This window comes from Oceanospirillum sediminis, from assembly GCF_014164585.1.
GTDB lineage: Bacteria > Pseudomonadota > Gammaproteobacteria > Pseudomonadales > Halomonadaceae > Oceanospirillum > Oceanospirillum sediminis.
The window spans coordinates 1-80,851 of record NZ_JACJFM010000024.1 but is presented as its reverse complement, the minus strand read 5'-3'; the positions used below and the strand labels follow the sequence as shown (position 1 = coordinate 80,851).

Genomic DNA, 80,851 nt, shown 5'->3' with positions numbered 1-80,851 from the left:
AGTTTAAGTGTCGCCAGGTCAGCTCTTTATAGTCATGAGCGGGGCATGCCTGTCCGCATTCAGGGCAGGGGAACAGGCTGCCACGATCGGCTTCTACAGTGAGATGCAACTGGTGAGGTGATGAGGATACATCCAGGTGCTGATCAACCAGTTTCCAGGGGGCCTCTAATCCCAGACCCAGTGCAAAAATCTGATTGCCATCCATGATTTATCCTCTCTGAAAAAGTGCTTATTTTGCTATAAATCTCAAAGCAGAATCCACACCTAACGTCGAGGAGCCAAAAATCAGGACAGTCATTATTAAAGAAAATATCTAATACAGCAATATCGACAGCATATGTCGCACCAGGCATCCCATAAGAGACTAACGAGTATAGCCATTATTTAAAACCGGGCAGACTCAATCCGGATAACCAGCGATTAAGATATTCCAAGAGAATAAAACGACACCGAAGCACTACTTCCATGCTTCAGAGGTAAGAAAAACTACCGATACCGATAAACGGGGACAGCCATAATTTATAATTTTTGAAAAAGCCAAAGCATCCGGCAGGCTCAACCAGAATAACCAACGATTAAGATATTCCGAGAAAATAAAATGACACCGAAGCACTACTTCCATGCTTCAGAGGTAAGAAAAACTACAGATTAGGGAATGAAAGACGCAGTTCACTTCTCTGAGTAACTTTATACAAACAAGGCTTTAAACTGACTCCCTGATGAAACCCAGGCCAGCCCTTTATCCCGTGCAAACTGTTTCAGTCGTTTGATATGCCCCATCGCTCGACTGGTTTGCAGGCCTTCTGGCTTCATTGCTTTAAGCCAGGCATTTTGGTCGATATTGAGTCGTTGCAGTATTGGCGGTAGATGCCTTGGAATATGTCCTCGTTTGTCTTCCCGACAGCACCGACCCGTCCAGTCGATCAGTTCCAGATAATCCGCATAATCAAAGGCAATTGAGTGGGCACTGTCTTTTTGTTTTGCTGAGAAGGGTTTTAAGCGAGGAGAATCGGCGCTATCTCGTTGTTCGGCATATTCCCTGATTCGTTGTTGGATAGAGGTAAAGTCTGAATTTTCCGGGCAATCGGCCATGGCGGCGCGTACTGGATTGAGATCAACATAGGCCATGCAGGTTAATAGCCCTTGTTCATCTAGTAGGGCCTGACTTTTAAAGCGCCCTTCCCAGAATCGACCAGTGCAGCGGTCTTCTTCATTGGCTTTTCTAGCGATATATTCATTCAGACAGCGCATAAACCAACTAATATCAGCCAGCCTTTCCCGCCACTTTTCAACAATCTCATATACCTTTTCCAGTTCAGCGGTAGAGCCACACTCTCCTTTTTGATAGCGCTGTACCAGCATGGGCGCTTTGAATAGCAGCAACCAACGCTCAATCACTTCATCAATTGACCAATCGGCGGCTTGCTCCTGATTGATATAAAGCACCAGATGGTAGTGATTGGACATGATGGCGTAGGCGCAGACATCAACGGCAAACATCTGATCCAGTGCGTTGAGTCGCTCTATGATCCATTGGCGACGATGTTCGAAGGATTGACCTGAGAATTGATCTTCTCCGCATAGAAATGCCCGACGCACACAACGGGCGATGCAGTGGTAGTAGGGTGTATCGGATGGACTGATTTGTTCCTGACGAGCACGGGTCATGATGCATTCTTCCTTGAGTTACTTTCTTTCCCTGATTGGCAGTAAGCATAGGCAGAAACCCCGAATCCTTCCAGCATTTGATGGGTGTCCGGTTTATCCGTTTATCCCCATCGTTTGTCTTCCCGACAACACCGACCTGTCCAGTCAATCAGTTCCAGGTAATCGGCATAATCGAACGTAATAGAGTCAGAACATCAAATGAGGACAGCCATAATATCAAAAAGCCAAAGTATCCGACTCGTCACAATTCCACGGTCCAGACAGAATAATTTTTTAGCACAATTTTATTCTTTAAGAATTTCTTAAGTTTCGCGTTTTATTTTGTTGATAACGACTCAAACAAAGGAAGCGCTCATGTGAAACACCATACTCAAATTTCTGCAGATGACTTCACTTTAGACATCGTTTATCCAAAGCACCCACTCTGGAGTCAGGTTATCGAGCATGTTTCTCAGCGTTATCAGGAAGCATTCTTTGCCGAGCTGAAACAGTTTATGCCGGCGTATTTAACTCTCATCGAAGGCGGTCAGATTATTTCAGTATGCGGCTTTCGCATCGCCGAGGATGAGCCATTATTCCTTGAACAGTATTTGACAGACGATGCCCACAAACTCGTTTCTAGCGTATTTAACTGCGACGTAAAACGTTCGAACTTAGTGGAATTCGGTCACCTGGCATCTTTTGCTAAGGGAATGTCGTCTCTGCACTTCTATCTCATCGCGGAAATGCTGGTCAATCTCGGTTTTGAATGGTGCATTTTCACCGCGACAGACCCACTTCACGCCATGATGGCGCGTCTGGGATTGGAGCCACATATCATCGCACAGGCCGATCAGAGCAAAGTTCCAGATGCCAGGTCCACCTGGGGTTCGTACTACGAACATCAACCGCGTGTGTTAGCGGGCAATTTGCAGAGAGGACTAGAAAGGCTTCGATTAGTCCGGGAAAGAAAACGCAAACAAGCCTAAGTGGAAAAGAACAGCAAACACAACGCTAGAATACAGGTGACGTATGAATATTCTCTTCGATGCTATTACAAAATGGGCAAAAACGACACCAGATAGAGTAGCACTTGTCGGCAGCAAAGCTGGTCAAACGGTTGAACTCACTTACTCTGAATTACTAAGCAAAATCGAGCTCGTTACCGCCGAACTTATTGCACTGAACATCAAAGCGCTCGCACTACGCTCAGAAAACAGCATCGATTGGGCCATCGTAGATTTGGCGGCTATGATGGCAAACATTGTCGTTGTGCCTATTCCAACGTTTTTCTCTGATACTCAAGTTGAGCACACGCTGGAACAATCAGGTGTCGATGCTTTAATCGGAGATTGGCAAGCATGGTTAGCTTCCCATCCTGAGCAAAGCTTAAAGCTGCAAGGTCACTCGCTTTCAATGGCAAGCCTGCCTTTGCTGCGTCGTAACCCGTCTGGAAACGAAGGTGCGAAGGTAGCTTATCTGCCAGAAACCGGAAAAATCACATTTACGTCTGGCTCAACGGGTCAGCCTAAAGGCGTGTGTTTAAGCAATGATCATTTGTGTCTGGTGGCAAAATCGCTCGCAGACGCAGTAAACGGCACGGCACACTCACATTTAGTACTGCTTCCTTTATCGACGCTTCTCGAAAATATAACAGGCATTTATGTGCCTCTCATGCTAGGCGTGACGTCATATATTTTACCTGGAGAGCAAACCGGCTTACTCGGTTCAAGCCAATTCGAACCGCGTCTGTTTGCGCAAGTATTAGCAACCATCAAACCAGAAAGCTTAGTGTTAACGCCGGCATTATTGCTTGCGCTCATTCACATCGCGAAACAGCAGCCCTCTCTTGTGAATTCTCTTAAATTTGTGGCCGTTGGCGGCGCAAGAGTGTCGTCGCAACTGATTAACGCAGCGCATGCGCTGAACATCCCTGCGTTTGAAGGTTATGGTCTGTCCGAATGTGGCTCCGTTGTTTGTTTGAATACACCCGCAGCATTTAAAGCGGGAACTTGTGGCAAACCGCTTCCTAACGCTCAGATTCGTATTGCGGAAGATGGTGAGCTACTCGTCCAAGGTAACGTTGCTCTCGGTTATTTGAATGAGCCGTTTACTCAGGAATGGTTAGCGACCGGTGATTTAGCTCACATTGACGCGCAAGGCTTTGTCACTCTTTCTGGACGTAAAAAGAACCTTATCGTCACTGCGTACGGTAGAAATGTCTCACCGGAGTGGATTGAATCAGAGGCGTTAGCACTTTTACCAATGACGCCACTCATCATCACTGGCGATAGCCAACAGACGTTGTGTGCCGTCACGGCCAATAGCGAAGATGTCGAAGCAAAGGTTCACGCATTAAACCAGACCCTGCCCGATTACGCTCAAATCCGAACCTTGCTGCTGCTGGACAACCCTCGAGCCATCTCTGGCTGGTACACGGATAACGGCAAGCTAAAACGAAATCAAATCGAACATGATGTGGCTCAGCTATTAGTGAGCACAAAATCTGAAATAACGCTGCAAGCGCAAAAGATCCAACGCATTGATTTGCCTGTTCAGCAACGCATTACGTCTTTCCAGACTGCATCTTAGTTAACGGCTTCTTAAGGAGAAGGTTATGACTTTATTTTTTGAACAACTTAAACAAAACACCGCCGCAGCTCAGCAAGCCATGTTAACTGCGCCAGTTATCGCAGATGTTCAACAAGGCAACATTTCCAAAGAGATGTATATCGCCTTTCTGACGCAAGCTTACCATCACGTAAAGCATACTGTTCCTTTGCTGATGGCATGTGGAGGACGACTATCTGGTGAATACGAATGGGTACGTGAAGCCATTGCCGAATACATTGAAGAAGAAAAAGGTCATCAGGAGTGGATTTTGAATGACATCAAAGCGTGTGGCGGTGATGCTGAAGCGGTGCGCAATAACAAAGATGCAGGCCAGGTCGGTACACCTGTTGAGCTGATGGTTTCATACCTTTACCACAACGTTGATCGCCACAACCCACTTGCGCTGTTCGGCATGGTGTGGGTATTAGAAGGCACCAGCGTTGGTATTGGTGGCCAAATGGCAGAAAAAATCCAGTCAACGCTAAGCCTGCCGCCTTCAGCAATGACTTATCTGATTTCACACAGCGTGCTGGACCAGGAGCATCTGCAATTTTTTGAATCATTGATGAACAAAATCACCAAAGAGGAAGATCAACAAATCATCATCGACTCGGCAAATATGGTGTTTGATCTTTACGGGCAAATGCTGCGTTCTTTGCCTTCTTTCTCAACCCAACAAGCGGCGTGAGGTGACTCATGATCATTAGCAATAGCACCATTCTCCTGACAGGCGCAACGGGCGGAATTGGGCAAGCCATCGCTCAAGAGTTAGCAAAACGCGATGCCTGCCTCATCCTTGTTGGGCGAAATGAAGAGAGTTTGCAAACACTGCAGCGTGAACTGCCTAACCCAGAGCGCCATGACATAGTCGTCGCAGACATCACCTCGTCAGAAGGATTAACCGCGATTAAAGATCGAGCGCGCCAACATCAAAAAGTGGACGCGCTGATTAACAATGCGGGCAGCAACGACTTCTCGTTGTTGAGTCACAAACAATCAACGCAGATTGCAGACGAAATCCAACTCAACCTGGTTACGCCGATACTGCTGTGCCAGTCGGCGTTGACCTGGTTAAAACAGCCTGGGGTGATTCTCAATATCGGTTCAACGTTCGGTTCAATTGGCTATCCGGGCTATACCTCCTATTGCGCGGCAAAAGCGGGGTTGCACCGTTTTACTGAATCGCTCGACCGAGAGCTGTTCGCAACCGGAATCCGTGCATTGTATTTGGCACCAAGAGCGACAGATACCTCGCTCAATAGCGATGCAGTCAATGAAATGAATCGACAACTGGGTAACAAGACGGACTCCCCACAAGTTGTTGCTGATCACGTTATCACCATGTTGGAAAAAGAAATTTCTGCGAAATGGATTGGTTGGCCAGAAAAGCTTTTTGCTCGCATCAATCAACTGCTTCCAGGTGTGGTTTCCTCTGCTATTCGTAAGCAGCAAGAAACCATTCACCAATACGTAAACCGAGTCAGTCACTGAAGAGGACATAGACGATGAATACCAGACAATTACTGTGCGCTTTGACGGTTTGTTCAACGTTAGCTTCGACAGCGGCGTTGGCAGGTAATGCTCCACTGCAACAGGTTCAAAAGAAGTGGGCGGAATGTCAGTACAGCACACCCGACGGTGACGAAAAGGAACAATGCTTCCAGCACGCGATTACCAGAATCGGTAGTTATCTCGACAAAGAACCGGGCAATCCCGAACTCACCGTTTGGCTGGCAATCAATAAAGCATCACTGGCTGGTGCTCAGGGTGGCTTAGGTGCACTGTCACTCGCCGAAGAAGCAAAATCGCTACTCGAAGGGGTAATCGAAACTTCACCGCAGACGCTTGATGGCTCTGCATATACCAGTTTAGGCTCTCTGTACTACAAAGTTCCGGGGTGGCCAATTAGCTTTGGTGATGACGATAAAGCCGAAGAAATGTTGAAAAAAGCGTTAGAAATCAATCCAGCGGGCATCGATCCGAACTATTTTTATGGAGACTTCCTTGCGGAAGAAGGTCGGGACAAAGAAGCAAAAGTGTATTTAACTCGCGCAATGCAGGCATCACCTCGCCCTGACCGACCTTTGGCGGATAAAGGCCGAAAACGGGACATTGAAGCGACTCTTGGGAAATTGAAATGAACCATGCGCTTATTACTCGTCGAAGATGACAAACTAGCCGGTCAATCCATGGTAACTTCATTAAGTTGCCATGGCTGTACCGTGAATAGGGTCGAAAAAGAATCTGGCGTGACCAGAACACTCAACAAGAAGCGTTCACCACTATGATTTTAAACATAAATAGAACGCAAACAGGGATAGATATTGTTTAAATAAGGTTTTAATTCACCTGACAACTGCAAATCCGATTACGTCCCTCTCTTTTTGCCTGATAGAGGTATTCGTCTGCCATTGAAATAAGATAGCTATAATTCAGTAAGTCTTTCGGATAACAGCTTGCGACACCTATGCTCAGTGTGATGAAAGGGCTGACAAGGGATTTTTCGTGGATAATTTTACAATCACTGACAAAAGCCTGTATCGAGTGGGCGACGGACAAAGCCTCTTCTAAAGACGTATCCGGCAAGATACAGGCAAACTCTTCACCACCATAGCGAGCAATAACATCGCCTGGCCTCTGTACACTGTTTTTCAGAATATCAGCAATCTGAATAAGGCAGGCATCACCTTGTAAATGGCCGTAACTATCGTTGTAATGCTTAAAAAAGTCGATATCGATGATAATGAAAGACAACTCACCGCCGGATTCCGCAAGACGAGTCCACTCCGCTTCGATGGATTCATTAAACATACGACGATTGAAAATCTTTGTCAGACCATCAATACTTGCCAGATTCTGCAATTTATCGATAGCAGCGTTAAGTTCTGTCGTTCTCTTCTGAACTTCTTCTTCGAGCTGCTTCTGATAATCCAGTAGTGCTTTCTCTTCCTTTTTACGATCAGTAATATCGTAGGCAAAGGCCAGCAAAAACTCTTCGCCTTTAAACTGATAATAATGGCCGCGTATCTCGACAGGAAAGATTCTGCCGGACTTTGTCCGATGTTGCGTTTCAATATGAAGCAGTTTGTCGCGTTTAGTCCTCTCCCATATTGACGGCCAGACCTCCCTGGACACCAAAGGGTCCCACTCCCAGACGTGCATACCTATCAGCTCATCATAGTCGTAACCCAAATGATCGCACGCAGACCGATTCACATAGACAATTTGTGAATCTGCCTTCATCAAGAAGACTTCATCTCCCGCCAGCTCCACCGCATATTTGAAAAAGGTCACTTCATCATTCGGATGAAAAGCAAGTGTAAGCTCTTTCAGCGGCATATCTTTCGGATACTCTTGTTCCATTACATCTATCTTATTATTTATCTAAGCGACTTTTCCGTAACTGAACATGAGCGGCCCCATCCTGAGTAAAGCAGTAGCGGCTATAAAGCGTATTGCATACTTCTTTTCGCTTCACTTAGAGTCTATACGAAACAACAGGACATCGGTAGTCGTATAATTGCTTCAATATTAGAGTAACTATTCTTTTACTGATCATAATCAGAAACAAAAATGCTCATAATGGACTCTGCTTCTTTACTCTCTTCTCCTGGCTATTTCCCATTGGATGCCAATCACATACTTCATGTAAACTTCATCCTTTATAAGGAAAACTACTGGACAGTTAGTGCTTTTCTAAAGTTCAGTACTTCATGGAGCAATTCGATGTTTCTGCTATTAGTCGAAGACGATTTAGGTCTTGGCAATGTGCTATTAAAAATACTAAGCCGCACCTATCGGGTTGACTGGGTGCGGACTCTTTCATTAGCAAAACAGCAATTTCAGGCTAATGATTATGATCTTATTCTGCTTGATCTTGGCCTGCCAGATGGCGACGGTATCGAATGGCTGATGCAATTGCGACAGAGCAACGCTGATCAACCCGTATTGATTTTATCGGCACGGGATGGGCTGGATGACCGTGTACAGGGGCTTGATACCGGCGCAGATGATTATCTGGTCAAGCCATTTGAACCTGAAGAGTTACAGGCCAGAATTCGGGTTCTGTTACGCCGTCATCAGGGGCGCCATCATGAAATCTGTGCCTTTGGCGGTCTGAGTTACGACAGCAGGCTAGACCAGTTTTCCTTACACAATGAGCCACTTTCCCTCCCTCAGAAAGAAGCTCAGTTACTACTGACACTACTGCAATCAGCAGGCAACAAAGTTCATAGAGAGCGGTTATTACAACGCATTTATGGTTCAGGCAATGACTCAGAATCCAATACCCTGGATGTGCATATCTATGCTTTGCGTAAACTGATTGGTAAAGATCGTATCGAAACGGTACGGGGCTTTGGCTATCGCCTGGTGCAACCCTGATGATGATCAAAAAAAACTTCAGCATTAAAGCGATTGCCTGGATTTTGGGCATTTTTATGATCACCTCAAGTCTACTTGGGGTTTTTATAACTTACCTGGCAGCCGATGAAGAGTTTAATGAAGTTCTTGAGGACGATTTAAAACAAAATGCGGCTCTGCTCAATGCGATGGTCGTTGCCACAAAAGCAACGCCCGCGGAGTTACGTATATTCCTGAAAGAGCATGTGCGTATGGACGATGAGGATACGATCTGGGTGACCGTATATCATACGCAACAGGGCTGGCAGGTCAGCAATTTCGATCACTATAATCCCCTCCAAAAACGTGGATCTTCTTTTATAGAAACAAGATTTCAAGGCTACGGCTGGTATGGTTATCAGCATGATGAAGATGAGCTTATTGTCCAGATGTACCGCCGTGATGATCTTTCCGATGACATCATTGGTGACATTGCAGAAGACATTACAGCCCCCACACTGATTGGATCGGCGTTAAGCTTATTGCTACTAAGCTGGCTGGTTCGATTAATCATAAAACCACTGACACTGCTATCAAGAGAACTGGATCAGCGCAGTGGTGATGACCTTTCTCCCTTGAAATGCGACAGTCAGACGCGGGAAATCAAGACACTGACCAATAAACTGAATCGCCTGATGTCAGAAGTTGACGAGGTGCTGAATCGTGAGCGCCAATTTGCCAACGATGTCGCCCATGAATTGCGTACACCTCTGACGACGATCAAGCTTGAACTTTCCTGCCCCGATCCCGACATCTCTGCCATTAAGCTCGAAACTGAACGGGTCAACCGCATTGTTGAGCAATTGCTGACGCTGGCCAGACTTGAACAGCATCATTGGAAGAAACGCTTTGAACCGATCGCCCTGGATACTCGGATACAAGCAATAACCGACAAATATCAAAGGCTCTTTAAGACGCGGGGTATTGCACTGCACCTGGAGCTGGAGCCTTGTCATATCGAAGGTGATGCAACCCTATTGCAGGTATTAATTGAAAATATATTCAGTAATATCTTACGCCATAGCCCCAGAACCACTGAGGTAAACATCGCATTAACCCGACAAACCCTCAGCATAAAAGACAATGGCGATGGTGTAACCGATACATTACTGGATGCCATTCGAAATCCTGCTGTCCGCCTTGACAGCAAAGGAGAAGGCCTGGGCCTGGGCCTGGCCATTTGTCAACGTATTGCGGCCATTCACCAGGCATCGTTCCACTGCTCCCATGCCTGTCCGGGTTTACATATAACACTCTGTTTCACAAAACAAAGCAGCACTTCAGGTTAACTTCATCTCTATCCATTAATCTCTTCATCATCCATTACATAAAAGGAGAAACACGATGAAGAGATTGATGTTTGGCACCTTACTATTCTTTGCGGGTTCACTCACAGCAACAGCACAGGTCCCAGCTTCTGGTTTGATATCTGTAGCTGAAGCGCTGAATGCCAGAGACAATTCTCTGGTAGCAATAAACGCTACCCTGGTTAAGCCTCTGGGTCGTGAGAAATATGAATTTCAGGATGCCAGCGGCTCAATAACCGTTGAAATTGACGAGGATATCAGCCGTCATATCGTGTTGAAAAATGGCCAGTCTGTCACCTTGTATGGCGAAATTGAACGGGAATACAAGGGTATCGAACTTGAAGCAGACCATATCGAAATTCACTGAAACCATGCTATTAAAAAGGAGTTAACGATGTCTGACCTATACCGCTTCAGTATTCATAACAATCAGATAAAAAGTGTTCAGGAATGGGATGATGGCCGTTGGGAATATGAAAAAATCGATGCTGATGAGCACTATTACATTGAAGGTGATGTTATTTTTAAACAAGAGACAGATGACGGCGTCATTGAACTGACATCCTTTACAGATGTTAATGGCGACGGTATTTATTCTGCCGGACAAACAACATTCACGCCTGCCAGCCCGCATATTGTTCAGGATTTCTACCGCTTTGACATTCAGAACGGTAATGTTATCTCTAAAACAGAATATGAAACAGATGGAGAGATAGAACAGGATTCAATTCAGCAGCATCAGTTTACTGTTCAGGGCAATCTGATCACTGAGTACGAACCTGAAGGCTGGGGATTTGAGAAAACCGTCTATAAGGACAGTAATGGAGATGGCCGTTACCACAAGATCTACGAAGAGTATATTACTGAAAATAATCACTTATCATATGATCAGGGCAAAGAGGTTGTTTTCCAATCCGGTCAACAGGATAAATTCACACTGAACCCCGGTGATAACGTCAATATTTCCAATTTTAATGCCGATGAAGGTGATCAGATTATTCTATCTGATACATTTGGAATTCACTCCTTTATACAGCTGGTCAAACAGATTGATGATATAGACTACGACGGCTCCAGGCTGGAGGTGAAATTTGAAAACAACACCTCAGTTGAGTTCACAGGTATTCCCACCCAGGACGTAACATGGAATCTCATTAGCTTTTCCACTGAACAGTTCTGAATATGACACCTACCCGATTTTACTGCTCGACATCTCCGCAGGTAAAATCGGAAACTTAGCCAGAAAAGACTAAGACAGCCACTATTTCGAGCAAAATTGATGGCTGTCTCTGAGGTCAAAACACAGTTTAAAGTGAATATCGTTTAAAGATCACAGCGGCATTCACACCACCAAAGCCAAAGCCGTTACAAAGTACATGATTCACCCTGGTTTCTCGGGCATTATGGGGAATGAGATCAAGATCGGCCATACCGGTATCAACATTGTCTAAGTTCAGTGTTGGCGGTAATACGCCTGAACGTAGTGCCTGAACGCTGAATATTGCTTCGACACCTCCGGCAGCACCCAGTAAATGTCCTGTGGCAGACTTGGTCGATGAAATGGGTATCTGGGTAATATAATCGGCAAAGATCTGTCGTAAGGCGTTAATTTCCCCTTTATCCCCTACCGGCGTCGAGGTGGCATGAGCATTAACATAACCTATATCAGCCGCTTTCAGGTTCGCCATTTTTAACGCTGACTTTATCGCCCTTGCGGCACCGTCACCATTTTCAGGCCCTGAGGTCAGATGGTAGGCATCGGCGCTTGTGCCATAGCCGATAATTTCAGCTAATGGCGTTGCGCCACGGCTTAACGCATGTTCCAGGCTTTCAATCACCAGTAGTCCTGCACCTTCTCCCATCACAAAGCCATCTCGCGCCTGATCAAAAGGACGAGAGGCTGTCGTTGGTTCAGTATTGTGGGTGGATAAGGCTTTCAGAGCACTAAATCCAGCTAAGGACAGAGGATCAATACAGGCTTCTGTACCACCTGCCAGTACGACATCGGCCTCTCCGCTACGAATCAGGCGCATACCATCACCTATAGCTTGAATACCGGCAGCACAGGCTGTCACCGGTGTGCCGACAGGCCCTTTAAATCCGTATTTGATTGAGACGTTGCCTGCGGCTAAATTGGCTAAAAATGCGGGTACTGTAAAGGGGGATAGCTTACGAGGCCCTGAGTGATCAAGCACTTCTTTGGCATGGGTAATGGTTGGAAAACCACCAATACCGGTAGCAATCACAGTAGCTGTCGCGGCTTGCTCTTCTTCACTTTCAGGCTTCCAGTCAGCCTGAGCTAACGCTTCATCTGCGGCGGCTAAAGCAAATAAGGTGAACAGGTCTACACGTCGACGCTCTTTAACGGATAAATAGTTTGCTTCGATCAGAGCATTATCCTGTTCGCCATTACGTGGAACCTGACCGGCAATTTTAGTGGTTAAGCCCTCTGGCAGATCTTCTTTTATCCAATCGATGCCTGATTCACCTGAGATTAAGCGTTGCCACACAGATGCCACACCACAACCCAGTGGCGATACGATACCCATTCCTGTGATAACAATTCGGTTTGCCTGAGACATATGATTTCCTTTCGCTGAGTACCCAGCGTTATTTCGACTAACAGGGTAATCATGCTAAGGTAAGTCTTAATATGATCAAGATAATATAAAAACACTGACAGGTTTCTTATTCTATCAGGAGGTAACTTTGCCTTACTCTGCAGAGCACAAAAAGCAAAGCCGTGAACGTATTCTTTTATCTGCCATTGATCTGTTTTGCCGCAGAGGCTTCGACCAGATATCGATTGCTCAGATTATGCAACACGCCGAGATGACCCACGGCGCTTTTTATGCTCACTTTAGCTCTAAGGTCAGTTTGTATGCCGAGGCGATACTTACGGCGGGCCGACACTCGTTACTGGTCAGGAAAGGCGGTGATCTCGATAAAGAGAAGATGCGCTATCTGGTTACCGAATATCTGAGCATGGAGCATGTCAGGCAAGAGGGCTACGCTTGCCCTTTAGCATTTTTATCGACCGATGTAGCTCATAGAGACAGCGAGGTCAGAGCAAGCTACGAAAAAGTGTTTAATGGCATGGTTGACCGATTAGCGCAGGCATTAGAAGCCACAGGCAGAAGTCTGCAAACCGCACGTGCCCAGGCCCAATACCTTGTGGTGACGATGGTAGGCACAGTGTCTATTGCCAGAAGTCTGTCAGATACGGAGAGTCAGAAGGCTTTGCTGGAAAATTCAAAATCAAGCCTCTTTGCCATGCTGGCAGATTAGAGGCATTGGCCATCAATATAGCCAGAACCAAAAAGCTCCGGGAAGAGCCAACAACCCGGAGCCAGAGAGTGCGAATAGAATCATGAAAATTGATTAACATTCAATCACGTTGACAGCAAGTCCTCCTCTGGAAGTTTCTTTATATTTGTCCAGCATATCCAGACCTGTGTCACGCATGGTTTTAATTACCTTATCCAGAGAGACAAAGTGCTGCCCATCGCCACGAATTGCCATAGCCGCAGCGTTAATCGCCTTCATGGATGCCATAGCGTTACGTTCGATACAGGGGACCTGTACCAGACCACCAATCGGGTCACATGTCAGACCCAGGTTATGTTCCATACCAATTTCAGCAGCATTTTCGACCTGTTCAGGGCTACCGCCGGTAGCTTCAGCCAGACCGGCCGCCGCCATCGCACAGGCTGAACCTACTTCGCCCTGGCAGCCCACTTCTGCCCCGGAGATAGAAGCATTCTGTTTAAACAGAATACCCACCGCAGCAGCAGCCAGCAGGAAGCGAATCACGCCTTCTTCATTGGAATTCGGGCACCAGTTAATGTAGTAGTGCAGTACAGCAGGAATAATACCGGCAGCACCATTTGTCGGTGCTGTTACCATACGGCCACCGGCAGCATTTTCTTCATTAACGGCCAGAGCGTACAGATTCACCCAGTCCAGAGCACCCAGAGATGGAGTGATCATATCCATACGGGTGCGGTTCTTCAGCTCGTTATGCAAAGACGCAGCCCGGCGCTTTACTTTAAGTCCACCTGGCAGAATACCTTCGTTACGGATGCCATTCTGCACGCATTCCTGCATGACCTGCCAGATTTCCTGAATACCCTGACGAATCTCTTCTTCGCTGCGCCACGCTTTTTCGTTTTCCAGCATGACATCAGAAATGGACAGTCCGGTCTCTTTGCAGATGTCCAGCAGCTCCTGACCTGTGCTGAACGGGTATCTGAGCGGAGTGCTGTCTTCTACAATACGGTCAGCACCTGCCGCTTCTTCATCAACCACAAAGCCACCACCCACGGAGTAATATACTCTGTGGCTGACCTGTTCGCCCTGAGCGTTAAACGCGGTAAAGCTCATGCCGTTGGCATGAAAGGGCAGGGATTCTGTTTTGTGATAGATCAGATCATCTGCTTCATCAAAAGCGATGCGATGAGTACCCAGCAGAGACATCTGACGGGTTTGTGCAATTTCATCGGCACGGGGTTCTACAATGGTCGGATCAATCAGTTCCGGCAGGTGACCTTCCAGCCCCAGCAAAACGGCAGGGCCTGAGCCGTGACCTTTACCGGTTGCCCCCAGAGATCCGAACAGTTGGGATTGAACCCGGCTTACCTCACTGAGTAAGTCCGTATCGCGCAGGCTTTCGGCAAACATCTGCGCGGCTTTCATTGGCCCTACCGTATGAGAACTGGAAGGACCAATGCCTATTTTCAGCATATCGAATAAGCTGATTGCCATATTGAATACCTCTTAAAACAGCCCGTTATCATTAGATAACAGGCTGATGACGATCAGTGAGGTTCACGGAGCCGGTCGAAGACCGGCTTATTATTATATTAGGAATATTGTCCGGTAAGACTTACTTGTATACCGGGTAATCCGAACACAGTGCTTTAACTTTTTCTTTCACTTCTGCAATCATGGCTTCTTCATCGCCACGCTGCATCGCATCCAGAATGTCAGCAATCCAGTGACTCAGTTCACGACACTGAGCTTCTTTCAGACCACGAGTAGTGATGACCGGAGAACCGATACGCAGACCAGAGGTGACAAACGGAGACTGAGGATCATTAGGCACAGCGTTTTTGTTAACGGTGATGGAGGCATTACCCAGCGCTGCATCAGCATCTTTCCCTGTCAGACCCTGCTTGATCAGACTCAGCAGGAACAGGTGGTTCTGAGTACCGCCAGATACTACGTCGTAGCCGCGTTCGATAAATACCTGCGCCATAGCATCCGCATTTTTCACGACCTGAGTCTGGTACTCTTTAAATTCAGGCAGCAGCGCTTCTTTAAATGCGACGGCTTTAGCCGCAATCACGTGCATCAGAGGACCACCCTGACCACCAGGGAATACTGCAGAGTTCAGTTTTTTCTCCAGCTCAGGCTTAGCGCCTTCACGGTCGAACTGAGCCAGAATCAGACCACCACGCGGGCCACGCAGTGTTTTGTGAGTGGTAGTAGTTACCACATCCGCATACGGCAATGGGTTAGGGTACAGACCTGCGGCAATCAGACCAGCAACGTGTGCCATATCAACAAACAGGTACGCGCCAACTGCGTCAGCAATTTCACGGAAGCGTGCCCAGTCAACGATTTGAGAGTAAGCAGAGAAACCGGCTACGATCATTTTTGGCTGGTGTTCTTTTGCCAGAGCTTCAACCTGGTCATAGTCGATCTCGCCAGATTCGGTCAGACCGTACTGCACAGCGTTGTACATTTTTCCGGAGAAGTTTACATGGGCACCGTGTGTCAGGTGGCCACCGTGAGCCAGACTCATCCCCAGAATTGTATCACCCGGCTCAACCAGCGCCATGTAAACCGCCGCATTGGCCTGAGAACCGGAGTGAGGCTGAACGTTGGCATAGTCGGCACCAAACAGTTCTTTGGCACGGTCAATGGCCAGCTGCTCAACCACATCAACGTGTTCACAACCACCGTAGTAACGTTTTTCAGGATAACCTTCTGCGTATTTATTCGTCAGCAGGGAACCCTGAGCCTGCATGACTCGCGGGCTGGTGTAGTTTTCAGATGCGATCAACTCGATGTGCTCTTCCTGGCGCACCGCTTCCTGTTGCATCGCCTGCCACAGGGTTTCATCAAAGTTCTGGATCTGATCGTCTTTGCTAAACATTCTTTTTATTCTCCTGCTAAGAATATGGATCAGGACAAGTCATAGATTACCGACCTGATCGGAATTTCGAGCCGTGATTCGGCCGGAGTGAAATCTCCTGACCTGACGGGTAACGCCATAGTAATCAGTGAAAACACTCTGATACTGCTTAACAGCGGCCTGATTATGTCGATTTGCGACACCCCCTGTGAAGAGCAATAAATGTAGTAATAGCCGTTAACATTAATGTTTATGTGGCTAAATGACGTGATCTTGTTATTTAATACATCCCATAACAGAAGAATATATCAGGCAGAGCATCGCTGGATGCCAGGAGTAACCTGCTGATTACATCAGAAATCAGACAGATCTGAACACAATAGACAGAGTGATAAGAGACAAGCAGCCTGGTAAAAAATAAAGTGGAGTAACGCCACTGATGTGCAAAAATGTCTATAGTTGTAAATGAGATGTAAACAAGACTTGTAAAGTGACAAGTCTTGACGCAGTCTTTTCAAGATTTTCAAGATAGAATAACAAAAGCTGATTAATGCCCCGGAAGACAATACCATGCATACAGACGCCAAAATACTGGTTGTCGATGATGAAATGATTACCCGAGAGTGCCTGAGCAGTTACTTTGAAGAAGAAGGTTATCGGGTGCTCTGCGCCGAGACAGCTGAAGAGGCGGAAGGAATTCTGAACAGTGAAGCCATTGACGTGGTATTACTGGATATTCGTTTACCTGGTAAAGATGGCCTGACATTGACACGGGAGCTCAGAGTTCACAGTGAAGTCGGCATTATCCTGGTCACGGGTCGCCAGGATGAAGTAGATCGTCTGATTGGTCTGGAGTGCGGGGCGGATGAATATGTCACCAAGCCGTTTAATCCCCGTGAAATTCTGGCTCGTAGTAAGAACCTGATTCGACGGGTACGAAACAGTGCCGATAAGCCCACCGATGCCTTTACCCATAGCTTTAAGAGCTTTGACCGCTGGAAACTGAATATGGACCGGCGACAATTACTGGATGAGCGTCGTCAGGAAACCCAGTTAACAGAAGGGGAGTTTAAACTACTGGCCTGTTTGATGAATCAGGCAGGAGAGGTGATGAGCCGGGAACAGATTCTGGATCAGATCCGTAACCGGGAATGGGTGCCCAGTGACAGAACGGTGGATGTACTGATAGGCCGTCTGAGACGCAAGCTGGGAGATGATCCGGCTAATCCTAAACTGATTCTGACCGTACATGGTGCAGGTTATCTGTTCACCCCCAAACCGGTTGATCTCTGACGGCCAGAGATCAGGATAATGAAATTCAGTATCAACGATCTCTGTATCGGTAAATACGGCAGAAAGAAAGTAAGCACCCACCGGCCTGGTACTCACTTGATTAGCGCCCACTTGATCAGTGCTCAGCTGGTTTTTATGCTGCTGGCGCTATTGTGGCTGGAAACAGCCCGTGCCGGGCAATCGCTTAAAGCCTGTGGTCATCCTTTCTATCCTCCTGTGTCCTGGCATCACAATAATCAGCTGACCGGTCTGGCTCCAGCCGTCACACGGCAATTGTTTGCTGAGCTGGGTTATCAGGTTCAGCTCAGCGCCGACAGTAACTGGAAACGCTGTCTGTTAGAGGTTCAGCAGGGTAAAGCCGATATTGTGGTAGCAGCCTACCGGATTCGTAGCCGGGAGGCTTATCTGAGCTTCTCTCAGCAACCGATTGTTGCTGATAAAGTCACTTTATTCGTGAACCGACAGCAGCCTATTGAATATCGCTCACCAGAAGACCTGAAAGGCAAAACCGTTGGCTTATTACTAGGGGATAGTTTTGGCGAACAGTTTGATCGTTTTGTTGAACAGCATGGCCTGATTGAATACGTCTCCCGTGGACATCAGAACTTTGCCAAACTGGCCCTTGGCCGTATCGATTATATGCCGCTTGGGCAACTCAGTGGCGAGTTGCAAAGCCTTCGTCTGGGGTTTCATGATGATGTGATGGCACTGAATACCGAAATCACCACGGAACACTATTATCTGGCGCTGGGACACCACAGTGGCTTACAGGGTTACCTGCCCTACCTGAATCAACGTCTGAAGCAGATGCATGAGGATGGCACAATTCAGCGTTTAATCCAAAAATACAGTTTTCAGTATCTGAACGCTCCCTGAAGCAGGTAGTTTTATGACTTTCTGGCTGAAAAAACGTCCGGGATACGCCAGACAACACCCCCTGGGTTACCGGATTATGGTGTATGTCAGCGTATGCAGTTTTATCTTTATTCTCTGTTCAACTGCCTTGCAGCTATCGCTGGATTATCGCCGGGAACTCAAAGCGATGGATCAGCAGACTGAACTGATTCGCAGCAGCTACCTGGCCAGCCTGGCGAAAAGTTTATGGGATGTGGATCAGGCACAGGTAGAACTCCAGTTACTGGGTATTCATACCCTGCCGGATGTGATTTACCTGACGCTGGAAGGCAACCATCTGAGCCCTGAATTGCAGCTCCCGGTACACACACCCCTGAATGCAGGCCACCAAGTTCAGCTAAAAAGCTTCGAATTGATTCACACTACGCGCAGCCAGCAGCAACGTCATCTGGGACAGCTCAATGTCAGCTTTGATATGGAAGCAGTTTACGCCCGAGTCTGGCAGACCGGGGCCAGTATTTTGTTTAATCAGACTTTGTTGGTACTACTGATTGTTCTGGTGATCCTGGTGATTGTGCAGCGGCAAATCACCCGTCACCTGGAAAGTATGGCAGATTACAGCCGCCGTATCGGAGCCGGTGATCTGGCAAGTCGTTTAACTCTGGAGCGAATACCACCGGAGCAACCGGATGAACTGGATCAGTTAGCCGCAGCCCTTAATGAAATGGGACAGGCGGTACAAAGAGACAGAGATCAGCTACAACAGATGGTTGAAAAGCGCACCGCCAGTCTGAGGCGGGCAAAAGAAGCGGCAGAAGATGCCAGTAACGCAAAGTCTCAGTTCTTATCCACCATGAGCCATGAAATACGTACACCGATGAACGGTATGCTGGGTATGATTCAGCTACTGGAAAACAGCCCATTAACCGATAATCAGCGGGAACATATCCGGGTGTTACATGACGCAACGGATGCTCTGATGGAAACCTTTGATCATGTATTGCAATACGGCCGTCTGGTGGAAGGGGCTTATGTCTCACAGCAAACGGAGTTCTCTCTGACGGAACTGCTGAAGAACCTGATCACTCTGATGACACCGGGAGCAGAGAGAAAGGGGCTGACCACACAGCTGTATACTGACCCGGCACTCAGTCACTACTATTGCGGTGCTGCAGGCAGTCTGCGCCAGATACTGACTAATTTACTGGCTAATGCGATAAAATTTACCGATTCCGGCTCGGTCAGACTGAGTTGTCGGTTATCGGCAGAGGAGGGCAGTCAGCACAGGATTCGTTTCGAGGTTATCGATAGCGGTATCGGTATCGAAACACAATTACAGCAGCATATTTTTGATCGCTTTACTCAGGCGGATGAAAGTATTACCCGTCGTTTTGGCGGGACCGGCCTGGGGCTGGCGATCTGCAAAGAGCTGGCTCAGACACTGGGTGGTGATATTGGTGTTCATAGTGAACCAGACAAAGGCAGTTGTTTCTGGCTGGAGCTGACATTATCGCCGGTTGAAAGTGAAAGTAAAGCTATAGAAAAACAGACTCCCATATCAGAAAACCTCCGTGGCGAGATCCTGCTAGTCGAAGATGTCGAAATTAACCAACAGGTTGTACTGGGTTTACTGGGAGATCGCTATCCGGTCACCCTGGCAGAAGATGGCCACAAAGCGCTGGCAATGTGTCAGCACCGCGCCTTTGACCTAATTCTGATGGATATGCACCTACCGGGGTTGAGTGGAATGGAGGTCAGCCGTCAGCTCAGATCTGATCCATCAGCAGTTAATTTTAATACTCCGATTGTGGCACTGACTGCCAGTGTCAGACCAGAAGACGTACATCGTTATCTGCAGGCAGGTATGCAATATGTTGTAGCCAAGCCGGTTAAAAGAGAGCAACTATTTTCGGCGCTACAGGCCTGCCTGGCCAGACAAAGCGATACGGAACTCGCATTATCACCGGATATTCTTCCTGATGTGGCGACACCAGATACTGCCGATCCTGAGCGGATTCCCTTACTGGATCAAGGGGTTCTGGATCTGCATCGGCGTATGCTGGGTGAACAGAAAGTCACCGATTTGATGCGCAACTTTATCGCTCTGTATCAGGAACTCTGGCCTCTGCTGGAAGCCAGTTTGCTGGAAAGCGACCTGTATGAAACCTCCCAGCTGTCCCATAAACTGGCAGGTGCCTGTGAAACTCTGGGACTGGCCCGCTTAGGGACTCTGTTGCGGATGCTGGAAACCGATGCAGACATGAATGATCTGGAAGCTTGCTTGCAAAACCTGCCCGATCTTCAGCGTGCCGGGGCAGATACTCTGGCACTAATCAGATAGAAAAAAACGTAGAGAAAACTGAGAACTCAGAGGAAACCTGAGTACTTATAAACGATTATTGACCAGACGATTGGTGGAGCGTTTCAGGAACAAATCGTCGCATACAGGCAAGCTCGTGTGGGTGACGTTTGATGATAATAGCCATCTGTATTATTCTCGCGCCGGTGAATTGCGGCCTGTCATCGGATGATCCGGCTAAATATCAGGTTCACAATCGGACCATATCTGCGGATTTGATCTGATTGATCGGTATCTGAGGCAATAATGTGACATTCAAAGTCTGGTGTTTTCCCGGTGAAGCTCTCAGGCTGTTTTTTCAGCGTTAAGGCAGGAACATGACCCGAATCATAGATGGTAAACAGCTCGCCGCTCAGGTAGTTGATGATGTGGCTACTGAAGCAAAACTCTTTCTGGATAAACACGGTGTTAAACCCGGCCTGGCTGTGGTGCTGGTAGGTGAAGATCCGGCCAGTCAGGTATATGTTCGCAATAAAATTAAGCGAGCAGAAGAATCCGGTCTGAATTCTATTGAACACAAACTGCCTGCAGATATCGATCAGAATACGTTGGATCAACTGATCGATCAGCTAAACCAGGACCCGGCGGTACACGGTATTCTGGTACAGCTACCATTACCGGATCATCTGGATGAAAACGCGGTGATTAACTCGATCCTGCCTGCTAAGGATGTTGATGGTTTTCACCCGGTTAATGTGGGCCTGCTCAGTTCAGGACAGGATGCGATGGTGCCCTGCACACCTCTGGGCTGTCTGATTATGCTGCGCCAGGTAATGGATGACCTGACCGGTAAGCATGCCGTCGTTGTCGGACGCTCAAACATTGTAGGCAAGCCAATGGCCGCTCTACTGTTACGTGAAAACTGTACCGTAACGACAGTACATTCCCGGACACAGAATATAGAACAGATCTGTTCAGAAGCAGATATTCTGGTTGTGGCAGTGGGTTCTCCCGAAATGGTTAAAGCGGACTGGGTAAAACCAGGAGCCGTTGTTATTGATGTAGGCATCAACTCTGTAGAACATGATGGTGCCTATAAACTGAAAGGTGATGTGGACTATCAGGCTGTCGCCCCTGTTGCCAGTGCAATTACCCCTGTGCCTGGCGGTGTCGGGCCAATGACCATTGCCTGTCTGATGAAAAACACTCTGACTGCGGCAACTCAGCAGCTGAGTTAGATCGTTAGTCTTTTCTTTATCTGATATTGCCGGAACATCCGGGATGGCTGAAACGATCATAAACAAAACCCGATTTCCTGCAATCTATCGTAATGGACCTGATCATCGACAAGGACTGGAGTGTAACTTCAGCCTGATAAGGAAGCGTTTTGATTTCAGGTCTGTTGAGATTGGTCGCTGGGTCACTCGTGCAGAGCAACAAAGAGCCGCAGAGCATTTTTATGATGCATTCTGTGATCTGATGCTGATTCTGCAGGTACCAGAGTTAGTGGTGTCTTTACGAGGCACTCTGGCATTGCAATATGGTACCGGTGGGCGCTTAGGCGTATCAGCACATTACTCTCCCGGACAGCGTGCGTTTGCACTGGCGAAAAACGCGGGTCCGGGCAGTATTGCTCATGAATGGTTTCATGCACTGGACCACTATCTGGCTGATAAGGCATTTACCAGCACAGATCGCACCAGCTTTGCCTCTGGTCTGTGGCTGGAACAGGGCGCAGGTAATCAGCATCTCATTTCACATCCACTAAATCATAAATTATCCCATTGCTTTGCTTGTATTATCCTTGATGAGAGTGGCGAACAGCCCAGCATCCTGTTTCAGCGCTCATTAACGGTTGATAAGGCACTGGGTCAATCTTATTACAGTCAGCCTGAAGAGTTATGCGCCAGGGCATTTGAAGCCTTCGTGCAGGATGCCAGCTTAAAAAATAACTTTCTGGTTAAGGGAACAAAGGCCTCGAAAGAAGCGGAATACGGCTTATATCCTTCAGGCCAGCAGCGTCAGCGGATCAATGCAGCATTCAGTGATTATTTTCAGTATTTAGGGCTGGCACTGGCTCGCACTACGGATTGAGTACAATAGAAAAATGCCAGTGAACATCTGAAAAGGTGCCGGTGAACGAACATCACCGGTTAAGACTGATACCCTGCAAGCTTTAGCCATATAATCACTCCAGATATAAACTGATCATATTTCATGTCGCTTTTCATGAGTCTGTCTATACAGAAGATCTGGCATTTTTTAAACTCACTCAGCTGTGCTTACTTTAATTCCGTAAACCAGACAGAATGGATTGTTGGATGAAAAAAATAAAATTGCTTGCTGTTGCTGCTTCCTTACTCCTATTAGCTGGCTGCTCAGCCATGAATAAAGAGGAGTGTCTGAGCGCTGACTGGAGACTGATTGGGTTACAGGATGGAGAGCGTGGAGAACGTCTGTCTCAGGTGGGGGAATATCGCAAGCAGTGTTCAGAATATGGTGTTACACCCGACCAGGACCGGTATGCCACAGGTCGCGAAGAAGGACTGAAAAGCTATTGTACTAAGCAATCCGGTTTTGTTAACGGTAAACGGGATGATAAATATAAAGGGGTTTGTCCGGCAGAAAGTCATGATGAGTTTATGGCCGGTTATAAAATTGGTCAGGAGTATTACGCGGTTCAATCGGAAATATCAGAGCTGGAAACTAAAATCAGAGACAATGATTACGAGTTTAAAGAAGGCACAGGAAAAATTGATCGCCTGAGTCTGAAAGTACAGCAAAGCAGTGGTTCAGCTGAAGAAAAGCAGAGCCTGATGAGCCAGGTACTGGAGCTGAGTAAAAAGAATGTCACCCTGAACACCGAAAATGTTTTTTTACGTGAGAAGCTGGCAGTAAAAAAATACCAGTATAAGCTACTGCAGGAAAAATACGGATACAGATAACGTCGCCAACATAATGAAAAAGGCATAGCTATCATCATCTGAACCCATGTCGCCAGGAAAACAAATTCATATTTATCATTCAGTTGTCTGTGTTGGCAGAGTATCCTTAGCAACAAATTCCGGACAACACTTTGTTCAGAATGCCAGATATTATTGCTAAGGAGAATCGGTGCCGATGGCTGATCATTATTCTGCACCTGACAATCAGAACGCCCCCTGGCCAACAGGCTTTATGGTCATTCAGGGCAACTTGCTGGAAGACCTCAGACACGTGATGGTGGACTGGTGTCGACGCTTTCCTCTGGGGCCGCTGGAGGATGAGCAGATTCTGGTTCAGAGTAACGGTATTGCTCAGTGGCTGAAGCTGGCTCTGGCTGAACCTGTCTCAGACGGCGAAGCTCTGGAAGATAGCAATGCACTACATGGATTCGGTATCGCTGCAGCCATTAATACCACACTGCCAGGGCGTTTTGTCTGGCAGGCTTATAGCAGTTTTTTGCCTGAGCTACCTGCAGGTTCTCCGTTTGATAAAGCAGCTCTGAGCTGGCGCCTCTACCGGCTGTTACGTAAGCCAGGCTTTCTGGAACAGGCTTCTTTTACTCCGTTAAAGAACTATCTGGCAGAATCCGCTCAACAGCAAACTGAGCAGGATAAAAGGGTTTATCACCTCAGTGCGTTGTTAGCGGATCTGTATGATCAGTACCAGGTCTATCGGGCAGACTGGCTTAATCTCTGGCAGGGAGGGCAGGATGTTATCACTTCCGCTAAAGGAGAAACCGTCGAACTGCGTCCGGAGCAACAATGGCAGGCCGGGCTCTGGCGAGCCATTGTCGCCGATGTAAAAGCAGAATCTGATCAGCAAGACAATCCGGATACAGCCACGACCGAGCTGACCGGAAACCGTTCTGCCGTTCATCAGCGTTTTCTCCAGGCAGCTAAAGCCTGCCCGCCAGAGCAACGCCCCTATGGTCTGCCCCGTCGGGTGATTATATTTGGTATTACCTCTCTGCCTCAGCAAACTCTGGAAGTGCTCAAAGCGATTTCCCATTTATGCCAGGTGATGCTGTTTGTCAGTAACCCCTGTCAGTATTACTGGGGCGATATTATTGAAGGGCGGGATCTGTTACGTCACGAATACAAACGCCATAAGCGCAATAAACAAAACCTTTCAGGTGATCAGACAATATCTGCTGCCGTCAATTATGATCAGGATAGCCTGCATCAGTATGGCCATCCGCTACTGGCATCCTGGGGTAAACAGGGGCGTGATTATCTGCATTTATTAGACGAGCAGGATGAAAAAGAAGCGTACGAAAATTACTTTGATGGCCGGATCGATCTGTTCCGCACTCCGATAAATGATCAGGCAACCCATCTGCTGGCTCAGTTGCAGGATGATATTCTGCAACTGAATACTCTGCAAGATCGCAGAGAGAAGCAGGCTGTATTTGATCCGGAAAGCGACGATAGCATCCGTTTTGCTATCGCTCATAGCCCTCAGCGGGAAGTTGAAATTCTGCACGATCAGTTACTGGCAGAATTCGAAAAATCGCGCCAGCAAGGGAATAACCTGCAACCCAGAGATATCCTGGTGATGGTGCCGGATATCCATGTCTACGCCCCTCATATTGAGGCTGTGTTCGGGCGCTATATGTATCGTTTCTCTGGCCTGAGTTCCAGTGATTCAGGCAACCCCCATGATCCCCGTTTTATGCCGTATCATATTTCAGATCAGGGCCAGCGGTCCCGTAATACACTGCTGATCGCCTTTGAGAAACTGACCCGGATCGAACACTCCCGTTTTACCGTCAATGATCTGAGAGAGTTACTGGAAGTCCCGGCTGTCATGACTCGTATGGGGCTGACAGAAGATGATCTGGAACGTCTGCAGTTCTGGATTGAGGGGGCTCAGATTCGCTGGGGACTGAATGCACAGCAAAAGACCGACTTTCAGCTGCCGCCTGATCAACCGCAGAATACCTGGCAGGCCGGATTAAAACGTATGCTGCTGGGCTTTGCTTCCGGCCCGTATGCCGGACACTGGCAAGAGATTGAACCCTATAGCGAAACCGGGGGGCTTGAAGCCGCGTTAGTCGGCCCGTTGGTCAGCCTGATGGATCGGCTGGAAACCTGGTGGCAGGAGCAGAAACAGTCCAGAAATGCCGCTCAGTGGGCTGAGCGCTTGCACCAGCTGACGGAAGATTTTTTTACTGCGACGGGCAATACCGATCAATGGGCACTGGAGCAGATTGAACAGGCTTCCGATGCCTTAGTGCAACATGTGCAGGATGCCGGGCTGGAAGATGACACATTACCGTTAGCTATTTTTGCTCCGACCCTGCTGGAGCAGATTGACCAGCCGACCCTGACACAGAAGTTTCTGGGAGGCTCGGTCAACTTTGCCACCCTGATGCCGATGCGTGCAGTGCCTTTCCGCCAGATCTGGCTATTGGGTATGAATGATGGCGACTACCCTCGTAGTCATCATGCTGCGGATTTTGATCTGATGGCAGAGCAATACCGTCCTGGTGACCGTTCTCGTCGAGAAGATGATCGCTATCTGTTGCTGGAAGCGTTGCTTTCTGCACGGGATAAGCTGGTGATCAGCTGGGTTGGACGCAGCATCCGGGATAACAACGAAATGCCGCCTTCAGTACTGGTCGGGCAGCTCAGAGACCATCTGTCAGCAGGCTGGCGTCTGAAAGGTCAGCAAAGCGAGCTGCTATACCCTTCACAGCAGGAAAGAACGGCCTTGCTGGATGCGCTGACGACAGAATACCCGATGCAACCCTTCAGTCCTGATTACTTTAAGCCCGGACGAGACCCCCGACTATTTACCTATGGTGTGGAGTGGCGTGCCATTCATGAAACGGATTCTGCCCATAAAACCTGTTCTGTGCAGACACAATCAGCCGTCACACCTGAATCTGCTCAGGCATTGCCAGAGTGGTATCCGGATAATGCGCTGTCACTTAAACAACTGACTGACTTTCTGAAGCATCCGGTTGATGCCTTCTTTGCTCAACGTTTGCAGGTATTTCCGCCAGAACAACTGACTCCGGCCCCAGACACTGAAACCTATGAATTTGATGGCCTGAGCAACTGGCAACTAAAAGACCAGCTGATTGCGACTGTTTTCCGACCAGGGCTGGATGAAGCCGCTTTTGAAGCCGAAATGGCCGCATTTGTTGAGAAGAAACAACGTGAAGGCGTACTGATTCAGGGCAATCTGGGCCGGTATCATGCGGCTGAGCATTTTGAGCAGATGCCGACTCTGTACCAGGAATGGAATAATCTGCGACATCACTTCTCTCTGCATCTGGATAATCTGCCCGCATTCAGTATGCAATCTGAACGCAGCACAGAACAACGCCCTTACTGGATGCTGGAGCATCAGCTGACGGAGATCTATCAGAATGCCGATGGGCATCTGGCGCAGATCTGCCTGAGCACCAGCTCACTGCGGAATAAAAAGATCCCTCGCTGGAGTAACTATATTCAGCCCTGGCTAAAACATCTGATCGCCTGTGCTCAGCTGGGAGAGGTAGAAACCCAGGTCGTCAGTCCGGCGGGTAAAGCAACATTTGCACCGATTGAGCAGCAAAAAGCCCGAACACTGCTGACTCAGCAGGCAGACCTTTGGTGGCAGGGTATGCAGCATCCGTTGCCATTTGCCCTGAATACCGGCTTTAGCTGGCTGAAACATGCCAGTGCTGTACCCACTGAAGATATGTCAATGCTGGAGATTGCAGAATTATCGGTCATCCGTGAAGCCTTTGATAAAGATCTGGCATACAGCAGCTATATGACGCGGGAATATCCAACCCCGGAGGTTATGCTGGCGACGCAATTCACCTCTCAGGACTGCATTCTGAATTTTACTGACTGCTGCCGTCTGGCCTATGGCCCGTTGTTTGAGCAAGGAGCCTGATATGAACCAGATTCTGAATCCTTTGACTTTCCCTCTGAAAGGTTCTGCGTTAATTGAGGCCAGTGCCGGTACAGGTAAAACCTTTACTCTGGCACTGCTATATCTGCGCCTTGTTCTGCAACATGGTATGGATAGTCCATCCCAGCAGACCGAATCAGAGACAGAAGACCAGAAGAAGGGAACTCAGGCTTTTATTCGCCCTCTGCTGCCCCCTGAAATTCTGGTAGTGACCTTTACCAACGCCGCAACGCAGGAACTGAGAGAGCGTATCCGCCTGCGTCTGGTTGAAATGGCAGAGCTGCTGCAGTTGCCTGACGCAGATGCAGATAAAGGCACTGTATCTGCGACAGACCAGCTATCTTTGACAGAACTATCATCTGCCACAAATCCAGCAGCTTCTGATGAGCACCCTTCTGCCAGTGCGGGAGATCCGATACTGCTCGAGCTGAAGGCATCATTAATCGCTCAGGGCCGCTCCCCGGATGCTGAAGCCAGACGACTCTTGCTGGCTGCAGAATGGATGGATGAAGCATCTATCTCAACCATTCACAGCTGGTGCTATCGGGTACTGACGGAGCATGCCTTTGATAGCGGTAACGGTTTCGAACAGGAACTGATTCAGTCGGAAGCCGATTATCTGCAACAGGCAGCCGAGGATTACTGGCGGAGCTATTGTCTGTCCCTGGACGAAGCCTCACTGAAAACCCTGTTAAGCGTGTTTACCTCTCCTGCCAGCCTGACCGGTAAAATTCGTAATCTGCTACCGGCACTGGACCAGCTGGCAATATCGTCTCTGCCTGAAGATTGCCAGCCCACTGAGTCTGAAGCCGGAGTATTCAGACTGTGCAGTGTTGAACAGCTACTCACAGCACTGCAACAGGAAAAAGCGGCCGTTATCCAGCCATTAAAACAACGGTGGCGTGACGAAAATTATATCAATCAGCTAACAGAACTGTTTGATAATGCTCAGAGCGAGAAGCGCCTGAACACCCCAAAACTGAATAAAAAACACCGGGGTGATCTGCTGACAAAACTAACCCGCTGGCTGGAAACGGATGCGGAACAAACCGGTATCAATACAGGCCAGAATACCTTCAGGCGTATGGCCGGGCTGGATCTGTCTGCCTGGAAAGATGAAGGTGACAGTGATAGTCAGCACCCGGCCTGCCTGGCATTGCGTCAGCTGGAAGATGCCCTGGCCCAATTGCCAGGGGCTGAAACGATGCTATTAGAACATTCCGCCCGCTGGATCAGACAGCGTATAGAGCATGAAAAACAGCGTCAGCAACAGCTATATCATAATGACCTGCTCACCCGACTGGATCATGCCCTGCAGCACCCTGAACGGGGTGAGGCACTGGCAGAAGCGATTCGCAGAAAATTCCCGGTCGCCCTGGTGGATGAGTTTCAGGATACTGACCCGATTCAATACCGGATTTTTGACCGTGTCTATCGGGTAAAAGAACCGATCGAAAATACCGGTTTCTTTATGATTGGTGACCCCAAGCAGGCAATTTATGCCTTCCGGGGAGCCGATATCTACACCTACCTGAAAGCAGGTGATGCGGCTCAACAAAGCTATACCCTGGATACTAACTATCGTTCCTGCCCGGAGCTGATAGATCAGGTCAATGAGATATTTCACCACTGCGAAAGAGATCATGAGGCGCAGGGCGCATTTCGCATGCGCTCACTGGATGACTCAGATAAGGCGATTCCCTTCAAACCGGTAAAAGCTGGTAAATCCTCACTCACGGGTCTGATCATTGATCATCAGCCTGTGGCCGCTCAGCAAAGCTGGCTGACTGAAACCCAGGGTGTTACAGCTTACCGGACAGAATCGGCTCAGATTGCGGCCAATGAGATCGCCCGGCTGTTGGTGCTGGGGCAGCAGGGTAAAGCCACTTTGCCAGATGAAGAAAATCCTGAACAGAGACAACCGGTGCAGCCTCGGGATATCGCTGTGCTGGTGAATAATGGCACCGAGGCCCGCGAGATAGAAGAAGCTTTGTATAAACAGGGTGTCGCCAGTGTATACCTGTCCGATCGTAGCAGCGTCTATGCCAGTGATACCGCCGCCAGCCTGCTGGTGATGATGCGTGCGGTCGCTCACCCATTAAATGAGCGCTGGTTACGCCAGGCGCTGGGTTGTCCTCTGGCGGGTTTCAGTGTGCAGCAGCTGGAACAGCTGAATCGGAATGAGTTTTACTGGGAAACTCAGATTGAGCACTTCACCCGTTTACAGCGAGTCTGGCGTTTCCGGGGCATCCTGGCTCTTATTTACCAGCTGATTGAGCAGTTTGATATTGCCCGCCGCTTACTCAGTCTGCGTGGTGGAGAGCGGCAACTGACCGATTTATTGCATCTGGGCGAATTGCTACAGCATGCCAGCGAACAGGTGGAGGGTGAACTGGCTCTGATTCGTTTTCTGGAAGAAGCTCGTCTGGAACCGGATGAAAACAGTGATGTGCAGCAACAGCGGTTGGAAAGTGACCGGGAGCTGGTCAAAATTGTCACCATTCACAAATCAAAAGGTCTGGAATACCCACTGGTTTTCCTGCCATTTATCTGTAACTTCCGTCGGGAAGAGGGGCGTTATCGCCCGGTACTGACTCATAATGCCAAGGGTGACCCTGAAGCTCATCTGGCTCTGACACCTGACGTTCTGCAGCAGGCTGATGACGAACGTCTGGGAGAAGATATTCGGAAACTCTATGTTGCCCTGACCCGTGCTCGTTATGGTAACTGGCTTGGCATGGCTCCATTAAAACAGCTGGAGCACTCTGCCCTGGGTTATCTACTGGGATTAAACCAGGACTCACTGACTGCACAGATCCTGAGCCAGTCCGACTGGCTAAAGCGGTTCAGTCTGATGCAGCCAACGGAAGAACAATGGCAATACCGTCCGCCGGTTCAGGCAGAACTGGATCAGGCTCGTACCTGTACCGTCAAACCTGCGCCAGGCTGGTGGGTAGCCAGTTACTCTGCCATCAGTTACGGTGCCCGTTCTGAAGCACTTTCAGCTCAATCCTCAGAGCCGAATCAGATAACAGAAGAAGAAACCGCCGCTGAATCCACCGCCAGAGAAGAAGCCGGTGAAGCGGTGGTTAATGTGCCGGTTGAATTTCTGATGCCACCTTTGACCAATCAAACCCGCAGTCTGCATCAGTTTCCAGCGGGCAGCCGATCCGGAACCTTCCTGCATGGCATTCTGGAATGGGCCGCCGAGCAAAAAAGTGTATCAGAGACAGCCCCTGGTAACCTGCTGTATGGCTTCAACGCCAGTGCTGCGGATCAGGCCTTACGGCTGGAAACGTTGCATAAACGTTGTCATATGCGTCAGCTGACAGAATGGGTTTACCCGCTGGATAACTGGCTGAAGGACTATCTCAGCACGCCCTGGATACTGGATAAACTACCGGATAGCGACGGTAATATACCGACCTTTGCCCTTAGAGATCTGCAACCCTCACAGATCTGTGTCGAAATGGAGTTTCTGTTTCAGAGCCACCATGTGAACAGTCTGCAACTGGATAAGCTGGTGATCGCCAGCACTCTGAACCAGGCTCCCCGCCCTATGGCTCAGAAAACACAATTGAATGGTCTGATGAAAGGCTTTATTGACCTGGTGATGGAATATCAGGGGCGTTATTACGTGGTGGACTGGAAATCAAATAAACTGGGCGAGTATGACGAAGCCTACCATCATGAAGCGATGACCAACGCGATTCTGGAAAAGCGTTATGATCTGCAGTATTGCATCTACCTGCTGGCATTACATCGTCAGCTTAAAGCCCGGTTGCCGGATTATGATTATGATCGCCATATTGGCGGTGTAGTTTATGCATTCCTGCGAGGCAATCAGAGCCAGAGTCAGGGGTTGTTTATGGATCGTCCGGATAAGCATTTTATTGAACAACTGGACCGGCTATTTCTGGGTAAAGGTGTGGGTGAATATGAGCAAGACACGATGAGCTTTAAATCAAAGCAGAATATCCGTACCAGTCAGGAGAGCGAAAACCATGTCCGGTAAACGACACTCTGACCAGCCCGATCTTTTTATGCAGGATGATCTGTTTGCTGATTCTTCTTCAGATCCGGTCAACAGCCCGGCAGAACAGACGGATACCGTTACTTCACCGATAAGCAGCGCTTCTGATCTGGCTAATAGCCTTGATAACCCCACAAGTGCCCCCTCTGATCCGGCGAACAGCCTGGCTGACCCGGCTAATAGTTTTCCTGATCAGATGTCAGTGTCAGATGTACTGGCACTATGGACAGAAACCGGCGCCATCCGATCATTGGATAAAGCCTTTGCTGATTTTATTGCCAGCCAGTGCCCGGATTCTGACCCACTGATTCTGATCACTGCTGCGCTGACCTGTGAGCGTAATGGTCACGGACATATCTGTCTGGATCTGCAACGAGCGTTGCAGCATCCCGGTGAGTTACTGAGTGGTATGGATCAGCAAGCACCTCAGGCTGCGGTGATACGCCAGCAGGTACGGCACTATCTGCCTGATCAGTTATCGGACTGGATACAGCAATTAGCAACCCATTCCGCCGTGCTGAATAGTTTATCTGATCAGGCAGATTCATATGATTCGGCGGCAGAAGGAGATCGGCCTCTGATTCTGAGTGGGCACCCTGATCGACCATTACTGTATCTGCGTCGCTACCGGGATTATGAGCAACGCATTATGCAGGGAGTACGCCGTCGCCTGCAAAATGCTCAGCAGCAGCAACGTGAGACGGAACAATCCGAGAAGCAACAACCGGAGAAGCAACAGCAGGATCAGGCGATATCTGCTGGTATGATGGCTGAGATCCTGGATGCTCTGTTCCCGTCATCGGCACATACCGGTGATCAGCCGGACTGGCAAAAAGTCGCTTGTGCACTGTCGGCTCGATCCGGTTTCAGCGTTATTACCGGAGGCCCTGGCACCGGCAAAACTACTACCGTTGTGAAACTTCTGGCGTTGCTGCAGACCCTGCAATTAAAGCAGGGGCTGATGCCGCTGCGTATCCGGCTGGCGGCGCCAACCGGTAAAGCCGCTGCACGACTGAATGAGTCTATTCGGGGAAAACTGGCACATAATACTCCGGAGTTTTCACTGCAGGGCTTGCTGGAAGGGAATGATCTGCCGAAAGAGCTGCAAAGCTTATCAGCGGAACAAAGAGAGCATCAGTTGCGCCATGCTATTCCATCCGATGTCACAACCCTGCATCGTTTGCTGGGCGCTCGACCTGATTCCCGTTACTTCCGGCATAACGGTTCGAACCTGCTACCAGCAGATCTGGTGGTGGTCGATGAAGCGTCTATGGTGGATATCGAGATGATGGCTCAGTTGATGGATGCTCTGCGCCCGGATGCTCGCTTGATTCTGCTGGGTGATAAGGATCAGCTGGCGTCGGTAGAAGCCGGTGCGGTACTGGGAGATCTTTGCCTGAAAGCGGATCAGGTGAATTATCACCCGGACACTGCCAACTGGATTAAATCGGTCACCGGCTATGACATTCCACAAGCATTCCAGAATGCTGATGGTGACGATCTGAGTCAGGCGATTACCATGCTCCGGCATAGTCACCGTTTCCGTTCCGATGGTGGTATTGGCGCTCTGGCTATGCTGGTCAATGAACAACAGATACAAGCCCCCTCAGGCCAGAAGCAGCTCTCGACTCAGCCTTTGAATGATCTGAAACAGCTGTTTATGCAGGAAGAAAGTAAAGACCGCCCCGCTCTGCAACTGATCAAAGCGGAACACAGTCAGGCCAGTGCTTTGCAGAAAATATTCAAAGGCTATCAACACTACCTGGATCTGTTGCATAAAGATCGTCCTGAAACCTCTGACCCTGAACAGCAGGATCAATGGGCCTGGCGGATATTACAGGCTTACAGTGATTTTCAGATTCTGACGGCCCTGCGTCAGGGAGACTGGGGTATCGAGGGGCTGAATGACAATATCCGGCAAGCTCTGGTACAGCAAGGTAAGCTGGCACGCACTGATGCTATCTGGTATGAAGGCCGACCGGTACTGGTCACACGCAATAATTACAGCCTCAAACTGATGAACGGAGATGTCGGTATTGCGCTGATGGTTGAACAACCCGATGCCGGGAAAGAGGGAAGAGCAGGCATAGAAGGAAGAGCTGGGAAAGTTCTGCGGGTTGCCTTTCCTGCGGATGATGGCAGTGCGACCGTTCGCTGGGTAATGCCTGGTCGACTGCAGGATGTGGAAACCGTTTTTGCCATGACGGTACATAAATCGCAGGGTTCTGAATTTCGTCATACCGCACTGATTCTGCCGGAACGCAGTAACCCGGTGCTGACCAGAGAGTTGTTGTATACCGGTATCACCCGTTCCAGAGAGCAATTTTCACTGATATGCAGTCGGGAAGAGGTGTTGGAAGAAGCGATGAAGCTCAGTGTTTATCGGGTCAGCGGTATTACCAGCATGAACGAATAATTCATATGACGCAGTCATCTGTAATGGATACTCAACGGATGACTGCGCTGCTTTTAATGAATCGTTACTGACGCTGCATATACAACATAGAAACGACTTCTGCTTTGCTGTTCACTGACAGTTTGGCAAAGATATGCTGCAAGTGAGTTTTAATGGTTGCCAGACCACAGCAGAGAAGCTGGGCGATCTTTTTGTTCGGCAGTCCCTGGATGACCAGTTCTGTCACCATTCTTTCTTTTGCGGTCAGCTGGTAGTGCTGGCAGAACTGATCGAATTGTAGCTGGCGAGGGGAGTGCATACTCTGCTCCAGAGAAAATTCAATAAAGCGGTGCAGGCTTTCCAGCTTTTTCATCTCTTCGGCACGGTACTGAGGCTCAGAGTGTTTCAGAATCAATGCTGCACCAGCTCTGAGTTGTCCATCCACCCGAAAAAACAGCTCAATAATGTCATTTACCTTCCATGGTTCAATGAAATCTTTGTAATAAAGATTGTCACAACGTTGATGGAAAGGCACCAGATCATTCATACGGACTACGTTAGCATCACCATCTGAACGAAAACGCCCCGGATAAAGCGGGTCCATCTGCTGATAGGATTCAAGGTAATCCCGGTGCATAGCAGGTTGCATCTGATAGGTCTCATAACAGATCGGTTTAGCTTGTTCATCAACGATATATGCTACAGCACTGGATATATCCATCATACTGCCTAACAGATTCAGGCATTCATGCTGAAACTGAAGAGGATTAGGTGTTGTTGCAGGTTGAGATGCAAGCATATGGACCTCCCGAAAACCAGGTCAGTGATCATGAGTTATCGTGGTTTTAACTTACTTCATTGAAAAGTAGTTAACAAGTTAATTAATTCCTGAAAAGACAATTTTTTACATCTCACCACATTCCGGTGATTCCGGCGATGTTGAGCTTTATTCGTGGATATTCAGAATACAGACCTGACCAATAGCATTTCAGTATTTTCCAATTGTCGGTCGGAGAATACGACAATATTTAACAGAAAAATGTTTACTCGGGTGCGCATCAGGCAAGCTATACTGCATCGGCCGAAAAACTTAATAAGTTAACTAATTGCTGAGATAATGGCCGTCAGACTTAAAAGGCCAGAAGCCGTTAACTCTCTGATGGAGTCAAATCGATGTTTGAACAGGTCGTTACACCCGGTTTCAGTGACACTGATGCACTGGGGCATATTAACAATACGAAGTTACCTGTCTGGTTTCTGGAAGCCAGAAACGATTTATTCAGAATATTCACACCTGATCTGGATCCGAAAAAATGGCGACTTATCCTGGCAAAAATTGAAGTGGAATATCTGGGAGAACTGTTTTACGGACAGCAGGTAATGATAAAGACGTATATTGGCCACATTGGCAATGCATCATTCCGGGTGCAGCAGGAGGCCTGGCAGAATGGCAAACTGGCCGCTAAAGGAGAAGCGATTATGGTGCACTTTAATTTTCAGGAAAAAACATCAGAACCCTTGCCTGATGGGATTCGCAAGCAACTGACGGTACACCAGCGTCCATCAGAAAAAACGGTTTCCCGATACGCCTGAACATCCATTGATCTGCTATCTGAAACAAAATATATTGGGAAACTCCCCGCTATTTCTTTCATCGCCTTTCGGCAACACTACCAGGGTTTTCTTTGTGCCGGAATAACCTGCCAGGTATGAGCTTATTGATAAAATAAATGTATCAACTATTTAAATAGCGTATGAGCTGTTTCGTTATTCCAATTGGTCGTCTTTGTTATGTGAACTATGCTGTTTTCGATTACAGGTATGTGACGACTGTCTCTGACAGACAGATCATTTTGTAACAATTCTAAATATAACAATGAACGGGACACCAAAATGAAAAAAAACGTATCCCTGCTAGCTAGTGCTGTGATCAGCCTTGGGCTGGTTGCTTCTGCTAATGCAGCAACTCTGAAAATGGCATACGACGCTGACCCTGTGTCACTGGATCCACATGAGCAACTGTCTGGCGGTACCCTGCAGCTGTCGCACATGACGTTTGATCCTCTGGTGCGCTGGGACAAGAAGCTGGGCTTTGAACCTCGTCTGGCTGAAAAATGGGAGCGAGTTGATCCTCTGACAATGCGTTTCCACCTGCGCAAAGGTGTCAAGTTCCATTCAGGTAATGACTTCACCGCAAAAGACGTTGTTTTCACTTTCGACCGTCTGCGTAACTCTCCTGATTTCAAAGGCATTTTCGCGCCTTTCTCTGAGCTGAAAGTGGTTGATGATTATACCATCGACCTGAAAACAGAGAAGCCATTCCCTCTGGTTCTGAACAACGTGACTTACCTGTTCCCAATGGACAGTAAGTTCTATTCAGGCAACGACGCAAACGGTGAGCCAAAAGACAAACTGGTTAAGCATGGTAACTCTTTTGCTTCCCGCCAGTTGTCCGGTACAGGTCCTTTCACCGTATCTTATCGTGAGCAGGGCGTACGCGTTGAATTCTCCCGCTATGGTAACTACTGGGATGAAAAATCGCCTGGTAACGTAGACAAGATCGTTCTGACGCCAATTAAAGAAGCTCCGACTCGTGTAGCGGCTCTGCTGGCTGGTGATGTTGATTTCATTGCACCTGTACCTCCAACTGACCACAAACGTATCGCTCAGAAAGACGGTATCGACCTGATCACGATGGGTGGTACTCGTATCATCACATTCCAGATGAATCAGGAACGTGTTGAAGCCTTTAAAGATGCCCGTGTACGTCAGGCGATTGCTTATGCAATCAATCAGCAGGGTATCGTGAAGAAAATTATGAAAGGCTTTGCAACGCCTGCGGCTCAGATGAGTCCATGGGGTTACCTGGGTCATAACGAAGCGCTGAAACCCCGTTACGACCTGAAGAAAGCTAAGCAGCTGATGAAAGAAGCAGGTTACGAGAACGGTTTCTCTATCACGATGATGGCGCCAAACAACCGTTACGTAAATGACGAGAAGATCGCTCAGGCTGTTGCATCTATGCTGGCTAAGATCGGCATCAAGGTTGATCTGAAAACACTGCCTAAAGCACAGTACTGGGGTGAGTTCGATGCCCGTGCTGCAGACATGATGATGATCGGCTGGCACGCAGACACCGAAGATTCTAACAACTTCTTCGAGTTCCTGACTGCATGTCCTGATACCGAAACCGGTCTGGGTCAGTACAACAGTGGTAACTACTGTAATCCTGAAGCTGACAAGCTGATGCATCAGGCAAACTCTGAAACCAGTCCTAAGAAACGCGCGGCTATGATGCAACAGATCGAAACAATGCTGTACAACGATGCCGCATTTATTCCTCTGCACTGGCAGAACCTGGCATGGGCTGCAAAAAGCAATGTTAAAGCTGAGCCTGTGCTGAACGTAATGGACTTCCCATACCTGGGTGACCTGGTTGTTGAGGACTAAGTTCTTTACGACGGCCTGAATTGATCTTCAGGCCAGCACTCTGTTAACCGGTGGCCTGTTAGGGTGGCTACCGGCCTTACGGAATTAGCCGGTATCACTCGATACCGGCTCTTAGCATAAAAAAGAAAAAACTCCGATGCAGGGAATGCACAGTGGTTAAGGCAGAACTACCATGATAGCTTTTTTTATAAAACGACTGGCTCAGGCTGTGCTGGTGATGTTTGTCATCAGTCTTATCAGCTTTTCCATTCAGGATAACTTAGGGGACCCGCTGCAAGAGATGGTGGGACAGTCCGTGTCAGAGGCAGAGCGTCAGGCCCTGCGAGATGAGCTGGGCCTGAATGATCCCTTTTTAGTACAGTACGGCCGCTTTGTAAAAAATGCCCTGCAGGGGGATTTGGGCACCTCGTATTTCTTTAAAGAACCTGCGCTTGAAGTAATTCTGAATAAGCTTCCGGCGACTTTAGAGCTGGTGTTTGGTGCATCATTAATCATTATCGGTTTATCGGTGCCTTTAGGCGTTTATTCGGCAATTAACCCTCACAGCTGGTTTTCGAAAGTGGTGATGGGCATCAGTATTGTCGGTATCTCTGTCCCTGTATTCCTGACGGCCATTGGCCTGATCTACTTCTTCTCTATTGAGATGGGCCTTATGCCGTCTTATGGGCGAGGAGACACCGTTGAGGTACTCGGCCTTGAAACCAGCCTGCTGACAGCCGATGGCTGGTCACACCTGGTACTGCCAGCCGTCTCTCTGGCGTCTATTATGCTGCCACTGTTTATTCGTCTGATCCGTGCTGAAATGATGGAAGTACTGCAGTCTGAATATGTGAAATTTGCCTGGGCGAAAGGCCTGATGACCCGCCGAATCTACTTCTTACACGCACTGAAAAATACCATGCTGCCGGTGATTACTGTCGGTGGTGTTCAGATCGGAACGATGGTGGCATACACCATTCTGACTGAAACCGTATTCCAGTGGCCCGGCATGGGCTTCCTGTTCCTTGAAGCGGTGAACCGTGTGGATACTCCACTGATTGTGGCATACCTGATTGTGGTCGGTGCGATTTTTGTAATCACCAATACTATTGTGGATCTGATTTATGGTCTGGTGAATCCGACTGTAAAACTGGCCGGTAAGAAGTAACAGGCAGGCATAACAATGACAACACAGAATCCTATGAATGACCTGCCAGAAAAAGCGCCATCGGCGTGGCAGCGCTTTAAAGAAACCCATGTATGGCACAGTTTTGTTAAAGACCGTGTCGCTCAGCTGAGTTTCACTATCTTTATGGGCTACGTACTGATGGCACTGTTAGCCCCTGTTATCGCGCCATTTGACCCTTATGATCCGACTCAGATCGATATTATGAACTCTGAGCTACCACCGAGCTGGAATGAAGATGAGGGTGATCCTCAGTTCTGGCTGGGTACTGATGCTCAGGGGCGTGATCTCTGGTCAACTATCCTTTATGGCACTCGCATCTCTCTGACCATTGGTATCTGCGCGGTACTGCTGCAGGCGACCATCGGTATCATCATCGGCCTGATTGCCGGTTACCGTGGTGGCCGTGTCGATAGCATCCTGATGCGTTTTGCTGATGTGCAGCTGTCGTTCTCAACCATGATGGTGGCGATTGTTGTCCTGGCGGTGTTCCAGGCCAGTTTTGGTACTGAACTCTATCAGGAACTGGCAATGATGATGCTGGTACTAGTGATTGGTATTGCGGAGTGGCCGCAGTACGCCCGAACCATTCGTGCTTCGGTACTGGCAGAGAAAAAGAAAGAATATGTGGATGCGGCACGTGTCATGGGCCTGGGACAGATTCGTATCATGTTCCGTCATATCCTGCCGAATACCCTGTCTCCTATTCTGGTTATTTCGACGGTGCAGGTGGCAAACGCCATTATCTCCGAAGCTTCTCTGTCCTTCCTGGGACTGGGTATGCCGGCATCTCAGCCATCTCTGGGTTCTCTGATCTCCAGTGGTTTTGAATATATCTTCTCTGGTGCCTGGTGGATTACGGTAATCCCTGGCCTGGTTCTGGTTGTTCTGGTTCTGGTAATGAACCTGCTGGGCGACTGGCTGCGTGATGTATTGAATCCAAAACTGTACAAGGGGTAAGAGACCATGGCACTGTTAGAAGTTAAAAACCTTGAAGTCAGTTTTGGCCTGCGCAGCGGTGCGGTTAAAGCACTGCGCAACATCAGCTTTTCGCTGGAACGTGGTGAAAGACTGGGGCTGGTAGGGGAGTCAGGTGCTGGTAAATCGGTACTGGGCTTTTCGATTCTGAATCTGATCTCTAAACCGGGTCGCATCTCTGGTGGAGAGATCTGGTTTGATGGCAAAAATCTGGCGGATCTGTCAGCAAAAGAGCTGAGAGATGTACGCGGTAACCGCATCTCTATGATCTTCCAGGACCCGATGATGACACTGAACCCTGTTCTGACTATTGGTCAGCAGATGATTGAGTGTCTGAAAGCACACCGGAAAATCAGCACCGAAGATGCACGTACTATCGCGATTCAGAAACTGAAGCAGGTGTACATTCCATCACCGGAAACCCGTATTGATCAGTATCCTCATGAGCTGTCCGGTGGTATGCGTCAGCGTATCGTGATTGCTATCGGCCTGCTGATGGACCCGGATATCATTATTGCTGACGAGCCAACCACCGCACTGGACGTGACCATTCAGGCCGAAATCATGGAGCTGATGGTTGAACTGTGTGATCGTAATAATGTTGCCCTGATTCTGATTACTCACGACCTGGGTGTGGTATCTCAGGTGACACAGAAAGCGATTGTGATGTACGCCGGTCGTATTATCGAGCAGGGACCAACCAAAGAGATCATCAATGACGCTCAGCACCCTTATACTCAGGGCCTGATGAATGCCCTGCCTCAGATGGCGATTCCGGGGCAGCGTCTGAATCAGATTCGTGGTGCTATGCCTCCACTGCAACGCATCCCTGTGGGTTGTGCGTTTAATCCTCGCTGTGACTATGTCATGGACCTCTGTACAAAACAGTTACCGGGCTATACTGCTTCGGGCAACTGTAAAGTGGCCTGTCATATGGTGGCTGATATGAAGAGAAAAGCAGAACAGTCGACGGATGAGGTATAAGTGATGAGTGCAGAAAACCAGCAACCTGAATCTCTGGTACAGATCCGTGATCTGTACAAAAAATTTAATATCTCCGGCGACTTTCTGGATCAGCTGAAATTTAAAGGCGGCAAGATTGTTCGTGAGCAGGAGTATGTTCACGCCATTAATGGTGTGAATCTGGACGTTCACAAAGGCGAAGCTTTGTGTGTCGTGGGCGAATCCGGTTGTGGTAAATCAACGGTAGCCCGTACTGTTATGGGCCTTCTGACACCGTCAAAAGGCAATATCAGCTATCGCGGCGAGCGTATTGATAATCTGGAAGATAAAGCCCTGATGCCTTATCGCAAGAAGATGCAAATGATCTTCCAGAACCCTTACGCATCTCTGAATCCACGTATGACCATCGGTCAGACGCTGATGGAGCCGGTGAAGCTGCATAACCCGACCTGGACGCCGACCGAAATTCGCGACAAAGTTCACGAAGTGATGTTCTCTGTAGGTATCGATCCAAGCTGGGGCGAGCGTTTTGCCCATGAATTCTCCGGCGGTCAGCGCCAGCGTATCAGTATTGCCCGTGCTCTGGCGGTCGATCCGGAATTTATCGTAGCAGATGAACCGATTTCAGCACTGGATGTATCCATTCAGGCTCAGGTACTGAACCTGATGATGGACGCTCAGGAGAAGCGTGATCTGACCTATCTGTTTATTACCCATGATCTGTCGGTAGTAGAACATTTCGGTACCCGTGTGGCTGTGATGTATCTGGGTTCTCTGTGTGAGCTGGCACCGACAAAGTCGCTGTTTGCTGCGCCGCGTCACCCTTATACACAGGCACTGCTATCTGCGATTCCTCGCCTGGAAGACGATCGTCCATCACACATTAAACTGCAGGGTGAAGTACCGACACCGGTGAATCTGCCTTCAGGTTGTGTATTCCACGGTCGTTGTCCTCATGCTAATGATCGCTGTAAGCAGGAAATTCCTATGCTGATCGCAACCGATGACGGTGGCCAGGTGGCCTGCCACGGTGTGGAAGAGGGGCGTCTGTAAATGCCTTTTTCCCAACAGACTCTCCGTATCAGTGCGGCGTTTGATTCAGGGAATATTGAGGTGCTGGATATGTCCAGCCCTCAGAATATTCAGCTGAATATTCGTAAAGATCATCAGTCCGATTTCTTTCAGTGGTTCCATTTCCGGGTGCAGGGCGCTGCAAACCAGTCTTTGACCATGCGTATTATGAACGCAGATCAGGCGGCTTACCTGGATGGCTGGGAAGACTATCAGGCCGTGGCGTCATATGACCGCCAGTTCTGGTTCCGTGTGCCGACCCGTTACGAAAACGGCGAGCTGATGATTGATCATAGCCCGGAACAGAACAGTATCTATTACGCATACTTTGCACCTTACAGTTTTGAGCGTCACCTGGATCTGCTGGCCTATGCTCAGCAATCTGAGCTGTGTCAGATCTATGATCTGGGCCAGACACTGGATGGACGTGATCTGAACCTGCTGAAAATCGGTACAGAACGGGATGGCAAAAAGCGTATCTGGATCACAGCCCGTCAGCATCCCGGCGAAAGCATGGCCGAATGGTGTACAGAAGGCATTATCGAGCGTTTACTGGATCAGGATGACGCTCTGGCTCAGTACCTGCTAGAGCAGGCGGTATTCTACATCGTACCGAATATGAATCCGGATGGTGCCATTCGCGGCCATCTGAGAACCAATGCATGCGGTGTTAACCTGAACCGTGAATGGCTGGAACCGGCTATGGATCGCAGCCCGGAAGTGTATCTGGTGCGTGAAGCGATGCTGCAAACCGGTGTAGACCTGTTTCTGGACCTGCATGGTGACGAAGGCCTCCCCTGCAACTTTATTGCCGGTCAGGAAGGTGCACCCCAGCTGAGTGAGGATGTGCTGGAGCAGGAAGTCCGCTTTAAGCAGAATCTGGCAGAAGTCAATCCTGACTTTCAGCTTGAAAGGGGTTATCTACCGGGTAAGTTCGGACCTGAAACCTTTACCGTTGCCAGTTTCTGGGTCGGTAAACAGTTTAATTGTCCATCAATGACTCTGGAGATGCCATTTAAGGATTATGATCTGCGTCCGGACGCACAGTGCGGCTGGTCTCCCGAACGTTCAGTCAAGCTGGGGGAATCTCTGTTGTATCCTCTGAAAAAATGGCTTAATCGCTGAATCTCAGAAAGATACTATCCTGAAAGGATTCCAATGAAATATCTAAGGCAATGATCTGTAAGACTTTCTTAACAGATCATTGCTCTGATTTATTTTCGTTGTGACGTTGATCAGGATAAGCTGATATCCAAAGTAGCTGAACCTGATCCTTTCTGATTCCTGAGAGTACCCTTATGGAAGTAAGATGGCTGGACGATTTTATAGCCCTGGCCAAAGCCAGGCATTTTTCCCGTGCTGCGGATGAGCGCAATGTGACTCAACCCACTCTGAGCCGCCGTATTAAGCTGCTCGAAGAAGAGATGGGAACGACGCTGATTGACCGTAATAGTCTGCCTTTATCCCTGACGCCAGCCGGAGATGTGTTTCTGGCCGGGGCCGAGCAGATTTCACGTATTGCCCGTGAAACAAAAGTGCGTTGTAACGAAATTCGGGAGCAGGAAAGTAATCGTATTACCTTTGCAACAACGCAAACGTTATACCTGACCCTGTATCGCTCCCTCATGTTACCGTTTTGTGAGCGGAATGAACTGCCTATTGGCCTGAATCTTAAATCGACTTCCTGGGTGGGTGCCGATTTTGTTGCTGCTTTAGCACAGGGGGAGTGCGACCTGGTACTGTGTTTCTGGCATCCGGCAATGATTGAGGCCCGAGAGCTTGACGATGAGCGCTTTGAAAGCCTGGTCATAGCGGAAGAGAAACTGATCCCGGTAACCGCCAATGATGAAGATGGCAGGCCTCTCTATGTCTTACCAGGCATGAAAACTCAGCCTCTACCTTATATTGGCTATTACGAAAACTCCTTTATGCGTGCCGTGCTGGATCACTATATGCAGCAGCAACCTGAGCCGCCACAGCTGATTACGATGAATGAGAATGTTCACTCGGTCAGTGTTAAAGCCATGATTAAAGAAGGTTTTGGCTTTGGCTGGGTGCCCAAACGTCTGGTAAAAAGCAGCCTGGAACATGGCAGCCTGAGTATCGCTGGCAGTGACCAATGGCAAGTGACAGTGCAAATTCGTATTTATCGAAACCGGCAGAATCCTCACCCGAATGTACGCCAACTGTGGAATCGGTTAGAAGATGCGATCAGGAATCAGTCTATCCAGATCCATGATTGAAGCCCTCATTATAAGAGGCAGATATAAACACTAATATGGCTGAACGGATTCTGCTGATCCGGATCAGCCATCCATTTTGATGATTAACCCGGTCGTTTGTTATGCCGTTGGTCCGGGTTAATCTTTTCTTTTCTGGCAGGAGCAACGCCTTATGATCCAGGCTTATTTTCAGCATATCGAACAGCTTCAGTTGCGTACCCATCATCTGGTCACTCAGCATGGCTTTGACCAGCTGTTGATAGGCTCAGGTAGTTTGCACAGGCACTTTCTGGATGATACCCGTTATGCTTTTCGTCCAAACCCTCATTTTATGCTCTGGATTCCCTTTCTGGCGGAACATCCGGACTGCTGGTTACTGATCAGAGAGCATCAGACACCAGTACTGTTTTATCATGCGCCAACAGATTTCTGGCATAAAACACCGGAACTGCCGTCTGATGAATGGACAAAGGCTTTTGATATTCAGGCCTATGATGACTTTGCTGCGATAGAATCAGCACTGAGCACCCTGAGTACAGCAATGATTAATGAGCAGATGCCAGAGCTGAAAAGTGCCAGTGTTTCTCAGAACCCTCAAGGGTTGATTAAAGCTCTGGACTTCCACCGGGCCATCAAAAACGAATGGGAACAGCATTGCCTGCGCGAAGCAAACTACCTGGCAGTAAAAGGCCATGCCGCAGCAGAAACGGCTTTTAAAGCCGGTAAGAGCGAATATGAAATCCATCAGCACTATCTGAATGCAATTGCTCATAACGAGCGGGATATGCCATACGACAATATCGTAGGTCTGAACGAGCATGCTGCAGTGCTACATTATCAGTTCCAGCAACGCAGTGTACCGGATCAGCATCGTACATTGCTGATTGATGCCGGAGCACGCTTTAACGGCTATGCGGCAGATATCACCCGGACATTTACTCCGGAAGGATCTCTGTTTGCCGATCTGGTACGTGGTCTGGATGACCTTCAGCTACAGCTATGCAACCAGATCAGTGCCGGTAGCAACTTTATTGCTCTGCATGAACAGATGCACCTGATGATTGCCGATCTGCTGAATCGTTTCGGTATTATCACCGCGAACCCTGAAATCCAGATGGAGCAAGGCATTACCCGTACTTTTTATCCGCACGGGCTGGGGCATCTGTTAGGCCTGCAGGTTCATGATGTGGGCGGCTGGCAACAGGATGAATCAGGTACTTTGCTTAATCCACCGGAAGAGCATCCGTTCCTGCGTCTGACCCGCACTCTGGAAGCAGGCTATGTTATTACTGTTGAACCCGGAGTATATTTTATCCCGCAACTGCTTCAGGAGCTGAAAAACAGCCCTGCCAGTGAGCATGTCAACTGGGTGCTGGTTGAACAGTTGTTACCTTATGGTGGTATCCGTATTGAAGATAATATCTGTGTACAGAAAGATGGCAGCGAAAACTATACCCGGAATGGTTTCGCCAGACTTTAATTGATCCTGAGCAGAAAATAAAAGTTCTGAGTAGTTAACGTTAGCCCTGTCGCTGACGTGCTCTTCCTGTCTCAATCAGGATCATGCTGATTGAGGCAGTTTATTTATTCTCCACTCTTGTTGACCTCTGTAGTATTTAAGCAACAAAAAACACATCTGATGGTAACCAGATAATCATATATCTGCCTTATGGTGTCGCTTGTCTCATAAACTGATTAGCAGAATAATCCCATTAAGGAACCCCACCAGATGAGTAAGTTCACCAGCAGTGATGTTGTTCATAACAAGAGTGAAAACACCCCATTCAGTTCTGTTCTTGAAACTAACCTGTCACGCCGCTCTGTTGTCCGTGGCGGCATTGTCAGCGCTGTTGCAATGCTGTCTGGCGTTGGCCTGACGGGTTGTTTTGGCGATAGTGACAACTCTGACTCTGCCGATAGTGGCACTATGGATCACATAGCACTGGCATTTGAATCCATTTCAGGTTCTAAAACGGATGCCTGTGTCGTGGCTGCGGGCTACACAGCCTCTGTACTGGCCCCTTGGGGAACCCCACTGAACAGCACAGCCGAAGCCTGGAAAAATGATGGCACCAACACTGCAACTGACCAGCTGAACAGTATGGGCATGCACCATGATGGCATGCGTTTTTTCCCAATCAACGGCAGCTCTGATGATGGATTACTGGTTGTAAACCATGAATATATCGATCAGAGCGCGTTACACCCGAATGGTGCCACTACGGATGAATCAGGCAATCGCCCGGTTGAAGAAGTACGTAAAGAGATCTACGCACACGGTGTGGCTGTCGTACGTATTCGTCGTACCAACGGTACATGGCAGGTGATTGACAGTGATCCACTGAACCGCCGTTTCACTTCTGACAGTGTCATGGATATTTCTGGCCCCATGGCTGGCAGCAGTCATCTGATTACTCCTTTCTCCCTGGATGGCACCCGGACCCGTGGTACAAACAACAACTGTGGCAACGGTTATACGCCGTGGGGCACCTACCTGACCTGTGAAGAGAACTGGCCAAACATCTTTGTTCATGATGGCACTATGACCGCGGAACAGGAGCGCATCGGGTTCAGCAACAAGAGCCGCTATGGCTGGGAAACAGCAGCAGGGGATCTGTCGGAATCAGAGGGCGAGTTTGCTCGCTTTAACATCACGCCAACCGGAGTAGATGCAACACAGGATTATCGCAATGAAGGCAGCACTTTCGGCTACATTGTTGAGATCGATCCGTTCGATACCTCTCGCCGTGCTGTAAAACGTACTGCGCTGGGCCGCTTCCGTCACGAGGGCTGCTGGCCAGGCAAACTGGAAGAAGGCCAGCCGGTTGTTTTCTATTCTGGTGATGACTCACGCTTCGAATACATCTACAAGTTTGTATCCCGTGAACTGTGGAACCCGGCAGATGCTAATCCGACTGATCGTCTGGCAACGGGTGCCAAATACATGGATGACGGTACCCTGTACGTAGCCCGTTTTGATGCGGACGGTACCGGCGTATGGCTGCCTCTGACGGTTAATACCGTCGCTCAGGATGGGCAGACACTGGGGGATAAGTTCGGTGATCTGGCTGGTATTATCCTGAACACCCGTGGCGCAGCAGATGCTGTTGGTGCGACTCCGATGGATCGTCCAGAATGGTGTGCACTGAATCCAGTTGACGATAAGGTTTACTTCACACTGACCAATAACACCAAACGCGAAGAAGCCAATGCGGCTAACCCACGTGTTGATAACCCATATGGTCATATCATCCGCTGGGATGAGAAAGATGACATGACAGGTTTCAACTGGGAAATCTTCGTCTACGGTTCTAATGACTCTGCTCCTGCTGACGTAAACCGCTCAGGTCTGACAGCCATGAATGAGTTTGCCAGCCCCGATGGCATGGGCTTTGACAGCCGCGGCATCATGTGGATTCAGACCGATAACGGTTCTGATGTTGCCGATGACACCAATGACCAGGTTCTGGCTGTTGTGCCATCTGCTGTTGTTGATACTGAAGGTAACCAGACCGTAATTACTGCTGACAATCAGGATATGCTGAAGCGTTTCTTCGTTGGCCCGAACGGCTGTGAAGTGACGGGCATCACCTTCAGCCCGGACAACACGGCAATGTTTGTAAATATCCAGCATCCGGGTAACTGGCCGGTGTCTGATGATGCCACAGAAGCAACGCCGGAAGGCACAATATTGCGGCCACGTGCATCGACCGTTGTTATTCAAAAAGCCGATGGTGGCCCAATTGCTGTTTAAGCTATCAGTACTCAGACGTCTGTATCAACAGAGTATATGAGTACAGATAGGAACCGGAACTGAAAAGTTCCGGTCATATTACAGATGCCCTGGCGATTAGTCAGGGCTTTTCTGACAGAGGCTTGTTATCACTCAACATGCTCTGCTCGCAGCTCCAGAGATAGCAGATCTCAAAAGCGCAGGCCTGGCTCATAATGATATTTCAGCCCTTTTTGTATTCTTCAATCTGTCCCCCGGCTTTGCGCCAGGCGGCAAAGCCACCGTGAACATGCTTAACATTCGTCAACCCCATATCAATAATCGTCCGTCCGGCAAGGGCTGAACGTAATCCACCGCCACAATACAGCACAAAGGTCAGCTCCTGCTGGAAAATTTCTTTTGCATAAGGGCTTTCAGGATCAACCCAGAACTCCAGCATCCCTCTGGGACAATGATAAGCCCCCGGAATAACACCATCACGTTGTAGCTCGCGAACATCACGAATATCTACAAACTGAATACCGTCCTGGCCGTGCAAGGCCTGTGCTTGTTCTACTGAAATCTCTTCCACAACCTGATTGGCTTCTTCTACCAGTTGATAAATGCCTTTTGTTATTTTTATTGTCATGCTGATCTCCTTGAAAAAATAACTCATTGATCATTATCTGACTTAAATACTAATAGATGAGCTATAGCGCATTCTCTATACATAAAGACAAAATATATCGATTCAGCGTCACCAGCATATGCAAGGATATGACGATGGCTTTATTATCTTCGGTGCAAACAGAAACAGACAGCATGATAAAAGTACTGCCTTTGCCTGAAATGCAGACCTTACCCCGGCAGTTATACATTCGTCAGGAAGTGATGCCGCCAGGGCATTACTTCCCCAGACACCAGCATCCGTGGCATCAGTTACTTTATGCGGTATCCGGAGTACTTATTGCAGATGTCACAGGTGAACGATTGTTTATTCCACCGGAAAAAGCAGTCTGGTTACCAGCAGGAACAAGACATGAAGTCAGCAGTCACTACGGCGCAGAACTAAAAAGCCTCTATATTGACTGTCGCTACGATCAACTACCGGATAAAAATCAGGTTCTGTTAATGTCGCCTTTGATAAAGGCTCTGATATCAGAAGCAGCTGAGTTTCCTGCACAATATCAGCAACAGGGTTATGAAAATCAGGTGATGGCAATGATTCTGGCCGTACTTCCCAGATTACAGCAGGATCATCAACGTCTGCCCTGGCCTGACAATCCCCAGTTTCATCGGCTGTGCCAGTATTTGTACGATCACCCCGCAGACAGAAGAACCACCGCTGAACTGGCTGCCACCCTGAATTTATCTAAACGTACATTAGAGCGCCGGTTTAAACAGGCCACAGGTATCGGTCTGCAACACTGGCGACGGCAGTTACGTTTACACAAAGCGATAGAGTTATTGAATGCAGGCCGGAGTGTTACCCACATCGCTTTTGAACTGGGTTATAACTCAGCATCTTCTTTTATCTATATGTTTCGGCAGCAAACAGGTCTGAGCCCGAACCGGTTTCAGACAAACCGGACTCATTCTGTCGATAGCTCTGATGATTAAAGGTTTTATTCAGAAACTACGACCCCGCGCAACATTTTTCCGATTCATAAAAAACAATCATCACAGCCATAAGCGGTGGTTTTCAGATATCAGAAAAAACAGTTCTCTGATTGATCAGAAAACTGGCAAGATGCGGGGTAATAATAACGATTAAAAAGAAAATACTTGCCGTAGAATCAGTGGTTATCCGGGCTCTTCGACATTGAATTCCGATTGACTGTACACATAGACTATCTGCTGCTTTTTTTAGCAAGATGGGTAACAGAAGCAGATTGATCAGTAAACTTTGTCCAATTAGGCTCAGGTTGCGTACGTCGTTTCGGCATAGACGGATTTCCCGGAGTATCATTCCGATATATTGCTTCCAGCTTGCCAGTAACACCAGCACCGCATTCAATTTCGATCATGTCATAAAACACATCGCCTTCCACTGAGGCAGACTCAGAGAGTTCAAGATGTTTACAGGCATGTACATCGCCCTGAACGGTCCCCCTGATAATAGCAACAGGAACAGATAACTCCCCCATAATCATACCGGACTCACAAATAATGACCGTTGCTCCGGAATCATCATCAGCAATCAGATTACCAAAAATTCTTCCTTCAATACGCAAACTACCATTAAAACGCAGATCACCAACAATTTCTGACCCGATGGAAATCAGATCGCTGGCCTGAGATGGGCTCTGAGGTTGATCTTTACGGCTGAACATAACGAGTGCTCCTGAAGTGGATCACTCAAAGATACACACATTTTATAACATAAACTAACGTTAAAATTACAAAATATCGACTCCATCACAAATCTGGGTAAAGGGCTGAAAAATTGCCTGATCACCTGCTGAAAAAGCAGGCTGAATTCTGATTAAACACAGGTAAGCCAGAGGAAAGATATAGATAAAAAAAACAACAGAATTAACAGGCAACTGCGACATATAGCGCCATAGCTTCGCAACAAGTGTTAGAATTAAGGCATATAACCGCATATTACGGAGATTTTTATGCGACACCTTATTGCTACACTTTTATTACTGACTTCCCTGCCTGCTTTTTCTGATAATCATAAATCAGATCAGATAATAAGGCTGGATTATACCGGCTTTACTATCTGGCTGGATTGCGAACAAAGAGGCGCTGTTCGTTTTCGTTATAATGCCCAACGCGACACAGGTAATGCAAAACGCCATCATAAGTTTTACCTGGACAAAAAAATTCCTGAAAATTGTCGCCAGCTCTCATCCAAATCATATAAAGGCAAATTCCCTGAGGGCCGTTATGATCGAGGACACCTGGTACCGGCCAACCATATGGACTCAGATCCGGCCGCAATCAAAGACTCGAACTACATGAGCAATATCATTCCTCAATCTGCCAATGCAAACAGAGGCGCCTGGTTAAGAACGGAAGAGATCATTGAATGTCATCGTGACCAGGAAGAGTTGCTGGTTATAGGTGGTGTTGTCTGGGGCAATGACAGCAGTGATGACCACTTCCTGCACAGTCACGGTATTCGTACCCCGGATGCAATGTGGAAACTGATACTGAAAGGTACTCCGGGTAACGAACAGATTATCAGCTGGATTGTACCTAATAAAGAAGACGCCAGGCGTAAAAAGCTGGATGACTATCTGGTTTCTATTAAAGAGATTGAGCAATTGACTGGCGAAAAAATCCGGGAAATCCCCGATAACCTGAAGAATTATACTGCCAGTAAGTCCTGGTCTTTACCTAAAAATTGCAATAAGGGCTGATGACTCAGCCTGAAGCGTACCTGCACAAGCTTTTCGATATGTATATCTTTTGCCTCTCTGGCCTCTCTGGCCGGAGAGGAAAGAAATATTGATGTGAAGTGCTTAGCGAAAAGAATTAACGGCGGTCCCCACACAACCTGCCGCACAGTACATAGTAGCGCTCCGATATGTTCAGCGATATTAAGATGAAACATATTCCCTGGTTTAATGGGCAGACTCTGCTTCGGCCCATTTCTTTATATTATCCTGAAGAATCTTTTCTGCTTCTCCGCTAATCAGCATCTGTTGATAGCGTAAACTGATTTCAGGTAGCAGATGAAGACAGGGCGACTTTTTACTGAATGCGCTATGAATAAAGCCATCATTGAGGTTCTTATCTGAGACCAGAAACTCGTGACCATCATCTCTTTGAGATAAATGAGCCAGCCCTACATAACGACCATGAATAAAATAATCTATCCGGCCTTTTTTCAACTTCTGAAAATTACTGTCCGTTGAATACGCGACTTCAACGGTTAATTTACTCTTTACAAAATTATCAAATGCCTGACCATAACGATCACCAGCATTCTTTCCCCCATATCTTCCGATCAGATCACTCCATTGGTTATATTCAAAGACTGAGGACTGGTGAACAAATATCGCAAAAGGGTTCTGAAAAATAGGCTCACTGGTATATTCCATATACATTTCACGCTCTGCTGTTTTCTTCAGAGCTACAACCATATCGACATCCCCTCTGCGAACAGCATTCAGGGTCCTTTTCCATGGTCCCCGGTAAGTACTGATCCAGGAAATACCCATCTCATCCAGAATTTTACCAGTAAGTTCTACACTGGCCCCTGCAATCAGCCCCCCCTCTCTCCAGTGATAAGGAGGGTACTCGGGGTGAGCAGTCATAATTAATGGCTGACAATCTTCTCTGGTATCACTCTGCGCAGAAAAAGCCAGAACAGCCAGAAGACAACAAGAAAGAGATAAACGATTATCCATATAACATCCTGCTATGCGCTCTGCATACGGCATTCCGTTCTCAGTGACAAACTTATTTTTACAGCGATCTCTTTGAAAACTAGTCGATTTTTCCGGGATGTCCAGACAGGATAATTTGTGCAATGCATCGTTTTTGTGTAATTTCTGGACTATCTGACTCACATTGTTTCAGCCCAAATGCTAATGTCACTGTGGGCAATATCACGAAACAATACGCATCTGAACCAGAGTGTTTCGATAATCTCCAGTCAACGGCTGGAGAATATGGCAAGTTTTGCAAAGAAACGTTTGCTCAGGTACATAGTCACTGCCCAGATTTAATAGCCCGACAGGCTGAAAGCTACGGGGCATACCCAGATAAGGATTAATATAATGACAACATACAGCTCTTTTCATCCACCTGTTCGGACTCTGATGGGACCGGGTCCATCAGACGTGGATCCAAGAGTACTGGCTGCCATGGCTCGCCCTATTATTGGCCACCTGGACCCTGAGTTCATCTCAATGATGGATCAGGTCAAAACAATGCTGAAAGCTGTTCTGCAGACTGAAAACGAATTGACCATGCCGGTATCCGCTCCAGGCTCAGCAGGTATGGAAACCTGTTTTGTAAACCTGGTTGAAGCCGGTGACAAAGTGATTGTGTGCCAGAACGGTGTATTCGGTGGCCGTATGCGTGAAAATGTTGAGCGCTACGGCGGTACTGCCATTATGGTCGAAGATGAGTGGGGACAACCTGTTGATCCGGCAAAAGTCGAAGCCGCATTTGCAGAACACCCTGATGCTAAGATTCTTGCGTTTGTACACGCCGAAACCTCTACTGGCGTACGCTCTGATGCAAAAACACTGTGTCAGATCGCTCAGAAAAACAATGCACTGACTATTGTTGATGCAGTCACCTCGATGGGTGGCGTTGAACTGGATGTTGACGGCTGGGGCATCGATGCTCTGTATAGTGGTACTCAGAAATGTCTGTCATGTCCGCCTGGCATTTCTCCGGTGACGTTCAGTAACAAAGCCGTTGAAGTCGTTAAAGCCCGAAAAACACCGGTAGCCAGCTGGTTCATGGATACAAACCTGGTTATGGGGTACTGGGGTGGAAGCGGTAAGCGTGCTTATCATCATACGGCTCCGGTTAATGCACTGTATGCACTGCATGAATCTCTGGTACTGCTGCTGAATGAGGGGCTGGAGAATGCATGGTCACGACATGATCTGCACCATCAGGCTCTGAAAGCGGGTCTGGAAGCAATGGGTCTGGAATTGCTGGTTGATGAAGAATATCGTCTGCCACAGTTAAACTCTGTCGTAGTACCGGAAGGTGTTGATGAAGCCGCTGTTCGCTCTGCATTACTGCAGAACTACAGTCTGGAAATCGGTGCTGGCTTAGGTGCTCTGGCAGGAAAAGTATGGCGCATTGGCCTGATGGGAGCCAGCTGTAACCGCCGTAATGTGATGCAGTGTCTGGATGCGCTTGAAAACACTATTCGTGAGCAGGGAATCGATGTTGGTCAGGGTGCGGCACAAGCGGCTGCAAAGGTTTATCAGAACTAACTGGTATGATCTGCAGGTTCACACTATGTGAACCTGCTCTGCCTCGGCATTTCATTCGACTAAACCGGTCACCATTTTACCCATGCCGCAGAGATAGTTCCGCTATGTTACTGAGCCAGCTCTTCTACAGCAGACAACGCCTGAGTACCGTAGATAACGGAAGGCCCGCCTCCCATGAGTACTGCCACGTTAATCGTCTCAACCAGTTCCTGTTTACTCGCTCCTGCTTTCAGCGCGGCCTGAACATGAGCAGCGATACAGCCATCACATCGGGCTGCAATAGCAATACCCGTCGCAATCAGCTCTTTGTACTTAACTGACAGATCACCTTCTGCAAACGCGGCTTTATGTAATTCAATAAAAGCGCTCATCGTATCCGGGCTTTCTTTACGATACGCTTGTCCCAGTGATCTCTGATCCTGATTAATCTGCTTGTAACTTTTACTCATAGAACCATCCCAAAACATCAACAATTGTCATGTCAAAATATGGGACAGATTATACATGAGACATATCTTATTTAGATTATTTTTCAGACCACGTAACTGACCAGCAGGTCATAAAAAATTCGGGCAATTACTCTATTTAAGCAATTGAATCAAATAGTTACCATAGTCTTTCTCAGGATTCACCCAGATATTAACAGGTACAGCTAACAGTATATTATCGGCAAACTGAATCTGATCTCTGCTCAGTCCTGTACCAGACAAGAAGCATTAATCATTGCCTGAAAACTCTTCGTCCCCGGACCTAGTCATGATCAATAAGAGGAATAGCATATTCATTTTTCTTACCAGTAAACTTGCACTAACCGATGCGGCAGATCAGAATTACCTTTGACCTTCTGAATACTATCCACCTTTTAGTGATTTATGACCTCTGATACTTCTTCGGATATCCGGGCTCGATACACAGAGCAGCACAAAAAACGTCTTAGCTGGATGCCCTGGCTTTATTATCGCCTTAAAACTAAGCATATGCGCTGGGCTGGTCCCTGGCAAACTGAAATCCAGCAAACGCTTCAGGAACTTGAAACAGTCCATATCGGAGAGCACTGCTTTATCTCACCAGAGTGCGCCATTTTTGCAGAGCCAGGACGTCCGGTCAGTCTGGGGAATCAGTCATTTGTTGCCGCTCACACCTTTATTCATGGGCCAGTGACAATAGGCAATGAAGTGGCTATCAATCACAGTTGTTCTCTTGATGGCGGTAAAGCGGGTATCAGAATCGGAGATCAGACCCGTATAGCAAATCAATGCCGGATCTTTGCCTTCAATCACGGTATGTCGCCCACTCAACCAATCTATCAGCAAGCCAATACCTCTGATGGTATCGAAATTGGGCGGGATGTATGGATTGGTGCAGGCACAGGAATACGGGATGGCATCCTTATTGGTGATCATGCTGTGATAGGCATGAACAGCATGGTCACTCAGGATGTGCCAGACTATGCCATCGTTGCAGGAAATCCTGCTCGTATTATCGGAGACAGAAGGAACAAACCTGAAGGCTATACCCGATCATTAACGGGTATAGACAACTAACTCAGGCCAATACACTGGCAGCAGGAGAATATCATGCCTTTGCATATCTGTTTTATTCATGGCAAGGAAAGTGGCCCCTGGGGTAATAAAGGTCGTCTGCTATCAGGTATCGCCCATCAACTGGGCTATGAATATTCAGCACTGAACTACCTGACGGCAGATAACCCGGATGACCCCGAATCCAGGCTTCAGATGCTGCGGACATATCTTAGCGAGACCCGGATACCTGAGAAAGAACTCATTCTGACAGGCTCAAGTATGGGAGGCTATATCGCTGCTCGGGCAACGCAATACCATCCGGCTGCCGGATTATTTCTGATGGCACCGGCTCTGGGGATGGAGAACTACCCATCGCAATGGCCTGAAATGAATGCCAGAGAGCGTTTCATCATTCATGGTCTATTCGATGGCGTTATTCCCTGGAGTCATAGCAATGAAGCAGCACAGAAAACAGACACACCAATACACCTGCTCGCTGATGATCACAGGCTCAGTGATAGCCTGGATATTATAGAAGAAGATTTCAGGTCTTTTCTGAACAGGGTCAGCCAGTAAAGCTGTCAGATTTGGATCATAGTGACGCTCCGGAGTTTCTGTATATTCCGGCATTGTGCCGGAATATACAGTGTTTACCCGCGCAATACGTCAGCTGCCAACCACACCGCCATCCTTCTTACTGATAACCACCAGAGAAGGTCTTGGAGGCGTATCAGAACGGAAATCCGGCCAGCGGGTTAATGGGTCAGAGAAGGTGGACTCACGGGCAAAATCAGGATACTGTTTCGAGCCATCTGAGCCCGGATGCTGCACCGAAATAAACATGGTTTTATCATCTGGCGTAAAGGTCGGGCTGGCCATTTCAGCGCCGACAGGCACCCTGAAGAACATACGAGCAGCGCCCCGATGTTTACCACGGGTTTCTACCGCCCAGATACCATCTGCAGAACCGGACTGCCCCCAGTTTTCACCCTGGTCAGTCGTCACCCATAATCGCCCCTGATTATCGACCGCACCATTATCCGGGGCAATTAACCAGTCTTCCTGCATACCAGAATGCGCTGACGTTGCTGCTGCACCATCATCCGTGCCAGTGTTACTATCCTCTGCCGGATTAATGCCATCAGTATGCAGTAGAATATCCCAGGCGGATTCAACAGCGGCATGATCATGTTTACTAACAGTGATTTCAAGAATACGGCCATCCAGTGCATCATCTGAATGCCCGGATTCCCCCAACAGTATGACGTAAACAGCTCCATTTTTCTGGTTTATAATAACGTCTTCAGGGCGATCCAGTGCTGTAGCTCCCAGCTTATCGGCGGCCAGACGAGCATCAATCACTACATCAGCCTGACTGTTAAAACCATTCTCCTCAGTTAATACTCCCTGACCGTAAACCAGAGGTAACCAGCTCACTGCGCCGGATTGTTCGAAACGGGCAACATACAGAGTTCCTTTATCCAGCAAAGAGAAATTGCCCCGACGATCCGTTGCATCAAATTTATCGTCTGAAACAAACTTGTACAGGTATTCACCACTCTGGTCATCTGCTGAGTAAATCACAACCCTGTCATCAACATTGAGTACAATGGCTGCACCTTCATGCTTAAAGCGACCCAGAGCGGTACGCTTTACCGGGCGGGCATAAGGATCATAAGGATCAACTTCCACCAGCCAGCCAAATCGATTAGGTTCATAAGGCTCTTTTTCGATATTAAAGCGACTGAAGTGTTTACCCCATTCAAACCACTTACCCGGAACGCCATAACGCTTCAGTTTCGCTTTTTCCGGATGATCTTTTTTCGCTCCCCAGAAGTAGCCGTTAAAGTTTTCCTCTGCTGTCAGCACCGTACCCCAGGGGGTAACGCCACCGGCACAGTTATTCAGAGTACCGATGACATGACGACCTTTGGGATCATACCCGGTCTTCATTCGCTCATGGCCTGCCGCTGGACCCGAAATATCAATGGTCGTCGTCAGCGGTGAAATACGGCGGTTATAAGGGCTGAAGCGCACGATCTGCCAACGCCCTTTACGGTCCTTTTCAATCTCGATAACCGACATACCATGAGCGGCCATTTCAATTTCACACAACTCTTTTTCATAATCCGCTTTTTTGCCTTTTTTGCGACTATGCTCAGGAAACATCAGCTTGCGTGAAGTGTATTCGTGGTTAACGGCCAGCAGACCGCAGTCAGGATTCATAGACTCTCTGGGCAGAGGCATAAATCCCACGAAATCATTGTTGTAACCAAACTGTCGGGCCTGAGCCCAGGCGCACTGATTGTCAGGATCAAAATCCGGTGCATCATGTGTCACCGGATCACCCCAGCGAATCAGAATATCAGCCCGATAACCCTTCGCCACATGATGCGTTCCATCAACGCCCTGTGGCAAACCTGCAAAAGCAAAATCCTTACGACGTTTTTTCTTTTTCTTTTTATCGCCAGATAACAAACGATCACGAAGACGATCGTCGTCAGGATTATCTGTCGAGAGATGCTGCAGAATATCATTCAGGCCCGGGTGCTTAGACGGACTGGTGCGTTTATCTTCATCCGCATCCCACTGCTTATCAGCCATACTGTAATCCTTTGAAATAAATAGCCATAATGCATGTATCAACTCACTACTATGCTGCAAATGCGAGATGACAGAGTTATGACGCCCGGGTGACATCCCGGTTTCATCAGACTAATTGATGCCCTGTTTCAAGGAAGTTGCTATGTTTCCCAGAAGTATTCTTTATATCCCGGCTAACCAGGAAAAGTTTCTTGCTAAAGCCAGCCAGCGCGGAGCTGATGTTATTGCACTGGACCTGGAGGATGCCGTTGCACCGGATGACAAACAGACCGCCCGGAAAGCTATTCCCGCTTTGATCAATCAGTACCTGGCAAGCAGTGAAGTATGGGTCCGGGTTAATCGCCCCTGGCGTTTGCTGGTAAGGGATCTGGAAACCCTGGTATGCTCAGAAATTCGGGCCATTATTATCCCCAAGACCGATTGTGCTGAACGCATTCGCTTCATTGACGAAATGATTACTGAGCTGGAACGGGAAAAGGGCCTGCCTCATGGCCATACCCGCTTGATTGGTTTTATCGAATCCATTGATGGCCTGTATCAAGCCAGAGAGATCGCCAGAGCATCACAGCGTCTGGCAGGGCTGGGTATGGGTACTGAAGATCTGGCGCTGGAGATGGGTATGCAGAATACGCCAGAGACTCTGTCAGGCCCATGCCAGCAACTGATCATGGCAGCACGGGGGGCAGGTATTCAGCCTATAGGTCTGGCAGGTTCTATGGCTGAGTTCAGAGACATGGATAAATACCAGAGACAGCTGCAACTGGGTTATCAACTGGGATTTCAATCCGCTTTCTGTATTCATCCTCTGCAGGTTGCTGAAGTGAATCGCATCTATCAGCCCAATCAGACCCTTATAGCCTGGGCAGAGCAGGTTATTGATATTGCCGACACAACAGGCAATACGGTATTTGAGGTTGAGGGTAAGATGGTCGATCTGCCGGTCATCGAAAAAGCCAGAGGTTTACTGGCTGGCCTTAAATAATCCTATGCTTGCCATATATCTGGTTTAACGCAGGTAATTGCTCTATTTGCACAGATAGTGATTTACAGGCAATAAAAAAGCCAGCGGCATTAATACGCATACCGCTGGCTTCATTGTTTTGCTGGCTCTGATCTGAATAGTGGCTAAAACCAGATCTATCCAGATCAGCGCATAAAACGGATTAAATCACTGAACAGGATTAATCGTTTTTCTCAGCCAGCATAAACCAGGTTTCCATCACCGCGTCCGGGTTCAGAGATACGCTGTCAATGCCCTCTTCCATCAGCCATTTGGCCAGATCCGGATGATCCGATGGCCCCTGGCCACAGATCCCAACATACTTGTTGGCTTTCTTACAAGCACTGATCGCCATATGCAGCAGAGCCTTAACCGCCGGGTTACGCTCATCAAACAGATGGGCCACGATGCCAGAGTCACGATCCAGTCCCAGAGTCAGCTGAGTCAGGTCATTCGAACCAATCGAGAAGCCATCAAAGTAATCCAGGAACTGATCTGCCAGTAGAGCATTAGCCGGCAGCTCGCACATCATAATCACACGCAGATCGTTCTCACCACGCTTCAGACCATTCTCCGCCAGCAGATCGATTACTTCACGGGCTTCGCCCAGCGTACGAACGAATGGCACCATGATCTCAACGTTAGTCAGTCCCATCTCATCACGTACTTTCTTCAGCGCACGGCATTCCAGCTCAAAACAACTGCGGAAAGACTCAGAGATGTAACGTGATGCTCCACGGAAGCCCAGCATAGGGTTTTCTTCTGCCGGCTCATAAAGCTTGCCGCCAATCAGATTACCGTATTCATTCGACTTAAAGTCGGACAGACGTACAATCACTTTCTTCGGATAGAAAGCCGCAGCCAGGGTAGAGATGCCCTCAACCAGCTTCTGTACATAGAAATCAACCGGGCTATCGTAACCGGCAATACGGCTGCCGATACTACGCTGCAGATCCGCTGGCAGACTATCAAAGTCCATCAGAGCTTTTGGATGCACACCAATCATACGGTTAATAATGAATTCCAGACGCGCCAGACCCACGCCTTCATTCGGCAGGCTTGCAAAGCTGAATGCTCGATCCGGGTTACCTACGTTCATCATAATTTTGAACGGAATAGGTGGCATGGAATCAACATTGTTGGTCAGCTTTTCAAAGTCCAGATCACCGTCATAGATATAACCGGTATCACCTTCGGCGCACGACACTGTTACCAGCTGCTCATCTTTCAGATGATCCGTCGCATCGCCACAACCCACAACCGCAGGAATACCCAGCTCACGGGCGATGATCGCCGCATGGCAGGTACGGCCACCACGGTTGGTCACAATAGCGGAAGCACGTTTCATAACAGGTTCCCAGTCCGGGTCTGTCATGTCAGTGACCAGTACATCACCAGGCTGAACCTGATCCATCTCATCGGTATCGTGAATCACACGTACCGGACCTTTACCAATACGCTGACCAATTGAACGGCCTTCAACCAGAACATCACCACGCTCTTTCAGCAGGTAACGCTCCATCACATTGGTATCGTCACGGCTTTTTACTGTTTCAGGACGAGCCTGAACAATGTAAAGCTCGCCATCATCGCCGTCTTTAGCCCACTCGATATCCATCGGGCGGCCGTAGTGATTTTCAATAATGATCGCCTGTTTAGCCAGCGCCATCACTTCTTCGTCTGAGATACAGAACTGACGACGCTCTGCCGGATCAACATCCACAGTTTCTACCGACTTACCGGTTTCCGCTGCTTCACCATAGATCATCTTGATCATTTTACTGCCAAGATTACGGCGTAACACAGCAAAACGACCCGCTTCCAGCGTTGGTTTATGAACGTAGAATTCATCAGGGTTAACTGCACCCTGTACAACCGTTTCACCCAGACCATAAGACGCGGTAATGAAAGCCGCATCACGGAAACCGGATTCGGTATCCAGCGTAAACATCACACCGCTGGCACCGGTTTCACTGCGAACCATCTTCTGGATACCCGCAGACAGAGCAACCAGCGCATGATCAAAGCCCTGATGCACACGGTAGGAAATCGCACGATCGTTAAACAGGGAGGCAAACACCTCTTTAACGGCAATACGAATATTCTGCAGGCCCTGAATATTCAGGAAGGTTTCCTGCTGGCCTGCAAAAGAGGCATCAGGCAGATCTTCAGCGGTTGCAGAAGAGCGAACCGCTACCTTCAGATTTTCATTTCCATTCTGTAATGTTGCATAAGCCTCTTCCAGGGCTTGTTCAAATGCTGGTGGAAACGGCGTTTCCAGAATCCAGCCACGAATCAGAGCACCGGTTTTAGTCAGTGCATTTACATCATCCACATCCAGCTGAGCTAACTCAGCATTAATACGATCAGCCAGACCTTCGTAATTAAGGAATTCACGATAAGCCTGTGCAGTTGTCGCAAAACCACCCGGAACAGAAACACCTGCTCCGGCCAGATTGCTGATCATTTCGCCTAATGAAGCGTTCTTACCACCTACATGCTCAACATCGTGCATGCCTAGTTGATCGAACCACGCGATGTATGCGTTCAACTTAATTCTCCCCTGCGCTTGCTTTTCAGACAAATTCTTTGAGAATAATGTAACAATTTTTTAATGATACCATGAAGTTGCAGACGATTATGAAACGTACCGCCTTTTTTATTTCTGATGGCACTGGCATCACAGTGGAAGCCCTGGGCAGGAGCCTCCTGGGTCAATTTGAACATACTGAGTTCGAGTATGTCATTAAACCCTTTATCGATTCCGTGGAAAAAGCTGACCACCTGGTATCACAGATCAATGCAGTAGCAGAATTAGACGGCATTCGTCCCGTGGTCATCGACACGATTGTCGATGTGACAGTCCGTACAGCCCTGAAAAATGCCAATGCGTTTATGCTGGATATTTTTTCAACCTTTCTGGCCCCTCTGGAAGAAGAGCTGGGCTCTGCATCCTCGTACAGTGTAGGCAAGTCCCATTCCATAAAAGAAGACGACCAGGTCTATAAGGATCGCATTGACTCCGTGCATTTTGCGATAGATAACGATGATGGAGGCAGAACGCGTCATTATGACACAGCGGATATCATTCTGATTGGTCCATCCCGAAGCGGAAAAACACCGACTTGTCTGTATATGGCACTACAATTCGGTATCCGGGCAGCGAACTATCCACTGACAGAAGAGGATTTTGACTACGGAGAACTGCCTAAAGCACTGCGCCAATACAAGCATAAACTGTACGGACTGACCATTGATCCGGCACGCCTGGCTGCGATTCGAAATGAACGTAAACCGGACAGCCGATACGCCTCAATTCGCCAGTGCGATCAGGAAGTCACTGAGGCCGAACTGCTGTATCAGCGTTTTGGCATCCCTTATATCAACACCACTCATTTCTCTGTTGAAGAGATATCAACACGCATGATGGTAGAAGCCGGTATAGAGCGACGAGCCAGTCCGAAATAATTAAACACGGTTATCGGGGAAGTTGCCGCTATCATAAACGGGTTGCCTCTCCCACAGACGGCAACATAAGTAGCAATTCCCCTGACAGACATTCAGGCAAAACGCTTTTGCTCTACACTGACTCTTTTCCTGGCCTGAATATGGCGGAACTGTCCTCCCATAAAAACAGGACAATCATCTGTTTTTTCCAGATCAGCCAGTTCAAGATAAGGCTCAGCCTGTCGGGTGATATCAGAGAACAACACTCGGGTAATCAGATTGACCATCTGACGCAACAAACTGCTTTTCTGACCTTCCGGCACGAACTTATCCATAATTGAGATCACACCATCCGGTTTAGTGACTCGTGCAGCTTCTCTGATACAACCTTCAGGATCTGGCACAACAGCCAGAATCAGGTGTAACAGCACGATATCAAAGGACTCATCTTCAAATAGCAGCTCTGATGCATCCATCACAATAATATCAACATCAAGCCCCAGGCGGTTTGCTTCTTTGTCCAGATAGGTCAGCATTGCGGGAGTGATATCTGTCGCAGTGATATCCGCTTCGGGAGGCAGAAAAGGCAGGTCCTTACCTGTACCAGCTCCAACGATCAGAATACGTGCGTTATCCGGAATATTAAGACGCTCAACAGACTTTCGGCGGGCATTCTGAAGCGCTGAAACCACAACATCATAGATGGGGCTATACAGTGAATAACGCAGCTTATTTAATAAAACTCCGAATTTCATCATGGACATAATGAGGCTTCTCTTAACTTTACAGGATTATTTCCTCAGTATAACGAAAAGACGCTAAACCCACCTGGAGAGAAAGGAACAAACAATAAGAGATACAACCTGGCCCGCTGCGGAGTATTGATTATTATATTGCAGAAACAAAAAAGGCGACTGTTATATAGCAGTCGCCTTTTAATAATGGCGGAGGGACAGGGATTTGAACCCTGGAAGGGCTATTAACCCTTGCCGGTTTTCAAGACCGGTGCTTTCAGCCGCTCAGCCATCCCTCCAGATGGGTGCATATATTACCAGCATATTTTTTTTCGTCAACTATTTATTTCTAGTTTTTTCATCAGGTTAGCTGTTTTTCTTTCCAGAATGAAAAGCCCGTTGTGAAACGCCAGATTAAACGGTATATATAGACTACAATGAAAAAATAGCACCGGATGGCTGAACTGAAACGCTCCAGACAGGTCTACAGGAATATTTCCCTATTAATCAGGAGTAATGAAATGGCTTTCGAGCAACCTAACACGATGAGCACAGGGTACTCTCAGGTTGTACCCGTTAATAAAGTTATCCGTAATACCTTTATGTTGCTGGCACTGACACTGAGTTTCAGTGCCGTCACTGCTGTCGGTTCCATGATGCTGGGACTGGAACGCATGAATATTTTTGTCTTCCTGATTGGCGCGTACGGCCTGTTATTTCTGACCCACAAAACTCAGAATAGCATCTGGGGATTGGTCAGTGCTTTTGCTTTCACCGGCTTTATGGGACTGACCATAGGCCCTGTCGTATCGTCTTATCTGTCTATTCCTGGCGGCGGTCAGACTGTATTTACAGCTCTGGCAGGCACAGCAGCCATTTTCTTCGCTCTGACAGGTTATGCTCTGGTATCGAAGAAAGACTTCAGCTTTCTGAGTGGCTTCCTGTTTGCAGGTTTCATCATTCTGATGGGTGCCATGATTGTTGGTATGTTCACTGAGATTGCAGGCCTGTCTCTGATGATCTCAGCAGGTTTTGCACTGTTTGCCTGTGCAGCTATCCTGTTTGAAGTCAGCCAGATTGTTCACGGTGGTCAGCAAAACTATATCGTGGCGACAGTCAGCTTGTATCTGTCTGTCTATAACCTCTTTATGAGCTTGCTTCACCTGACCGGGGCGCTGGGTGACGACTAAACCAGCAAGCGATAGAATAAGCGCCCTGCCATTGAGCAGGGCGTTTTTGTTTCTGCCCTATGATAAATAAGAATGAACCAGACGATTTAACCAGGTAGATAACCTATGAAATACAGTATCGCCATTTACGGCGGCCCATACAGCCATCAGGCGACCCACTCTGCCTGGCATTTTACCAGAGCAGTACTGAAACGGGGCCATACCATTGAGCGTGTCTTTTTTTATCACGATGGTGTCTACAATGCTTCAGCTCTGACGGCACCACCGCAGGATGAACAGAATCTGCCTCTGAAATGGCAGCAACTGGCAGAAGACAATGACTTTGAACTGACGGTATGTATCGCTGCTGCGGTTCGCAGAGGCATTCTTGATGAGAACGAAGCACAACGCTATAGCAAGCCTGCCGCTAATCTGGAACAGGGTTACCAGTTATCCGGTCTGGGACAGCTGGTTGATGCAGGACTGACATCCGACCGATTAATCAGCTTTGGACCTTAATCATGTCAGATATTCTTATTATTTTCAGAAAGCCACCGGCAGGTACATCATGGGCCCGGGAGGCGATGGACCTGGCACTGGTTGGCGCAGCATTTGGCCAGCAGGTCAGCCTGCTCTTTATGGGCGATGGTGTTTTCCAGCTGACGCAGAATCAGCAACCTGATGTCATCGGACAAAAGGGAACTCAGGCAATGATGCAGGCCTTGCCAATGTACGATATCGATCAGGTTTTCGTACACCAGGACAGCATGGACACTCGGGGAATGAGCCCTGATAACCTGAACATCTCATGCCAGGCTATTGACTCAAAGGCTTTACCTGGTCTTCTGCAACAACATAAACAGGTTTTTAATTTCTGACATGATTCTGCATACCGTTAATAAGTCTGTTTTTAGCAGTCAGGCTCTGCATGAGTGCCTGCTGGCAGCCGCACGTAATGATGCTGTCCTCTTGCTGGAAGACGGTGTCTATGGTTCGTTAAAAACGGCTCACCCGGCAGAGCCTCACGAAGTATCCTGGTTTGTACTGAAAGAAGACCTGCAAGCCAGAGGAATCGATGAGAGCCAGTGCCGGGATGAGGTCACAGTGATTGATTACGCAGGCTTCGTTGAGCTGACAGAGCAGTATCTCTCTGTCTGCAGCTGGTTCTGAGCACTCGGTTTAAAACATCAATACGGAATACTGAAATACAGGACTCATTATGCTGACGCTGTCCGACAGAACAATAGCAACCGATTCAGAAGGTTATCTGGAAAACCTGGATGACTGGAACGAAGACGTTGCAGCTCTGATTGCAGAGCAGGAAGGTATTTCGCTGACAGATGAACACTGGCCAGTGATTCACTTACTGCGTCGTTTCTACGATGAGTATGAGTTATCACCAGCAATGCGTCCTTTAGTGAAGTACATAGGTTTACATCTGGGGAAAGAGCAGGCAAAAAGCATGCACCTGATGCAGCTTTTTGGCGAAAGCCCGGCAAAAATGATCAGTAAGATTGCCGGGCTGCCCAAGCCCACAAATTGCCTTTAATCAGAATTTGTCTGATTACTGACATAACGCCAAAGTATAGTTTGTATCAGCTTACGATGACGTTGATAATAAAACTCTAATTATTACAAAGAGTTAAATTAAGAAGCCGGTGATTCTAAAAACAGATCGCCTTAAGGCTCAAACAGACCAAAACAGCTAACATAGGATTCTTTCAGATGCCTGAAACTCGTCTGACCAATGTAAATGTAGCGTCCCAGGACGTGCTGATTACACCAGAACAACTAAAACAAGAGATCCCTCTGACTGAGATTGCCCGTCAATCTGTTATCGAGGGCCGTGAAACCATTAAAAACATCCTGGATCGTAAAGATGACCGTCTGTTCATCGTCGTCGGCCCTTGCTCTATTCATGATGTTGAAGCCGCTAAAGATTATGCCCAGCGTCTGAAAGCGCTGTCAGAAAAGGTCAGCGACACCCTGTATATCGTAATGCGTGTGTATTTTGAGAAACCACGTACGACTGTAGGCTGGAAAGGTCTGATTAACGATCCTCATCTGGACGATACATTCGAACTGGAAGAAGGTCTGCACATCGGCCGTAAACTGCTGGTTGAACTGGCTGAAATGGGCCTGCCTCTGGCAACAGAAGCTCTGGACCCTATTTCTCCGCAGTACCTGCAGGATACGATTGCCTGGTCTGCCATTGGTGCTCGTACCACTGAGTCTCAGACTCACCGTGAAATGACCAGCGGTCTGTCAATGCCAATCGGTTTTAAGAACGGCACCGATGGAGGCCTGGAAGTCGCGACGAACGCACTGAAGTCCGCTTCTCACCCTCACAGCTTCCTGGGTATTAACCAGGCAGGTCAGGTTGCCGTAATTCGTACTAAGGGTAACACCTATGGCCATGTGGTACTGCGTGGTGGTAACGGTAAGCCAAACTATGATTCTGTCAGCGTCGCGCTGTGCGAAAAAGATCTGGAGAAAGCTAAATTACCACAGAACATCATGGTTGATTGCAGCCATGCCAACTCCAACAAAGACCCGGCTCTACAGCCTCTGGTGATGGAGAATGTTGCCAATCAGATTCTGGAAGGTAACAAATCCATTGTTGGCCTGATGATCGAAAGTAATATCGGCTGGGGTAATCAGTCTATTCCTGCAGATAAATCAGAACTGCAATACGGTGTATCAGTCACTGACGCCTGTATTGACTGGGAAACCACAGAAAAAACGCTGTTGGAGATGGCGGACAAACTACGCCAGACACTGCCAGAGCGTAATGCCTGAGTTTAATGCTCATCGCCTTTCCGGGATCTGATTCCGGAAAGGCTTTCTCTTATCTTTAGCAGCCATCAGACAAGCGATCCTATCATTCAGCTGACAAACCGGCCTGCCAATTCAGAATTGCTTACCCGGCTCAAGCGCCTCATAACGCACAGGCTTACTCAACATATAGCCCTGACCATAATCACAATTAAACTGCTTCAGTTTCTGGTACTGCTCCTGTTGCTCAATACCTTCTGCAATCACACGGATATCCAGATCCTGCGCCAGCCGGATAATGTTTTTAACTAACACCTGATTCTTGTCATTGGACAGCATTGATTGTACAAAGGACTTATCAATTTTAAGCAGATCAAATGAAAAATCTTTAATGTAGTTCAGAGCTGAATATCCTGTACCGAAATCATCAATAGAGATCTTAACGCCCATTGATTTCAGATATCTCATTTTCATTTCCAGCTGATGGCCATCCTCAGCCAGCACCCGTTCAGTCAGTTCGATCTCCAGCTGCGAAGCCGACAGTCCGGTCTCTGACAACACTCTCTTCAGGGTTTCAATAAAAGTCTCCGAAATAAAGTGCAGATATGACACGTTAATGGCGATGTTAATAGCACGGCTTTCACATTCTGATAACCGTGCGATATCACTGCATGCCTGCTGAATAACCCACTCTTCTATCCTGATAATCATCCCCTCCTCTTCAGCGATACCAATGAAAGCATCAGGAGGCACAAAACCAATTTCAGAGCTATACCAGCGAATCAGGGCTTCATAGCCTGAAATAACACCGGTACTAAGATCAACAATAGGCTGATAATTCAGAAAAAAGTCATGATCTTTCACTGCCTGAAACAGCAGATGACGAATATGGTCTCTGTCATTAATCTCCTTATCCAGAGCGCCCTGATAAAACACAATACGCGCATTCTTTTTAGAGACTTTCGCCATGCGTTCAGCACTCAGTAACAGGCGTTCTGAGTTAGTGAAGTCTTTCGGATACTGAGCAATACCAATCGCAGTCGTTAATGAGACTTCTGCTTCAGCACAACGCAGATAAAACATCTCCTCCAGTACACTCTTCAGGCGCCCGGCCACTGTCGAAATTTCAGCTTCCTTCATTCTGACTTTATTCAATAATACAAATCTGTCGTTGCCGTAACGCGAGATATAAAAATCCCGGCCATACAAACGCTCTATTGTTGATTTGGTCAGCACCAGAAACTCATCTCCGGCTGCATTACCATGCAGGCTATTAATGGATTTAAAGTTGATAAAGTCCAGATAGATCACAAACAGAGGATCTGTATCCCCCTCTGCAATGCATTGCTGCAAATAATGCTGACAGTTTTTCCGATTAGGCAGTCGGGTGACCGAGTCATAGTTAGACTCCTCTTCCAGTCGAAACTGGTAGGCACGGGCCTTAGCCTGTTCATACTCCAGACGCTGGCTCAAATCGTTAATACTGTCTTTGATCAGTTCAATTTCATAGGGCTGTTTACGGGGAAAAGAAATTTGTTTGCCAATATGATCAAACGATAACTGAGAGATTTTTCCGGTAATTAATTTCAAACCATCCAGTACAGACCATTTCACCACGAAAAAAATAGCGATGGCCTGCAAAGGCAAAAAAATCACCAGAAAATAGAACGCATCAATAACCTTCTGCTGAATACTTTCTTCCAGCACTTTTTCATCAGAGTATAAGCGGATAAATGCAATTTGCTGATCCTCTCTGTTAATCGGTAAAGAGATATAACCGGGCTGATGAGGAATCACACCGGATTCAAGCTCCATATAAGGCAAAGCTTCAATTTCAATTCGCTTGATATAAGCCGAGGTTGTCACACCATCAATGATTTGCTGAACCTGGGATTCATCAAAATTCCAGATCGCTTCTTCCAGGGAGGGCAGATGTACGCTTTTAAACTGATCAATACTCTGGTTAAACTGCTGTCGAGTGCTACTGACAGTTGTCATCAGAGTCAAAGCGGTATAGATACCCGTTGTCAGTACCGCAAACAGCACAGAAGAAAGTATCAGTTTAGAAGTAATCGTACGCATTTAATTCAGCCACTTCTTCACAATGCTCTGATATTCAGCAGTTTGCTTAAATGCAGCCAGTTCTTTACTGAACTCATCAGAGATACGTTTCATATCTGATATCGGAGATCTCTTAATAAAAGCCACCGGGTAACGCTTACTGTACAAAGGTCTGGAGGCATAACCAAGCTGATCAGCAATTCCCAGTAGTCGGGCCGTGTATCGTCCATAGGTTTTATTAGCAACCGTGACATCCACACGCCCGCTGGCGACTTTCAGCAGATTCTGCCTGAGAGTAGCGACCGGATGCAGTTGCTCATGTAGCTTTTCTCTGGTCAGATCGCCCTGAAAACTATTGTATCCCCTCTGATAGGGAAAATGTTGCCAGAAATGCTCATGATAAGAGTTTCCCTGAATAATCCCGACAGACAATTGCTGTTCAACCACATAATCAAGGTCCATCATTTCAGGATCAAAACGCCCCTGCTGATAGAAAAGTACAAACTCTCCCTGCCACATATCTTCTGCAGGATACCAGACATAAGGCTGACGGGCTGGCTTACGACTGGTAGTCAGGATAACATCTGCCAGACCTTTCTCCACATGATACCAGGCCCGTTTCCACGGCATAATACGATACTCAGCATCATATCCCATCTTTTCAAATACCCGATTACAGATGTCAATATCCATACCAACCACTTGCCCATTACGCACAAACTCATAGGGTGCAAACTCTTCACCAACGACAATCAATGTCTTTTTATCAGTGTCAGCAGAAAGCAGGCCGGATAGAAATAAAAACAGAAGAAACATCAGACGAGAGCAAAACAGATGCATATCAGGCATAAATCACGATCTTACAGAACCACAGAAGCGTGTCATTTAATCGTAATTAAGTGTCACTAACGTGACATCAGATCAAAATAGCATATGCCTGCCAGAAACGGTTTTCCCGAAATATCGATCCTCGGGAAAACCAGTAACGCTTGCCTGCAGAGGTATTAAATTAAATACTATGCTGATCCAGCCAGCGTAGTAATACAGGCATAAAATCAGGTGCCAGCGCATCCTGCTCATACCACATCAGCTTTATCCAGTGATAAAAGTCCATCTGCTGCTGATTAAATATCTCCGCTCTTAACATTCCGTGGCTTGCTGCTGGAATAAGCCGCAATGACACCAGATCAGTGAGCGTTGGGTCATGGCTAAAATAAAGGTACTCCCGGCGGGCATTAACATTCAGATCCTTATCTCCCCACATTAAAAGAAACGGTACTGTGATTTGCCGGAAATCCTGAGCCGAGTCAGATTCAAAGTTTTCCAGTATAAACTCATAACGCTGCGGGCTTATCGAGTCATCACCCGTTGCCTGCAGATAATCGCCATAAGAGGGCCGCTGTCTTAAAAAGCCGACCTCCTGTTGCCTTATTCGCAGTAATTCAGCCAGCTCTGGCGAATCATCCGCCAGTCCTGACTTCATCCGGGTAAAGTATTCGCCCTGCTCAAGCCAGTTACGGGCAAAACCGATCCCTACAGCAAAACTGATCAGGCTATTATCAGCAGCAACAGCTGGCACGACCCAGCCAGCCTGACTAAAGCCAACCAGCCCGGTGCCTTCAGCCATAAAACCTGAGTGCTCCTGTACAGCTTTAACTGCAGAGATTACTTCTTGCTGACGATCAGCCATAGATTGACTCAGCCATTGCCCGGTGGATTCTCCTGTACCGGGTTTGTCCCAGCTGAAAACGGCATAACCGGCATCTCTTAATGGTTTCCAGATCACGCTATAGTAGCCGTCTGCATCATGTGTCATAGCACCATCACCATGTACAAATACCAGCAGAGCCCTGGCAGGCTGATGATTGAATGGCTGCAATAACTGCCCACGAAGCGTATCTGTACCATTATTGAAATAAATATACTCCCCTCGGGCCAGCACTCCCCAGCATAGAAGTACAATAAAAACGATCGGTTTCATTATCCTGTTCCTGCCCTTTTTGACCTTTCTGAATAACTCTCCTTTTTATATTTGGCGGAATACTCCATCAGAAGAAACCTTTGTTGTGTACCGAATTGTCTGATCAGGTAAAAAAGTTGTAATCCGCAAAATGGGACACGTTTCTTATCTTTTTTTCCTTCATTCTGATCGATTGTCTGTTCTTAATAAGGATAAAGCATAAAATTTAATCTATTGATTAATTTGAAGAATTTATTACTGGAACACTCAGGGCCTATCAGCCTGACCTGATTGCCTGTGCAGAGCAACAGGTCAGTATTATCCGGCAGAATAACAAGCGGCAGCTGTTCAGTTTTCTGAGGCAATCAAGTCAAGTGGAGGTTCGTTTATCCGATATCGAGACGTTCACATATGGTCTGATTTTTCTGTTGCCATTCGGGTATATTATTTTTAACCTCTGGCATACATCCGCTATGGGTAATATGGCCCCGGACATGATATTTATCCTGATCACCGACTCATGGGAATATACAGAAGCAGCAATCATGATGCCTGTCTCGTTACAGAGTCTGACCCGGCTGAATGAGATTACTCACAGAATCAATGCCATCAAACCTCCGGTGAATGCCTATGACTGATCAGGATACGATAAATACTCACAGCGCCTTTAGTCTGGTTCCGGAAGAACATATTCTTAATGGAATGTCGCCGGTGTGGCAGAAACGTTTTTACCAGGCTCTGGAGATTATTTTCAGCCATATTCATAATTCGGATATGCCGGAATGGAAGCAAATAGCGTCTCAATGTGCCATATCGGCTTACCACTTTCACAGAATGTTTTCAGCCGCATTTAATGAAACTCCTGCCCGCTATATCAGCCGTATGCATTTACAAATGGCGATATCCGACCTGTTCGAAAACCCATCACTGAGTGTCACTGATATTGCTCATAGCAATGGTTTCAGCTCGTCTCAGGCACTGGCCAAAGCACTGAAACGGGAGTATCAATGTACTGCAAGAGAGATTCGTGCGCTGCATCACGGACACATCGAACCATTACAATCTCTGCTCAATAAACTCAGTGCTCCAGTCTCCGAATCCCGATTTACAGAACAGCAGCTGGCATCTGACATTCAGTTTTCGATCATAGAATCAGATAGCTTCTATCTTCTGACCGAGCAGATTTCTCCACCGGGGTTGTCTGGCGTGGTTGACTGGCATCTCCGGAATAACCGCAGTGGACAAGCCCATCATATTAAAGCAGGCAGCATAACACCCTTTTTTATGGTGATGTCTAACGATGATCAGGAACTGCCCTTTTCTGAGCAGCTACTACTGGCAGGTAAACAGACAGAGCAGAACAAAGCCAACACCGTTATCCCTGCAGGAACATACCTGTCATGCCGGGTCAGTGTCGCCGCAGAAACAGGCTGGCTTTGTGCATGGAACAGTCTTTATCAGCACATGCTGAAAACAGGCCTGGAACCTCAGGAAGGAGGCGTTCATTTTGAAATCGCTCACAATCCTGTCGCCTTTGAAGAACTTCTTACCCCTGCAGACCTGAGCCTGTATTTGCAACTGAAATCATAAACAGGTGTTCCTGTATCGACTCAGCCAGTCGGAATAACAGGCTGTAAGTGGCATAAGATCTATGTTACCAGCTGATCGGATCAAATCATCGATTAACCACGTAAAAGCCCAATGAAGGTGATAAGCGGTTTAACCAGTATGCCTCGCGTGACAAACCGATCGGATCTCGTCCTGTTTCCAGCGCAGACCTCTGACCGTATCTCTGGCAACCTGTTGAGGCGTCATGCTTGTTTTGCCCGCAATATCTTCTGTTCTCATAACGAACTCCTTCGATTTTGTTACAAGATAGCTCCGGGCAAAACAGCCAACATTAACAGCGGTTAAAAATATATCCGACCAGAAATATATGCTCTCCGGAACAGAAGGCCTGCCGGGCTGACACCTCAAGCAATGCCTGCCAGGACTGATCATCGACAGAAACAAGGTCTGAGAAATAACGCCTTAACGACTCAGCAAAATCCATCGTTCACCATGCTCCTGAATAGCTATATCGTAACAATACTGTCAGGATACATCTGAAGAGGATGCTTCTTCCAGCCTGGCCCGTTCAGCTTTTGAAATGTAGCGTGGTTTTGATGGGTTGCCACTTTTTCTGGCATTGGCTTTTTTAGATTTTTTCGTCAGAATCTGGTTAATCTTTTTCTTTCGGTTCATACACTATCCGGCTCAATAAAATCAGCACTTTTCTTCTGATCAGAATCAGTCAAAAGATCAGTATAGAAAAACGCAGAGGGTGAATATGCCGGGTTATAGCGATTTCTGACTCAGAAAGCAAACTGACTAACAATCAGAACAGGGCATAGACAATAAAAGCGCCGCCCTGCTTCAAACTCATCGCAGCAAAGGGATGATTATCCCTCTAACTCACCACGAGCCAACAACTGGGTTATCAGAGTGAGACCGCTTTTCGCCGGGCATTCCGTAAGATTCAGGGGTTACCTCCCGGAAAGTATAAGAAGCAATCTCGTCCTGGCGTTGTCTGATAGCCCTCTTTCCTGGTACAGATAACCGTTTAGCTCATCACAGCAATGACATCAGCTGCCATAAGGCAAATCCAATCAGAGCCATACCTGCGATGCGACTGATACCGGTATAAATCGACGGTTTCAGTCGATGACGTACCAGATGAACACCACCACTGGGCAGCAACCACCAGAGTGCAGAACCGGCAAAGACACCAACAATCATCATCCCGGCTTCATCGTGCACGTTACCGGACAGGACTCCTATCTGGTTCGGGTGATTACCCGGGATATTGGCCACCTGGAGAGTTTCGTAGGCTCCATTAATCATTTTGGTGAGACACGTACCTCAATTGTGATGTCTCACCCGATACCTCAAAGAGCATTAAACCAGCTGCCAGAGGCAGGTCCACAATCTCATCCCTCTGTTTAACAACAGACTATTATTGTTGATGAAAAGCCCTGCCATTCTCATACTGAAAAGTCAGAATTTTTCAGTGTATTCGACCTGTTCATGACGCCACTCCCCCTGAGCAACCACCTTCATAATATAAGTACTGAAGTCAGTTGCCGGGCGTCCCAGTGCCTCTTCCACCCCATTCACAACATGACTGTTTCTGCCATCCAGCACCTCGGTAAATAACTCCTTCATCAACCAGAGCATCTCTTCCGGCATATTCTGTTTACTCAGCGCTTGAATAAAAGCCTCTATTGGCACAGAAACAAAATTCACCGGATATCCCACTGCGTCTGATATCTCACGGGCGCATTGTTCAAAAGTCATCGCTCTGGGGCCTGAGACCTCAAACAGGCGGTTTTTCAGCTCATCCCTTGTCAGAGAAGCCACCACAACTTCAGCAATGTCATCAATATCAATAAAAGGCTCAGGAATATCGCCAGCCGGTAATACCAGCTCACCTTGCAGAATCCCATCCAGCATGAAGCTTTCACTGAAATTCTGAGCGAACCAGCTGGCACGTACAATATTCCATTCAAGACCACTGTTGATCACAATATTTTCTGCTTTCTGAGCACCGTCCTCTCCCCGGCCGGATAACAACACCAGATGCTCAATACCCATCTCCCTGGCCAGCTCGGTAAACTGCCGGATAGCGCCTTCGGCCGCCGGAATGGCCAAATCTGGCTGAAAGGTCACGTAGGCAGCGCAACAGCCTGCCATAGCCTCTCGCCAACCCGATGGATCATTCCAGTCAAAAGCAGGTTGCCCTGAACGGGATACACCTCTGACCGGAATACCCTGTTTTTCCAGTAAACGATACACTCTGGAACCGGTTTTGCCCTTATGACCAACAATAAGAATAGGCTTCTGCTGCATGGTAGTACTCCTGTATATTCAGAGTCAGTGTTATCTGACATTGGATAAAGTCAGTGTTGTCTGACGTTGGATGGATATAGTGTGCTCCAGAAATTCTGGAGACTTAATGCTTCTGCATCCATAATCTTTGATTGTTCGTCTATATCAGGTGAATAAATTACTCAGGAGATAAGGTATGAACTCATCCAGCCGGGATTTACCTGCCACATCGGACCCTTTAGGCGAAACACTTTATCACCTGCGTCTGAACGGCAGCCTGTACTGTCACTCAGAACTGACTGGACGATGGAATATCGACATTCCGGCGATGACTGACAAAATGATGTTTCATATCGTTCTGTCCGGGCAATTATGGCTAAGGCTGGATAAACAACCTGCCAGACAACTCAGCGCAGGCGATCTGGTACTCCTGCCTCACGGTCAGGGCCACCGGTTATTCAGCGATGAAACCGCACCAGCAGAAGCCCTGTTTGATATTCCGGTGCATCAGGTCAGTAAGCGTTATGAGGTACTTAAATATCACCAACCGGCTTCAGATATCACGTCTGAACCCCGTGACGTCATAACGTCTGTGTCAGCTGATTCAGAAAACAGCAATGCAGCAGAGACAACAGAGTTAATCTGCGGTGTGATCAGTATTGATCATGCAGCCAGCAGGCAGTTTGTCGCTCAGCTGCCAGCCTTGGTGTTACTGCTGTCAGACCAGCAAGAGTTATCGAACCCACGCTCAGATAGCCTGCAATGGATACAAACAACGGTTCCTCTGATTATTGAAGAGGCGCGTACACTGCGTCCGGGCGGAGAAACTATACTGACTCACCTGGCAGATATTCTGGTGATTAAAACCATTCGTAGCTGGCTGGATGCGGCACCGGATGCTCAGAAAGGCTGGCTGGCAGCACTGAAAGATAAACAGATAGGTTCGGCATTGGCCTCTATTCATAAAGATCCCGATAAACCCTGGACAGTGGAATCTCTGGCAAGAGAAGCAGGCATGTCACGCTCAGGGTTTTCTGCACGTTTTACTGACCTGGTCGGTGATTCTGTAAAAAGCTATCTGACCCAGTGGCGTATGCAGCTGGCCCGTTCCAGACTCCTGCAAAGTAATATTCCCATTGCCGTGCTGGCAGAAGAGCTGGGATATAGTTCAGAGGCCGCTTTTTCCAGAGCCTTCAAACGCATTATCGGCATCCCCCCTGGTCAGGTACGCCATTAAAAGCACAACAGATTACAGTAACTGCGCTTTTTCTTTCTGGCATTGCCAGCAAATTTCAAAATTGCTTTCATTCTGTTCACCACAGCCTGAACAAAACCAGGGCTGGTCAGCCTGGTCTTCATAGCCCGCTAACAGCTGCTGCGCCTTTAATATCTGATGCTCCGGCACCCAGAGCGTCACTTCCAGTACACTGGCAGGTAGCTCACCCATACAAGAATAAAGGCTTTCACCTTTAAGCAGCACGTCAAGCCCGGAGGCTTCCAGCATACCTTTCAGACTGTAGGCCTCTAAAGCCTCTGCAGCACTGTAAACCTGAGTCCAGTGAGTATCGTCTATCAAATTATTCGCTCCTGTTGGTGCTCAGTCAGTAGCCGGTCAATTCAGCATATCCCAACCCTGAAAAGCTTCCGGATACCCGTACCCTCCCTTCCCAGTAACGCACCGATAACTGATTTCTGCTATCCCGGTTAATACTTTCGATTTTCAGTTGCGTCGTTTCCGGCTGAGTGGTTTCCGGTTGATTCATACTGTCATTATCAGACCCGGTAGCCTGATGCTGAATTGTCAGTTGCCAGGCAACAGGGTAGGTCTCCTGATCCAGAGAGATAACCTCTGTAGACTCCAGCTGTATCTGCTGATGCTCCAGTCGCTCCACTTCTCCTGATGGGCTGATGTCACTGCCACTACAATAATGATAAGCCTGCTTACGGTCTCTCAGGCAAAATACCATTAAAGCCCCCTTATCAGGCAGACTTTTCTGAATACTGAACCACTCCCAGCCAGAATAATTGTCATCCAGCAAACCAGAAGACCATTCCCGGTCATACCAGGCCTGACCCGTTACCGGATATTGCTGTCCATCAAAGACAACCGATCCGGTTACCTGCAACAGAGGATAGCTGTAATAGTAAGACGCATGACCTTCAAATGTTTTCTGACTGTAACCCTGCTCGCCATGCAGGACTAAGGGACTCTGATCCAGTGTCAGATTCACCTGATAGCCTTGTTCCTGTGCATTCAGCTGTAACGGCAGGAAAGACTCAGAAGTACTGTTCAACGACCAGTGATCCAGCCAGGCACTGAATGGAGTAACAGAGACACCAGCCTGACCAGCTCGTGCAAAACGTTCAAAAGCCTGGTGCTGATGATCATCCTGCAGAGCAAAATGTGAAAACCAGATATTATTATCCCACCAGGCAGATTGCAGGCCAGAGTCCTTTGCCAGAGTGCGAAACAGCGTCCATTGCAAACCAAATGTTTTTCCCTGATCAGAGGTCAGATTAGCCGTCAGATACCACCACTCAATACTCTGTTCCGGATGGGCGCCATGATCCTGCGGGAAACTCAGTTTTTGTCCCGGCAACACTGGTTGCCCTGTAGCTCTGGGTTGCCCTGTAGCTCCAGGCTGACCAGCAGCTACGGGCTGTTTTGCAGATTCCGGTTGGGCATAACAAGGCCATACCATACCAACAACCAGGAGCATCGCTACAATCACCTGAAATATCACTACAACCACCTTCTGACCGGCTAAAACGATGCCATCAGCCCAGGATGTGTTCACCGCTATCACTGCTTTATTTTTCATACTGTCCTTTATTACCAGCTTTACTCTTGTTTACAGGGCGTTATCAGGTCTGGCTCACCAGCTGGTCTGCCGGAGATTTGCGGGTTAGTTTCAGCAAGGGCAAAAAAGCCACCATGACAGCAACCAGAAGCACCAGCAGGATAAACCCTGTTAACGGCATCACCTGAATGACAACTGGCATACTCCAGCCAAAAGCGATCGGCATAATAAATTTCAACAGAATCACACCCAGCAAAACACCTAAAGGAATCGCAAATAACAGTGTCAGCAGAATCATCAATCCGGTTTGCACCAGCTTAACCATCAACAACTGTTTTTGTCTGATGCCTAATGCCTGCAATAAAGCCAGTTGGCTCAGCTGGCGGTCACCAAGACTCAGAAAGCTTACCCAGATACCCACCAGAGCAATCGCAGTGATAAAACCATTCAGAGCATGAGTGACGGCAAATGTATCTTCAAACAGGTTCCGGGCCAGACGCTTAAAACGGTCATTTTCGACGATCTGCTCTGTCGGTAATGCCAGCTGATTTTGTATCTGACGGAACAGATCCGTCAGTTCGATGCCCTCATCGGCACTGACTGAAAAACCATAAGTATGATACTGCATACCCGTGGCAAGATGTTCAGGCTCTGCCACTGCCAGCGTGACCTGTTGTGCACCGTAGTCATAGTAAAAGCCCTGAATCACACAACTGAATCGAGCATTATGCTGATAAACAAACACCCGTTGCCCGGTCTCCAGGCCATATTTCAGTCTGGCCGGTTCATTCGCCAGGCAGCCACCGGCTGAAATATCCTTTTGCCCGATCTTCTGGTGACCATCCTCACTATACGCCAGTGACAAGTGTTGAAAATAGCGATCATCAGGGCCATAGCTCACCAACTCGGCCGATAAAGTGTGTAACTCGGCCGATAAAGTGTGTATCGGCTCACCACTGCCTTTCTGATCAACTGAGTGTTTAATACCTTCAGAATCCGTTGCCGTTTTTATCTCTGTATTCTGTTCAGAATCGATATCTGACGATGCTCTATCAACCTGGCTAAGATCAACCAGGCTTTTATGGTAAACACCAACCTGCCTGACCCCGGATATAGCCTGAAGCTGTTGTCTCATCGACGGATCGGGTTGTTCCGGGCGAATATAAAAGTCTGCACTGAGCCGTTGCTCCAGGTGCATCCCCAGAGCTGTACTGAAGCTGCCGACCATAACCTGCATGCCAATGGCGGTGCCCGCTGCAATCAGAATGGCAACGATTGCCACAGACATGTCCTGAATATGCTGCTGACTATCCGCTTTTAGCCAGATCCATAATGGATGTTTTAGTTTCAGCCAATGTCCTTCAGGCAATGCCAGCGTCGGGATATAACGCAGAAACACCAGCACCAGCAGAATAAACAGCAATAAAACAGAGGCACATAGCAACATAGCCAGTAACGGCGTGTCAGCATATAACCACAGCAGAAAAGTACTCAACCCCGCTGACAGCACAACAGGCCAGAGCAAACAGCGTAATAAAGGCATTATACCGGGATACTGCCCCATCAGCAGAGTCCCCAGAGCCAGCAGATTCAACAGAAAACCAATCAGCACATTACTCCACTGCCACTGCACCGTCAGCGCCCTGTCCAGTTCATATAAACTGATCAGGGTACTGTTGACCTCCAGCACCAGCATATTGGCAATCAGATACCCCAGAACACCACCCAGTAATGCAGTGACCAGGCTCATGGTGCCCATTTCCAGTAATAATGATTGCACAACAGCCCGCCTGCGACAGCCCAGCTGCATCATCCGGGTCAGTAAGGTTTTACGAGCGGATAGCATCAGACGGATAGCGTTATAACTGAGAAATGCACTGACGACATAGCCCAGTAATGCCAGTGCAGTCAGGTTAAAAAAGAATGCAGAAGACAAGGTATTAAAGGGCTGTTGCTCTACCGCTACCAGCTGAGCCTGACCATGAATAATTGCCCGGATCTGCTTTTCCTGCTCAGCCCTGACTCTGGTCTGATCAGAGAGTGACAACTCCAGATAACTCAGCTGTTGCTTACTTCGCAACAACTGATCCGCCAGCGCCATATCCATCAGGGCCCATGGACCCAGATCATCGATCAGAAAAACAGGGATATCCGGTAACGGCTGCTGATCTCTTTTCTCTGCTTCCGGTAACAGAGTATTCAGCAAAGATTGCTCAGATAGGCCCAGACGCTCTGCCAGTTTACGATCCAGTAAGATATAGCTCAGGCTGACAGCCTGACCATCCGATAAACGGCTCTGAAAATCATCCAGTTGATCGCTGCTATCATCCGAAGCCGATGTAAGCCATTGCAAACTGTTCACACCACGGATTAACAGGGTTTCTGGTGCACCTGTCGGCTTATGAACCGCTTGATGGGAGCTGTTTTCCTGCCCCCCCTGCCCCCTTGATGGATAACTCCGCTCTGTATGCTCCAGCCGTAACCGCCCTTCCAGAACCGGTTGTACCTCAAAATCACCAGCCCGCCGTAATGATAACCAGAGCGAGCCGGGCAACTCATTATCTCCTGTCAGCGGTTTGATCAGATGAGTGACTTTTTGCTGCATCAGCGCCGTTGATGTCTGGTAACGATCACCAGCTTCACGGTTCAGTCCCTGGATCGCAGTAATCAGCGCCGTTCCTGCAGACAGTCCGACAATAAACAACAGCATCAATAACAGGTGACGACGATAGAACTGCAGATGCGTTATCAGAATCAGGACTAGTTCACGAAGTATCGGCGCCCCAGCCAGGCGGGAGTGAGTGCTATCAGGCATGAATAGCCTCTTTACCTTCTGAATCCTGATACAAACATCCATTTTTCAGATAGTGTGTTCTGGCAAAAAAATCCGCCAGCTGGTGACTGTGAGTGACCATAATCAGATTAACCTGTCTCTCCTGGCAGAGATCTGTCATCAGCCGAACCACATCCAGGCTTCTGTCCTGATCCAGATTCCCCGTTGGCTCATCCGCCAGTACCAGAGAAGGCCGGTGAATCAGGGCACGGGCAATGCCAACCCGCTGCTGCTCCCCACCAGACAATTGGTGTGGTAATGCATTGAGTTTGTGGTTGATTCCCAGACGCTCTGTAATATCGGCCAGATCTTTATCCGGACTATCCAGACCATTCAGACGGTACTGAAACAGAATATTGTCCTTAACCGTTAAAGGCGCCAGCAATTGATATTGCTGAAAAACCAGCCCGATAGAACGTCGGTACTGCGCCAGCTGATCAACAGAACGTCCTGTCACAGCTTTATGATCAACAATAATCCTGCCATCATCCGGCACCAGTAACCCTGCCAGCAGATTCAGCAGAGTCGTTTTGCCTGACCCGCTATCACCCAGCAGTGCCAGCTGTTCTCCATCCTCCAGCTCAAAGCTCAGGTTATTAATAATGGCTTGCTGCTGATGGCCATCCCAACGCACTGCTGTCCGGTTAAATATAAACCAGTTCCATTGACAGCTGATCGGGGGCTTCTGGAGGTGATGAATATCCAGCTGAATCAGGGTGGAG

Annotated in this window: 71 protein-coding genes, 1 tRNA gene and 1 pseudogene; 46 read left to right on the top strand and 27 right to left on the bottom strand. The window is 48.0% G+C overall.

Annotated elements, in window-relative coordinates:
• Positions 1 to 205 (bottom strand): annotated as a pseudogene (locus tag H4O21_RS16505) (ISL3 family transposase); the annotation flags it as partial.
• 482 nt (positions 206 to 687) lie between these two features.
• On the bottom strand, positions 688 to 1,668 hold the full coding sequence (locus H4O21_RS16500) for a transposase (protein ID WP_182809972.1): 981 nt from the start codon (positions 1,666 to 1,668) through the stop codon (positions 688 to 690).
• 356 nt (positions 1,669 to 2,024) lie between these two features.
• Here H4O21_RS16500 and H4O21_RS16495 point away from each other — a divergent pair, with 356 nt between their 5' ends.
• The 5 genes from H4O21_RS16495 to H4O21_RS16475 are packed head-to-tail and all read left to right on the top strand — an operon-like array spanning position 2,025 to position 6,401.
• Positions 2,025 to 2,636 carry a thermostable hemolysin gene (locus H4O21_RS16495; protein WP_182809971.1) on the top strand — a complete coding sequence of 204 codons (612 nt, stop codon included), beginning with the start codon at positions 2,025 to 2,027 and terminating at the stop codon, positions 2,634 to 2,636.
• 43 nt (positions 2,637 to 2,679) lie between these two features.
• On the top strand, positions 2,680 to 4,239 hold the full coding sequence (locus H4O21_RS16490) for an AMP-binding protein (RefSeq protein WP_182809970.1): 1,560 nt from the start codon (positions 2,680 to 2,682) through the stop codon (positions 4,237 to 4,239).
• Positions 4,240 to 4,264: 25 nt separating this feature from the next.
• Positions 4,265 to 4,948, top strand: a complete 684-nt coding sequence (locus tag H4O21_RS16485; RefSeq protein ID WP_182809969.1) for an iron-containing redox enzyme family protein — start codon at positions 4,265 to 4,267, stop codon at positions 4,946 to 4,948.
• Positions 4,949 to 4,956: 8 nt separating this feature from the next.
• Positions 4,957 to 5,751, top strand: a complete 795-nt coding sequence (locus tag H4O21_RS16480; RefSeq protein WP_182809968.1) for an SDR family oxidoreductase — start codon at positions 4,957 to 4,959, stop codon at positions 5,749 to 5,751.
• 14 nt (positions 5,752 to 5,765) lie between these two features.
• On the top strand, positions 5,766 to 6,401 hold the full coding sequence (locus H4O21_RS16475; protein WP_182809967.1) for a tetratricopeptide repeat protein: 636 nt from the start codon (positions 5,766 to 5,768) through the stop codon (positions 6,399 to 6,401).
• A gap of 199 nt (positions 6,402 to 6,600) precedes the next feature.
• Here the strand turns inward: H4O21_RS16475 and H4O21_RS16470 are convergent, their stop codons facing one another.
• Positions 6,601 to 7,623, bottom strand: coding sequence for a sensor domain-containing diguanylate cyclase (locus tag H4O21_RS16470; protein WP_182809966.1), 1,023 nt, complete (start codon positions 7,621 to 7,623; stop codon positions 6,601 to 6,603).
• A gap of 363 nt (positions 7,624 to 7,986) precedes the next feature.
• Between H4O21_RS16470 and H4O21_RS16465 the strand changes: the two genes are divergently transcribed.
• From H4O21_RS16465 to H4O21_RS16450, 4 genes are read left to right on the top strand one after another with little or no spacing between them, the layout of a single operon-like run.
• Complete coding sequence (locus H4O21_RS16465; RefSeq protein WP_182809965.1) at positions 7,987 to 8,643, top strand: response regulator; 657 nt, start codon at positions 7,987 to 7,989, stop codon at positions 8,641 to 8,643.
• The gene (locus tag H4O21_RS16460) at positions 8,643 to 9,950 is read left to right on the top strand and encodes an ATP-binding protein (protein WP_182809964.1); all 1,308 of its coding nucleotides are present in this window, start codon (positions 8,643 to 8,645) and stop codon (positions 9,948 to 9,950) included. Before H4O21_RS16465 ends, H4O21_RS16460 begins: the two co-directional genes overlap by 1 nt.
• A gap of 55 nt (positions 9,951 to 10,005) precedes the next feature.
• On the top strand, positions 10,006 to 10,335 hold the full coding sequence (locus tag H4O21_RS16455; RefSeq protein ID WP_182809963.1) for a NirD/YgiW/YdeI family stress tolerance protein: 330 nt from the start codon (positions 10,006 to 10,008) through the stop codon (positions 10,333 to 10,335).
• 27 nt (positions 10,336 to 10,362) lie between these two features.
• Positions 10,363 to 11,148 (top strand): hypothetical protein, encoded by a 786-nt coding sequence (locus tag H4O21_RS16450; protein WP_182809962.1) that lies wholly within the window; start codon positions 10,363 to 10,365, stop codon positions 11,146 to 11,148.
• A gap of 127 nt (positions 11,149 to 11,275) precedes the next feature.
• Here H4O21_RS16450 and fabF read toward each other — a convergent pair whose 3' ends face one another.
• Positions 11,276 to 12,550 carry a beta-ketoacyl-ACP synthase II gene (fabF, locus tag H4O21_RS16445; RefSeq protein ID WP_182809961.1) on the bottom strand — a complete coding sequence of 425 codons (1,275 nt, stop codon included), beginning with the start codon at positions 12,548 to 12,550 and terminating at the stop codon, positions 11,276 to 11,278.
• Positions 12,551 to 12,677: 127 nt separating this feature from the next.
• Between fabF and H4O21_RS16440 the strand changes: the two genes are divergently transcribed.
• On the top strand, positions 12,678 to 13,256 hold the full coding sequence (locus H4O21_RS16440) for a TetR/AcrR family transcriptional regulator (RefSeq protein ID WP_182809960.1): 579 nt from the start codon (positions 12,678 to 12,680) through the stop codon (positions 13,254 to 13,256).
• Positions 13,257 to 13,349: 93 nt separating this feature from the next.
• On the opposite strand, the gene H4O21_RS16435 is transcribed toward H4O21_RS16440, so the two are convergent.
• Positions 13,350 to 14,732, bottom strand: coding sequence for an L-serine ammonia-lyase (locus tag H4O21_RS16435; protein WP_182809959.1), 1,383 nt, complete (start codon positions 14,730 to 14,732; stop codon positions 13,350 to 13,352).
• Between the two features lie 121 nt (positions 14,733 to 14,853).
• Complete coding sequence (gene glyA / locus H4O21_RS16430) at positions 14,854 to 16,128, bottom strand: serine hydroxymethyltransferase (RefSeq protein ID WP_182809958.1); 1,275 nt, start codon at positions 16,126 to 16,128, stop codon at positions 14,854 to 14,856.
• Positions 16,129 to 16,677: 549 nt separating this feature from the next.
• On the opposite strand from glyA, the gene H4O21_RS16425 reads away from it, so the two are divergent.
• The 9 genes from H4O21_RS16425 (at position 16,678) to recD (ending at position 33,897) form a co-directional block, all read left to right on the top strand.
• Positions 16,678 to 17,400, top strand: coding sequence for a response regulator (locus tag H4O21_RS16425; protein WP_182809957.1), 723 nt, complete (start codon positions 16,678 to 16,680; stop codon positions 17,398 to 17,400).
• A gap of 18 nt (positions 17,401 to 17,418) precedes the next feature.
• A complete protein-coding gene (locus H4O21_RS16420; protein ID WP_255487341.1) occupies positions 17,419 to 18,276 on the top strand; it encodes a substrate-binding periplasmic protein in 858 nt (285 codons plus the stop codon).
• Between the two features lie 13 nt (positions 18,277 to 18,289).
• Positions 18,290 to 20,596, top strand: a complete 2,307-nt coding sequence (locus tag H4O21_RS16415) for an ATP-binding protein (protein ID WP_182809956.1) — start codon at positions 18,290 to 18,292, stop codon at positions 20,594 to 20,596.
• A gap of 335 nt (positions 20,597 to 20,931) precedes the next feature.
• Complete coding sequence (folD, locus tag H4O21_RS16410) at positions 20,932 to 21,792, top strand: bifunctional methylenetetrahydrofolate dehydrogenase/methenyltetrahydrofolate cyclohydrolase FolD (RefSeq protein ID WP_182809955.1); 861 nt, start codon at positions 20,932 to 20,934, stop codon at positions 21,790 to 21,792.
• Positions 21,793 to 21,835: 43 nt separating this feature from the next.
• Positions 21,836 to 22,648 (top strand): CLCA_X family protein, encoded by an 813-nt coding sequence (locus tag H4O21_RS16405; RefSeq protein ID WP_182809954.1) that lies wholly within the window; start codon positions 21,836 to 21,838, stop codon positions 22,646 to 22,648.
• A 227-nt stretch (positions 22,649 to 22,875) separates the two neighbouring features.
• On the top strand, positions 22,876 to 23,499 hold the full coding sequence (locus tag H4O21_RS16400; protein WP_182809953.1) for a DUF2799 domain-containing protein: 624 nt from the start codon (positions 22,876 to 22,878) through the stop codon (positions 23,497 to 23,499).
• A gap of 175 nt (positions 23,500 to 23,674) precedes the next feature.
• On the top strand, positions 23,675 to 27,430 hold the full coding sequence (gene recC / locus H4O21_RS16395) for an exodeoxyribonuclease V subunit gamma (RefSeq protein ID WP_182809952.1): 3,756 nt from the start codon (positions 23,675 to 23,677) through the stop codon (positions 27,428 to 27,430).
• Between the two features lies 1 nt (position 27,431).
• Positions 27,432 to 31,463 carry an exodeoxyribonuclease V subunit beta gene (gene recB, locus H4O21_RS16390; RefSeq protein ID WP_182809951.1) on the top strand — a complete coding sequence of 1,344 codons (4,032 nt, stop codon included), beginning with the start codon at positions 27,432 to 27,434 and terminating at the stop codon, positions 31,461 to 31,463.
• Positions 31,453 to 33,897 (top strand): exodeoxyribonuclease V subunit alpha, encoded by a 2,445-nt coding sequence (gene recD, locus H4O21_RS16385; protein ID WP_220495699.1) that lies wholly within the window; start codon positions 31,453 to 31,455, stop codon positions 33,895 to 33,897. Before recB ends, recD begins: the two co-directional genes overlap by 11 nt.
• Before the next feature lie 64 nt (positions 33,898 to 33,961).
• Here recD and H4O21_RS16380 read toward each other — a convergent pair whose 3' ends face one another.
• The gene (locus H4O21_RS16380; RefSeq protein WP_182809950.1) at positions 33,962 to 34,675 is read right to left on the bottom strand and encodes a helix-turn-helix transcriptional regulator; all 714 of its coding nucleotides are present in this window, start codon (positions 34,673 to 34,675) and stop codon (positions 33,962 to 33,964) included.
• 374 nt (positions 34,676 to 35,049) lie between these two features.
• Here H4O21_RS16380 and H4O21_RS16375 point away from each other — a divergent pair, with 374 nt between their 5' ends.
• From H4O21_RS16375 to H4O21_RS16330, 10 genes are all read left to right on the top strand, one after another.
• On the top strand, positions 35,050 to 35,469 hold the full coding sequence (locus H4O21_RS16375; protein WP_182809949.1) for an acyl-CoA thioesterase: 420 nt from the start codon (positions 35,050 to 35,052) through the stop codon (positions 35,467 to 35,469).
• A 300-nt stretch (positions 35,470 to 35,769) separates the two neighbouring features.
• On the top strand, positions 35,770 to 37,326 hold the full coding sequence (locus H4O21_RS16370; protein ID WP_182809948.1) for an ABC transporter substrate-binding protein: 1,557 nt from the start codon (positions 35,770 to 35,772) through the stop codon (positions 37,324 to 37,326).
• A gap of 172 nt (positions 37,327 to 37,498) precedes the next feature.
• Positions 37,499 to 38,473, top strand: a complete 975-nt coding sequence (locus tag H4O21_RS16365; protein ID WP_182809947.1) for an ABC transporter permease — start codon at positions 37,499 to 37,501, stop codon at positions 38,471 to 38,473.
• A gap of 15 nt (positions 38,474 to 38,488) precedes the next feature.
• Complete coding sequence (locus H4O21_RS16360) at positions 38,489 to 39,451, top strand: ABC transporter permease (RefSeq protein WP_220495698.1); 963 nt, start codon at positions 38,489 to 38,491, stop codon at positions 39,449 to 39,451.
• Between the two features lie 6 nt (positions 39,452 to 39,457).
• A complete protein-coding gene (locus H4O21_RS16355) occupies positions 39,458 to 40,453 on the top strand; it encodes an ABC transporter ATP-binding protein (protein ID WP_182809946.1) in 996 nt (331 codons plus the stop codon).
• A gap of 3 nt (positions 40,454 to 40,456) precedes the next feature.
• A complete protein-coding gene (locus H4O21_RS16350; protein ID WP_182809945.1) occupies positions 40,457 to 41,485 on the top strand; it encodes an ABC transporter ATP-binding protein in 1,029 nt (342 codons plus the stop codon).
• A complete protein-coding gene (locus tag H4O21_RS16345) occupies positions 41,486 to 42,628 on the top strand; it encodes a M14 family metallopeptidase (protein WP_182809944.1) in 1,143 nt (380 codons plus the stop codon).
• Positions 42,629 to 42,801: 173 nt separating this feature from the next.
• Positions 42,802 to 43,746: a LysR family transcriptional regulator gene (locus H4O21_RS16340; protein WP_182809943.1), complete on the top strand. Its 945-nt coding sequence runs from the start codon at positions 42,802 to 42,804 to the stop codon at positions 43,744 to 43,746.
• 151 nt (positions 43,747 to 43,897) lie between these two features.
• Positions 43,898 to 45,205 (top strand): Xaa-Pro dipeptidase, encoded by a 1,308-nt coding sequence (gene pepQ, locus H4O21_RS16335; RefSeq protein ID WP_182809942.1) that lies wholly within the window; start codon positions 43,898 to 43,900, stop codon positions 45,203 to 45,205.
• A 249-nt stretch (positions 45,206 to 45,454) separates the two neighbouring features.
• A complete protein-coding gene (locus H4O21_RS16330) occupies positions 45,455 to 47,479 on the top strand; it encodes a PhoX family protein (protein WP_182809941.1) in 2,025 nt (674 codons plus the stop codon).
• Between the two features lie 202 nt (positions 47,480 to 47,681).
• On the opposite strand, the gene H4O21_RS16325 is transcribed toward H4O21_RS16330, so the two are convergent.
• The gene (locus H4O21_RS16325; RefSeq protein WP_182809940.1) at positions 47,682 to 48,086 is read right to left on the bottom strand and encodes a rhodanese-like domain-containing protein; all 405 of its coding nucleotides are present in this window, start codon (positions 48,084 to 48,086) and stop codon (positions 47,682 to 47,684) included.
• 134 nt (positions 48,087 to 48,220) lie between these two features.
• Between H4O21_RS16325 and H4O21_RS16320 the strand changes: the two genes are divergently transcribed.
• The gene (locus tag H4O21_RS16320) at positions 48,221 to 49,057 is read left to right on the top strand and encodes an AraC family transcriptional regulator (protein ID WP_255487340.1); all 837 of its coding nucleotides are present in this window, start codon (positions 48,221 to 48,223) and stop codon (positions 49,055 to 49,057) included.
• Positions 49,058 to 49,287: 230 nt separating this feature from the next.
• Here the strand turns inward: H4O21_RS16320 and H4O21_RS16315 are convergent, their stop codons facing one another.
• Positions 49,288 to 49,770 (bottom strand): bactofilin family protein, encoded by a 483-nt coding sequence (locus H4O21_RS16315; protein ID WP_182809939.1) that lies wholly within the window; start codon positions 49,768 to 49,770, stop codon positions 49,288 to 49,290.
• Positions 49,771 to 50,058: 288 nt separating this feature from the next.
• On the opposite strand from H4O21_RS16315, the gene H4O21_RS16310 reads away from it, so the two are divergent.
• A complete protein-coding gene (locus tag H4O21_RS16310; RefSeq protein WP_182809938.1) occupies positions 50,059 to 50,808 on the top strand; it encodes a DNA/RNA non-specific endonuclease in 750 nt (249 codons plus the stop codon).
• 204 nt (positions 50,809 to 51,012) lie between these two features.
• Here H4O21_RS16310 and H4O21_RS16305 read toward each other — a convergent pair whose 3' ends face one another.
• Complete coding sequence (locus H4O21_RS16305; protein ID WP_182809937.1) at positions 51,013 to 51,801, bottom strand: substrate-binding periplasmic protein; 789 nt, start codon at positions 51,799 to 51,801, stop codon at positions 51,013 to 51,015.
• Positions 51,802 to 52,173: 372 nt separating this feature from the next.
• Here H4O21_RS16305 and H4O21_RS16300 point away from each other — a divergent pair, with 372 nt between their 5' ends.
• Positions 52,174 to 53,355, top strand: a complete 1,182-nt coding sequence (locus tag H4O21_RS16300) for a pyridoxal-phosphate-dependent aminotransferase family protein (protein WP_255487339.1) — start codon at positions 52,174 to 52,176, stop codon at positions 53,353 to 53,355.
• A 107-nt stretch (positions 53,356 to 53,462) separates the two neighbouring features.
• Here the strand turns inward: H4O21_RS16300 and H4O21_RS16295 are convergent, their stop codons facing one another.
• Entirely contained in the window at positions 53,463 to 53,804 is a 342-nt protein-coding gene (locus tag H4O21_RS16295; protein WP_182809936.1) for a carboxymuconolactone decarboxylase family protein, read from the bottom strand.
• Positions 53,805 to 54,227: 423 nt separating this feature from the next.
• Between H4O21_RS16295 and H4O21_RS16290 the strand changes: the two genes are divergently transcribed.
• Entirely contained in the window at positions 54,228 to 54,899 is a 672-nt protein-coding gene (locus tag H4O21_RS16290) for an acyltransferase (protein ID WP_182809935.1), read from the top strand.
• 33 nt (positions 54,900 to 54,932) lie between these two features.
• The gene (locus H4O21_RS16285) at positions 54,933 to 55,454 is read left to right on the top strand and encodes a YqiA/YcfP family alpha/beta fold hydrolase (RefSeq protein ID WP_182809934.1); all 522 of its coding nucleotides are present in this window, start codon (positions 54,933 to 54,935) and stop codon (positions 55,452 to 55,454) included.
• Positions 55,455 to 55,544: 90 nt separating this feature from the next.
• Here H4O21_RS16285 and H4O21_RS16280 read toward each other — a convergent pair whose 3' ends face one another.
• The gene (locus tag H4O21_RS16280; RefSeq protein WP_182809933.1) at positions 55,545 to 57,482 is read right to left on the bottom strand and encodes a PhoX family protein; all 1,938 of its coding nucleotides are present in this window, start codon (positions 57,480 to 57,482) and stop codon (positions 55,545 to 55,547) included.
• A 142-nt stretch (positions 57,483 to 57,624) separates the two neighbouring features.
• Here H4O21_RS16280 and H4O21_RS16275 point away from each other — a divergent pair, with 142 nt between their 5' ends.
• Positions 57,625 to 58,464: an HpcH/HpaI aldolase/citrate lyase family protein gene (locus H4O21_RS16275; protein WP_182809932.1), complete on the top strand. Its 840-nt coding sequence runs from the start codon at positions 57,625 to 57,627 to the stop codon at positions 58,462 to 58,464.
• A gap of 199 nt (positions 58,465 to 58,663) precedes the next feature.
• Here the strand turns inward: H4O21_RS16275 and ppsA are convergent, their stop codons facing one another.
• Positions 58,664 to 61,033 carry a phosphoenolpyruvate synthase gene (ppsA, locus tag H4O21_RS16270; protein ID WP_220495697.1) on the bottom strand — a complete coding sequence of 790 codons (2,370 nt, stop codon included), beginning with the start codon at positions 61,031 to 61,033 and terminating at the stop codon, positions 58,664 to 58,666.
• An 89-nt stretch (positions 61,034 to 61,122) separates the two neighbouring features.
• Between ppsA and ppsR the strand changes: the two genes are divergently transcribed.
• Positions 61,123 to 61,950, top strand: coding sequence for a posphoenolpyruvate synthetase regulatory kinase/phosphorylase PpsR (gene ppsR, locus H4O21_RS16265; protein ID WP_182809931.1), 828 nt, complete (start codon positions 61,123 to 61,125; stop codon positions 61,948 to 61,950).
• A gap of 92 nt (positions 61,951 to 62,042) precedes the next feature.
• Here ppsR and H4O21_RS16260 read toward each other — a convergent pair whose 3' ends face one another.
• Together H4O21_RS16260 and H4O21_RS16255 are read right to left on the bottom strand one after the other, a co-directional pair.
• A complete protein-coding gene (locus tag H4O21_RS16260) occupies positions 62,043 to 62,693 on the bottom strand; it encodes a class I SAM-dependent methyltransferase (protein WP_182809930.1) in 651 nt (216 codons plus the stop codon).
• Positions 62,694 to 62,871: 178 nt separating this feature from the next.
• Positions 62,872 to 62,962 (bottom strand) — tRNA-Ser (locus H4O21_RS16255).
• A 222-nt stretch (positions 62,963 to 63,184) separates the two neighbouring features.
• Here H4O21_RS16255 and H4O21_RS16250 point away from each other — a divergent pair.
• The 6 genes from H4O21_RS16250 to H4O21_RS16225 all read left to right on the top strand — a co-directional run bounded on the left by H4O21_RS16250 (position 63,185) and on the right by H4O21_RS16225 (position 66,631).
• Positions 63,185 to 63,853: a Bax inhibitor-1/YccA family protein gene (locus H4O21_RS16250; protein WP_182809929.1), complete on the top strand. Its 669-nt coding sequence runs from the start codon at positions 63,185 to 63,187 to the stop codon at positions 63,851 to 63,853.
• 105 nt (positions 63,854 to 63,958) lie between these two features.
• The gene (tusD, locus tag H4O21_RS16245) at positions 63,959 to 64,351 is read left to right on the top strand and encodes a sulfurtransferase complex subunit TusD (RefSeq protein WP_182809928.1); all 393 of its coding nucleotides are present in this window, start codon (positions 63,959 to 63,961) and stop codon (positions 64,349 to 64,351) included.
• A gap of 2 nt (positions 64,352 to 64,353) precedes the next feature.
• Positions 64,354 to 64,710, top strand: a complete 357-nt coding sequence (gene tusC, locus H4O21_RS16240) for a sulfurtransferase complex subunit TusC (protein ID WP_182809927.1) — start codon at positions 64,354 to 64,356, stop codon at positions 64,708 to 64,710.
• 1 nt (position 64,711) lies between these two features.
• Positions 64,712 to 65,002 carry a sulfurtransferase complex subunit TusB gene (gene tusB, locus H4O21_RS16235; RefSeq protein WP_182809926.1) on the top strand — a complete coding sequence of 97 codons (291 nt, stop codon included), beginning with the start codon at positions 64,712 to 64,714 and terminating at the stop codon, positions 65,000 to 65,002.
• Positions 65,003 to 65,051: 49 nt separating this feature from the next.
• A complete protein-coding gene (locus tag H4O21_RS16230) occupies positions 65,052 to 65,381 on the top strand; it encodes a TusE/DsrC/DsvC family sulfur relay protein (protein WP_182809925.1) in 330 nt (109 codons plus the stop codon).
• Positions 65,382 to 65,557: 176 nt separating this feature from the next.
• Positions 65,558 to 66,631, top strand: coding sequence for a 3-deoxy-7-phosphoheptulonate synthase (locus H4O21_RS16225; protein WP_182809924.1), 1,074 nt, complete (start codon positions 65,558 to 65,560; stop codon positions 66,629 to 66,631).
• A gap of 111 nt (positions 66,632 to 66,742) precedes the next feature.
• Here the strand turns inward: H4O21_RS16225 and H4O21_RS16220 are convergent, their stop codons facing one another.
• The 3 genes from H4O21_RS16220 to H4O21_RS16210 all read right to left on the bottom strand — a co-directional run bounded on the left by H4O21_RS16220 (position 66,743) and on the right by H4O21_RS16210 (position 70,649).
• Entirely contained in the window at positions 66,743 to 68,689 is a 1,947-nt protein-coding gene (locus H4O21_RS16220) for a putative bifunctional diguanylate cyclase/phosphodiesterase (RefSeq protein WP_182809923.1), read from the bottom strand.
• Positions 68,690 to 69,517 (bottom strand): substrate-binding periplasmic protein, encoded by an 828-nt coding sequence (locus H4O21_RS16215; protein WP_182809922.1) that lies wholly within the window; start codon positions 69,515 to 69,517, stop codon positions 68,690 to 68,692.
• Positions 69,518 to 69,677: 160 nt separating this feature from the next.
• Complete coding sequence (locus tag H4O21_RS16210; RefSeq protein ID WP_182809921.1) at positions 69,678 to 70,649, bottom strand: alpha/beta hydrolase family protein; 972 nt, start codon at positions 70,647 to 70,649, stop codon at positions 69,678 to 69,680.
• Positions 70,650 to 70,882: 233 nt separating this feature from the next.
• Here H4O21_RS16210 and H4O21_RS16205 point away from each other — a divergent pair, with 233 nt between their 5' ends.
• Both H4O21_RS16205 and H4O21_RS16200 read left to right on the top strand, forming a co-directional pair.
• Positions 70,883 to 71,266, top strand: coding sequence for an ABC transporter six-transmembrane domain-containing protein (locus H4O21_RS16205; RefSeq protein ID WP_182809975.1), 384 nt, complete (start codon positions 70,883 to 70,885; stop codon positions 71,264 to 71,266).
• Complete coding sequence (locus tag H4O21_RS16200; protein WP_182809920.1) at positions 71,259 to 72,218, top strand: helix-turn-helix transcriptional regulator; 960 nt, start codon at positions 71,259 to 71,261, stop codon at positions 72,216 to 72,218. The genes H4O21_RS16205 and H4O21_RS16200 overlap by 8 nt, the downstream gene beginning before the upstream one ends.
• 129 nt (positions 72,219 to 72,347) lie before the next feature.
• Here H4O21_RS16200 and H4O21_RS25965 read toward each other — a convergent pair whose 3' ends face one another.
• The 4 genes from H4O21_RS25965 to H4O21_RS26335 all read right to left on the bottom strand — a co-directional run bounded on the left by H4O21_RS25965 (position 72,348) and on the right by H4O21_RS26335 (position 73,481).
• Positions 72,348 to 72,476 (bottom strand): hypothetical protein, encoded by a 129-nt coding sequence (locus H4O21_RS25965; protein WP_255487338.1) that lies wholly within the window; start codon positions 72,474 to 72,476, stop codon positions 72,348 to 72,350.
• A gap of 52 nt (positions 72,477 to 72,528) precedes the next feature.
• Entirely contained in the window at positions 72,529 to 72,681 is a 153-nt protein-coding gene (locus tag H4O21_RS16195) for a hypothetical protein (protein WP_182809919.1), read from the bottom strand.
• A gap of 41 nt (positions 72,682 to 72,722) precedes the next feature.
• Complete coding sequence (locus tag H4O21_RS16190; RefSeq protein ID WP_182809918.1) at positions 72,723 to 72,872, bottom strand: DUF2986 domain-containing protein; 150 nt, start codon at positions 72,870 to 72,872, stop codon at positions 72,723 to 72,725.
• 366 nt (positions 72,873 to 73,238) lie between these two features.
• Entirely contained in the window at positions 73,239 to 73,481 is a 243-nt protein-coding gene (locus H4O21_RS26335) for a hypothetical protein (RefSeq protein WP_368737561.1), read from the bottom strand.
• On the opposite strand from H4O21_RS26335, the gene H4O21_RS16185 reads away from it, so the two are divergent.
• On the top strand, positions 73,422 to 73,613 hold the full coding sequence (locus H4O21_RS16185; RefSeq protein ID WP_368737560.1) for an Lrp/AsnC ligand binding domain-containing protein: 192 nt from the start codon (positions 73,422 to 73,424) through the stop codon (positions 73,611 to 73,613). The two genes, H4O21_RS26335 and H4O21_RS16185, sit on opposite strands and share 60 nt — an antisense overlap.
• Before the next feature lie 51 nt (positions 73,614 to 73,664).
• On the opposite strand, the gene H4O21_RS16180 is transcribed toward H4O21_RS16185, so the two are convergent.
• On the bottom strand, positions 73,665 to 74,516 hold the full coding sequence (locus H4O21_RS16180; protein ID WP_182809916.1) for an SDR family oxidoreductase: 852 nt from the start codon (positions 74,514 to 74,516) through the stop codon (positions 73,665 to 73,667).
• A gap of 175 nt (positions 74,517 to 74,691) precedes the next feature.
• Here H4O21_RS16180 and H4O21_RS16175 point away from each other — a divergent pair, with 175 nt between their 5' ends.
• Entirely contained in the window at positions 74,692 to 75,732 is a 1,041-nt protein-coding gene (locus H4O21_RS16175; RefSeq protein ID WP_182809915.1) for an AraC family transcriptional regulator, read from the top strand.
• A gap of 12 nt (positions 75,733 to 75,744) precedes the next feature.
• Here H4O21_RS16175 and H4O21_RS16170 read toward each other — a convergent pair whose 3' ends face one another.
• From H4O21_RS16170 to H4O21_RS16155, 4 genes are all read right to left on the bottom strand, one after another.
• Positions 75,745 to 76,071 (bottom strand): putative signal transducing protein, encoded by a 327-nt coding sequence (locus H4O21_RS16170; RefSeq protein WP_220495696.1) that lies wholly within the window; start codon positions 76,069 to 76,071, stop codon positions 75,745 to 75,747.
• A 25-nt stretch (positions 76,072 to 76,096) separates the two neighbouring features.
• Positions 76,097 to 77,317, bottom strand: a complete 1,221-nt coding sequence (locus tag H4O21_RS16165; protein ID WP_182809914.1) for a lipocalin-like domain-containing protein — start codon at positions 77,315 to 77,317, stop codon at positions 76,097 to 76,099.
• A 43-nt stretch (positions 77,318 to 77,360) separates the two neighbouring features.
• On the bottom strand, positions 77,361 to 80,111 hold the full coding sequence (locus H4O21_RS16160) for an ABC transporter permease (RefSeq protein WP_182809913.1): 2,751 nt from the start codon (positions 80,109 to 80,111) through the stop codon (positions 77,361 to 77,363).
• Positions 80,104 to 80,851 (bottom strand): ABC transporter ATP-binding protein (locus tag H4O21_RS16155; protein ID WP_220495695.1); only part of this gene is annotated, 748 nt, incomplete at its 5' end. The genes H4O21_RS16160 and H4O21_RS16155, both read right to left, overlap by 8 nt.

Coding starts and splice junctions, on each gene's coding strand:
- H4O21_RS16500 (WP_182809972.1), bottom strand. CDS start 1,668: ATGACCCGTGCTCGTCAGGAACAAATCAGTCCATCCGATACACCCTAC.
- H4O21_RS16490 (WP_182809970.1), top strand. CDS start 2,680: ATGAATATTCTCTTCGATGCTATTACAAAATGGGCAAAAACGACACCA.
- H4O21_RS16485 (WP_182809969.1), top strand. CDS start 4,265: ATGACTTTATTTTTTGAACAACTTAAACAAAACACCGCCGCAGCTCAG.
- H4O21_RS16480 (WP_182809968.1), top strand. CDS start 4,957: ATGATCATTAGCAATAGCACCATTCTCCTGACAGGCGCAACGGGCGGA.
- H4O21_RS16475 (WP_182809967.1), top strand. CDS start 5,766: ATGAATACCAGACAATTACTGTGCGCTTTGACGGTTTGTTCAACGTTA.
- H4O21_RS16470 (WP_182809966.1), bottom strand. CDS start 7,623: ATGGAACAAGAGTATCCGAAAGATATGCCGCTGAAAGAGCTTACACTT.
- H4O21_RS16465 (WP_182809965.1), top strand. CDS start 7,987: ATGTTTCTGCTATTAGTCGAAGACGATTTAGGTCTTGGCAATGTGCTA.
- H4O21_RS16460 (WP_182809964.1), top strand. CDS start 8,643: ATGATGATCAAAAAAAACTTCAGCATTAAAGCGATTGCCTGGATTTTG.
- H4O21_RS16455 (WP_182809963.1), top strand. CDS start 10,006: ATGAAGAGATTGATGTTTGGCACCTTACTATTCTTTGCGGGTTCACTC.
- H4O21_RS16450 (WP_182809962.1), top strand. CDS start 10,363: ATGTCTGACCTATACCGCTTCAGTATTCATAACAATCAGATAAAAAGT.
- fabF (WP_182809961.1), bottom strand. CDS start 12,550: ATGTCTCAGGCAAACCGAATTGTTATCACAGGAATGGGTATCGTATCG.
- H4O21_RS16435 (WP_182809959.1), bottom strand. CDS start 14,732: ATGGCAATCAGCTTATTCGATATGCTGAAAATAGGCATTGGTCCTTCC.
- glyA (WP_182809958.1), bottom strand. CDS start 16,128: ATGTTTAGCAAAGACGATCAGATCCAGAACTTTGATGAAACCCTGTGG.
- H4O21_RS16425 (WP_182809957.1), top strand. CDS start 16,678: ATGCATACAGACGCCAAAATACTGGTTGTCGATGATGAAATGATTACC.
- H4O21_RS16420 (WP_255487341.1), top strand. CDS start 17,419: ATGAAATTCAGTATCAACGATCTCTGTATCGGTAAATACGGCAGAAAG.
- H4O21_RS16415 (WP_182809956.1), top strand. CDS start 18,290: ATGACTTTCTGGCTGAAAAAACGTCCGGGATACGCCAGACAACACCCC.
- folD (WP_182809955.1), top strand. CDS start 20,932: ATGACCCGAATCATAGATGGTAAACAGCTCGCCGCTCAGGTAGTTGAT.
- H4O21_RS16405 (WP_182809954.1), top strand. CDS start 21,836: ATGGCTGAAACGATCATAAACAAAACCCGATTTCCTGCAATCTATCGT.
- H4O21_RS16400 (WP_182809953.1), top strand. CDS start 22,876: ATGAAAAAAATAAAATTGCTTGCTGTTGCTGCTTCCTTACTCCTATTA.
- recC (WP_182809952.1), top strand. CDS start 23,675: ATGGCTGATCATTATTCTGCACCTGACAATCAGAACGCCCCCTGGCCA.
- recB (WP_182809951.1), top strand. CDS start 27,432: ATGAACCAGATTCTGAATCCTTTGACTTTCCCTCTGAAAGGTTCTGCG.
- recD (WP_220495699.1), top strand. CDS start 31,453: ATGTCCGGTAAACGACACTCTGACCAGCCCGATCTTTTTATGCAGGAT.
- H4O21_RS16380 (WP_182809950.1), bottom strand. CDS start 34,675: ATGCTTGCATCTCAACCTGCAACAACACCTAATCCTCTTCAGTTTCAG.
- H4O21_RS16375 (WP_182809949.1), top strand. CDS start 35,050: ATGTTTGAACAGGTCGTTACACCCGGTTTCAGTGACACTGATGCACTG.
- H4O21_RS16370 (WP_182809948.1), top strand. CDS start 35,770: ATGAAAAAAAACGTATCCCTGCTAGCTAGTGCTGTGATCAGCCTTGGG.
- H4O21_RS16365 (WP_182809947.1), top strand. CDS start 37,499: ATGATAGCTTTTTTTATAAAACGACTGGCTCAGGCTGTGCTGGTGATG.
- H4O21_RS16360 (WP_220495698.1), top strand. CDS start 38,489: ATGACAACACAGAATCCTATGAATGACCTGCCAGAAAAAGCGCCATCG.
- H4O21_RS16355 (WP_182809946.1), top strand. CDS start 39,458: ATGGCACTGTTAGAAGTTAAAAACCTTGAAGTCAGTTTTGGCCTGCGC.
- H4O21_RS16350 (WP_182809945.1), top strand. CDS start 40,457: ATGAGTGCAGAAAACCAGCAACCTGAATCTCTGGTACAGATCCGTGAT.
- H4O21_RS16345 (WP_182809944.1), top strand. CDS start 41,486: ATGCCTTTTTCCCAACAGACTCTCCGTATCAGTGCGGCGTTTGATTCA.
- H4O21_RS16340 (WP_182809943.1), top strand. CDS start 42,802: ATGGAAGTAAGATGGCTGGACGATTTTATAGCCCTGGCCAAAGCCAGG.
- pepQ (WP_182809942.1), top strand. CDS start 43,898: ATGATCCAGGCTTATTTTCAGCATATCGAACAGCTTCAGTTGCGTACC.
- H4O21_RS16330 (WP_182809941.1), top strand. CDS start 45,455: ATGAGTAAGTTCACCAGCAGTGATGTTGTTCATAACAAGAGTGAAAAC.
- H4O21_RS16325 (WP_182809940.1), bottom strand. CDS start 48,086: ATGACAATAAAAATAACAAAAGGCATTTATCAACTGGTAGAAGAAGCC.
- H4O21_RS16320 (WP_255487340.1), top strand. CDS start 48,221: ATGGCTTTATTATCTTCGGTGCAAACAGAAACAGACAGCATGATAAAA.
- H4O21_RS16315 (WP_182809939.1), bottom strand. CDS start 49,770: ATGTTCAGCCGTAAAGATCAACCTCAGAGCCCATCTCAGGCCAGCGAT.
- H4O21_RS16310 (WP_182809938.1), top strand. CDS start 50,059: ATGCGACACCTTATTGCTACACTTTTATTACTGACTTCCCTGCCTGCT.
- H4O21_RS16305 (WP_182809937.1), bottom strand. CDS start 51,801: ATGGATAATCGTTTATCTCTTTCTTGTTGTCTTCTGGCTGTTCTGGCT.
- H4O21_RS16300 (WP_255487339.1), top strand. CDS start 52,174: ATGACAACATACAGCTCTTTTCATCCACCTGTTCGGACTCTGATGGGA.
- H4O21_RS16295 (WP_182809936.1), bottom strand. CDS start 53,804: ATGAGTAAAAGTTACAAGCAGATTAATCAGGATCAGAGATCACTGGGA.
- H4O21_RS16290 (WP_182809935.1), top strand. CDS start 54,228: ATGACCTCTGATACTTCTTCGGATATCCGGGCTCGATACACAGAGCAG.
- H4O21_RS16285 (WP_182809934.1), top strand. CDS start 54,933: ATGCCTTTGCATATCTGTTTTATTCATGGCAAGGAAAGTGGCCCCTGG.
- H4O21_RS16280 (WP_182809933.1), bottom strand. CDS start 57,482: ATGGCTGATAAGCAGTGGGATGCGGATGAAGATAAACGCACCAGTCCG.
- H4O21_RS16275 (WP_182809932.1), top strand. CDS start 57,625: ATGTTTCCCAGAAGTATTCTTTATATCCCGGCTAACCAGGAAAAGTTT.
- ppsR (WP_182809931.1), top strand. CDS start 61,123: ATGAAACGTACCGCCTTTTTTATTTCTGATGGCACTGGCATCACAGTG.
- H4O21_RS16260 (WP_182809930.1), bottom strand. CDS start 62,693: ATGTCCATGATGAAATTCGGAGTTTTATTAAATAAGCTGCGTTATTCA.
- H4O21_RS16250 (WP_182809929.1), top strand. CDS start 63,185: ATGGCTTTCGAGCAACCTAACACGATGAGCACAGGGTACTCTCAGGTT.
- tusD (WP_182809928.1), top strand. CDS start 63,959: ATGAAATACAGTATCGCCATTTACGGCGGCCCATACAGCCATCAGGCG.
- tusC (WP_182809927.1), top strand. CDS start 64,354: ATGTCAGATATTCTTATTATTTTCAGAAAGCCACCGGCAGGTACATCA.
- tusB (WP_182809926.1), top strand. CDS start 64,712: ATGATTCTGCATACCGTTAATAAGTCTGTTTTTAGCAGTCAGGCTCTG.
- H4O21_RS16230 (WP_182809925.1), top strand. CDS start 65,052: ATGCTGACGCTGTCCGACAGAACAATAGCAACCGATTCAGAAGGTTAT.
- H4O21_RS16225 (WP_182809924.1), top strand. CDS start 65,558: ATGCCTGAAACTCGTCTGACCAATGTAAATGTAGCGTCCCAGGACGTG.
- H4O21_RS16220 (WP_182809923.1), bottom strand. CDS start 68,689: ATGCGTACGATTACTTCTAAACTGATACTTTCTTCTGTGCTGTTTGCG.
- H4O21_RS16215 (WP_182809922.1), bottom strand. CDS start 69,517: ATGCCTGATATGCATCTGTTTTGCTCTCGTCTGATGTTTCTTCTGTTT.
- H4O21_RS16210 (WP_182809921.1), bottom strand. CDS start 70,649: ATGAAACCGATCGTTTTTATTGTACTTCTATGCTGGGGAGTGCTGGCC.
- H4O21_RS16200 (WP_182809920.1), top strand. CDS start 71,259: ATGACTGATCAGGATACGATAAATACTCACAGCGCCTTTAGTCTGGTT.
- H4O21_RS25965 (WP_255487338.1), bottom strand. CDS start 72,476: ATGAGAACAGAAGATATTGCGGGCAAAACAAGCATGACGCCTCAACAG.
- H4O21_RS16195 (WP_182809919.1), bottom strand. CDS start 72,681: ATGGATTTTGCTGAGTCGTTAAGGCGTTATTTCTCAGACCTTGTTTCT.
- H4O21_RS16190 (WP_182809918.1), bottom strand. CDS start 72,872: ATGAACCGAAAGAAAAAGATTAACCAGATTCTGACGAAAAAATCTAAA.
- H4O21_RS16180 (WP_182809916.1), bottom strand. CDS start 74,516: ATGCAGCAGAAGCCTATTCTTATTGTTGGTCATAAGGGCAAAACCGGT.
- H4O21_RS16175 (WP_182809915.1), top strand. CDS start 74,692: ATGAACTCATCCAGCCGGGATTTACCTGCCACATCGGACCCTTTAGGC.
- H4O21_RS16165 (WP_182809914.1), bottom strand. CDS start 77,317: ATGAAAAATAAAGCAGTGATAGCGGTGAACACATCCTGGGCTGATGGC.
- H4O21_RS16160 (WP_182809913.1), bottom strand. CDS start 80,111: ATGCCTGATAGCACTCACTCCCGCCTGGCTGGGGCGCCGATACTTCGT.